The sequence below is a fragment of the Ruminococcus sp. RTP21484sp1_RTP21277st1_D2_RTP21277_210401 genome, from assembly GCF_040924225.1.
Classification (GTDB): domain Bacteria; phylum Bacillota; class Clostridia; order Lachnospirales; family Lachnospiraceae; genus Blautia_A; species Blautia_A faecis.
This window is the reverse complement of the sequence record NZ_JBCOMJ010000007.1, coordinates 57,672-141,117: the sequence shown is the minus strand read 5'-3', so window position 1 is coordinate 141,117 and position 83,446 is coordinate 57,672. Positions and strand designations below refer to the sequence as shown.

General features: G+C 43.7%; 68 protein-coding genes, 3 pseudogenes and 1 riboswitch. Of the genes and pseudogenes, 63 read left to right on the top strand and 8 right to left on the bottom strand.

Annotated elements, in window-relative coordinates:
- The first annotated feature begins 131 nt into the window (after positions 1 to 131).
- From recJ to aspS, 8 genes are all read left to right on the top strand, one after another.
- On the top strand, positions 132 to 1,844 hold the full coding sequence (gene recJ / locus AB5706_RS07170) for a single-stranded-DNA-specific exonuclease RecJ (protein ID WP_173770070.1): 1,713 nt from the start codon (positions 132 to 134) through the stop codon (positions 1,842 to 1,844).
- Positions 1,845 to 2,045: 201 nt separating this feature from the next.
- Complete coding sequence (locus AB5706_RS07165; RefSeq protein ID WP_195392074.1) at positions 2,046 to 2,570, top strand: adenine phosphoribosyltransferase; 525 nt, start codon at positions 2,046 to 2,048, stop codon at positions 2,568 to 2,570.
- A 141-nt stretch (positions 2,571 to 2,711) separates the two neighbouring features.
- Positions 2,712 to 4,991 carry a RelA/SpoT family protein gene (locus AB5706_RS07160; RefSeq protein ID WP_334285875.1) on the top strand — a complete coding sequence of 760 codons (2,280 nt, stop codon included), beginning with the start codon at positions 2,712 to 2,714 and terminating at the stop codon, positions 4,989 to 4,991.
- Positions 4,992 to 5,124: 133 nt separating this feature from the next.
- Positions 5,125 to 5,754, top strand: coding sequence for an MBL fold metallo-hydrolase (locus tag AB5706_RS07155; protein ID WP_173735053.1), 630 nt, complete (start codon positions 5,125 to 5,127; stop codon positions 5,752 to 5,754).
- Positions 5,747 to 7,255 carry a coproporphyrinogen dehydrogenase HemZ gene (gene hemZ / locus AB5706_RS07150; protein WP_330382703.1) on the top strand — a complete coding sequence of 503 codons (1,509 nt, stop codon included), beginning with the start codon at positions 5,747 to 5,749 and terminating at the stop codon, positions 7,253 to 7,255. Before AB5706_RS07155 ends, hemZ begins: the two co-directional genes overlap by 8 nt.
- Before the next feature lie 16 nt (positions 7,256 to 7,271).
- A complete protein-coding gene (locus AB5706_RS07145) occupies positions 7,272 to 7,847 on the top strand; it encodes an HD-GYP domain-containing protein (protein WP_118579396.1) in 576 nt (191 codons plus the stop codon).
- A 9-nt stretch (positions 7,848 to 7,856) separates the two neighbouring features.
- Complete coding sequence (hisS, locus tag AB5706_RS07140; RefSeq protein ID WP_195699974.1) at positions 7,857 to 9,107, top strand: histidine--tRNA ligase; 1,251 nt, start codon at positions 7,857 to 7,859, stop codon at positions 9,105 to 9,107.
- A gap of 135 nt (positions 9,108 to 9,242) precedes the next feature.
- Complete coding sequence (gene aspS / locus AB5706_RS07135; protein WP_148461918.1) at positions 9,243 to 11,048, top strand: aspartate--tRNA ligase; 1,806 nt, start codon at positions 9,243 to 9,245, stop codon at positions 11,046 to 11,048.
- Between the two features lie 197 nt (positions 11,049 to 11,245).
- Here aspS and AB5706_RS07130 read toward each other — a convergent pair whose 3' ends face one another.
- Positions 11,246 to 12,376, bottom strand: coding sequence for a hypothetical protein (locus AB5706_RS07130; protein ID WP_173770073.1), 1,131 nt, complete (start codon positions 12,374 to 12,376; stop codon positions 11,246 to 11,248).
- 282 nt (positions 12,377 to 12,658) lie between these two features.
- Between AB5706_RS07130 and AB5706_RS07125 the strand changes: the two genes are divergently transcribed.
- From AB5706_RS07125 to AB5706_RS07100, 6 genes are all read left to right on the top strand, one after another.
- Positions 12,659 to 14,185 carry an efflux RND transporter periplasmic adaptor subunit gene (locus AB5706_RS07125; RefSeq protein ID WP_368365966.1) on the top strand — a complete coding sequence of 509 codons (1,527 nt, stop codon included), beginning with the start codon at positions 12,659 to 12,661 and terminating at the stop codon, positions 14,183 to 14,185.
- Positions 14,182 to 14,853 (top strand): ABC transporter ATP-binding protein, encoded by a 672-nt coding sequence (locus AB5706_RS07120; protein WP_148461915.1) that lies wholly within the window; start codon positions 14,182 to 14,184, stop codon positions 14,851 to 14,853. The genes AB5706_RS07125 and AB5706_RS07120 overlap by 4 nt, the downstream gene beginning before the upstream one ends.
- Positions 14,854 to 14,857: 4 nt before the next feature.
- Complete coding sequence (locus tag AB5706_RS07115) at positions 14,858 to 16,954, top strand: hypothetical protein (RefSeq protein ID WP_368365965.1); 2,097 nt, start codon at positions 14,858 to 14,860, stop codon at positions 16,952 to 16,954.
- Between the two features lie 11 nt (positions 16,955 to 16,965).
- A complete protein-coding gene (locus AB5706_RS07110; protein WP_173735047.1) occupies positions 16,966 to 18,237 on the top strand; it encodes an ABC transporter permease in 1,272 nt (423 codons plus the stop codon).
- A 312-nt stretch (positions 18,238 to 18,549) separates the two neighbouring features.
- Positions 18,550 to 20,892, top strand: a complete 2,343-nt coding sequence (locus tag AB5706_RS07105) for an extracellular solute-binding protein (RefSeq protein WP_368365964.1) — start codon at positions 18,550 to 18,552, stop codon at positions 20,890 to 20,892.
- Positions 20,893 to 20,902: 10 nt separating this feature from the next.
- A complete protein-coding gene (locus AB5706_RS07100) occupies positions 20,903 to 22,204 on the top strand; it encodes a sensor histidine kinase (RefSeq protein WP_368365963.1) in 1,302 nt (433 codons plus the stop codon).
- 14 nt (positions 22,205 to 22,218) lie between these two features.
- On the opposite strand, the gene AB5706_RS07095 is transcribed toward AB5706_RS07100, so the two are convergent.
- On the bottom strand, positions 22,219 to 22,896 hold the full coding sequence (locus tag AB5706_RS07095) for a response regulator transcription factor (protein ID WP_173715896.1): 678 nt from the start codon (positions 22,894 to 22,896) through the stop codon (positions 22,219 to 22,221).
- A gap of 163 nt (positions 22,897 to 23,059) precedes the next feature.
- Between AB5706_RS07095 and AB5706_RS07090 the strand changes: the two genes are divergently transcribed.
- The 37 genes and pseudogenes from AB5706_RS07090 (at position 23,060) to AB5706_RS06905 (ending at position 61,276) form a co-directional block, all read left to right on the top strand.
- The gene (locus AB5706_RS07090; protein ID WP_330589355.1) at positions 23,060 to 23,905 is read left to right on the top strand and encodes a carbohydrate ABC transporter permease; all 846 of its coding nucleotides are present in this window, start codon (positions 23,060 to 23,062) and stop codon (positions 23,903 to 23,905) included.
- A gap of 87 nt (positions 23,906 to 23,992) precedes the next feature.
- A complete protein-coding gene (locus AB5706_RS07085; protein ID WP_368365962.1) occupies positions 23,993 to 24,748 on the top strand; it encodes a carbohydrate ABC transporter permease in 756 nt (251 codons plus the stop codon).
- A 132-nt stretch (positions 24,749 to 24,880) separates the two neighbouring features.
- Positions 24,881 to 26,287, top strand: coding sequence for an HlyD family secretion protein (locus AB5706_RS07080; protein WP_368365961.1), 1,407 nt, complete (start codon positions 24,881 to 24,883; stop codon positions 26,285 to 26,287).
- Position 26,288: 1 nt separating this feature from the next.
- Positions 26,289 to 27,320, top strand: a complete 1,032-nt coding sequence (locus tag AB5706_RS07075; protein ID WP_368365960.1) for a hypothetical protein — start codon at positions 26,289 to 26,291, stop codon at positions 27,318 to 27,320.
- Between the two features lie 305 nt (positions 27,321 to 27,625).
- On the top strand, positions 27,626 to 28,495 hold the full coding sequence (locus AB5706_RS07070; RefSeq protein ID WP_148461906.1) for a DegV family protein: 870 nt from the start codon (positions 27,626 to 27,628) through the stop codon (positions 28,493 to 28,495).
- A gap of 172 nt (positions 28,496 to 28,667) precedes the next feature.
- Positions 28,668 to 30,434, top strand: coding sequence for an arginine--tRNA ligase (argS, locus tag AB5706_RS07065; RefSeq protein WP_118579438.1), 1,767 nt, complete (start codon positions 28,668 to 28,670; stop codon positions 30,432 to 30,434).
- A 224-nt stretch (positions 30,435 to 30,658) separates the two neighbouring features.
- On the top strand, positions 30,659 to 32,539 hold the full coding sequence (locus AB5706_RS07060) for an ABC transporter ATP-binding protein (protein ID WP_368365959.1): 1,881 nt from the start codon (positions 30,659 to 30,661) through the stop codon (positions 32,537 to 32,539).
- Positions 32,520 to 34,385, top strand: a complete 1,866-nt coding sequence (locus tag AB5706_RS07055; protein WP_330602690.1) for an ABC transporter ATP-binding protein — start codon at positions 32,520 to 32,522, stop codon at positions 34,383 to 34,385. The genes AB5706_RS07060 and AB5706_RS07055 overlap by 20 nt, the downstream gene beginning before the upstream one ends.
- Before the next feature lie 234 nt (positions 34,386 to 34,619).
- Positions 34,620 to 34,799 carry a DUF6783 domain-containing protein gene (locus tag AB5706_RS07045; RefSeq protein ID WP_472515476.1) on the top strand — a complete coding sequence of 60 codons (180 nt, stop codon included), beginning with the start codon at positions 34,620 to 34,622 and terminating at the stop codon, positions 34,797 to 34,799.
- A gap of 58 nt (positions 34,800 to 34,857) precedes the next feature.
- Positions 34,858 to 36,156, top strand: coding sequence for a protein kinase domain-containing protein (locus AB5706_RS07040; protein ID WP_173771888.1), 1,299 nt, complete (start codon positions 34,858 to 34,860; stop codon positions 36,154 to 36,156).
- On the top strand, positions 36,153 to 37,448 hold the full coding sequence (locus tag AB5706_RS07035; RefSeq protein ID WP_173770082.1) for a hypothetical protein: 1,296 nt from the start codon (positions 36,153 to 36,155) through the stop codon (positions 37,446 to 37,448). Before AB5706_RS07040 ends, AB5706_RS07035 begins: the two co-directional genes overlap by 4 nt.
- A gap of 166 nt (positions 37,449 to 37,614) precedes the next feature.
- Complete coding sequence (locus tag AB5706_RS07030) at positions 37,615 to 38,262, top strand: HAD-IA family hydrolase (protein WP_148461902.1); 648 nt, start codon at positions 37,615 to 37,617, stop codon at positions 38,260 to 38,262.
- A 20-nt stretch (positions 38,263 to 38,282) separates the two neighbouring features.
- Positions 38,283 to 39,098, top strand: coding sequence for a CPBP family intramembrane glutamic endopeptidase (locus AB5706_RS07025; RefSeq protein WP_118579453.1), 816 nt, complete (start codon positions 38,283 to 38,285; stop codon positions 39,096 to 39,098).
- Positions 39,099 to 39,295: 197 nt separating this feature from the next.
- Positions 39,296 to 39,673: a GntR family transcriptional regulator gene (locus tag AB5706_RS07020; protein WP_330382706.1), complete on the top strand. Its 378-nt coding sequence runs from the start codon at positions 39,296 to 39,298 to the stop codon at positions 39,671 to 39,673.
- The gene (locus AB5706_RS07015) at positions 39,670 to 40,569 is read left to right on the top strand and encodes an ABC transporter ATP-binding protein (RefSeq protein ID WP_342981266.1); all 900 of its coding nucleotides are present in this window, start codon (positions 39,670 to 39,672) and stop codon (positions 40,567 to 40,569) included. The genes AB5706_RS07020 and AB5706_RS07015 overlap by 4 nt, the downstream gene beginning before the upstream one ends.
- Positions 40,547 to 42,703, top strand: coding sequence for a DUF6449 domain-containing protein (locus tag AB5706_RS07010; protein ID WP_368365958.1), 2,157 nt, complete (start codon positions 40,547 to 40,549; stop codon positions 42,701 to 42,703). Before AB5706_RS07015 ends, AB5706_RS07010 begins: the two co-directional genes overlap by 23 nt.
- 22 nt (positions 42,704 to 42,725) lie before the next feature.
- Positions 42,726 to 43,580: a pseudouridine synthase gene (locus AB5706_RS07005; protein ID WP_368365957.1), complete on the top strand. Its 855-nt coding sequence runs from the start codon at positions 42,726 to 42,728 to the stop codon at positions 43,578 to 43,580.
- Between the two features lie 264 nt (positions 43,581 to 43,844).
- Positions 43,845 to 44,585, top strand: coding sequence for a 30S ribosomal protein S2 (rpsB, locus tag AB5706_RS07000; RefSeq protein ID WP_118579468.1), 741 nt, complete (start codon positions 43,845 to 43,847; stop codon positions 44,583 to 44,585).
- A gap of 107 nt (positions 44,586 to 44,692) precedes the next feature.
- Positions 44,693 to 45,631, top strand: a complete 939-nt coding sequence (gene tsf, locus AB5706_RS06995) for a translation elongation factor Ts (protein WP_173715911.1) — start codon at positions 44,693 to 44,695, stop codon at positions 45,629 to 45,631.
- A 339-nt stretch (positions 45,632 to 45,970) separates the two neighbouring features.
- Positions 45,971 to 46,321: a DUF6075 family protein gene (locus AB5706_RS06990; protein ID WP_118579471.1), complete on the top strand. Its 351-nt coding sequence runs from the start codon at positions 45,971 to 45,973 to the stop codon at positions 46,319 to 46,321.
- A 117-nt stretch (positions 46,322 to 46,438) separates the two neighbouring features.
- Positions 46,439 to 47,122: a response regulator transcription factor gene (locus AB5706_RS06985; protein ID WP_173718324.1), complete on the top strand. Its 684-nt coding sequence runs from the start codon at positions 46,439 to 46,441 to the stop codon at positions 47,120 to 47,122.
- Entirely contained in the window at positions 47,106 to 48,665 is a 1,560-nt protein-coding gene (locus AB5706_RS06980) for a sensor histidine kinase (RefSeq protein ID WP_173715912.1), read from the top strand. Before AB5706_RS06985 ends, AB5706_RS06980 begins: the two co-directional genes overlap by 17 nt.
- 94 nt (positions 48,666 to 48,759) lie before the next feature.
- Complete coding sequence (locus AB5706_RS06975; protein WP_173771875.1) at positions 48,760 to 49,689, top strand: hypothetical protein; 930 nt, start codon at positions 48,760 to 48,762, stop codon at positions 49,687 to 49,689.
- A 51-nt stretch (positions 49,690 to 49,740) separates the two neighbouring features.
- Positions 49,741 to 49,971, top strand: coding sequence for a hypothetical protein (locus AB5706_RS06970; RefSeq protein ID WP_368365956.1), 231 nt, complete (start codon positions 49,741 to 49,743; stop codon positions 49,969 to 49,971).
- Between the two features lie 81 nt (positions 49,972 to 50,052).
- Positions 50,053 to 50,316, top strand: a complete 264-nt coding sequence (locus tag AB5706_RS06965) for a type II toxin-antitoxin system prevent-host-death family antitoxin (RefSeq protein ID WP_118579486.1) — start codon at positions 50,053 to 50,055, stop codon at positions 50,314 to 50,316.
- Positions 50,309 to 50,611 (top strand): type II toxin-antitoxin system RelE/ParE family toxin, encoded by a 303-nt coding sequence (locus tag AB5706_RS06960; RefSeq protein ID WP_173715914.1) that lies wholly within the window; start codon positions 50,309 to 50,311, stop codon positions 50,609 to 50,611. Before AB5706_RS06965 ends, AB5706_RS06960 begins: the two co-directional genes overlap by 8 nt.
- A gap of 177 nt (positions 50,612 to 50,788) precedes the next feature.
- Positions 50,789 to 51,280: an RNA polymerase sigma factor gene (locus AB5706_RS06955; protein WP_173772047.1), complete on the top strand. Its 492-nt coding sequence runs from the start codon at positions 50,789 to 50,791 to the stop codon at positions 51,278 to 51,280.
- Positions 51,281 to 51,285: 5 nt separating this feature from the next.
- On the top strand, positions 51,286 to 52,338 hold the full coding sequence (locus tag AB5706_RS06950) for a hypothetical protein (RefSeq protein WP_227199046.1): 1,053 nt from the start codon (positions 51,286 to 51,288) through the stop codon (positions 52,336 to 52,338).
- Positions 52,280 to 52,780 (top strand): hypothetical protein, encoded by a 501-nt coding sequence (locus tag AB5706_RS06945; RefSeq protein ID WP_226837628.1) that lies wholly within the window; start codon positions 52,280 to 52,282, stop codon positions 52,778 to 52,780. The genes AB5706_RS06950 and AB5706_RS06945 overlap by 59 nt, the downstream gene beginning before the upstream one ends.
- A gap of 428 nt (positions 52,781 to 53,208) precedes the next feature.
- Positions 53,209 to 53,490: pseudogene (locus tag AB5706_RS06940) on the top strand (TrmH family RNA methyltransferase); the annotation flags it as partial.
- A 119-nt stretch (positions 53,491 to 53,609) separates the two neighbouring features.
- A complete protein-coding gene (locus AB5706_RS06935) occupies positions 53,610 to 54,071 on the top strand; it encodes a hypothetical protein (protein ID WP_173715916.1) in 462 nt (153 codons plus the stop codon).
- Positions 54,072 to 54,081: 10 nt separating this feature from the next.
- Positions 54,082 to 56,322 (top strand): NHLP family bacteriocin export ABC transporter peptidase/permease/ATPase subunit, encoded by a 2,241-nt coding sequence (locus tag AB5706_RS06930; protein WP_368365955.1) that lies wholly within the window; start codon positions 54,082 to 54,084, stop codon positions 56,320 to 56,322.
- 12 nt (positions 56,323 to 56,334) lie between these two features.
- Positions 56,335 to 58,521 (top strand): NHLP bacteriocin export ABC transporter permease/ATPase subunit, encoded by a 2,187-nt coding sequence (locus tag AB5706_RS06925; RefSeq protein ID WP_173772046.1) that lies wholly within the window; start codon positions 56,335 to 56,337, stop codon positions 58,519 to 58,521.
- Positions 58,522 to 58,545: 24 nt separating this feature from the next.
- Positions 58,546 to 59,952 (top strand): radical SAM/SPASM domain-containing protein, encoded by a 1,407-nt coding sequence (locus tag AB5706_RS06920; RefSeq protein ID WP_173772045.1) that lies wholly within the window; start codon positions 58,546 to 58,548, stop codon positions 59,950 to 59,952.
- Between the two features lie 115 nt (positions 59,953 to 60,067).
- Positions 60,068 to 60,406: a hypothetical protein gene (locus tag AB5706_RS06915; RefSeq protein ID WP_368365954.1), complete on the top strand. Its 339-nt coding sequence runs from the start codon at positions 60,068 to 60,070 to the stop codon at positions 60,404 to 60,406.
- Between the two features lie 27 nt (positions 60,407 to 60,433).
- Positions 60,434 to 60,625, top strand: a complete 192-nt coding sequence (locus tag AB5706_RS06910; RefSeq protein ID WP_118579498.1) for a bacteriocin — start codon at positions 60,434 to 60,436, stop codon at positions 60,623 to 60,625.
- 276 nt (positions 60,626 to 60,901) lie between these two features.
- On the top strand, positions 60,902 to 61,276 hold the full coding sequence (locus AB5706_RS06905; RefSeq protein ID WP_148461890.1) for a hypothetical protein: 375 nt from the start codon (positions 60,902 to 60,904) through the stop codon (positions 61,274 to 61,276).
- 193 nt (positions 61,277 to 61,469) lie between these two features.
- Here AB5706_RS06905 and AB5706_RS06900 read toward each other — a convergent pair whose 3' ends face one another.
- The 4 genes and pseudogenes from AB5706_RS06900 to AB5706_RS06885 all read right to left on the bottom strand — a co-directional run.
- The gene (locus AB5706_RS06900; RefSeq protein WP_173772044.1) at positions 61,470 to 63,053 is read right to left on the bottom strand and encodes a glucose-6-phosphate isomerase; all 1,584 of its coding nucleotides are present in this window, start codon (positions 63,051 to 63,053) and stop codon (positions 61,470 to 61,472) included.
- 341 nt (positions 63,054 to 63,394) lie between these two features.
- Positions 63,395 to 66,079 (bottom strand): heavy metal translocating P-type ATPase, encoded by a 2,685-nt coding sequence (locus tag AB5706_RS06895; protein ID WP_173772043.1) that lies wholly within the window; start codon positions 66,077 to 66,079, stop codon positions 63,395 to 63,397.
- Positions 66,080 to 66,178: 99 nt separating this feature from the next.
- Positions 66,179 to 66,562, bottom strand: coding sequence for a metal-sensing transcriptional repressor (locus AB5706_RS06890; RefSeq protein WP_118579507.1), 384 nt, complete (start codon positions 66,560 to 66,562; stop codon positions 66,179 to 66,181).
- A 161-nt stretch (positions 66,563 to 66,723) separates the two neighbouring features.
- Positions 66,724 to 66,834 (bottom strand): annotated as a pseudogene (locus AB5706_RS06885) (DUF6783 domain-containing protein); the annotation flags it as partial.
- On the opposite strand from AB5706_RS06885, the pseudogene AB5706_RS06880 reads away from it, so the two are divergent.
- From AB5706_RS06880 to AB5706_RS06870, 3 genes and pseudogenes are all read left to right on the top strand, one after another.
- Positions 66,811 to 66,912: pseudogene (locus AB5706_RS06880) on the top strand (DUF6783 domain-containing protein); the annotation flags it as partial. The pseudogenes AB5706_RS06885 and AB5706_RS06880 overlap by 24 nt on opposite strands.
- A 71-nt stretch (positions 66,913 to 66,983) precedes the next feature.
- Positions 66,984 to 67,159: riboswitch (cobalamin riboswitch) on the top strand.
- A gap of 204 nt (positions 67,160 to 67,363) precedes the next feature.
- Positions 67,364 to 68,668, top strand: coding sequence for a sirohydrochlorin cobaltochelatase (locus AB5706_RS06875; RefSeq protein ID WP_173715925.1), 1,305 nt, complete (start codon positions 67,364 to 67,366; stop codon positions 68,666 to 68,668).
- 135 nt (positions 68,669 to 68,803) lie between these two features.
- Positions 68,804 to 69,412, top strand: coding sequence for a hypothetical protein (locus AB5706_RS06870; RefSeq protein ID WP_226838095.1), 609 nt, complete (start codon positions 68,804 to 68,806; stop codon positions 69,410 to 69,412).
- 62 nt (positions 69,413 to 69,474) lie between these two features.
- Here AB5706_RS06870 and AB5706_RS06865 read toward each other — a convergent pair whose 3' ends face one another.
- Positions 69,475 to 70,872 (bottom strand): alanine/glycine:cation symporter family protein, encoded by a 1,398-nt coding sequence (locus tag AB5706_RS06865; protein WP_118579513.1) that lies wholly within the window; start codon positions 70,870 to 70,872, stop codon positions 69,475 to 69,477.
- Between the two features lie 26 nt (positions 70,873 to 70,898).
- Here AB5706_RS06865 and AB5706_RS06860 point away from each other — a divergent pair, with 26 nt between their 5' ends.
- On the top strand, positions 70,899 to 71,105 hold the full coding sequence (locus AB5706_RS06860; RefSeq protein ID WP_442973271.1) for a DUF6783 domain-containing protein: 207 nt from the start codon (positions 70,899 to 70,901) through the stop codon (positions 71,103 to 71,105).
- Between the two features lie 52 nt (positions 71,106 to 71,157).
- On the opposite strand, the gene AB5706_RS06850 is transcribed toward AB5706_RS06860, so the two are convergent.
- Positions 71,158 to 71,724, bottom strand: a complete 567-nt coding sequence (locus AB5706_RS06850) for a flavodoxin family protein (RefSeq protein ID WP_118579516.1) — start codon at positions 71,722 to 71,724, stop codon at positions 71,158 to 71,160.
- Between the two features lie 334 nt (positions 71,725 to 72,058).
- Between AB5706_RS06850 and AB5706_RS06845 the strand changes: the two genes are divergently transcribed.
- The 8 genes from AB5706_RS06845 to AB5706_RS06805 all read left to right on the top strand — a co-directional run bounded on the left by AB5706_RS06845 (position 72,059) and on the right by AB5706_RS06805 (position 83,395).
- Positions 72,059 to 75,823: an ABC transporter ATP-binding protein/permease gene (locus AB5706_RS06845; RefSeq protein WP_173772041.1), complete on the top strand. Its 3,765-nt coding sequence runs from the start codon at positions 72,059 to 72,061 to the stop codon at positions 75,821 to 75,823.
- A 14-nt stretch (positions 75,824 to 75,837) separates the two neighbouring features.
- The gene (locus tag AB5706_RS23070; RefSeq protein ID WP_472515475.1) at positions 75,838 to 76,212 is read left to right on the top strand and encodes a DUF6783 domain-containing protein; all 375 of its coding nucleotides are present in this window, start codon (positions 75,838 to 75,840) and stop codon (positions 76,210 to 76,212) included.
- A gap of 153 nt (positions 76,213 to 76,365) precedes the next feature.
- A complete protein-coding gene (gene pfkB, locus AB5706_RS06830) occupies positions 76,366 to 77,298 on the top strand; it encodes a 1-phosphofructokinase (RefSeq protein ID WP_148461884.1) in 933 nt (310 codons plus the stop codon).
- Complete coding sequence (locus tag AB5706_RS06825) at positions 77,295 to 79,208, top strand: PTS fructose transporter subunit IIABC (RefSeq protein ID WP_173772039.1); 1,914 nt, start codon at positions 77,295 to 77,297, stop codon at positions 79,206 to 79,208. Before pfkB ends, AB5706_RS06825 begins: the two co-directional genes overlap by 4 nt.
- A 219-nt stretch (positions 79,209 to 79,427) precedes the next feature.
- Positions 79,428 to 79,685, top strand: coding sequence for an HPr family phosphocarrier protein (locus tag AB5706_RS06820; protein ID WP_118579528.1), 258 nt, complete (start codon positions 79,428 to 79,430; stop codon positions 79,683 to 79,685).
- A gap of 160 nt (positions 79,686 to 79,845) precedes the next feature.
- A complete protein-coding gene (gene ptsP / locus AB5706_RS06815) occupies positions 79,846 to 81,495 on the top strand; it encodes a phosphoenolpyruvate--protein phosphotransferase (RefSeq protein WP_173715929.1) in 1,650 nt (549 codons plus the stop codon).
- Positions 81,489 to 82,241: a DeoR/GlpR family DNA-binding transcription regulator gene (locus AB5706_RS06810; protein ID WP_118579534.1), complete on the top strand. Its 753-nt coding sequence runs from the start codon at positions 81,489 to 81,491 to the stop codon at positions 82,239 to 82,241. The genes ptsP and AB5706_RS06810 overlap by 7 nt, the downstream gene beginning before the upstream one ends.
- 356 nt (positions 82,242 to 82,597) lie before the next feature.
- The gene (locus tag AB5706_RS06805) at positions 82,598 to 83,395 is read left to right on the top strand and encodes an HAD family hydrolase (protein WP_118579537.1); all 798 of its coding nucleotides are present in this window, start codon (positions 82,598 to 82,600) and stop codon (positions 83,393 to 83,395) included.
- Positions 83,396 to 83,446 lie beyond the last annotated feature (51 nt).

Below are 83,446 nucleotides of genomic sequence, written 5' to 3'. Positions count from 1 at the left end.
GTCGCAGTTAGCGATTAGTTCGCTGGAGCGTTGCGCCGGCGAGTGAGTAATACACATTGTCCAAATGCGTCCCTCCTAAAGAACTTTTCAACACACTAAATAGCAATACAATTTACAACAGGAGACAGAGCATGGAAAAATGGGTATTAGCGGCGAAAAGAGCTGATTTTCAGGAGATTGGCCGGAAGTATGGAATAGATCCGGTGATCGCCAGGATTATTCGGAACAGGGATATTACAGAAGATGCAGAAATTAATCAGTATCTGAACGGAACCCTGGATGACATTCCATCCTGGAAAAGTCTGAAGGATATTGACAAAGCTGTGGAAATTATTTCGCAAAAAATAGATCTGGGAACCAGGATGAGAATTATAGGAGATTATGATATTGACGGTGTAACTGCAACTTATATTCTGTTAAAAGGATTTAAACGCCTGGGGGCGAATGTAGATACCTATATTCCGGACCGCATTGCAGATGGATATGGAATTCATAATCATCTTATAGAGAAAGCAAAAGAGGATGGAGTAGATACGATCGTGACCTGTGACAATGGAATTTCGGCTGCAGATCAGATTGCATTTGCAAAAAAAATGGGCATGACAGTGGTAGTGACGGATCACCACGAGGTCCCTTTTGAAGATACAGAAGAAGGGCGAAAATACAAGCTTCCTCTGGCAGATGCAATTATCAATCCAAAACAGTCTGACTGTACGTATCCAAATAAAAATATCTGTGGCGCAGTGGTTGCAATGAAACTGGTTTTTGCATTGTATGAGAAATATGGAATCCCGGAGAGTGAGAAAGAAGATTATCTGGAACCTGCGGCTATCGCTACAGTTGGAGATATTATGGACCTTCAGGGAGAAAACCGTATTCTTGTAAAAGAGGGACTTTTACGTCTGCCTCATACAAAAAATAAGGGACTGAAAGCTTTGATAAGAGCAATTGGTTTGGAAAATCAGAAAATCAGTTCCTATGATATTGGTTTCCGCCTTGGTCCGTGCATTAATGCCAGCGGAAGACTGGATACAGCCATGCGCTCCCTGTCCCTTTTGCAGTGTGAAGATGAAGAAGAGGCTGCAAAGCTTGCAAACGATCTGAAAGCATTGAATGACAGCCGTAAGGCACTGACGGAACAGGGCACAGAAGCTGCTTACAAGCTGATTAATGGCAGTGATCTGAAAAATGACAGAGTAATGGTTGTATTTTTGCCGGATTGTCATGAGAGTCTTGCAGGAATCATAGCAGGAAGAATCCGTGAAAAATATCACAAGCCTGCATTTGTTCTTACAAGAGGGGAAAAATCGGTGAAAGGCAGCGGCAGATCTACAGAAAATTATTCCATGTATGAGGAACTTGTAAAATGTGACAGTCTGTTGCTCCAGTATGGCGGCCATCCTATGGCAGCAGGTCTTTCTATAGAAGAAGCAAACGTGGAAGCATTTCGCCGTCAGCTCAATGAAAACTGTACCTTGACAGAAGAAGATATGATCCCCAAAATCGTGATCGATGTACCAATGCCCATTTCTTACATAAACGAGAATCTGATCCGTCAGCTCTCTGTTCTGGAACCCTTTGGAAAAGGAAATGCGAAGCCTGTTTTTGCCCAGAAAAATCTCCGCGTTTTAAAAACCGGAATATATGGAAAGACTCAGAATACAGTGAAATTGCAGCTGATGGACGAATCCGGCACGGTGATGGATGGGGTTTACTGGGGCGAGGCAAAGGAGTTTGCAGAGTTTGCAAGGTCTCATGGAACTATTTCTGTAACCTATTATCCGAAGATCAACTCCTATATGGGAAGAGACTCTTTGCAAATTGTCATACAAAATTACTGCTAAAAAGGGGATAATCATGTAAAACCACGAAAAATGCAGTATTTCCAGTGAGCCTGTCGGTTTTGCGTTGATTCCCGATTTAAAAAGTGTTATACTAAAAGATATTTATGATGCTAGAATGTGTTTGAAAAAAGGCTTTTTTTAAACACGCTCTGGGGTGGCTGATGCTTTCCCCACAACATCCATTAATCTGAGGAGGCTATTATGAAAAAAATAGAAGAATATGTAAGAAGTATACCTGATTTTCCAGAACCAGGCATTATTTTCAGAGATGTTACCAGTATCCTTCAGGACGCAGACGGACTGAAGCTTGCAATTGATTCCATGCAGGATTGTCTGAAGGATGTGGATGTGGATGTAATAGTGGGAACAGAATCCCGTGGATTTATTTTCGGAATGCCAATTGCGTATAATCTTCATAAGTCTTTTGTACCAGTACGTAAGAAAGGGAAACTCCCATGTGAGACCGTTTCTGCAAGCTACGATCTGGAATATGGCAAAGCTGAGATTGAGATTCACAAGGATGCCATCAAGCCAGGACAGAAGGTAGTTATCATTGATGATCTGATCGCAACAGGCGGTACAGTTGAAGCAGCAGCGAAACTGGTAGAGCAGCTTGGAGGAGAGGTAGTGAAGATCGTATTTCTGATGGAACTTGCAGGTCTTGAGGGACGTAAGAAACTGGAGAAATATGACGTTGCTTCTGTAATCCGTTATGAAGGTAAATAAAGGATGTGTCTGTTTCGCCAGATTCCCCCGGGGAAACAGGTGGGCGGATGCTGACGCAGATAGTATTTAAACAGGCAGGTGTGAAATATGGCTGATATTGTTAACGAGCAGGGCAAGGAGCCTGAAGTATCAAAAGAGGATATGGAGAAGCTGGAGTCTGTGAAGAAAGCAGATGCAGCTGTAAAATCCATGCACGACTTTACAAGCCCTGAAGTATTATATAATGAGCTGATTGCCAGCATAAAGAAATATCATCCTTCTACGGACATAACCATGATCCAGAAGGCATACGAGACTGCAAGGGAAGCCCACAAGGATCAGAAGAGAAAGTCCGGGGAACCCTACATTATTCATCCTTTATGTGTTGCCATTATTCTGGCGGATCTGGAACTGGATAAGGAAACCATTGTAGCAGGCCTTCTTCACGATGCTGTTGAAGATACCTGGATGACCTGCGATGAGATCACCAGAGAATTTGGACCTGAGGTTGCGCTTCTGGTAGATGGGGTAACTAAGATCGGTCAGCTATCCTATTCCAAGGATAAAGTAGAGCTGCAGGCAGAGAGTCTTCGCAAGATGTTCCTTGCCATGGCAAAGGATATCCGTGTTATTCTGATCAAGCTTGCAGACCGTCTTCATAATATGCGTACTCTTCAGTACATGACTCCGGAGAAACAGAAGGAGAAGGCAAGAGAGACGATGGACATCTATGCGCCTATTGCACAGCGTCTTGGTATTTCCAAGATTAAAGTAGAGCTGGATGACCTTTCGCTGAAATATCTGAAGCCGGATGTTTATTATGATCTGGTTGAGAAAGTAGCACTTCGTAAAAGCGTCCGCGAGGAATTTGTAGGGAATATTGTCAAAACTGTGCATCAGCATATGGTAGAAGCTGGAATTAAAGCACAGGTTGACGGTCGTGTAAAACACTTTTTCAGTATCTATAAAAAGATGGTAAATCAGAACAAGACGATTGACCAGATTTATGATCTGTTTGCAGTGCGTATCCTGGTAGATACAGTGAAGGACTGTTATGCGGCACTTGGTGTGATCCATGAGATGTATAAGCCAATTCCAGGACGTTTCAAGGACTATATTGCAATGCCCAAACCAAATATGTACCAGTCTTTGCATACCACGCTGATCGGACCGAATGGACAGCCTTTTGAAATTCAGATTAGAACCTTTGAGATGCATAAGACTGCCGAGTACGGTATTGCTGCACATTGGAAGTATAAAGAGGCTTCTGACGGTAAGGCTTCCTCAGGCAATCGTGAGGAGGAGAAGCTGAACTGGCTGCGCCAGATCCTGGAATGGCAGAGAGACATGTCCGATAATAAAGAGTTCATGAGTCTTCTGAAAAATGATCTGGATCTGTTTGCAGACAGTGTATACTGCTTTACTCCACAGGGAGATGTGAAAACCCTTCCTAACGGCTCCACCCCCATTGATTTTGCATACAGCGTGCACAGTGCTGTAGGAAACAAAATGGTAGGTGCCAGGGTAAATGGCAAACTGGTGCCCATTGAATACCGGATCCAGAATGGTGACCGTATTGAAATCATTACTTCCCAGAATTCTCAGGGACCAAGCCGTGACTGGCTGAAGGTGGTCAAGAGCACACAGGCCAGAAATAAAATCAATCAGTGGTTCAAGAAAGAACTGAAGGAAGATAATATTCTGAAGGGTAAGGAAATGCTTGCCCAATATGCCAAGAGCAAGGGCTTTAAATTCGCTAATTACACCAAGACTCAGTATCTGGACGCAGTCCTTCGTAAATATGGTTTCCGTGACTGGGATTCTGTACTTGCCGCCATCGGACATGGCGGACTGAAAGAGGGACAGGTATTTAATAAGCTTGTAGAAGCTTATGATAAAGAGAATAAAAAGAATCTCACAGATGAAGAAGTTCTGGAGGCAGCAGCCGCAGAGAATCAGGATAAGAAGCATCATATCAAGAGCAAGAGCGGCATTGTAGTACGGGGCATTCATGACGTTGCAGTACGCTTCTCCAAATGCTGTAATCCGATTCCCGGTGATGAGATTGTTGGATATGTTACAAGAGGCCGTGGTGTTACCATTCATCGAACTGACTGTGTAAATGTGATGAATATGTCTGAAATGGACAGAAGACGTCTTCTGGAAGCAGAGTGGCAGGATCCGGAGATCAAGCCGGATGAGCATTACATGGCTGAGATCAATGTATATGCCAATAACCGTACCGGTCTTCTGGTTGATATTTCCAAGATCTTTACAGAGCGTAAGATTGACATCCGAAATATTAACTGCCGAACAAACAAGCAGGAGAAGGCCACTATTTCTGTAAGCTTTAACGTCAGCTGTAAGGATGAACTGAATTCCCTTATCGAGAAGATACGTCAGCTGGAAAGTGTTTTGGATGTAGAAAGAACTACAGGCTGAGAAACAATGGAAATGTGAACTGGCTGGAGATATACAGTACGTTGAGCATTGGATGGTATGTTACCGGTCAGGACACGGACAATAACGGAATAATAACATAAATGGCATATCAGCTGCCATGAAAGGATAATCTATGGGAAAACTTGAATTACAGCAGATGGTTCTTGGCCCTGTATATACCAATTGCTACTTTTTAAAAAATAAAGAAACTGGTGAAACACTGATCGTTGATCCGGCAGATTCACCGAAGAGAATCTTTCAGAAGGTGGAAGATATGGGGGCAAAGCCGGTAGGAATCCTTCTGACTCATGGACATTTTGACCACATTATGGCAGTACAGGCTGTGAAAGCTGAGTATCAGATTCCGGTTTATGCCTGCCGCCAGGAAGAAGAAATGCTTCGGGAGCCTTCTGTGAATATGACTGACCGGATGCATAAACCATGTTCTGTGCGTCCTGATGTTTTTCTGGAGGACCTGCAAGTATTTGAAGCTGCTGGATTTTCTATTCAGATGCTCCACACTCCAGGACACACGAAAGGAAGCTGTTGCTACTATCTGAAAGACGAAAGGGTTCTGTTCAGCGGGGATACATTATTCTGCGGTTCTGTTGGAAGAACGGATTTTCCAGGCGGCAGTTCCCGTGAAATCCGGGAGAGCCTTCATAAGCTGTTAAATGCCCTTCCAGATGAAACAAATGTTTATCCGGGGCATGATACATCTACAACTATCGGTTACGAAAAGAGGTACAATCCATTTGTGTAAAATAGGAATCCTGCTGCTTGACAGGGATTTCGAGCATGATATATATGAATTAATAAAAGCATTTTATCCGGAAGGAGATATCCACAGCCTCTACGAAAAAGACGAAGAGGAGTACGATATCTTCTTTACTGTGAAAAAAGAAAATGACAATTTTGTTATAAAATATGAGACGAAGGATCAAAAAGGTGTTGCCAGCGCAGAGGTGATCCGGGGGGCAGACGGGGATTCCAGTCAGGAAACTCATGAGAAACTCAGGGATGCCCATGAGCTTCGTAAAGCCAACAAGGACAGTCTGAAATATGCACTGTACAATGTTCTGGTGAAGCTTACCGGCAGAACCCTTCCATGGGGGAATCTTACGGGAATTCGTCCGGCCAAGCTTGCCATGGGGATGATCGAGAGTGGTATGAAAAATACCGAGATTGCACAGGAAATGCGGGAGCGTTACCTGGTAAGCGCAAAGAAAACTGCTCTTGCCATCACCATAGCAAACAGGGAGCGGGCACTTCTTCAGGATATTGATTATGAGCATGGTTACAGCTTATATGTAGGTATTCCCTTTTGTCCAAGTATCTGTTTGTATTGTTCCTTCAGCTCCTACCCTTTGAAGCTCTGGGCAAAAAGAGTAGATGAATATCTGGATGCTTTATGTCTGGAAATTCGCGAAACGGCCAGGATGATGAAGAACTACAAGCTGGATACGATTTATATCGGCGGAGGCACACCTACCACGTTAGAGCCGTATCAGCTGAAAAGGCTTCTTGAACAGCTGGGAGAGTCCTTTGGTTTTGATGGACTTGTAGAATTTACCATTGAAGCTGGCAGACCAGACAGTATTACAAGGGAGAAGCTTGAGACAATTAAAGAATTTCCTGTGACCAGAATTTCTGTTAATCCCCAGACCATGAATCAGGATACTCTGGAAATCATTGGAAGACGTCATACTGTGGCACAGACCATAGAAGCTTTCCATCTTGCCAGAGAGCTGAATTATAACAATATTAACATGGATCTCATTGTAGGACTGCCTGGAGAGGATATTTCCAAGGTGAAATACACATTGGAGAAAGTAAAAGAGCTTTCCCCGGACAGCCTTACCGTACATTCTCTGGCTGTGAAGCGTGCAGCACGCCTGAATATGTTTAAGGACAAATATCAGGAGATGACATTTGAAAATAACCAGGAGATCATGGATCTGACACAGCAGACTGCATATTCCATGGAAATGGGACCTTACTATCTGTACCGTCAGAAGAATATGAAGGGAAATTTTGAAAATGTAGGCTATGCAAAGGTTGACAAAGCCGGGATTTACAATATACTGATTATGGAAGAAAAACAACCGATCATTGCTCTTGGAGCAGGCGGTTCTTCCAAACTGGTCTTTGACCATGGCAAACGTATTGAGCGGGTGGAGAATGTGAAAGATGTCACAAGCTATATTGCCCGTATTGATGAGATGATTGAAAGAAAGCGAACAGGAATTGGAACCTGGTTGTAGGAGGGAGGGAAAATTCTTGGAAAAGCTTTCCAGTGAACAGTCAGAAACATCCGACAGAGTTCTGGAATTTGATTTATCAGCAGAGTTAAGGCATGGAATCGCAGTGAGTAATCTGGCGTACGCGTTAAGTAAGGAGCTTGGACTTCCTCATGAGCAGTGTTACGATCTTGCAATTGCAGGAATGCTTCACGACATAGGAAAGCTGAAACTGAGAAGCTATATCAACGGGCAGGAAAGTAATCCCATGGTAATTGAGGAATTGAAATATGTCCGCATGCATTCTACACTTGGCTATGAGGAACTGAAAGACCAGGGCTATTCGGATTTTGTTCTTGAGAGTATTCTTTATCATCATGAAAATTACGATGGAAGCGGTTATCCGTCCAATCTGGCAGGGAAGGAGATTCCCATTGGTGCCCGGATTCTTCGTGTATGCGATGTATTCTGTGCATTGAGTCAGGAGCGGTCTTACCGCAAGGCTTTTGATAAGCATACTGTGATGGAATTGATGATAGATGAAATAAAAAACTTTGATCTGGAAGTATTTCTTGCATTTCAAAGAGTAGTACACGCCAGCCAGGCTGGTAAATAAGGAGGACACATGGCATTAAAGAAGAAGCCGGTTACCGGCATGAAAGATATTTTACCAAAGGAGATGGAAGTCCGTAACTACGTTACAGGACTGATCCGTGAGACATATGGTTCCTTTGGATTTACTTCAATTGAGACTCCGGGAGTGGAGCACATTGAGAACCTGTGCAGCAAACAGGGCGGTGATAACGAGAAGCTGATTTTCAAAATCTTAAAAAGAGGTGAGAAGCTGAAACTTGACCAGGCAAAAGAAGAAGCTGATCTTGTGGATTCAGGTCTTCGCTATGATCTGACAGTACCTCTTTCCAGATATTATTCAAATAACTCTAATGAACTGCCTGGACCATTTAAGGCACTTCAGATGGGATACGTATGGAGAGCTGATCGTCCGCAGAGAGGACGTTTCCGTCAGTTTATGCAGTGTGACATTGACATTTTAGGTGAGCCTACTTATATGGCAGAAATCGAGCTGGTACTTGCGACTACTACACTTCTTGGCAAGCTTGACTTCCATAATTTCACTATCCGTATCAATGACCGCCGTATTCTGAAGGCTATGGCTGAGTATAGCGGATTTCCGAAGGAAAGCTTTGATACTGTATTTATCATTCTTGACAAAATGGATAAGATTGGTCTTGAGGGCGTAGCGAAAGAACTGGAAGAGGAAGGCTTTGCAAAAGAAAGCATTGATACTTATCTTGCGATGTTTAAAGAAATCAGCTCAGATATCCAGGGCGTAAGATATTGCAAGGAGAAACTGGCAGATGTTCTTGACGAACAGATTGCAGCAGATCTCGAGACGATCATTTCCACTGTGGAAGCTGTGAAGACTGCTGACTTTAAGATGGCATTTGATCCTACACTGGTTCGCGGCATGTCTTATTACACCGGTCCGATCTTCGAAATTTCCATGGATGAGTTTGGCGGCAGCGTTGGCGGCGGCGGACGTTATGATGAGATGATTGGTAAATTTACAGGAAACAGTACAAGTGCATGCGGATTCTCTATTGGATTTGAGCGTATTGTTATGCTCCTTCTTGAAAGAGGATATCAGATTCCCACAGCAAAGACTAAGAAGGCATATCTTATTGAGAAAAATATGCCGTCAGACAAGCTGATTGAGATTTTCCGTCAGGCAGAAGAAGAGAGAAAGACCGGAGTTCAGGTCAATATCTCTATTATGAAGAAGAATAAGAAATTCCAGAAAGACCAGATGACAGCTGAAGGCTATACGGAATTTGTGGAATTCTTTAAACGCTGATAAAGAGATTTAACGTGTTGTTTTTGAAAAACAGCCGTCAATGATATTTTATGGATCATTTAAAGCAATACAGCTGAATGGTTCATAATCAGAGAAAGCTGGGGGAAACCCCATAGAATAAGGAGGCGCCTTAAAATGGCTGAGAGTATGCAGGGACTGCACAGAACCTGTCGATGTGCAGAAGTGACCACACAGATGGTAGGCAGCGAAGTAACACTTATGGGATGGGTTCAGAAAGCAAGAGATAAAGGAGGAATCATTTTCGTAGATTTACGTGACCGCAGTGGTATTATGCAGCTGATCTTTGAAAATGGTTCCATTGATGAGGAAGGCTTTGCCAAAGCCGGCAAGCTGAGAAGTGAGTTTGTGATCGCAGTTACCGGAACCGTTGAGAAACGTGGTGGTGCAGTAAATGAGAATCTTGCAACAGGTGAGATCGAAGTGAGAGCAAAATCTCTCCGTGTTCTTTCCGAGGCAGAAGTTCCGCCATTCCCGGTTGAGGAGAACAGCAAAACAAAAGAGGATGTACGCCTGAAATACCGTTACCTTGACTTAAGACGTCCGGATCTTCAGAGAAACCTGATCCTGAAGAGCCGTGTAATGCAGCTGACAAGATCCTTTTTCACAAACGAGGGATTCCTGGAGATTGAGACTCCTATGCTTGGAAAGAGTACTCCTGAAGGTGCAAGAGATTATCTGGTGCCATCCCGTGTACATCCTGGCTGCTTCTATGGTCTGCCGCAGTCACCGCAGCTGTACAAACAGCTTCTGATGTGTTCCGGATATGACAGATACATCCAGATTGCAAGATGCTTCCGTGATGAGGATCTTCGTGCTGACCGTCAGCCGGAGTTCACACAGATCGATATGGAACTTTCTTTCGTAGATGTAGATGATGTAATCGATGTAAATGAGAGATATCTTTCCTACCTGTTCAAAGAGGTTCTTGGTATCGATGTGAAACTTCCAATCGAGAGAATCACATGGCAAGAAGCAATGGATCGTTTCGGTTCTGATAAACCGGATATGAGATTTGGCATGGAGCTTCATGATGTAAGCGATATTGTGAAGAACTGTGGATTCTCTGTATTTACAGGTGCACTTGAAGCGGGTGGAAGCGTTCGTGGTATCAACGCAGAAGGCCAGGGCAGCATGCCTCGTAAGAAAATTGACAAGTTAGTAGAGTTTGCCAAGGGATATGGTGCAAAAGGTCTTGCATACATTGCAATCGCAGAAGATGGCACCAGAAAGTCTTCCTTTGCCAAGTTTATGACAGATGAGGAGATGGATGCTCTTGTAGCTGCCATGGACGGTAAAGCAGGTGACCTGCTTCTGTTTGCAGCGGATAAGAAGAAACTGGTTTATGATGTTCTTGGCGCACTTCGTCTGGAGCTTGCAAAACAGATGGATCTTCTTGATAAGAACGAATACCGCTTCGTATGGGTAACGGAGTTCCCGCTTCTTGAGTGGAGCGAGGAAGAAAACCGTTTCACAGCTATGCACCATCCATTTACAATGCCGATGGATGAGGATATCCCGCTTCTCGACACAGATCCAGGCGCTGTTCGTGCGAAGGCTTACGATATTGTACTGAATGGTAACGAGATCGGCGGCGGCAGTGTTCGTATCCATCAGGATGACATTCAGGAGAGAATGTTTAAAGAGCTTGGATTTACCCCGGAAGCTGCCCATGAGCAGTTCGGATTCCTTCTGGATGCATTCAAATACGGAGTTCCGCCTCACGCCGGACTGGCTTATGGTCTTGACCGTCTGGTTATGCTCATTGCCAAGGTTGACAGCATTCGTGACGTAATTGCATTCCCGAAGGTAAAAGATGCATCCTGTCTGATGACTCAGGCACCGCAGCGCGTAAGCGAAGCACAGCTGGACGAGCTGGGACTTGAAGTTGAGAAAGAAGCTGCTCCAGAGACTGAGGAATAAGAAAAGAAATACAACAAGAGATAATCTAGCTTATAATTTGGAATAAGCTGACTGAAAAATCCTGCCTGCAAAAATGGGTGGGATTTTTCTTTTGGAAGAATGTTGTCAGGGTCTGTCAGGTATGGACTTTGGATCTGCTGTCAGCACAAATAAAAACGCCCCTGCACAAATTTGCAGAGGCGTAAATTTTAATTATATCATTCATTGGTTTCCTGTTCGTCTTCTACCGGGCTGGAACTTAAAGTTCCAAATAATGCCTGTCCAAACACCGTTCCTGCGTCTTCAAGTTTCCAGGAAGCGCCATCGTTGATCAGTGTGAAAGTTGTTTTCACTGTTTTAGTAGCTGTATTTTCTTCAATATATTCAAGAAGCAGACTGTAGGACTTTTCATATCGTTTTTGGGCACCGTCGATAACAGCATCCACAGAGGCAAGATAGGTATCCAGCTCCTTCTGATAATTTTCCAGAATAGCATCACTGTCAAAGGTGGTAATATTGGCTGTAACTGTGGCTGTATAGCCGGAAACAGTGGTTTCCCCAATAGAATAATCAAAGGTAGAGTGAACCTGTTTTACCAGTGCTTCTGCAAGGCTGATCTTTGCAGGGTCTTCTGTGCTGATAATGGAAGCTGCATTTAAATAATTGCCCAGTTCCTCTGCAGTCATATTTTTCAGGGTATTCAGATAAACTAAGATTGTGTCTTCCGGTGATAAAATATCCGGGTCTGTGAGATCGTTCATAAGACCGCCGACAAGGTCATTTTCCAGTGTATTGGTGCGCCGGATCTCCCAACTGGTTTCGCCGTCTTTATCTGAGGCGTCTAAGGAGATGGTGCAGTTACGCTCCACAGTCTGGTAGTCATTACTCTTAAGCAGTTCATCCAGAAGCGTGTAGCGCTCTTCAAGGGAAATGGTCTGTTCCGTGGCTTCTTCAGAGGAAGCGGACTGGGAAATTTCATGCTTCAGCTGCGCCTTGGAAAAATCTTCGGCAAGCGCATGGGCATCCAGAGTGACCAGCCTGAGATTCGCCTGTGCGGATTGTTTGTCCTTGTCTACGTTAACATCCAGAATTTTATAATCAAAATCCTGGAAAAAGAGAGAAAAGACTTCTTCAATATCAGAAGAAATAGCGATATCTTCGGGTTCACCGGGGAAAAGCTCCTGGTAGGAGATGTATTTCTGTGTGGTAACGGAATCCAGATTCTTTAGCTGATCCAGTTCCTGCTTTACTGCGTCCTCGATTTTTTTCTCCTCTTTGCTGGTACAGCCGCACAGTGAAAAAGTGCAGAGAAGCAAAAGAAGAGGAAGCAGAAATCTGACTGACTTCATACAGAGTTCTTTCCTTTCAAATTATTACGTAAAATGTTTATAAAACTTTTTTATTATACCATTTTTTTTCATAAAAGTCAAAAATGCCTAAAATTTAGACGATATTTCTAAAAAAAGAGTGAATAAATTGTGAAAATTGCATTATTAGCTTAGAATACTTTTCTTTTGGGGATGAATCTGTTATTATAAACAGGGTAAATGCAGATGACAGATGTGGAGATATATCTGTTATAATTGCAAAAGATATTGAAAAACCATTGAGTTATCGTATAGGAGGTAACCATGAAGAAAAAAGGTTTTGTCATCGGAGGGTTGATCATTCTTGCTGGAGCAGCTGGTGCCGGTGGCTGGTATTACTATAAAGAGAATTATGGGGATTCTGCAGCGGCTTCTGGTGAAGTTGCATATGTGACTAAGATCAGCACTCTTCTTGGAGAAGATTCCGGAGTGCTGAACCGGTTCGCAGGCGTAGTAGAACCTCAGGAGACGGTAAAGGTAAATATTGAGAACAATCGAACTGTTACCGAAGTGAAGGTGAAGGTTGGAGATGAGGTAAAGAAGGGACAGCTGCTTTTTGAATACGACCTGAGCAGTATCCAGGATAGTCTGAAGGAAGCCCAGCTGGCTCTTGATCGTCTGAAGAATGAAGCACTCAGCCTCAATACGCAGATATCCACTCTTGAGAAAGAGAAGAAGAAAGCCAATAAGAACAACCAGCTTTCTTACACCATTGAGATTGAGACCAATAAGATGAACCTGAAGAAGAACGAGTATGACCAGGTGAGCAAGCAGGCAGAGATTGATAAGCTGCAGGCCGCTACCACCAATACAGAAGTACGAAGTGAAATCGATGGCGTCATCCAGAAAATCGATACCAGCAAGCTGGGAAGTGACGACGGAGATACTCTGGATGACAGCATGGGAGCTGATTACGGAAGTGATTCTTCTGATAATTCTTTTATTACCATTCTCAGTACAGGTGCTTACCGTATTAAGGGGCAGGTAAATGAGCAGAACCGGAAAACGGTTGTTCCAGGCTCCGCAGTTATTGTACGATCCAGAGTTGATGAGAATCAGATCTGGCATGGAACTATGGGGGCTGTGGACGAGCAGAATTCTACGAACAGCAGTAGCAGTAATTCCTATTTTGGAATGTCCAGCAGTGATGATACTACAAATTCCAGTACCTATCCTTTCTATGTAACTCTGGATTCATCAGAGGGACTTATGTTAGGACAGCATGTATACATAGAAATGGATGAGGGACAGGAAGAGCAGAAGAAAGGTATCTGGCTGGGAGATTATTATATTGTGGATGCAGATACAGAAAATCCATATGTGTGGGCTGTAGATTCCAAGGGAAGGCTGGAGAAGCGCTTCGTTGTTCTTGGACAGCATGACGATGATCTTTCAGAATATGAGATCGCGGATGGCCTTACTGAGGATGACAGTATTGCATTCCCGTCAGACAGCCTGGCAGAGGGAATGCGGACAAAGGACGTATCTGAGATGACAGATGAGGATCTGGAGGCTGTTGATATGGAAAGTAATCTGGATGGCAGTGAGTACTCAGACGGAGATACCATGGAGCCTATGGATGGAGACTATTCCAGTGCGGACTTTGAGACAGGCGTTTCAGATGAGAGCATGGATGCTGCGATTGATGGTTCAGATGATACTTCTACAGACTTTGTTGATGAAGATTTTGTGGAAGATGATTCTGAAACAGATAATTCCGAAGAGTTTACTGATGAGAGCATTGATGAGCCTGGACAGTATGGTTCTGATGATACGGAGGCCGCAGGATGATACTTGAACTGAAGGGGATTTATAAAGATTACCAGCAAGGAAAAATGATTGTCCCCGTATTGAAGGACGTAAACTTTTCCATGGAAGAGGGCGAATATGTAGCCATCATGGGACCTTCCGGTTCTGGTAAATCTACATTGATGAATATAATCGGTTGTCTGGATCAGGCAACCAAGGGAACTTTTTTCCTGGATGGGCAGGACATCAGCAAATGTTCTGAGAATGAGATGTCAGATATCCGTCTGAACAAGATTGGATTTGTATTTCAGAGCTTTCACCTGCTGCCGAGACAGTCTGCTATTTCCAATGTGGAAATGCCGCTGAACTATGCTCATGTGCCGAAGAAGGAGCGACGCGAGCGCGCTTTTGCAGCACTTGACAGGGTGGGGCTTGCAGACCGTGTGGATTTCAGACCCAATCAGCTCTCAGGTGGACAGATGCAGCGAGTTGCCATCGCCCGTGCCATTGTAAATAATCCAAGACTTCTTCTGGCTGATGAGCCTACCGGTGCACTGGACAGTAAGTCTGGCAGACAGGTTATGGAGCTTTTCCAGAAGCTGAATGATGAAGGCGTTTCTGTTCTTATGATCACTCATGATCCGGATATTGCAGCACATGCCAAGCGGGTAGTTATGATCCGCGATGGTGAGCTTCAGGAAAAGAGGTGATCCTATGGGAAAAGCGAAGAAAATTATAATAGGTGTGGTAGTCACAGCTCTTGTCGGAACCGGTATTGGCGGTGGACTGATGTATGTACGGAAAGGAAGCCAGAAGGAAGTGCTGGTGGCAAGCGTCAGTGATCTGGCAGGTGAGAGATATGATTCCGATACCACATTGAGTGGAACTGTATATGCCAATGCAACACAGAGGATTTCCATAGAGAAAGACATGATCATCCAGGAAATTTATGTGAGCAAAGGGGATGAGGTAAAGCCTGGAGACAAGCTGATTTCTTTTGACATGACGCTTGTGGAAATGGAACTGAACATTGCCAAGCTGAAGCTTCAGAAACAGCAGCAGGATCTTGCTGCTGCAAAGAAAAGACTTACCAGCCTGCAAAATGGCGGACCGATTCTTGATTCCGATTCTTCCTCCGCAGACAATCTGATTGATTCAGGAGAGGATTCTACAGAAGATGACAGCTCAGCTCTTACGGGAGATGATGAACTGTCTTCCGCAGTAACTGCTTCTGATCATTATCTGGCAGCTGTTTTGCAGCCAATGCTTCTGGCTGCTGTGACAGATGGATTTGCAGACGCTCAGGCAGTTGGAAATGAGGAAATTACTTCTGCAGATACCCAGGAAGTGGGAAACGAAGATATTGGTTCTGCAGATGAAATGACAAGCGGTGACACAGGAGATCTTTCTGCTGATACAGAAGCTGATTCCGGAGATGATTCTGAAGATGATTCAGAGGATAGCTCTGGCGATCCGGGTACTGCTTCCGGATTTTATGCTGAACCTTCAAGTGATGGTTTTAGCAGTGATATTTCAGACACGAATCGGGGAGGATTTTTCGATGGAAGCAATTCTGGTTCCTCACAGAATCATGCTACCGTTGGAAATGACGGATTTGTAGATGGAGAGGAACCTTTTTACCTGACTCTGGATTATGATACAGAGCCTTATCAGGGAACGGGAACCGAAGAAGATCCTTATTTGTATCTTTGTTCCAGCGCAAAAGGCAAGGTAAATGTAACCGGGGCTTTTCTGAACAAGATGGCTGGCTATAATGCTGACGGAACCATTCTTCTTCATCCGGGTGGATACTGGTATCTGTTGGAGTTCCATCAGAATGATACCATTGCTGATTACACGAATCGAAAGAAATCCTGTACAGGATATTATCTGATTGATGGAAATATGCTCAGCAATCCAGTTGACCGCTTTGCAGAAATGGATTTTACCCTTGACGGGGCTATGCAGTATGATAATGGAGATGAAGAGCCGGATATTCCTGGTGATGGAGGCAGTGGTGGCGGAAGCTCTTCCCTGTCCCGTTCAGAGGCCATCAAGATTCAGAAGAACCGGATCGCCAGTCTGGAGCTGGATGTGCAGGCGAGCGAAATCAGCATCAGCAAGCTTCAGAAGAAGGCAGACAGAAAGCTGATCACCAGTAAGCTGGATGGTATTGTAACCACTGTGGGAGATGCAGCTACAGGTACCAATTCAGAATCTGATTCCTTTATGATCGTTAAGAGCAAAGACGGCTATTACGTACAGGGAACTGTAGGGGAGCTTATGCTTGACCAGGTGAAGGAAGGCACAATTTTGAACTGCAATTCTTATGGTGAGAATGGATATATGAATTTTGAGGCTGAGGTGATCCAGGTTTCTGATTATGCAGTTGATGGAGACAGCTCCTATTATTACTATGGAGACAGCAATCCAAATGTTTCTTCTTATAATTTTACTGCCAAGATCACAGATGACACCGTGCAGGTAAGTGTTGGAGACTGGGTGGATATCCAGCTGGAGCAGCAGGCGCAGAGCACGGATGGCATTGTTCTTTCCAAGGCTTTTGTCCGTACGGAAGACGGCGTAAGCTATGTGTATAAGGATGACAATGGCGTGCTGAAGAAACAGATCGTTAAGGTAAAAGAGAATGTAAACGGTGGTGCTTATGTATTGGTAAGCGGCGGCTTGTCCATGGATGACAAGATTGCATTCCCTTATTCGAAATCCATCAAAGAAGGTATGAAGACAAAGGAAGGATCGCTGGATACGTTTATGGGATATGATTCCACATCATATGGCGGTCTTGGTTAAGGAGGGATTTCATGTTTGAAAATATACGTCTGGCATTCCAGGGAATCTGGTCACACAAGATGAGATCTTTCCTTACAATGCTGGGTATTATTATCGGTATTGCATCTATTATTGCCATTGTTTCCACGATTAAGGGAACGAGTGAGCAGATTAAGGATAACCTGATCGGCTCTGGAAATAACACGGTAAATGTAACTTTGTCACAGGGTGACAGTGCTTACAGTGTGGATTATTATGATGGCGGTTCTTCCGGCTCTACACCGCTTCTCAGTCAGAGCCTGAAGGATGAAGTGTTAAAAACAGACCATGTGGAGAATGCAACATTTTTCTATAGCAGAACAGACTACAACAGCAGTGTTTACTATGAGAACAGCAGTTTTTCCGGCGGTAAGGTCTATGGCATTGATACCAATTATCTGAATACCTGCGGTTATCAGGTACGTTCCGGAAGGGGATTTGTACAGGCTGATTATGATAATTTCCGCAAGGTGGCACTGGTGGACAGCTATGCTGCTGATACCATGTTTCCGGGAGCTAATCCAGTGGGAAAAATCATTGAGATCGGTTCTGAACCCTATACAATTGTAGGAGTTGTACGCCAGTCGGCTGACAGCTTGCCAAACATGGATACACCGAGTGATTTCGACAGCTATTATGAAAATGTGATTGGAACCGTAATGATTCCAAATAAATGCTGGCCGATTTCTTACAAATTTGATGAGCCTGAGAATGCGATCGTCAAAGTAGACAGCACGGACAACATGAGTGAGACTGGTTCTGCAGTAGCGAAGATTCTGAATAAATCCATCAGCAGCACTGGCAGTGGAAGCAGTGGCTTCAAGTATAAAGCAGATGATGTTATGCAGCGGGTAAAGGATCTTCAGGATTTAAGTGAGAGCACCAACTCCCAGCTGATCTGGATCGCAAGTATTTCTCTTCTGGTTGGAGGTATTGGTGTTATGAATATCATGCTGGTATCTGTAACCGAGCGTACCAAGGAGATTGGTCTGAAGAAGGCGATTGGTGCCAGAAAGAAGGTGATTCTGGGACAGTTCCTGACGGAGGCAGCAGTACTTACCAGTGTGGGAGGTATTATCGGAGTTGTTCTTGGAATCGGACTTTCAAAAGTTGTATCCAAGGTGGCAGGCTCACCTACAGCCATTAGTGTTCCGGCGATTATAGGCTCTGTAGTATTCTCTATGCTGATCGGTATCATCTTTGGTCTGCTTCCTTCTGTTAAGGCGGCTAACCTGAATCCGATTGATGCACTTAGAAGTGAGTAATGGTTTATATTTGCAATAAATGTTAATATTGTTATAAAAATGAACAGCTGAAAGCATGGATCAGATGATTTGTGTTTGGAGCTGTTCTTTTTTTATGAGTCAATTCATGCGTCAAAGTATGTTTTTGAGTTATTTGTGTAAAGTGGAGTGTGCAGATTGTGAGAATGCTTTTAGGACAGGCTATAGAGAATGTTATGTTTCGCCGGTTAAAATTTTGCAAAATATAAGGGGAAACATGATATACTTGTTTAGAGATTACATAGAGATTCCTTTGGTAGGATTATTGCATACCACTGGAAGGAGAATTTTAATATGCAAAAATATAAAAAATGGAAACAAGTTCTGTCTGTTTCTACAGCAGTAAGTCTATGCATTGCGGGTGCGGGAAGCCTGATGGGCTGCGGCAGTACTGACAGAGGGAAGGACAAGGCAGATTCTGTGGAATCCAAAGCAATGGGACGGTATCTGGAGAATGAACTGTCTGTGCCGGAAGGATGTATGGAGATTGTGGATTTGCAGGTTATGGAAGAGGAAAGCCTGAAAATGCTTGCAAGAAACAGTGACTACGAATTGATGCTCTACCAGTCCTCTGATAAGGGCAAGACCTGGGAAGAAGGGAAGAAGGTTGCCGGTCTTTTCGGTGTGGAAGGGGAATCCATTTATAAAGCAGCGCTTGGGAGAGACGGAAGTATTCTGATTGGCGTGTATATAGAATCTGAAGATGAGAACAGCATGGGAAGTATGGAATATTATTATTGCCCGGTTGATGGTGAAGAAAAGAAGGTTGAAATCGGAGAAGCTTTGGATGAAACCATGGCATGGAGTATAGATATTGGGGAAAATGGCAACCTGTTTTTACAGATTTCAGGAAATGGAATCATGGAAATCAATCCTGTTGACGGAGCTGTGGTTCATGAGTATGAGAAAGGAAAATCCACAGATTATATGTTCGTGACTTCAGAGTATCTGATCGTGATTGCAGATGGAGATGTGCATTATTACGATGTGGCTTCCGGTAAGCCGGCAAGTGGAGGCGATGCACTGACTGCGCAGCTGAAAAAGACTCCTGCAAATCTGGAATTTGGAAATTCCTCCGGTACTGCCTTACTGTTTTTGGAGGGGGATGAGAAAGATACCATATTCTATGTGGATCAGACTGGTTTATACCGCTATGCATTTGGCGGCAATGTAATTGAGCAGGTAATTGATGGAAGCCTGAATTCCATAAGCTCTTCGAATAAGGCATTTAATTGTATGGCAATGGATTCGGAAGGCGTATTTTACATTGGTGAAGTTGATTACAACTCTGGCTTAAATGGTGGAAGGCTGGTTTCTTATAAGTATTCTGCAGATACTCCAACTGTACCGGATACAGAGCTCACCATATATTCCCTGGAAGAGAATTCCGGTATTCGACAGGCTGTTGTTATGTTTCAGAAGAAATATCCGGATATTTATCTCACACTGGAAACCGGAATGTCTGGAAACGATGGTGTAACACGTACAGATGCGTTAAAAACACTGAATACGGAAATTATGGCAGGAAAAGGACCGGATATTCTGATTCTGGACGGAATTTCTTCCGAAACCTATGCAGAACAGGGAATGCTGGAGGATTTAAGTGGAATTCTGAAAGAGGCAGGATTACTGGACAACATAGAAAGTGCTTATACAAAAGAGGATGGAAGTATCTATGAGATGCCGGTGAAATTTGGAATTCCTATGATAGAGGGAAACAAGGAGGATGTGCAGGCAGTGACAGATCTGGCTTCTCTTGCTGATGTGCTCACGAAGCACAAGGATGAATATGGACTGACTTCGGAAAACATCTATAAGCTGCCCTTACTTTATTCCATGTATCCACAGGCACTTCTGGAAAAACTGGCAGATAACAATTCCGCAGCATGGATGAAGGCGGATGGAACTCTGGACGAAGAAAAGATCAAGGAATTTCTGGAACAGTCCGAAAGAATTTATCAGGCTGGAAAGGATGCTATGGATGAATTAAAGGCTGCTTATCCACAGGCTTTTGATGACAGTGAACAGCCAGTATATGAAAGAGCTGGCAGTATTTCGGGAGAAACTGCCGTGCTGCTTTCCCGAAACTGTGAATTTGCTTTAGGTGATATTTTTTCGCCTTTGGATTTTGCATTTGTAAATTCTATGGCAGAGATAGATACTTCCTTGGCCTATGCACTTTGGAATGGGCAGATTGCAAATTGTTTCATTCCGGTCAACCGAATCGGAATCAGCTCCAGAGCTTCCCAGAAAGCTGCTGCTGAGAAATTCGTGGAATATTTATTTTCCGAGGAAGGACAGATGCTTTCCAGAGAAGATGGTTTCCCTGTAGTGGAATCTGTTTACAATGGAAAGGACTACTGGAATCAGGGAGAGGCTGGAAACGTGTTAGTCACTGGCGGCAGCAGCAACAGTGAGAACGGCCAGGAATTGGTATACAGTATAAAAGTTCCGTCCGCTGATAAGGTAAATGAATTAAAACAGCTTGGAAAAATGCTTACAACTCCGGTTTTGGATAATACAATCATTACCAGTGCTGTCTGTGAAAACGGAGTGCGTTACCTGAATGGGGAAATCAGCCTTGATGAGGCTGCGAATGCAGTCATGCAGCAGGTGAACCTGTATCTGGCAGAATAAGGAGTAAGAGATGTTTAAAAAGCTTCACAGGCAAATGACCATATTTGCATCACTGATCACAAGCGGAATACTGATCCTGATGGCAGTTTCCTGTCTTGTGATCTCCGAGAGGGGGCTTACCCATAATACTTACGAGAGATTTTTAAATAATGGAAATTCCTGTGTGGCTTATCTGGAAAATCAGACTGTGCTTTCTCACAAGTGGATACTGGAAGCAAAGCAGGAATACAAAGTGGAATTTCGCATTCGGAATAACGGAAAAAAGCTGTATTTTGATAAGCTGGATACAGAAAGCCAAAATCAGGATAAAAAGGAAGAGGATCTGAGCTCTGTAGAAAATATGCTGACAGAGGCTGCCAAAATTTCCCGGGAAGAGCAGGGGCTTGATGTGGACTATATGGGAAGCCTCTCTCTTTCCAAAACGGTTTATTTTGAAACTTCAGATTTTTATGCCTGTACAGCCTTGATTCCTAAGGGAAGCGGCGTGTTAAGCCTGGTGTTGGTATATCCTCTTGATGGGTTGAAAACACAGATCTTTCATCAAAGAGTCTGGTTTGGAGGTATGGTGCTGCTTGCAGTTCTGGCTTTGGTTACATTTTCCTGGTTTTTTACAGGAAAAATGCTTCGCCCTCTGGAAGAGAATCAAAGGAAACAAACCCAGTTTATTGCTTCGGCATCCCATGAACTGAGATCTCCGCTGGCTGTGATATTGTCAAGTGTACAGGCAATGGAATCTGACTGGGAAAATGCCGGCAGATTTTTGAAAACCATAAAAAGTGAGGGAGACAGGATGTCCCGGCTTATCGGGGATATGCTTTCTCTTGCAAATGCGGACAATAAATCCTGGAGCATTATGAAGACAGATTGTGAGCTTGATACCTTGCTTCTGGATACATATGAGAAATACCAGCCTATTCTGCATGGGAAAAAGATTTCCTTGAAAGTAGTTCTGCCAGAGGAGCCTCTTTCTATCTGTAAGTGTGACAGTGCCAGAATCAGTCAGGTACTGGGAATACTTTTGGATAACGGGGCAAGCTATGTGTCGGTCGGTGGCAGGATGGAAATGGGAGTAAAAGAAAATGAAAAATATTTTCAGCTTTATGTACAGGATAATGGTCCGGGAATTTCGGATGAGAATAAGGAGGCTGTATTCCGAAGATTTTACAGGGCTGATCCGGCCAGAAAGGAGAAACAGCATTTTGGACTTGGACTTTGCATTGCCAGGGAAATTGTGACGTTACATAAAGGGAGTATCCGTATTCTGGATACTCCGGGTGGCGGAAGTACATTTGTGATAAGATTACCGAAATAAAACGAGAATGCTGTTTACTGACAGACTTCCAACTGATAACCTATCCCGCGTATGGTTTTGAGAACCAGTGTGCTTTCCACAGATTTCAGGCGGCGACGGAGAAAATGTATGTAGTTGTCAAGATTTCCTTCTTCTACGTCGGATTCCATGCCCCATACGCGGGAGAGAAGAAGGTTTCTGGGAAGAACCTGACCGGGATTTCGTAGAAATACTTCCAGAAGGGCACTTTCGCGGCCGGAAAGAGTGCATTCTTTTGCACCCTTGGTAAGGCGTCCGCATTCAGGATCAAAAGCAATATCTCCCAGCTTCAGAAGATTTAAGTCACCCCATTTTCCGGGACGGCGCATAATGCTGTGGATTCTTGCAAGAAGCTCTTCAAAAGCGAAGGGCTTTACCATGTAATCATCTGCTCCGCAGTTCAATCCGTTGACTTTGTCCTGTAATTCGCCAAGTGCCGTAAGGAAAATAACAGGGGTTGAGATGTTGGACTGTCTGGCTTCTTTCAAAACCTGGGTTCCATCCATGGAAGGAAGCATGCGGTCCAGAAGTACCAGATCATACATATTTTCCTGCATATAGTAAAGACCTTCCGCACCATCCAGACACATATCTACCGTAAAATTTTCTTTTTCAAGTGCAAGCTTTGTAAGCTGCGCCAGATCTTTGTCATCTTCTATTATTAAGATTCTCATAGGAAACTCCTCTTCTTATAATCTGTTATCCATTATATACGCAAATCTCTAAAATTTCTCTAATTAATTTTAAAGCCTTTTTCAAACACGCTTTAGAGAAAAAATAAAGATTCCTCTGCTATTTTTATGATGTTGAATGAAAGATAGAAAAGAGGAAATTTTTTTGAAAAGAAAACATGCCCTGAAAGGGATTTTATTTATTCTCCCAAGCTTTGCTGGAGTCTGTATGTTCTGGCTGTTTCCCTACATGGATGTGATCTGCAGATCTTTTTTGGGAGCCGTAAATGGAGTGTTTGTTGGGTTTATGAATTATCAGATGATATTTTCCAATCAGGCATTTCTTCTTGCCGGGAAAAATACCTTGCGGTTTTTCGGAATCTGTATTCCGTTACTGGTGGTTTTGTCACTGGCAGCTGCTGTCCTGCTAAATGGACTTGGGGAAAATCAGAAGCAGCTGATGAAAACAGCATTTCTGCTTCCAATGGCCATTCCAGTTGCTTCTGTGGCAATTTTATGGAAAGTACTCTTTAATGGACAGGGACTTTTGAACCATTTTCTGGAAATTCTGTCGTTGAAAAGTATAGACTGGTTGAATACAAAGGCTTCCTTCTGGGTGCTGGTGATCAGTTATATTTGGAGAAATCTAGGGTATGACATTGTACTGTGGCTGGCAGGCCTTTCCACAATCCCGGAATCTCTTTATGAGGCAGCAAAGGTGGATGGAGCAGGTGCCTGGAAATGCTTTACCAGAATTACCTGGCCCAATCTTTTGCCCTCTCTTTTTACCATTGTAGTTCTGTCGCTGCTGAACGGCTTCAAAGTATTCCGGGAGGCTTATCTGGTCGCTGGAGATTATCCACAGGAGAACATGTATCTTCTACAGCATCTGTTCAATAACTGGTACAGAGATCTGGCCATGGATAAGATGGCGGCTGCGGCAGTGGTTACCGGAATTGCGATCATGGTTCTGGTACTTTTACTGCAAAAAGCATGGGAAAGAGAGGATTAAGAAGTGAAAAAGATAACTTGTTTTTTTCTTGTACTTTTAGCTTTGGTTTTTATATTTCCCGTTTTATTTCTGGCAGTTGGTTCTCTTATGGGAAAAAATGAGCTTACAGATCTGCTGTTTCCAGTGCTGCAGGAGGGGGCGAAAGGATATGCTTCCTGGAAGCTGTTTCCGGAATATCCGACTCTGAAACATTATGTGGAAGTACTGCTGGATTCACCGGAATTTTTCGTAATGTTCTGGAACTCGGTGAAGATTACGGTTGGTGCCCTCGCTGGCGGGCTTCTGGTTGGAATGCCTGCCGCATGGGGATTTGCTAAATTTGATTTTCCTGGGAAAAATATATTGTTTACTTTGTATATTGCACTGATGATGATGCCGTTTCAGGTTATGCTTCTTGGCAATTATCTGGTGCTGGATAAAATTGGGCTTCTTGACTCGCTTTTGGGGATTATTTTCCCAGCGGTTTTTTCCACATTCCCCATATTTATTATGTACCGCTTTTTCAAAGGGATTCCACAGGCGTTTCTGGAAGCGGCAAGACTTGACGGTGCAGGTGAGCTTAGACTGTTTTTTATAGTTGCCATCCCCTTGGGCTCACCTGGCGTCATTTCTGCCATCGTACTTGGCTTTCTGGAATACTGGAATCTGATCGAACAGCCGATGGTATTTTTGAAAACAAAAGAATTGTGGCCATTGTCTTTGTACCTGCCTAATATTGAGTTGGAGCAGGCAGGGTTTGCATTTGCGGCCTCTGTGGTGGCGCTGGCCCCGGCAGTTCTGGTATTTTTGTCCGGACAGGACTACCTGGAGCAGGGAATTGTCTCTACGGCGGTAAAAGAATAAAAAGAGAAACAACTGGAAAGTGACGATAAAAAACGACAGTTTGATAAAATATATTGTCAATGGAATTTAAAAGAAATAGTTAGAATGCAGAGTGTTTTACAAATATGTTCAGGAACAGAATGGGAGTTTGACATGAAGAAAAAATTAATTCAGGCAACTTGCCTGTTTTTTGTAATGATGCTGATTTTTACCATATTGTCAAGAGTTTCGGATTCTGTAAATGTGATACAGATCCAGACTAAGAACCCGGCAAATCAGATGATCACTCATGAGGTGAAAGGCTCTGGAAAAGTGGAGGGCAGTCAGGAAGTGGCGGTGTTTGTACTGGAAAATCTGCAAGTGGAGCAGGTGATGGTACATGCAGGGCAGACTGTGAAAAAAGGGGATATTTTATTGAAGCTGTCCCAGAACAGCATTCAGGCGGCTTTGAAGAATCTGGACGATAAAGTAAAAACTCTGGAAGGGCAGGCAAAGGATCTGGAAAGCCAGAAAAAGGTGAACAGCCAGAAGCGTGCAGCGGAACAGGCATGGGCTGGAAATTCTTATGATCTGGCTGTGCAAAGCGGAAATGTTTCCGTGGATAATGCAAGGGCGGAAGTTCAGATAGCCCAACAGCGGCTTGACGAATTTTACAGGGAAAAGGAAGCAAAGACTTCCGGGGATGATTTAAGTGGCTTCACAGATGGAGAGGAAGGATTTAATGATGGTGAGACCACTGTAACACAGGAGGATGATTCCGCCACAGAAACTGCCCTTCAGGATGATCTGCGAGCCAGACAGGAAGCATTAAATGAAGTGATCGCGGGAAGAAACCAGACTCTGGCAAGTGCTGGAAAAGCGGTGTCCGATGCCAGTACGCCGGAGGCTTCAGACAGTACCTTGGAGAACGTACAAAGAGAATTGGAAAATGCCAGAGCAGATATGGAAAAGGTTACAGTGCTTCAAAGTACAGAGGGAGTGATTTCGTCTCCTTCTGACGGTGTGATCAAAAGTCTGTCCGTGCAAACCGGAGACCTTACAGGACAGACTGCAGCAGTAGTTTTATATTCAGCCGATGGTGCTCTTCGAATGACTGGTACCATCTCAAAAGATGATATAAAATATGTATCTGCCGGCGCAGATGTGAAAATCACAGATAATAACAATAATGATATTTCTGGAGCAACAGTGGAAAATATAACAGAAAATAAGGAGGATAATGATATTCGTGACCTGTCCATCATAATGCCGGCGAACAGTCTGTCCATCGGTCAGAGCGGAGATTTTTCCATATCAAAAGATGCTGGACCTTATTCCTGCTGCGTTCCGCTTTCAGCGCTGTACCAGGAGAATGGGAAGGTTTATGTGTATGTTACAGACACAGAAAATACAGTGCTTGGAACGGTAATGGTTGCAAGAAAAGTGGAAGTTACTGTGCAGGATAGAAACCAGACAACTGCTGCATTGGGTGAGGGAAGCCTTTCTACGGATCAGGCTGTGATCGTCCAGGCAGACAGGGAACTGAAGGATGGAAGCAGGGTGAGGATTTCTGAAAATTAGCATGGAAAGTGAAAAGAAGAATTACTGTTCCAAATATCTGAAGGTTGTTATGGCAGTATTGCTGGCCGCAGCTTTATTTTATTCTGGAATGAAAGATTATGTGAAGGTGGGAAAAACAGATACAGCGGTGGTTGAACTGTATGGAGATTATCCTGCAGTAAACCTGGCGAAGCAGATCTGGGAAAATTATCAAAGTAGTGATGAGATTACAGATTTCTGTTTTGTGTGGAATGGAGGAGTTCAGGTGGTTACGAATCCAGAGGATTTCAGACAGACAAATGCCCGGGTGACAGGCATTGTGGGAATGGCTGCTTTGTATGACCGACAGGCTGCTTTATTAGAAGAGAATGATGAAACCGGATGCGTGATCGATAAAGACACAGCCCTGGAGCTTTTCGGCAGTGAAAATTGTGCGGGAAGTCAGTTGACTGTGGGAGAGCAGATTTACGAAGTGCGAGGTGTGGTATCCTGGAATCAGCATACGATGCTTATCCGTCCGTCACGAAAAAATCAGGTTTGTACTCAGGTTCTGATCAGAGGGAAAAAAGGTCAGAATCTGGAGGGTGCTGCATCTGATTTTCTCGTGGGAAACGGACTATCCGGAATATTAGTGGATGACAGCTGGCTGGAAGTGATTTTGCCCTGGTTTCCAGTGGCTTTTCTTGTAATGCTTATAAGAACTGTTTCCAGGTGGCTGTATGAGATGGAGCACGAAATCTGGGAAAATGGAATTCAAAGAAATAGAGAAAAGAAAATTGATTTTAGAAAATGTAGCTGCTTTGTTATTAGAATTTTACTGTGGGGAATCGGCCTCTTTTTTTGCGTAAGGCTCTTATCCCATATTCCCCAGAGCTGGCTGCCGGACAAATGGTCAGATTTCTCTTTCTGGCCTGCGAAGCTCCGGAAAACAATGGAAGCTTTCCGCTGGTACATCATGTTCCCGAAAACTATGGCGCAGGCGGAGCGGCTGATGAGCGGAATTGGCTGTATTATAAAATGTGGGGCAGCAGCACTGCTTATAGGGGCGGTGTAGGCTGTCTTTTTTTCTTTTTTGCCAAAAGAATTTTACAGATGAAGAAATATTTTGGTACATTTTTTTCGAGACTTTTCTTTAAAGTGTTTGCCAGACTGGAGCGCAGGTATTATAATAGATTTTAAGACCCTGAATAGGGAAAGAAGATTTACAGTCGCTGTTTACTGGGAAAAAAGAACCAGCTGCCAGAAGAAAAGGCAGGACAGCGGCGAGTTTGTTACTGTTCATTGGTAAGGTTCGCGAAGCGTGTTGCTGTGAACGAAGTGAACAGTAACATGAGTTTTTATGAGATAAGGAGAGATTGAATGAGTAAGATTGCCATTGTAACGGACAGTAACAGCGGCATTACACAGGAGGAAGGACGCAGACTTGGAGTGTCTGTTATTCCTATGCCTTTTTTTATTAATGAAAAAATGTATCTGGAAGGAATTACTTTGAGCCAGGAAGAATTTTATAAGTGGCTGAAAGAAGATGCTTCCATTTCCACTTCCCAGCCAAGTCCGGGAGAGACTATGGGTTTGTGGGATAATCTTTTGAAGGAATATGATGAGATCGTACAGATTCCCATGTCAAGCGGACTTAGCGCTACCTGCGCCACTGCTATGGGACTTGCCCAGGAGTATGAGGGCAGGGTGCATGTGGTTGATAATCAGCGAATTTCTGTAACCCAGCGTCAGTCTGTGGAGGATGCAATCGCCCTCCGCGATGCAGGTAAGAACGGAGCTGAAATTAAGAAGATCCTGGAAGAAGAGAAATTTAATTCCAGTATTTATATCACTTTGGAAACCCTGAAATATCTGAAAAAGGGCGGCAGGATCACACCTGCTGCAGCTGCAATCGGTACCGTTTTGAATTTGAAGCCGGTACTGCAGATCCAGGGTGAGAAGCTGGATGCTTTTGCCAAGGTAAGAGGCAAGAAGCAGGCCAGACGTACTATGCTGAAGGCTATGAAGGCAGATTTTGAGGGACGTTTTGCATCGTTTGTCCAGAATGGAGAAATGTGTCTTCAGGCTGCTTACACAGGTAATCCAGAAGAGGCAGAAGAGTGGAAGCAGGAGATGCAGGAAATCTTTCCTGGTATGGAAATCCATATGGATCCGCTGTCACTTAGTGTGGCATGCCATATTGGATATGGTTCTCTTGCAATCGCATGTTCTAAGAAAGTAACTGCATAGAAGCTAAGAAATGGCTATAGTTTTTAAACATTAGTTTTGGATGTCACCTATAGATAGTAATTGAAAAGAATTGATTTTTTTAGAAAAGATTCCGAAATAGAATATATATTTTCGGAACGAATTCAGAAGAAAACAGAAGTATTCTCTCTGAGAAGAAAATTTAGGAGGATTTATGAAAAAACTTACAGACTACATGGCAGAAGAGCTTTCTGCAGCATTTGAAAAAGCAGGATACGATTCATCCTACGGTAAAGTAGGCGTTTCCAACCGTCCTGACCTTTGCGAATACCAGTGCAATGGTGCCATGGCGGGAGCTAAGGCTTATAAGAAAGCACCATTTATGATCGCAGATGACGTAGTGGGCAATCTGGCAGATTCCAAAGTATTTTCCATGAAAGAAATGGTAAAGCCCGGATTTATCAACCTGAAAGTCAGCGAAGAGTTTCTTGCAGATTATCTGAAAGAGATGGAGAAGGATGAGAAGCTTGGTGCAGACACAGCCAAAGAGCCGAAGACCATCGTAATCGATTACGGCGGACCGAATGTTGCCAAACCTCTTCATGTAGGTCATCTCCGTTCTGCAATTATTGGTGAAAGTATTAAGAGAATCGGTCGTTTCGTAGGCCATAAGGTGATCGGTGATGTTCATCTTGGTGACTGGGGACTTCAGATGGGACTGATCATTACAGAGCTGAAGCACAGACAGCCGGAGCTTGTATATTTTGATGACAGCTATACAGGTGAATATCCTGCAGAGGCACCTTTTACTATCAGTGAGCTTGAGGAGATTTATCCATGTGCAAGCGGCAAATCCAAGGAGGATGAGGCATACCGTCAGGAAGCACTGGAGGCAACTCATCTTCTTCAGCAGGGTAAGCCGGGGTACATGGCTCTCTGGAACCACATTATGAGTGTTTCTGTTACAGACCTTAAGAGAAACTATGCGAATTTGAACGTATCCTTTGATCTGTGGAAAAAAGAGTCTGATGCGCAGCCTTACATTCCGGACATGGTAGAGATGATGAAGGAAAAAGGCTTTGCATATGAGGATCAGGGAGCGCTTGTTGTAGACGTTAAAGAGGAGACCGATACCAAGGAAATCCCGCCATGTATGCTTCTGAAATCAGATGGAGCATCTCTTTATACTACTACAGACCTTGCCACAATTGTAGAGCGTATGAAGCTGTTCCAGCCAGATGAGATCCTTTACGTTGTTGACAAACGTCAGGAGCTTCATTTTATTCAGGTCTTCCGCTGCGCAAGAAAGACCGGTCTTGTGAAAGAAGACACAAGGCTTTCCTTCCTTGGCTTCGGTACTATGAATGGAAAAGATGGCAAACCGTTCAAAACAAGAGAGGGCGGTGTTATGCGCCTTGAGAACCTGATTGCCGATATTGATGAGGAAATGTTCACAAAGATCGTAGAGAACAGAAGTGTCCGTGATAAAGATGCAAGAGATACTGCTAAGATTGTAGGTCTGGCAGCAATTAAATATGGCGATCTTTCCAATCAGGCTACCAAGGATTATATTTTTGATGTAGACCGCTTCACCTCTTTCGAGGGAAATACAGGTCCGTACATCCTTTATACAATTGTTCGTATCAAATCCATCCTGAACCGTTATGTGGAAGCAGGCGGAAATCTTGAAGCAGGTGAGATCCTTCCGGCATCTAACGGCAGCGAGAAGAACCTGATGCTTCAGCTCAGTGGATTTGGAAGTATGATCGAGAGTGCATTTGAGGAAAAAGCTCCGCATAAAATCTGTGCATATATTTATGAGGTTTCCAATGCATTCAACAGCTTTTATCATGAGACCAAGATCCTCAGTGAAGAGAATCAGGCGCAGAAGGAATCCTATATCCGTCTTCTGCAGCTGACCAAGAGAGTGCTTGAGACAAGTATTGATCTTCTTGGATTCGAGGCACCGGATAAGATGTAATAAAATAATAAGCAGATTATGAGGGCATGGTCTGTGGTATGGAGCTGCGGCACTTTCTGGAAAAGCTGGAAGTGAGCGGCTCCTTTTTTCTTTACGCAAGCGACGTGACCAGGTTCATGCCTGCATGAGACGCTGACGGCTGCTGCGATAAGAGGTAAAGCTTACATAGTGTGTTTTGTCTCATTTTTGTATCGTTATGCTTTAAGGCAGAAAGGAAATGTCAGATGAAAGCGAAACATCATACAAATTTTCTGCCGGACAGGGTGTTTTCCTATTTTCAGAAAGAATGGAAAGTGCTTCTGGCAGTGGCTATATCCGGTTTGATCTATAATATCGGCCTTCTGGCAGGTCCCTGGTTTGAGGGGAAAATGACCGGCTGCCTGGTGGATATCCTGAAAGGGGCTGACCAGTTTTCAGATATGCTGGTTCTGGTGCCGGGCTATGTGACCGCCATTGCAATTGTCCAGACTGCCAGATATATCAAGAGGTTTTATGTGCGGCGTTTTGCCAACAATGTAAATCGCAGAATGAAAGAAATCCTGTATGCCAGTCTGGTGCGGAAAAGTCGTGCAAGCCTTCGGGAAGAGGGGGAGGGAAGCATTATGACCAAGGCAATACTGGATGTGGATGACTGCGTAGAGGGAATGCGCAAATTCACTACGGAGATTTTTGATACAGGAGTTGCCCTGGCTGCTTATGCAGGAATGCTTTTGTGGTATGATTTCAGGCTTGCCTTGCTTTGCATGATTTTCCCGCCGGTTTCTTATATGACGGCGGAAAAAATGAAAAAAATGATCCAGATAACCGGAACTGCATACAAAGAGCAGTCTGGACATTTAAGTACAGCGACTCTGGATCGGGCGGAAAATGCTGTTACATACCGTGTTTTTGGATGTGAAGAGGATCGCCGCAAGGCATATGAAGAAAATCTTACCGCTTATGAAAAGTCAGCAGTAAAAGCGAATATCTGGAATTCCATCATGCCGCCTTTGTACCGGATCATTTCCATGACCGGGGTACTGTTTATCCTGTATTTTGGACAGAAAAATGTTCTGGGAACAGGCTGGAGCACATGGACGATTGCATCTTTTACTACTTTCCTGGCATGTTTTGTGAAGCTGTCCGTGAAGTCATCCAGTGCAGCGAAGCTGTTTAATGCAGTGCACAAGGCGCAGATTTCCTGGAAGCGTATTAAGCCGCTTTTGACAAAGCAGGAAGAAATTCCAAAGAGTGAGAAAAATGTGTCTGGAATTCTGGAAAATGGGAAAGTGGAAAAGATCGAAAATGTGTCTGCTAAACATGCAGAAGAAACATTGTCGCAGAGGGAACTATCTCAGCTAGAGATAGCCCAGTCAGAAATTCGTTACAGGAACGTAAAACAATTGCAGGTCCGTCATCTGAATTTTGCTTATCCGGATGGGAAACAGATTCTGAAGGATATTTCCTTCAAGGCTGAAAAAGGGCAGATAATCGGAATTACCGGACCAGTGGCCTGCGGAAAGTCTACTTTGGGAAAAGTATTTTTGTGCGAGTATCCATATGAAGGTCAGATTCTTGTGGATGGCAAAGAGCTTCAGAATATGCCCCCATCCTGGCAGACGAATATCATAGGCTATCTTGGTCATGATCCGGAGCTGTTTAACGACAGCGTGGAAAACAATGTGCTTATGGGTGAACAGAAAAAGACAGAGGATTTCCTGAAAATGGTTTGCATGGCAGAAGAAGTAAATGAGATGGATGATGGTTTACAGACTCTGGTAGGAAATGGTGGCGTACGTCTTTCGGGCGGACAGGGAAAACGTCTGGCTCTTGCAAGAACTCTTTGCCACAAAAAGCCAGTTCTGGTTCTGGATGATCCTTTTTCGGCTTTGGATAAGAGCACCGAGAGACAGATTTTTGCCAATTTGAAAGCACAGGCGAAAGAGAATATTGTGCTGCTGATTTCCCACCGTCTGTATCTGTTTCCGCAGATGAATCAGATCATCTGGATGGAAGATGGAAAAACAGTGGTGGGTACGCATGAAGAATTACTTGTGAAGGTACCGGAGTATAAGAAATTATTTACTGAGGAAGGAGGTGCAGAGAGTGAAGACAGACAGAAATAAGAACAACGTGAAATCAGAAGAAAATATGATTTTGGAAAAGAGCAGAAGGTCAGATGCAAATGTTTTTCCGGTAGAAAACAAGGGAAAAGGGAAAATTGCAAAAGCGAAAAAAAGACAGGTAAAAGGTGTGATCTGGAAAACAGTTCTGCAGCAGAAATGGCTGTCTATGGGTATTGTCTTTGCTGTAGCAGGCGCAGTGGTAACGGCTCTTATCCCGCCGCTGATCCTGGCAAAAATCGTAGATACAGTCACAGCGGGAAAAGCCGTGACATTCTGGGTGATTTTCCTTTATTTTGCAATGCTTGCACTTACCGGATTCATGGAATCTGCCAGGGAAGGTCTGCTTACCGTATTTGGGCAGAAAATCACACATGCACTTAGAAGCAGCCTTATGGAAAAATTCATATGCCTTACTTCTGACAAACTGACAGGGCTGGAACCTGGAACTCTGGCTTCACGCTTTGTTGGTGATGTAGATACTGTGGAAAATCTTTTTACCTCAGGGATCATCAGTATGTTTGCTGACGCCTGCAAGATTATCAGTATTCTGGTGGTGATCTGGTTTGAAAATAAGGGTCTCGCTGTGGTGCTTCTTGTAATACTGCCATTTCTTTTCTGGTTTACCAGACATGTGCAGAAAAACATGCTGGCAGCCCAGATCGAAAACCGTAAGGCTGTGGGAAGAGCCTCTGGACATGTGCCGGAAACCCTTCATAATATCCGTACCATCCATTGCCTTGCCAGGGAAAAATATATGGAAGAGCGTTACGATACTTATATCGGTGAAAGTTACCAGGCAATGGAGAGAACCAATTTTTATGATGCAGTATATTCACCGGTGATCTTGATTTTAAATGCAGTCGTGGTTGCAGCTGTGATGCTGCTTTCAGCATCTGGAAATAAGATGGTGCTCACGTTTTTTGGAATGTCTGCGGGAACTGCAGTGGCTGTGATCAACTATATTTCACAGATTTTTTCGCCGGTGGAAAGTCTTGGAATGGAGATTCAGACCATCCAGTCCGCGGTAGCTGGAATCCATAGGATTAATGAATTCTTTGGGCTGGAGGAGAAAGAAAATGGCGCACAGGAGAATGGAGATACCGAGAAAACCTGGAATAATCCGGCAACAAAAATAGAAGAAAACAGAAATGAAAAGATTAGCCGAAAGGAAGCGATGGCTGATATGGAAGAAAGGCACAGACTGGGAGCTTCTGACAGTAATAGTTTGCCGTTTGTAGAATTCCGGAATGTAACCTTCGGCTACGATGAGCATGTGGTGCTGGAGCATCTGAATTTCAAGGTGATGGATATCGATCAGGTGACTCTACTCGGACGAACTGGTGCAGGAAAGAGTACGATATTGAAGCTGCTTCTTGGACTTTATGAGCCGGATCAGGGACAGGTACTGCTCCACGGCATTCCGGCAACGGCTGTGAGGGCTGGAGAACGACGGAAACTCTTTGGATACGTAGAGCAGACTTTTCACATGGTGCCGGGAACCGTACGCGACCAGATTACATTATATGATGACCGGATCTCTGAGCGTCAGGTAAAGGCTGTTGCAGAGCTTACAGGTTTAAAAGAGGCAATTGAGAGTCTGGAAAATGGTTACGATACTTATTGCACCCCGGAGATTTTTTCCCAGGGACAGTGGCAGCTGCTATCCATTGCCAGGGCAGCAGTGGCAGAGCCCAAACTGCTTCTTCTGGATGAGATCACTGCAAACCTGGATGCGGAGACAGAGAAGGCTGTTCTGGCCGCATTGAAACGTGTGGCAAAGGATCGTACCGTTATTTCCATTTCACACAGAACGTCCGCAGAACTGGGAAGGACGATTCAGATTTAATCTGAGATTGTGAAAAGCACTTATAAAATTTTTATAAAGTGCTTTTCACAGTGGATTTTAAATGTTATAATTCTGATTACATTCTTAAATGTCTGATTTGAAGCTTTTTCAATCGCGCTTCGGAATAGCGGACATTTCATAATCACTAATTTTTTATCTTATTTATATTTATCATTTGCCGGAGATCGCCGACAGTATTCACTTAATTTATGCAGACAACGAGCTAGAGCCTGTTTGAAAAATCATTCCCGCAATCTGCACGCCCCACTTTGCGGGAGATTTCACCCGAATTCAGTTGCCGTAGCCCACTACAGCGCCCTCATCCGGGCGAAATCTCCCACAAATTGTGACGCACATCTTGCAGAAAGCCTTTTTCAAACACGCTCTAAAGCCTGTGCTTGCGTCAGACCTTGAAGCGTGTTTTGTCTCATTTTTGTTATTGAAAATAGTTACATGTTTTTATGAAAAAGAGGTGATTATCATCAATCTTACAGGTATGATCTTGAAAATGCGTTACTGTATCCTGGAGCAGGTGGGCGCAGGCGGGGAAGGGCATTTGTACCTTGCCAGGGATATGGAGCTTGGAAATTACTGGGCAGTAAAAGAACTTCCCCTTGAGAAAAAGCGTGAAGCCAGACTGCTGCGGCTTCTGGAACATCCATCCATTCCACGGATGGTAGATTATGTGGAAAATGGAGATCACTGTTATCTGATCATGGAATATATTCGTGGAAAGTCCCTTGGACAGATGTTAAAGGAGGGACATGTTTTTGCAGTGGATGAGCTTCTTTCCCACGGAGACACTGTGCTTGCAGTTCTGGAATATCTTCATGGGCAAAAGCCGCCGGTATATTATGGGGACTTGAAACCGGATAATCTTATGCTTTCAGATTCGGGCAAATTGTATCTGGTGGATTTTGGGAGCGCGGTGTTTGGATTTGGAGAAAATCAGCGGATCTGTATGGGAACAGAAGGCTTTGCAGCTCCAGAACAATATGAGGGAAAAGTAAACAGCTCCAGTGATCTTTATGCTTTGGGAAAAACATTACAGGCGCTGGCAGGAAAAAACTGGTTATCTGTTTTGTGGAAAGTTCCTGGGTTTGCTTTGTTTCTCTATAAATGTACCCGGCCTCAGGGGAAAAGACGATTTGAAAATGCGGCACAGGCAAGAAAAATGCTTTCTGGTATAGGAAAAAGAAAAGGGCTTGCCAGAAAAAATGCAGCGGTGGTGATTGGAACTACGGGGATTTTGCTGGCTGCAGGTGTATTTCTTGCAGGATCAGAGCAGCAGGCAGCTTTCGAAAGTGCATTGGCAGAAGTAACGAAAGGATATTACGAGATAGAGGAAAATGAGTCTTCTTTGTTGTCAAAGAAATTTGCAGCAGAAGCGGATAAAAAAAGTACAGACAAAGAAGCAGATAAATTTCTTCTTAAAAAATGCGAGCATGCAGAAAGTGCTTTGCAAAAACTGCAAAAAGAATATACGAAAGATGAAGAGCAGAGAAAATTGCTTTTATTATTGGCGGTAAATGCGGAACTTCAGAAAGAGTGGGAACGGGCAGCCGTGTATTATGAGCAGCTGCTTTTGTATGCGCCGGAATTTGCAGAAGGGTATGGGAAATATGGACTGTTCCTTTTGCGAAGAGGTCAGAAGAATTCCAGCAGGAGACTTTATGTTTTATACAGAAGCAGTAAGGCAGATGGGACGGATTGTAAGAGCGTTGAAATCTGGGAAAAACAGATGGAAAGTGAAACAGGTGAGGGAAAATGAAAAGATGGAGAAGCATAAGGAGAAAAATTGCGAAAAATTCAAATCGAAAAGGTATATATTCACACAGCATCTGGAATAACTTTCGGAAACCTGGAATTTATCTGATGGTGACAGTGATTTTACTTATTACCAAAGTTGGTATACTTTACACTTATGGTGGAGAATTTGGAGGATTTGATATCGATATTGGTGCTGATGAAGGTATATTTGATAATTGGGAGGAGGCTGAAGGAAATCAGGAAACTACGGAGCCAGAGCAGAAAGAAAATGGGGGCAGTAATGGTAATGAAAGTAATAACAACAGCAATAATGACAGCGCGAATAGCGGTAATAGCAGTAATGACATAGAAAATGACGGTAATAATAACAGTCACAATAGCGGCGGCAGTAACGATAACAACAGCGGGAATAATAACAGTAACAACAATAATAACAGTAACAACAATAATAACAATAATAACAATAACAGTAATAGCAACGCGGGAGCTGGCTTGTCGAAAACTGAGAACGGTGACAACACAGGTGATAAAGAGGGCTGGGAAAAACCTCAAGCTGCGGGTTCTGAGAGAAGACCAAAAGAAAACAAGAAAGAAAACAGTGTCACGGCAGCCTCATCGGCAAACAAAAACGCAGAGAATGAGAAAACGAATATAAATGCAGACAACAGTGCCAATGGAACTGAGTCTAAAAGCAATACTACAAAAAACACTCCCCGTGTAAAGAAGGATAGCTCAAAAAGCAAAGAAGAAAAGTCAGAAGATACCGCAGCAGATGAAAATATAAGTGAAAGCAGGATTACTGCCAGAGAAACAAAGAATACTGATCGGAAAAAAGCAGATAGGTCCAAAGCAAAAATTACGGAAAGTCCTAAAAAAGAAAATACCAGTGAGCATTTGAAGCTCACAGGAGCCGGCACGGTTTTTACAGCAGTAGGAATGACAAAGATATCTCATGGACTTGGATTCTATAACAAAAATGATGAAAATAGAGAAAAAAATGAAAACACAAATAAAAACAATAACATAAATGATAATAAAAATAGCACAATACGTTTTGTACACGAAGAAACAGTCCCTGTAAATGAATATCCTGAAATACAAGTTATAAGAACTACCGGTGAGCAGGATGTTACAATTCTGTCTTTGAACTTAAATGGTGATGAGATTTTCTGGCACCAGGAGGGGGATACCCTTATATTTGACCAGCCGATTACAGCGAAGGAAAATACTGTGAAAGTGATTGCTGTAATAGATGGGAGAAGAATTGTGCATATGCCTATATGGGAGTTTTGAAAGTGTGCATCAATTGTTACTGGTCATGGAGTGAATGGTAACCATTAACTAAGATTTTGCCATCTGGACGTTATAAAGAAATGATGTTATAATTAACACCCATATAGCGAAAGACTTGAAAAATCAACGACAAAAATTACATGACGGTACAGGAGGCAAAACACAGATGTACAAAGCTATTTTATTTGATCTGGACGGAACTCTCACCGATTCCGGGGAGGGAATCACCAAATCCGTACAATATGCTCTGGAGAAGGTAGGAAAACCAGAACCAGATCTTCAGAAGCTGCGCATTTTTGTGGGACCGCCCCTTTTGGAGCAGTTTCAGGAATATGCGGGAATTGACGAAGAAACAGCAAGAAAGGCAGTTGAGATTTACAGAGAACGATACGCACCAGTGGGGATTTATGAGAATGAACTGTATCCTGGCATTCCGGAAATGTTATCCGGACTGAAACAAAGAGGATACAAGCTTGCCATTGCGTCTTCCAAACCAGAGAATTTCGTGAAGATCGTTGCGGAATATTTCCATATTGATTCTTATTTTGACGAGATGGTTGGAAGTGAGCCTGAGGGTAGACGAACCAATAAGACAGAGGTGATCGAGGAAACTCTGAAGCGGCTGGGATTTTCTGAACACCGTGACCAGGTGATCATGGTGGGGGATAAAGAGCATGATGTATTTGGGGCAAGACGCGCCGGATTGGAATGCATTGCAGTTTCCTATGGGTACGGAACCGAAGAAGAACTGAAAAATGCCCATCCTTTTAAAATTGTGAATTCGGCAGAGGAAATACTGGATTTTTTCGCCTGAGCCCCAGAAGAAAACAGAAAATGCCGGTTTTGGCATGGAAGTGTCTGTATCCGGTGGGAATCCATTTTGTGCTTTCCCAGCTTGTCTCCTATCTGGGACTGTATTTTCTGGTGCAGCGGACTGGCGCAGATATGAGTGCATATTACCAGCATGTGCTTATGCTGACTGGTCTGACAGGGATTTTGGCTGCAGTTCCCTGCATATTGTTGTATCGGGGCGATTTTTCAAGAAGAAAAGAAACCGGGATATTATATCCTGCAGCTGATCGTCACCTTCCTGTTCCTGAAATTCTGGGGTTTCTTATAATTGGCGCATTTCTTGGTCAATATGGAAACATTCTGGTAGGGCTTTTTCAGCAATATTTGAATCCGGAAGCTTATCAGGAAACTCAGTCCTTGATTTCCGAGGGGAAAAGTATCTGGAGTCTGATTTTCTGGATGGGGATTGCAGCACCTTTTGCAGAAGAGGTTATTTTCCGCTGGCTGGTATTTCTTCGTATGAGAGATAATATGCGCGTGATCACAGCTGCACTGTTTTCAGGACTGACATTTGGAATTTACCATATGAATCTGCTCCAGGGAGTGTATGCAACTATTATGGGATTGCTTTTCGCATTGATCCTGGAATGGAGAGGAAATCTGTTTGCCAGTGTATTTCTTCATATGGGGGCAAATATCTGGAGCCTGCTGGTCAGTGATGTGATGCTGTACATGCTGGATCATACAGGAGCCACATCCGTAATTGCACTGAATCTGTTTCTTGTTTTTGCAGGAACTTATGGTATCTGGAGATGCTATAAGAATTATCAGAAACGAGGATGTACGAGGCTGATATAAAGCATAATCAGAAATATATTAAGAAAAATAGAAGACCTTCTTACAAAATCCTGGAAAAACAGGGGAGATTGTGAGAAGGTTTTTTGTTGGCGCATTCCACTTTATAAACATTTAAGAATTTCCCGTCTTGAATTTAAAGTACACATATGCTATCTTAAGTGTATTAAATGTATTAATACACTTAGAAAGGAGGAAGCATGTCTATGATCGTTTTGGATTATCAGGACAGAAGGCCACTGTACGAGCAGGTGGAGGAGAAATTTCGGAATCTGATCCTGATGGGAGTACTGGAGCCAGGCTCCAGAATGCCCTCTGTGCGGCAGCTGGCCATGGAATTATCGATCAACCCAAACACCATCCAGCGTGCTTACATGCAGCTGGAACAGGAGGGACTGATCTACCCGGTTAAAGGAACAGGAAACTTTATCGCAGACAGTGAAGAAGTGCGTAAACTTAGCAAAGCTTCCTATATAAAAGAACTGAAAACCCTGATCCGGAAGGGAAAGGCTATGGGAATGGAAGCGGAAGAGCTGATCTACATTATTAGGGAGTGTTACAAGGAGGAGAAGCCATGATAGAAGTCAAAGAATGCAGTAAGGCGTTTGGCACTGTCAAAGCGGTCAATAAAGCAACTCTGGATGTTGGAGTGCGGGAAGTGTTTGGTCTTGTAGGCAGTAACGGCGCCGGGAAAAGCACCCTGCTTCGGATGATGGCTGGAATTATAAAGCCAGATGAAGGGGAAATCCAGATTGACGGTATGCCAGTGTATGAAAATGAAGAAGCAAAGAAACTGTTTTTCTATATCTCAGATGACAGTTATTTTCCGGCAAATTATACAGCAATGGATCTGGTGCGCTTTTACCGGAACTTTTACCCTCAGTTTCGAACCAGGCTTTTCCATGAACTGATGGAACAATTTCATCTGGAAGAAAATCGCAGAATTGCAACTTTTTCCAAAGGTATGAAAAAACAGGTTCTGGTAATCATCGGTGTGTGCGCGGCAACGAAATATCTGTTTTGCGATGAGACCTTTGATGGCCTTGATCCGGTAATGCGTCAGGCGGTAAAGAGCCTGTTTGCAGCGGAGATCATGAACCGGGAATTTACTCCTGTAATCGCGTCTCACAATCTGCGCGAACTGGAAGATATCTGCGACCATGTCGGGCTTTTGCATAAAGGGGGGATTCTTCTTTCCAAAGATCTGGAAGACATGAAATTTCACATTCACAAGATACAGTGTGTGCTTAGTGGAAGACAGCAGGAAAAAGAACTGGAAAAGGAACTTCAGGTTTTGAAGGTGCAGCATCAGGGTTCCCTTCTTATGATAACGGCCCGGGGAACCAGAAGTGAGATCATAGAGAAAATCCAGGCAAAAAATCCTCTTTTCATGGAGGTGCTTCCTCTGACCCTGGAGGAAATTTTTATCAGCGAGACGGAGGTGGCAGGCTATGAAATCAAAAATTTATTTTAGCAGATATATGAAGGTGTCATCAAAAGGCATGATGTGGATCCCGGCTTTTGTGACCATTGGATTTCTTCTGGCATTTCCGGTGGCAGAGCTGATCATGCTGGGAAACTGGTTTGGAATGGGATATGAGATCAATGCTCTTTATGCAAATCTGTGGCAGAATGGATTCATGATTACCGGACTTGCGGTTGCAGCGCTTGCAGCACTGTTTAATGGGATCAGCCAGTTCTGGTACCTGTATTCACCGCGGAAAATTGACTTCTACCACAGTCTTCCTGTGAAACGAAACAGAATGTTCTGGTATAAGACTTTGCAGTCACTTTTATACTTTTTGGTGCCGTATCTGGTGATGGAATTTTTTGCCATCTGTATCGGGGCGATGAGAGGATTTTTCAGTCTTCATCTTATGAAACTGGCATTCCTTATGATGGTATTTCATCTGATGCTGTATCTGCTGATGTATTTTTCCGTTGTGCTGGTGATCTGCATTACAGGACATCTGCTTATGGGAGCGCTGCTTCTGGTGGCTGCTGTAGCTTATGGACCAGTGCTTTCTGTGCTGTTGGATTTATATGAAATGGCATTTTATTATACACGCAGTGAGAGCTCTTATGGTTTCGTAAAATGGCTGAAAGAGATGGCTTCACCATTTACCATTTCTTATACCTTCGTGAAAAAATATGCAGAGGGAAATTACGGCGGAATACTGATTGCAGTGATTCTGGTAACTGCGGCATTGGGAGGTCTTGGATATTACGCCTTTGTACATAGAAGATCAGAGAGAACAGGGATGGCTTTTGTTTTTCCATGGATCGGTACTGTAGTAAAATTTCTGATCGTGGTACCTGGAGGCCTTGGAATCGGATTTATTTTCTATATGCTGTCAAGTGACAGTTCCAGAACGATCTGGTGGATTTTTGGATTGATTCTTGGAACCCTTCTTGCTGGCGGTATTATGGAAATTATTTATTACAGGGATTTCCGGAGATTCTTTTCCCATAAGATCCAGCTTGTGATAAATGGGGCATGTGTAGCACTTGTGGCGTGTGTGTTCTTTTTTGACCTGACAGGATATGACGAATATGTTCCTTCCTATGACAAGATTGAAAATATCGCAATCGGATCTGTGGATACCGAAAAGGAAACTACTTATAATGTGAAAGTAAATGAAGATGGTACTGTTGCCATGCTGGATTCCGGATATTATTTGAATGGGGATTCGACGGGAAATGATCTGGGAATTGACCAGAATCTTTTTGACAGTATAAAAGAAATTGCAAAAGATAGCAAGGAGACATGTAAAGAAATTATAGGAAACAGCACAGCATTGTGGTTCAGCAATCTGTGGGATCCTTCTAGAAATACATTAGGACTTAAGGTACGGTATGACCTGAAATCAGGAAGTGCCATCTATCGTTACTATATGGTAAGCCTGGATGACATAAAGAATTTGTGGAAAGAGGGCATGGCTGAGGGACCCCTGAAGGCTGAGCGTTATTCCATTCTGAATCTGGATGACAAATATGTGGATGAGGTAAGATGTGATTTTATAACCGGACAGTCAATTTTCCTTTTCCAGGATAATAAGGCGAAGAAACAGCTGCTGGTGGATGCTTTCCGGCAGGATGTGGAGGAGGCTGATCCAGAGGTGCTGACAGGGGAACCTTGCGCAAGCCTGACCATTGGCTATTCTGATGTACCATCTGTGGAAGGTACGGACGACATGGTAGTGGGCAAAACAGGAGATTATTCTTTTTCTCCATGCTTCTATGTATTCCCACAGTTCAAAAGGACAGTTGAAATTTTGAAGGAAACAGGGTATCCTATTTCTATGGATGATGTGAACTTAAGTTCTGTGGAAGTTCAATATTATATGAATGAGAATCAGAATGAAGTTTCTTCCCCGATTATTTACAATAAGCCGGAGCAGCTGAGTGAGCTGAAAAAAGCCCTGAGATGTTATCAGATGGTACCGTTCTGGGAAAAACAGGAACTGGACAGCTGGGACAGCCTGAAGGTTGTGATCGACGGCATGGAAACAGAGGTGGCCTGGTCTATCATGGCGAAGGATGTTCCGGAATTTATGAAGGAAGATTCTCAGCGGGCATTGTCCTTTGAGGTTTTGGACGAGGAATAAAGTAGAAGGTAAGGTAGTATAAATGGGAAAAGCAGTGAGACTGGATAAATTTCTGGCAGATTCCGGAGCTGGCACGAGGACAGAAGTGAAGAAGCTGATCCAGAAGGGAATGGTTCAGGTAAATGGTGAGACGGCGAAAAAGCCAGAGCTGAAGGTAGACCCGGAGAGGGACGTGGTGGAATTTGGCGGAGAGCGCCTGGGCGCCCGGGCAGAATTTGTGTATTATCTTTTGCACAAGCCTGCCGGGTATGTAAGCGCCACGGAGGACATCAGGGAAAAGACGGTTCTGGAACTGGTGCCAAAGGATGGCAGGCGGAATCTTTTTCCTGTAGGACGTCTGGATAAGGATACGGAAGGCCTGCTTCTTATTACAGATGACGGCCAGCTGGCCCACCAGCTGCTTTCTCCGAAGAAACATGTGGATAAAACTTATTTCGCTGTGACGGAAGGCAAAGTAGTGCCGGAGGATATAGAGAAGATCCGGGTAGGTGTGGATATTGGAGATCAGGAGCTGACATTGCCGGGAAAGCTGGAGATTCTTAAGAGTTGGGAAGAAAACCCAGAGCAGGGAGTTGCCAGTGGTAAAGATTGCGAAGGAAAAAATGTTAAAGGTGACTCTGAAACAATGACGGTCAAAGCAGATAATGAGGAATATAAAGCAGACGTGGAAAAGAGTTCCTGGCGCTCGGAAATCCTTCTGACTATTCAGGAAGGACGTTTTCATCAGGTGAAGAGAATGATGGAAGCGGTTGGAAAGAAAGTAATCTACTTGAAACGGATTTCTATGGGCTCGCTGACTTTGCCAGATGATCTGCCAAAAGGCCAGGCGCGAGAGCTGACACCTGGCGAACTGGCGGCGCTCAGACTGGGGAAATAGCTTATCTGAAATGCTTTTGCAGAAATGAAAGAACCCTGTTGGGAGAACGGGGGAATGAATTTGTTAAAACGTTGAAAAGCCTAAAAATAGCGTAAAAATTTGCAAAAACCCTCTTTACACGGAGGGTTTTGTCATGTTATAATGCAAAAGTTGTAAACCATCAAACACGCATGGAGATTCCCAGGATGGTGCCCTGCGGTGTGAGGCTGGGTCCGAGAGGAAAAGGATTCATGCGGAAGAATTTAACCAAAAGGAGAAAAAGACATGAGCGTTATTTCAATGAAACAGCTTTTAGAGGCAGGTGTTCATTTCGGACATCAGACAAGAAGATGGAACCCTAAAATGGCTCCATACATCTACACAGAGAGAAATGGTATCTATATCATCGACTTACAGCAGTCTGTAGGAATGGTTGACGATGCTTATAATGCAATCGCTGATATCGTAGCTAACGGCGGAAATATCCTTTTCGTTGGTACTAAGAAACAGGCTCAGGACGCTATCAAGACAGAGGCTGAGCGTTGCGGACAGTTCTATGTAAATGAGAGATGGTTAGGCGGTATGCTTACCAACTTCAAGACTATCCAGAGCCGTATTGCGAAACTGAAAGAAATTGAGACCATGGAGTCTGATGGAACATTCGATGTTCTGCCTAAGAAAGAAGTTATCGCTTTAAGAAAAGAATTAGATAAACTTCAGAAGAACCTTGGCGGTATCAAAGAAATGAAGAGACTTCCAGATGCTATCTTCGTAGTAGATCCTAAGAAGGAAAAGATCTGTATTCAGGAAGCTCATACACTGGGAATTCCGCTTATCGGAATCTGCGATACTAACTGTGACCCAGAAGAACTGGATTACGTAATCCCGGGTAACGATGACGCTATCCGTGCTGTAAAACTGATCGTTTCCAAGATGGCTGACGCAGTTATCGAAGCAAACCAGGGACAGACAGACGCTGAGGGAGAAATCCAGGCTGAGTCTGAAGAGTTCGCTACAGAGGAATAATTTGTGAAAATTCTGGACATCAGCTGTGAATGAGCTATGTCTGCATAGGCATATCCACAGCTGACGGACAGGTCCTTACAACACACTATCATTAGGAGGAAATGAAAATGGCTATTACAGCAGCACAGGTAAAAGAGTTAAGAGAGATGACCGGCGCTGGTATGATGGACTGTAAGAAAGCTCTTACAGCTACAGAAGGCGATATGGATAAAGCAGTAGAGTTTCTTCGCGAGAAAGGTCTTGCTACCGCTCAGAAGAAAGCAAACCGTGTTGCAGCAGAGGGTCTTTGCAAGACACTTGTTGCTGACGATGCTAAAAACGCAGTTGTTGTTGAGGTTAACTCCGAGACAGACTTCGTTGCTAAGAACGAGAAATTCCAGCAGTATGTTGCAGATGTTGCAGCTCAGGCTCTGACAACTACAGCAGCTGATATCGATGCTTTCCTTGCAGAGGCATGGGCACTTGATACCACTAAGACTGTAAAAGAAGCTCTTGCAGCTCAGATCGCAGTTATCGGCGAGAACATGAACATCCGTAGATTCGCTCAGATGAAAGAGGAGAACGGTTTCGTTGCTTCCTACACACATATGGGTGGAAAAATCGGCGTTCTTGTTGACGTTGAGACAGACGTTGTAAACGACGCTGTCAAAGAGATGGCTAAGAACGTTGCAATGCAGGTTGCAGCTCTGAAACCTCTTTACACAAGCGACAGCGAAGTAAGCGCTGAGTATATCGAGCATGAGAAAGAAATCCTTATGGCTCAGATCCAGAACGATCCTAAGGAATCCCAGAAACCGGAGAAGGTTATTCAGGGAATGATCACAGGACGTATCAAGAAAGAGCTTAAAGAGATCTGCCTTCTTGATCAGGTTTATGTTAAAGCTGAAGATGGAAAACAGTCTGTTGGAAACTATGTAGCACAGGTTGCTAAAGAGAACGGCGCTAAGATCACAATCAAAGGCTTCGTTCGTTACGAGACCGGAGACGGAATCGAGAAGAAAGAAGAGAACTTTGCTGAGGAAGTTGCAAAGCAGATGGGTAAATAATCCATTAACTTAAGTTTTCTTTCTATTATTTTAATAAGTCTGAATTTAAGTATTTAAAGGCCCTGAAAGCCTTATAAACACTACGTTTCGCAGTGATTATAAGGTTTTCGGGGCTTTTTTCTATATTTTTCTAAAAAAGTCCTAAATACCGCCAAGCATCGCTGGAAATCACCAAGAATCTCCAAAAATTGAGTATTGAGTAAGGAAAAACTGAGTAAAAGCAAAGGCTTGCAATCTTCAGCGAAGTTACTCAAATTATCAGCGGTTTCATCAGATCGCCATAATTTTCAAAAATCAAATTATAAACTTAAAAACTAATTGCATAAGGAGGAAATCAATATGGCAAGTACAGCGATAGGCGCAGCTGGCGAGGATGCTCGCACAATAACTTTTATGAGCAAAGAACATAAGGAATTCTATTTGGAATATCTGCCTAAATGCAGATGGAAAGACGTATATCATGAAGCATTGGTATATTGTCTTGGAATTGACAGAGATACACGAAAACACGTTAACAAAATTTATGATTTTAAAAATGGCAGTGTGAAGCCAGAATGTCTGCAGGAAGGTGGAGGAAAGACCACTACCACTATCAATCTTGGAGTAGTGTTCCGATTACTTAGCCAATTATGTTGTAACATCGGAATGATTAAAACGCATTGCCATGAAAAGAAAATGGTTTTATTATAATGATATAGATTTTATGTGTGAAAATAATTCTATATTTTTTATTAACTCCATCGTAACTCCATATATCTAATGTATAATTACAGGAAATATTAAAAAGAAATTGTGGGGAGTGATTTTATGTATCGAATATTGGTTGTTGAAGATGAGGATGACATTCAGAAAATATTAGAAAACTATTTGATAGATCAAGGATATGCAGTTACACTGGCGTATGATGGTGTGGATGGGATTGCAAAATTTCACAATGGCGAGTTTGATCTTGTGCTGTTGGATGTTATGATGCCAAAGATAGACGGTTTTGGAGTATGTGAATTAATCCGTAGAGAATCGAATGTACCAATTATCATGCTTACGGCATTAGATGAAGAAGCGTATCAGATCAAAGGCTTTGATATGAATGCAGATGATTATGTCACCAAGCCGTTTTCTATACCCATTTTATTGAGAAAAATTGCAGCAATCTTGAGAAGGACACAAAGAGAAGATGAATTGCAGGTGATTTCTTATAAAACGTTAAGCGTGGATGTGAAGGGGCATCATGTTTATATTTGTAAAGCAGAAAAGGGAGAACAGATAGAGGTTGAATTAACACAGAAAGAATTTGAAATGCTATATGTTCTGCTGATTAACAAAGGAATCGTTTTGACACGCCAGAAACTTCTAAATATGGTATGGGGAGAAGATTATTATGGGGAAGAGCGAATTGTGGATACACATATTAAGAATATCCGCAAAAAGCTGGGAGTAAATCTGATTAGTACAATAAGAGGGGTGGGATACCGGATTGATAAAGAGAATTAAAAACAGTCTGACCATAAAAATTTGCACACTGATTGCTGTCTTACTGGCAGTATCCAGTGGAATTACATATGCGGTAATTGTAGGATTCCTTCCAACCTATTATAGTAAACAGCTACAGAAGGATATTGATTCGGTTTCACAGGAAATGATTGAAACCATTCATTCTTATGAAACGATTAATGAAGCTTCTTATGCCATTGAATTGTTTGAAGCAGGTTCGAAAGTTTCAGTCGTGATTTTGGATGAACAGGGAAATAGGATATGGCCGGCTGAGAGTACAGCCGTGACAGAAGATGTATTGGATAATGGTGTGGTAGAGCAGGGTTATATGGGTGATATGATATTGACACACGAAAATAGCGCAGAGCAAACCACTATCGTACAGGAAGAAAATGCGGCCTATGAAGAGGGAGTAATCGGCCAGGCGGACGTCGTAACAGAGGATGTCGTCCAACAGGCTGATGGAATTGCAGAAGTCGGAGATAATTCAGCAGTGAAACGGTACAGCGTTACAGTGGGTGGAGAAACATATACAATGATTGTTTCTGGGGGAATGCAGCCAGTCAATCAGGCTCTTGAAATATTATATCAGATACTGCCGTATATCCTTGGAATCGCTATTGTAGTTTCCATATTGTTTGCACTGGGGGCATCCCTTTATTTGACATTTCCGATCGTTAGGTTAAGTCAACTGGCTCAAAATATGGCTGCGCTTGATTTTGACAGTTCCTATCAGGGGAAAAGAACAGATGAAGTAGGAGTATTAGGGGAAAGCTTGAATGAGCTTTCCAAAAACCTCTCACGAGCATTGGAAGAACTGAAGAGTGCAAATGAAAAGCTTAAGTCAGATATCGAAATGGAACGCAAGATAGAGAAAAAGAGAATTGCATTTTTTTCAGCAGTGTCCCATGAACTGAAAACACCGATTACAATATTGAAAGGGCACTTGTCCGGAATGCTGCAGGGAGTAGGGGAATACAGGGACAGAAATTACTATTTGCAGCGGTCACTGGAAACCACAGAAAAAATGGAAGACATGGTAAAGGAACTTCTGACTGTTTCACGGATCGAGAATAACAAATTTATTACACAAAAGACCGATATAGCAGAACAGCTCCGCTTGCAGATTGCTGATATGGCTGAACTGATAGAAAATAAAAAACTGGAACTGCAAGTGGAGATCCCAGAACATTTGTATGCAGATGTGAATCCGGTGATGATGGACAAAGTTTTTTCTAACCTTCTGCTTAATGCCATCCGTTATACGCCGGAAGAAAAAGGAAATCATATCAGAGTTTTGCTGAAACCGGGAACAGATACCGAGACGGTATATTGCCAGATTGAAAATACCGGGGTGTTTATTCCGGAAGAAGCATTAGTCCATTTGTTTGAAGCATTTTATCGTGTGGAACAGTCCCGTAACCGCCAGACTGGTGGAAGCGGATTGGGTCTTTATATTGTAAAAATGATCTTGGACCAGCATGGAGCAAGCTATCGTATGGGTAATACATGTGATGGGGTTTGTTTTTCCTTTTCTCTATAAATCACACACGAATCACATATAAACTCCAATTACATTACAAAATTCAATGGTATGGTATGGACATAATAAAAAATGTAAAGGAGTTGGATGTACAATGAAAAGAAAAATTGCAGCTTTATTAATGGGAACTACCTTATCTGTGGCAGTATGCGGCTACAGTGTGCAGGCAATGACTTACGGATATGATATGGGAGGAAAGGTATTTATCTCCGAAGATTCTTCATCTTCCAATCTGACAGAGGAAGAAAAGGAAAAATTATCCGACTGGCATAAGGAAGAAATGCGTAATGAACTTGCTTATCTTGAATGCTACGGTGTTACTTATGATGCAGACAGTGATACACTGTATTATCAGGGGAAAACCGTAAGATGGCTGATTGACCGACAGCTTGAGGATACTTATAAGTCGATCCAGATGCCGGAAGGTGAAATTGATGTCTATACGGTAAGGGAAGACGATTACAGATTAACGGGCGTTCGGATTGCTACACAGGAAGAATATGACCAGCGGACAAAGGAAATGGAAGCGTTGGAAGCAGCGGCTGGAAAAGAATCATCTTATGAACAAGAAGCTGTGGATACAGAAACGGGAAGTAGTATTCATATGTTTGCTTACGATGAGGAAACAGTAACGGAAGCCAATGATGGGTCAGCGACGGAAACAGCAGTAGTGACAGAAGATGTGGTGTCAAATTATGCGGAACAGAAGGATACAGTTGAAAATGCAGTGGAAACAGCAGAGGGTACCTGTGTAGTAGGAGATAATCTTAATTCAGAAATAAAGATTCAGGAATATAAGCAGAATGGCATAGACCTCGATTCTGCGACAGGTAGCTGGATGTGGCATGGAAAAGAAGTTCATTTACTAATGGACGAGGATGGAAGTTTTTACCAGAATGGAAGCAAGGAGGCAAAAGATAATAAGATATATCTGATAGTGAAACGGGAAGATGATGGCAGGATTAAAACTGTGAGACAGATTACAATGGAAGAAGTTATGGCACGTATAGCGCATTTGAATTAGAAATTAGATATAAACGTTTGCAAGGTGAAGCATATTGGGAAAATGTTGATTTTGACATTTGAGGATCATGAAGAGAACATGATTGACTGGATTGTGTCATGTTTAGGCATAGGTGTAAAGTCTTTTCAGATTCAGAATACTAAAACGGAAAAATTAAAATTTCGAGATCTAAGAATAGATTTTAGTTGTCGTAAGGTTATAAAAAATAATAGACAAGAATGCACCACAGCTGCGGCTGTGGTGCGAGTTTTAGGCGGAAAATTTCTGGAAGTTTATACATAATTTTCAAAAATTCTAGAATAAGAATTTACACCGACTCATAATTATGATACAATTATAGCACAAGAAAGAGAGGTGTTCATTATGCCAACAATTATGCCGATTAGAGATTTAAGAAAAACCAGTGAAATATCGGAACTGGCACATAAAAAGCAGGAACCAATATTTATCACGAAAAATGGATATAGTGACTTAGTTGTAATGAGTTCAGAGCTGTATGAACGTTTTGCCCAGACAAACAAGATTGATCAGGCAATTTATGAAGCAGAACAGGAAGTAACAGAAGGAGCAGAGCCGATTTCATTAGAAAGTGCAATGGAACAGCTCAACAAGAAATATTATGGATAAATATGAGATAATGCTGTATCCAAGAGCGTACCGGGATATTCATGATATTTATGCTTATATTGCACTTGAAAAATTGTCACCTGAAACTGCAAAAGAACAGACGGATCGGATTTGGCAGGCAATAAAAAAGCTGGAACTGTTTCCAAAATCGCACCAGGACCGTCTGGTAGGCCGCTATGCCGGAAAAGAATATAAACAGCTGATCATTGACAATTATATTGCTATTTTTAAAGTTGATGAAAACAAGAAAAAAGTATTTGTATTGACAGTGCAATATCAGGGAAGGCAGATGTAAACGAAAGGGTTGAACTGCTGTACAAAATAACATTTAAGAATGATAGTCAGATATAAAAAGGACACAGACAGTCAAGTTTCGATTGCCTGTGTCTTGTTTTGTAAAAATAAAAAATTTTTGAAAGCAAATTCCCATATTTTAAGTCTAATAGTTATAAAAACAAAAAGGGGGAATAAAATGGAGGCTTTGGTAACAGCTGCTAAAAATGGAGATAAAGAAGCGTTCGTTCAGCTGATCCGGATAAATAAGCAGAGCATGTATAAAGCTGCCTGGGTTTATCTTCGGAACGAACAGGACATTGCAGATGCACTGCAAAATACGATCCTGTCCTGTTATGAAAAGATACAGGGATTAAGGGAAGTGAAATATTTTAAAACCTGGCTGATGCGGATTCTGATAAATGAATGCAAAGACATTCTCCGTCAAAAGAACCATGACGCGGAACTGGATAATTTCTCAGAAGGTGTACAGTGTGAAGATCTGGATCTCTGCGAATGGAAACAATTGCTTTTATGTCTGGATGAAGAAAGCCGGAAAATCGTGGAACTCTATTATTTTGATGAATTTTCCGTAAAGGAAATTGGTAATCTTCTTGAAATGAACAACAACACCGTATCAACCAAACTTTCCCGGGCAAGAGCAAAATTAAAAAAGGTGATCAGGAGGTGAAGACTATGGATGAAAAAGAAATCAGAAAAATTTTAAAAGAAGAAACTGTGATACCGGACAATATTGATAAAGCTATGGAAGATGTTCTGAAGGGAATTTTGGATTCTCCAGATGAGAGAATGAGCAGCACGAAGAATCTAATTGTAAAATCAGATAAAGGAAGATCAAAAAATTCAGGGAATAAGAAAAAAATAATCCGGATTCTTCTTCCTGTGGCTGCTGTATTAGGCGTCAGCACCGGCGTACTTGCAACAAAACTTGGATGGCTTCACAAAGAACTGGAGCAGCAGGGGGTTACAGAACAGGAAGCTGTTCAAATGGTTGTCACAGAACCTGATTCAACTGCAGAAAATGTGGAAGATGTGACTTCTTATCATATAACGCCAAAGGAGAGGGATTGGAACCAGTCTATGCTGTCTGTTACAGAAGCGTATTTTGATGGCAGCGGTTTCAGCTTTCTTGGAGATCCTTCCGGGGCGGTGGAGAATTATACGCTCAGCTGCCGTGACCATGCGACAGTGAATGGAGAAGATGCACTTGCAACTTTGAATAAGATAGACGGGGAAGATCTCTATTATGGACATATTACCCTGTATGATGATGCTTTGACAGAGAAAATATTAAATGAAGATTCCCAGGTAGAGGTTTCCATGACCATTCAGGCATATCCGGATTATAACGGCAGGATCTATTACACCTGGAAAGATGATGAAGCTTTCAGAAAGATTTTTAAAACTGGTTCTTTTACAGATTCAGAAGGAATGCTGGCTTATGCACTGCCTGCGGAGGATGCTTACAGAGGATATACGCCGCAGACCCTTACAGTAACCCTTCCGTTAAATGATGAAGTACGGGATATTATAGAAAAATACAGAAAAGAAGGAAAGATGCAGGCGGAAGATACTGGTGTAGAACCCATTTCGGATTCTACGGAAGAGAGTACACAGGAAACAACAGACTCAGAAAATCCTTCAGATGCTACGGGAGCGAATGAGAAATATGATCCGGAAACAGCAGTATGTAAGAAAATCAATCAGCAACATGACGGAGGGATATGATTATTACGATACAGAGATTCTGTTGAATGGGATCCCGGTGGGCGGGCTTTCTCAGCATGGTTATCTGGGAACTGCAGGCTTTGGCCCTGCGCCTGAAGACTGTTATTTCAACATACCGATTCCGCTTCAGTTGAAAGTGGAAGAAACAGTTACTATGCTTCCAATGGAAGAAATTATGAAGTCAGTGGAACAATATGTAAAAGAAGGCAAAATTGGTCTCTTCACGGAACAGGACACTGCGGAGGAAACAGAATCCACCACGATTCCAGTTACAAAAATATGTTTGGAATACTATATTGATGAAACCGCAGACGGAATCACATACAGACCTGTCTGGAGCTTTCGCTGCCCTTACCAGTGGAAAGATTCCCCGGACGAACAGGAACTGTTTTACATAGACGGGGAAACGGGGGCACTGATTCGTGATGCGTTTGGCTGGTAGGTATGAAAAAAAGAGCCGGATCCATTCCGAATTAGAATAAGTTCAGAACCCCCAGTTTATTCAGTAAGTTGCGTCAAATTTGCGTAAGCTTTATGAGCAGAACCGCGCAAATCCATATAAATAAAGCCTGTTCACAAATACTTCGCAAAGCAGATGGGTAAATAATCCATTAACTTAAGTTTTTATTATATTATTTTAATAAGTCTGAATTTAAGTATTTAAAGGCCCTGAAAGCCTTATAAACACTACGTTTCACAGTGATTATAAGGTTTTCGGGGCTTTTTTTGTATTTTTCTAAAAATCTGCCTGTTGAGGACAAATATATTGCATTTTCATCCATATTCTCTTACAATTACAAGTAGAATAAATAACGAAAACAGAATTGGAAAATGGATTTAAAATGCAGAACACTTTTGAAAAAAACTGCCTGGCCCGGAGAGGGAATGCAGCTGCTGAAAAATATGGGGTTTAAAACAGCTGCCATGGCATTGCGTGATGATTCTGTGGGAATTGACAACCAGACACTTCAAGCAGAAGAGAAGCTGGCTATTGTTCTCGGAACAGAGGGAGACGGGCTTTCCTCACAGACGATTGCAGATTGCGATTATACAGTGAAAATTCCCATGTCTCACGGTGTGGATTCCTTAAATGTGGCTGCCGCAAGTGCAGTAGCATTCTGGGAACTTGGGTATATTAACAGACGGAAATAATTGTGTATATAGAAATCGCTTTCAGGATAGAGTTAAAACAGAGATGCAGGATAGAGTTAAAGCGGGGACGCAAGACAAATGAAAGATAATAACTATAAGCAAAAAGGAGGCTGCAGGTTATGAGTGATCAGATATTTCGGAAAAAAAGTCTGGACCGGATTTCCTCCCCGGAGCAGCTGAACGATTATATCCGGGTGGCAAACCCGGGCATATGGATGATTCTGGCGGCTGTCATCATACTGCTGGCCGGGGTGTGCGTGTGGGGGATATTCGGTCATCTTGATACAAAAACAGAGACTGTGGGAACTGCAAAAGCAGGAAAAATCACATGTTATATAAAAGAAACAGATATCCGGAATGTCAAAAAAGGAACTCCAGTGTATATAGATGGGAAAGAATATGAAATTGCGGAGATATCCGAAATCCCTGTGAAGCTAAAAGAGGAACAGTTGGAAAGTGCTGCTTTTGCAGTGGATGAAAGCGTATACACAGCAACCATCCATACAGGGCTGGCAGACGGAATCTACAAGGTAGAGCTTGTTACGAACCGGGTGTCACCTATGTCATTTGTAATAAATTGAGGTGACCATAATGAGTGCTGAGAAAAAAGTAAAACAGCCGATCACAAAAGGGGTGGCGAAGGTTCCTGTAGTCATGCAGATGGAGGCTCTGGAATGCGGTGCAGCAAGTCTTGCCATGATACTCGCCTACTATGGGAAATGGATCCCGCTGGAGCAGGTTCGCTTCGAATGCGGCGTATCCCGTGACGGTTCCAGTGCAAAAAACGTACTGAAAGCTGCAAGAAGCTATGGGCTTACAGCCAAAGGATACCGCTATGAACCGGAAGATCTGAAGAAAACAGGCCGTTTTCCCTGTATCATCCATTGGAATTTTAATCATTTCGTGGTACTGGATGGCTTTCGAGGAAATAAAGCTGTTATAAATGATCCTGCCAAAGGAACCTATGCGGTTTCAATGGAGGCTTTTGATGAAGCTTTTACCGGAATCAGTCTGCAGTTTGAGCCTTCTGAGAATTTTGAGCCAGGAGGAAAGCCAGCCTCTGTACTTCGTTATGCGAAAAGACGCTTAAAAGGCACAGGCACAGCGATTGCATTTGTTGTCCTTACTACATTGATCTCTTCCTTGATCGGCATTATAAATCCTGCTTTTTCCCGTATTTTTATGGATCGGCTGCTGACCGGAGAGAATCCGGACTGGGTATTTCCTTTTCTCATAGGAATGATTCTCATGGGAGTGGTACAGTTGACTGTTATGTGGATTCAGCAGGTATATTCCCTGAAAATCAATGGAAAGCTGGATATGGTTGGAAATGCCACATTCATGTGGAAAATACTGAGAATGCCTGTAGAATTTTTTTCACAGCGCATGGCAGGGGATATTCAGGTACGCAAGAATACCAATGCTTCTGTTGCAGAAGGGCTGGTGAATACGTTTGCGCCGCTGGTTTTGAATTCGCTGATGATGATTTTTTATCTGGTGGTTATGATAAGGTACAGTCCTGTTCTTACGCTGATGGGTGTAACCTCTGTATTTCTGAATCTGCTTCTTTCTAACATAATATCGAAAAAAAGGGTAAACATTGCCCGTGTCCAGCTGAAAAATGCAGGCAAACTTGCAGGAGCAGCCGTGGCTGGTATTGAGATGATCGAAACCATTAAGGCTACCGGCGCAGAAAATGGCTTTTTTGAAAAATGGGCAGGTTATCAGGCCGGAGCCAATACAGGAGCAGTAAAATTCCGGAAACTGAACAGTGTGCTGGGACTTCTTCCAGGGCTTATCAGTACTCTGTGCAACACAGCAGTTCTGATGACAGGAGTGTTTTTTGCAATGCAGGGAAGGTTTACTGTGGGTATGATCCTGGCATTTCAAGGCTTTCTGAATTCGTTTATGGCTCCGGCAGCCAGTCTCATCGCAGCAGGTCAGACTTTACAGGAAATGCGTACGGATATGGAGCGTGTCGAGGATGTTATGAATTATCCGGAAGACGTTATATGGGGAAAAGCAGATGGGAAAGAGCCTGAAGCCTGTTTGAAAAATCATTCGGAAAGCCTGTTGCAAACAGAATCCAGTCCGGAAGAGGAGTACAGAAAATTATCCGGTCACATTGAACTGAAAAATGTCACATTCGGCTACTCCAGGCTTGCCCAGCCGCTGATAAGGGATTTCAATTTGTCCCTGAAGCCGGGCAGCAGAGTCGCTTTCGTTGGACCTTCCGGCTGCGGCAAATCCACTTTGTCCAAACTGATATCAGGTCTGTATGCCCCATGGAGCGGCGAAATCCTTTTTGACGGTAAAAAGATATCAGAGATAGACCGGAATGTGTTTACCGGTTCCCTGGCTGTGGTAGATCAGGACATTATCTTGTTTGAGGACACTATAGCGAACAATATTAAAATGTGGGACAATTCCATCGAAGATTTTGAAATGATCCTGGCTGCACGGGATGCACAGCTTCACGATGATATTATGATGCGTGAGGGAGGTTATCAGTACAGGCTGACAGAAGGTGGAAAGGATTTTTCAGGCGGACAGCGCCAGAGAATGGAAATTGCCAGAGTTCTGGCACAGGATCCTACCATTGTTATTCTGGATGAAGCCACCAGTGCACTTGACGCAAAAACAGAATACAATGTGGTGAAATCTATAAAGGACAGAGGTGTTGCCTGTATTGTGGTCGCACACAGACTTTCTACCATCCGGGACTGCGATGAGATCATTGTGCTGGATGAAGGCAGAGTCGTGGAGAGGGGAACACATGAAGAACTTATGAGGGCCGGCGGAATGTACACCATGCTGGTATCAAATGAATAGGAGGCGGAAGCATTGGGCTGGTTTGACGAACAGATAAAACTTAGAAAGCAGAGCGATGACGATGCTTTCGCAGATTCTTTTGTGAAAATGGCAGGTGCCGTTATGGGGGAGAAGGTGCTTGCCTCGCTGAATGACGACCGTATTGTTGCCAAGAATGAAATCGATGAGATCCTGAAATTTTACCATGTAAAAAGCAGGGAGGTTCCGGATTCCATTGAGGATATGAATGAACAGCTGGAATACCTTATGCGCCCCTATGGAATCATGCGCCGCACGGTTTATCTGGAAAAAGGCTGGTATAAGGATGCAATTGGTGCCATGCTGGGCGTTATGAAAGAAACCGGAAAGATCGTAGCTCTTCTTCCCGGAAAAGTGTCTGGTTACAGCTATTATGACATTGAAGCTGGAAAAAGAAGAAAGATAACCCATGGAAATGAAGATTTGTTTGAAAAAGAGGCCCTTGCATTTTATAAACCTTTTCCCATGAAAAAGATGGGAATCCCTTCTCTGGCAAAATACATAATGGAGACACTTTCCGGGGCCGATTACGGGATGATGGTTCTTGCCGCACTTGCAGTGACTTTTGTGGGGATGCTGACACCGAAGATCAACCAGCTTATTTTTTCGGAGGTTCTGCCTTCTGGAAGCATGCAGCTGTTTTTTGCAATTTCGGTTTTTATGGTGTGCACTGCAATAAGCAGCCTGCTTTTTGAGGCAGTAAGTGCGATGGTAACTGCCAGGGTGGAAACGAAGCTGAGCCTGTCTGTAGAGGCTGCAACCATGATGCGGGTAATGTCCCTTCCGGCAAGTTTTTTCAGAAAGTACAGCGCAGGTGAGTTGTCCAGCCGTGCCAGCCAGATCAACTCACTTTGCAATATGCTGGTTTCTACAGTATTTACAACAGGGATTACTTCCGTTTTTTCCCTTATCTATATCTCACAGATTTTTGCGTTTGCACCGGCACTTGTGGCACCGGCGCTGATTATTGTAGCGGTGACGGTTGCGTTTTCTGTTATTTCTTCCCTGGTACAGATGGGAATTTCCAGAAGACAGATGGAGCTTGCAGGAAAAGAAAGTGGAATGACATACGCCATGATCACTGGTGTCCAGAAAATAAAGCTTTCAGGGGCTGAGAAAAGGGCTTTTGCAAGATGGGGAGATTTATATGCCAAAGAAGCAAAACTTAAATATAATCCTCCTGTATTTATTAAAATAAATGCTGTGATCAGTACAGGGATTTCCCTTGCGGGTACTATTGTGATGTATTACGCAGCAATCCGGTCTGGCGTTTCCGTAGCGGATTACTATGCTTTTAATACTGCATACGGCATGGTATCCGGAGCTTTTCTGTCATTGGCAGGAATTGCTCTTACAGTAGCAAGGATAAGGCCTACACTGGAAATGGTAAAGTCGCTTTTTGAGACAGTGCCCGAGGTTTCCAGCGGAAAACAGGTGATTACAGGGATTTCAGGCGGGATCGAGCTGAATCATATATCGTTCCGGTACAATGAAAACATGCCTCTTGTACTGGATGACCTGTCTTTGAAAATCCACCCGGGACAGTATGTGGCAATTGTAGGCCAGACTGGCTGCGGGAAGTCCACCCTTATGCGTCTGCTCCTTGGATTTGAGAAACCTATGAAGGGAGCCGTTTATTATGACGGAAAAGATCTTGATAAAATTGATCTGAAATCGCTCAGGCAGAAGATTGGCGTAGTCATGCAGAATGGTAAGCTTTTTCAGGGGGATATTTATTCCAATATTGTGATCTCGGCGCCATGGCTGACACAGAAGGATGCCTGGGAGGCAGCAGAACTGGCGGGTATTGCAGAGGATATCCGGAAAATGCCTATGGGAATGAATACAATGATTTCTGAAGGCTCCGGCGGAATTTCCGGAGGACAGAAGCAGAGACTGATGATCGCCCGAGCTATTGCACAAAAACCCAGGCTGCTTATGCTTGATGAAGCCACCAGTGCCCTTGACAATCTGACCCAGAAAAAAGTGTCAGAAGCCCTGGATGGTCTGAAGTGTACCAGAATTGTAATCGCCCATCGGCTTTCTACTATTAAACAGTGTGACAGAATTCTTGTGCTGGATAAAGGGAAAATCATTGAAGATGGAAAATATGAAGAACTGTTAGAGAAAAACGGCTTTTTTGCAGAACTGGTAAAACGGCAGCGTCTGGATGCGCTGTAATAAAAAGAGATAAGGGGATATTTTATGCGATATATACTTGATTCCCGGATTGCCTTACGCTCCTGGCAGCAGGTTCCCTATGCATATTACCGGAAGGGAAGTCCATATGCCAAAGGGCTGAAAAAAGAAGAATTTGAGCTTTTGCGTTCCTGCGACGGAAAAAGGGAGCAGGAGGCGGATGATTTATTGGAAACTATGGCAGCCAGAGGCTTTATTCATCCCTGCAGAGGGGAAGAGAATCTGACAGACTGGCAGAAATACAGACATTGCGAGAATCGGTATTTTCCAAAAGTAAACTGGATGATAACCGGGAAGTGTAACTATAATTGTCTTCATTGCTTTAATGCAGCTGACAATGCCCCATCCATGAGCGAGTGGTTCCTGAAGGAAGCAGAAAAATTTCTGGATGAGGCGAGGGAATGTGGGGTAAATGCATTTACCATCACAGGCGGGGAGCCGATGCTTCACAGGAATTTTATGGACATCCTGACGGGAATTTATGAAAGAGGAATGTATGTAGAAGAGATCAATACCAACGGCTATTTTCTCAGGCAGGAAGTGTTGAACCAGATGAAGGAAAGAGGAATCCGTCCTTTAATGAAGATCTCTTTTGACGGAATCGGACATCATGACTGGCTTCGTGGACGAAAAGGAGCTGAGGAGGATGCAATCCGGGCCATCCGTTTGTGCAGGGCAAATGATTTTCCAGTAATGATTCAGACAAATGTGCACAGACACAATCTGGATACGCTTCTGGAAACAGCGAAGCTTATGGACAGCCTTGGGGTGTGGAAAATGCGCATCATCCGCACATCGGAGGCCCCAAGGTGGAAGGAAAATGCAGGTGATGCTGCTCTGGGACTGACGGAATATTATGACAGAATGCTGGAATTTGCCAGTGCATATATGAAAACGGGCTGCAGAATGGATGTGATCATCTGGCAGTTTTTGCGTCTGTATCCTGTATCTGGCAGTTATGGGATGATTCCTGTTTTGTACCGGGAAAAGGAATACAGGGATTCGCTTCCAGTATGCAAGGGGGTCAGAGGCATGGTGGCAGTTGCAGCCAATGGAAATATATTTCCCTGTCATCAGCTGTCTGGCACCTACGAACTGAATGGGGATATCCCTGGCAATGTGAAAAAGGAATCTTTGAAGCATCTGCTAAGTGACAGCCAGTATCTGTGTGAGGTATGTACGACTGTGGACAAAATCCGGGAGCACGACAGAAAATGCAGAAATTGTAAGTATTTCAAATACTGTGCGGGAGGATGCCGGGCACTGGCAATTGTGCTGACCGGGGACAAACTGGGGGCAGATCCCTCCAAATGTGTGTTTTTCGGACAGGGATATTATGAGAAAACTGTCAGTGCATTGCAGGAATATGAGAATTATACGGAAATTGCTTATAATCCGGGTACTGATATTTAATGGAAATTTAGAGCACATTTTTTCAGGCATGATGCAGACTGCAGATACATATGGAGTGGACCTGCCGGGGAAAAGGTGGCTGTAAATCTAATATAATTTTAAGGAGGATTTGACTATGGCAGAGAACAAAATGACAAAGGAAGTTTTAAAAGCTGCAAAGGGAACCGGATCTGTGGAAGAACTTCAGAAACTGGCGAAGGAAAACGGCATGGAGCTTGATGCTGTACAGGCAGAAGAAATGTATGCCAGATTACACCCGGTAACCCAGGAACTTTCAGATGATGAGCTGGACAATGTAACAGGCGGTGATTCCTGCGACGTAGGATACAGCTGCCCGAAATGCGGAAGTACGGAGGCTTCTTCCAGAGAGCCGCTTTATGGCTGCACCTATGTAACCTGCGCCTGCTGCGGTGCAACCTACTGGGATCCTACTTCCACCAAAACACAGAATTAATTGATTTTGGATGGAGGGATATTTTTGATGGAAGACGAAATAACAAAAAGAGAGCTTTCAGATGATGAGTTGGACAATGTGTCCGGTGGAGGATGCGAGGAGAATGCGCGAAACTGCTGTCCACAATGTGGGAGTACAGAAGCGAAAACAATTTTCAGTAGAGAAGACGGTTCTCTGGTTGAATGCGCTGTTTGTGGTACGGGGTACTGGAAAATTTAAAGCGCATTCCCAAAGTCCCTGGCTCGCAGCCTTTTAGTGGAAAATCCCGCAGTCCGTATTGATGATAACGGATTGCGGGATTTTTTATAAAAAAGATACTTTAATATTGCTCTTTACAATAGGTATAATTATTTTAAATATGTTTAACATTGGCAATACACAGAATTTAACATAGACAGCTATAATATCTTTCAGAAAAGGAAAAAAGAATGATATTTTTGAGTTGCTGCGAAGTAATCGAACAGTAACGCTTTTTAAGGCAAGGAGGCTTCTTTTATGAGAAAGATATTACAGAGAAATGAGAAAGTGGAGCTTAACAGTTTTATAGATGAATTTGTAAAGGCAAGACAGAAATACTTTACACCAGGTCAGGAATGGCTGGAAGCAGAGCTGGCGGAGGAAAAGATTAGCGTGTATATGGATAAAGCACAGCTGGAAAAAGATCTGGATGAGCTTGTAAAGACCAGTTTGATGTATGGCAAGGTACGGAATCTGGAAATGAAGATTCAGGTGAAAAAGACTGCAGATGGTGCTGGAATCTGTTTCTCGGATAATGGTGTTGGAAACTGGAGAAATAAGAGTATCTGTGTAACAGGAAAGCCTGGCAGAGGCCTGGAAACAAAGAAAATCTGGGGCGTGCAGGTTGCCTGAGTGTCAGTTTATTAATGGTTTGAAAAAGGTTTTTTGCAAGACAAGTCAATATGGAAATCAGATCGCAGAGGATTATGAAAATACAGGATTTCTGCGGTCTGTTTTTATAGTATGTAGCATAAAAAAACGGCAGCCCGGAAATTCCCGGGCTGCCGTAAATTTTTCAAATATGCTTTAGAGCCTGTTTGAAAGATCAGATGTTCAGAAGATCGCTGAATACCTTAAGAGCACCGTCTGTATTGTGTGCAAGTACACGTTTCGCAAGAACTTTACCAAGCTGAACGCCTTCCTGGTCGAAGCTGTTCAGATTCCATACGAAGCCCTGGAACATGATCTTGTTCTCAAAGTGAGCAAGCAATGCACCAAGGGAAGCAGGGGTAAGCTGCTGACCGATGATAATGCTGGACGGACGTTTACCCTTGAAGTTCTTGTTCAGGTTCTCATCCTCTTTACCGCAGGCAAATGCAACAATCTGAGCTGCCACGTTAGCGCAGAGCTTCTGCTGGCTGGTGCTGTTCTCAATGTCAACATCTACGCCAAGCTGGCTGTTCTTAAAGCCGATGAACTGAAGCGGGACAATGTCAGAGCCCTGATGCAATAACTGATAGAAGGAATGCTGACCGTTGGTTCCTGGCTCTCCGAAGATAACCGGACCTGTTACGTAGTTAACCGGCTCGCCGAAACGGTTTACGGTTTTACCATTGGACTCCATGTCACACTGCTGAAGGTGTGCCGGGAAGCGGCTTAATGCCTGTGAATATGGAAGAACAGCTGTGGAAGGATATCCCTGCACATTTCTCTCATAGATACCGATAAGGGCATCCAGCATATCTGGGTTCTTCATAAGGTCACGGTTTGTTGCAAGCTGATCCTCAGCTGCAGCACCTTCAAGGAGCTGAGCAAATACTTCCGGTCCGAATGCCAGGGAAAGGATTGCTCCGCCTACGCCGGAAACAGAAGAGTAACGGCCTCCGATGTAGTCATCCATGAAGATGGCGGTAAGATAATCTTCACTCTTTGCAAGAGGGGAAGTCTCACTTGTAACGGCAAGCATGTGTTTGGAAGGATTCAGACCTGCTTTTGTCAGGGCATCCTTTACAAATGCTTCGTTGGTCAGTGTCTCAAGGGTTGTACCGGATTTGGATACAACGATGAATAAGGAGTGTGCAAGGTCTACAGAAGCAAGTACTGCAGCTGCATCATCCGGGTCAACGTTGCTGATGAACTTCGCTTCCATCTTGAATGTGTTATTGGCCTTCGCCCAGTTCTCCAGTGCGATGTAAAGAGCACGGGGACCAAGGTCACTTCCGCCGATACCAATCTGAACGACTGTGGTGAATTTCTCACCAGCTTCGTTGGTGATCTCACCAGCATGAACCTTATTTGCAAAATCAGCAGCTTTTTTCTGCTGGGCAACGTAGAATTCACGTTTGTCTACACCATCTACAACAACCGGGTTACCAAGCTGCTTACGTGCAAGGTGATGAAGAACCATACGTTTCTCTCCGGTGTTGATCACTGCACCATTATATAATTCCTGAAATTTGTCGATCAGCTGTGCCTCGTCAGCCAGTTTCGCAAGTGCGGATAAAACGGTTTCGTCTACTTCTTTGGCTGCATAGTTGTAAGAAAGACCAGCTGCCATTGGTGTACTATAATCAGCTACACGCTTGCCACCTTCTTCACCAGACAGAGCTGCCGCAATGTCTACGTGATTCTTAAGCTCTTTCAGTTTGCCAAAAGAATCAAGTGTGTCAAGATTTTTCCATGTTGCCATAATATAATTCCTCCTTTAAATGGTTGAGACTATAGTTGCTGTTCAAAGCTTGTTCAGCAACGGATTATGCTCTCAAAGGAGTCTCACTGTGAGACCCGTATCGAAATCATTATACTGAAAAATTTATAGAATTTCAATGCAAGGATGAAGATTCTTGAAAAATTAACATTAATATAAGAAAGAATGGGGCTGATATGAAAAAAAGAACATAAAAGCTGGTGAAAAAGAGGGGATAGAAGTAAAAAAACAGCCGACAGAAGCTGAAAAATGTTTCTGTCGGCTGTTTGAACGGACCTTTGCAATAGGTTTCTGCATTGGTCAAGTTGAATGTGAGGGATGGATTACTCCTGTGTAATTCCGGTTACTTCATAGCCAGCGTCTTTGATTACCTGGCGGATTTTGTCCTCGTCCACTTTCTCTGGTGCTGAGAAAATAGTAGTTCCGGCATCATGGGAGGATACAACATCCTGTACCCCAAATGCTTCCTGGATTGCTTTGTTTACGTGTGCTTCGCAATGTCCGCACATCATTCCTGTTACATTAACTGTCACTTTTACCATGGTATTATTCTCCTTTTTGTTAGTATTGTTATTAATATCGCTGCATTCGTTCAAAAGCTTGCAGCTGTTATTAATCGTTTGTTCTGCATCTGAAGTTTTATCTGCATTGAATGATTTTGAGAAAACAGCAGATAATGCTTCAGAGAAATCAGCAATATTTCCAGAATTGGATTCTATGGAAACCGGATTCTTGACTTTTTTATCTTTAACTGCGTCATGAATTTTAAACAGGTTTAGCCTCAACGCGTTGGTAACTACACAGAAGCTGGAAAGGCTCATGGCAGCAGCGCCGAACATCGGGTTCAAGGTCCATCCGAAAATTGGAATCCATACGCCGGCAGCCAGCGGAATACCAATTACATTGTAGAAGAACGCCCAGAAGAGATTCTCGTGGATGTTGCGAAGAGTAGCGCGGCTCATACGGATAGCAGCTGGCACGTCGGAAAGCTGGCTTTTCATAAGGACAATATCTGCTGCGTCGATGGCTATATCCGTTCCGGCACCGATGGCAATACCAATATCTGCTCTGGTAAGGGCTGGTGCGTCGTTGATTCCGTCGCCAACCATGGCAACCTTGCCTTTTTCCTTCAGGGAGCGGATGACGCTCTCTTTTCCATCTGGAAGGACGCCTGCAATAACCTGGTCAACACCTGCCTGTGCGCCGATGGCTCTGGCCGTGCGCTTGTTGTCTCCGGTAAGCATAACTACGTGGATACCCATATTCTGAAGCTCTTTGACCGCCTGTGCACTGTCCGGTTTGATTACATCAGCAACTGCAATGATTCCAAGAAGTTTTCCATCTTTTGCGAAAAGAAGAGGAGTTTTTCCTGCTTCGGCAAGCTTCTCGGCCTGGTTCATAAGAGACGGAGAGACAGCTGCCAGAGTGTTGATGTATTTCATGCTTCCGCCGATAAGCGTGGAAGCGCCAAGCTTCGCAGAGAGTCCATTGCCGGGAAGAGCCTGGAATTCTGTGACTTCCTGGGCTGTAAGACCAAGGCTTGCAGCTTTTTCCAGAATGGCTTTCGCAAGAGGGTGCTCGCTCTTTTTTTCAAGGGCGTAGGCAAGGGTGAGAAGATCGTTCTCAGATACGTCGTCTGCAGGGAGAATGTCAGTAACCTCCGGCTGACCGTTTGTGATGGTTCCGGTTTTGTCAAGGGCTACGATCTGAACCTTTCCGGCTTCCTCAAGGGAGACGGCTGTTTTGAAAAGGATACCGTTTTTGGCACCCATTCCGTTTCCAACCATAATGGCAACCGGAGTGGCAAGACCAAGGGCGCATGGGCAGCTGATGACCAGAACGGAAATTCCTCTTGCCAGGGCGTAGCCAGCCTCATGACCGGTAAGCAGCCAGACAATAGTTGTTATAATTGCAATGGTGATAACAGCAGGTACGAAAACACTGGAAACACGGTCTGCGATTTTTGCAATAGGAGCTTTGGTGGCTGCAGCATCACTGACCATTTTGATGATCTGGGAGAGGGTGGTGTCTTCGCCAACGCGGGTAGCTTCACATTTGATGAAACCAGACTGGTTGACTGTGGCTGCGGAGACAAGATCTCCGGCAGCTTTGTCAACAGGGATACTCTCACCTGTAAGGGCAGATTCGTTGACTGCACTGGAGCCTTCGATAATCACACCATCCACCGGGATGTTTTCACCAGGGCGAACAACAAAGGTGTCACCTTTTACAACCTGGTCAATGGGAACGGTGGCTTCCTGGCCGTTTCGGATGACAACGGCAGTCTTGGGAGCAAGCTTCATAAGACCTTTTAAGGCATCCGTGGTCTTGCCCTTGGAACGGGCTTCCAGCATTTTTCCAACGGTGATCAGGGTCAGGATCATAGCGGCAGATTCGAAATAGAATTCCATCATGTAGTGCATGACAAGTTCGGAATTGCCGTCAACCTGGGCTCTGGTCATGGCGAACAGGGCGTAGACACTCCATACAAAGGAGGCCATGGAGCCGAGAGCTACCAGGGTATCCATGTTTGGAGAGCGGTGCCACAGACTCCTGAAGCCACTGATGAAAAATTTCTGATTGATGACCATGACGATTCCTGCAAGAAGCAGCTGTACAAGTCCCATGGCGATATGGTTGCCATCAAACCAGGCTGGCAGCGGCCATCCCCACATCATGTGTCCCATGGAAAAGTACATCAGCACCAGAAGAAAACCTACTGAGGCAATAAGCCGTTTCCTGAGGAGTGGCGTTTCGTGATCTTCCAAGGCTTTCTCAGCATCGGAAACGGATTCCGTCTGACCGGAAGCACCCTTCAGGCTGCAGCCGTATCCGGCTTCTTCTACAGCTGAGACAATGGCAGAGGCTGAGGCAGTTCCTTCCACTCCCATGGAATTGGTAAGCAGGCTTACGGAGCAGGAAGTAACTCCCGGAACCTTGTTTACCGCTTTTTCCACACGGGCGCTGCAGGCTGCACAGCTCATGCCGGTGACGTTGTATTGTTCCATAATAAATTCCTCCTTCGAATACAGTGTTTCGATACCAACGGACTGCTCTGCGCATTCGTACCTCCGCAGGCAGGTACACATTCGGAATGCGCTGGTATCTCACTTCATTAGCTTCTGCAAAGTTGCAACCAGCTCATCAATGGTTTCGTCTTTACCATCACGGATATCTCTTGCCACACAGGTTCGGATATGATTGGCGAGAAGTTCCTTATTAAATGCATTCACAGCGGCATTTACAGCTGCTGACTGAATAAGAATATCGTTGCAGTAAGCGTCATTCTCCAGCATTCCTATAATCCCCCTTATCTGGCCTTCAATACGTTTCAGACGGTTTACCAGCTTCCTGCGCTCTGCTTCGGAACGATCGGTGTGCTTGGTACAACAGCAGGAACAGACCTTCTTGGTAGGTTCCTGGCTGGAAAGAGTTGCAGGATCGGCTGCGGTGTGGCTGCAGCAGGATTCGGATTTATAATCAGCTGTCATAGGCGGACTCCTTTCCTTATATACCCCTTAGGGGTATGTATTTGATGAAACCAATATATACCCTGGCGGGGTATTTGTCAATAAGTAATTCACAGAAAACCTGAGAATTGCGGCGCGAAACCATGCGAAAGCATGATTCCTGTGTATCGCGAAGCGTGTTGCTATGAACGGAGTGAATAGTAATCTGTTTGAAAAATTATTCCCGCAATCTGCACGCCCCACTTTGCGGTATATTTTGCCCGAATTCAGTTGCCGTAGCCCGCTACGGCGCCCTCATCAGGACAAAATCTCCCACAAATTGTGACGCACATCTTGCAGAAAGCCTTTTTCAAACATACTCTAGTTCATAAAAAATACATAAAAAGTTCATAAAAAATATATAATAATATGGTACATATTAAATATCCGAGTCGAATATGTATAATGGTTATAGCGCGAAGGTTGCATCATGAACATGATGCGCAAAAGAGAATCCGGTGAGAGTCCGGAACGATGCCGTCACTGTGTAAGGGAACTGCTTCAGAGCCCACTGGGAAACCGGGAAGGGGGAGCAGTGTTGACCGAAGTCAGGAGAACTGCCTTGGCGTGGAATCTTAGGTCTGCGGTACACAGAACCTGTATTCTCATAACGATACATGAATATTTCCTGAATGTTTTTTGGAAGAAAAGTGTGTATATGAGAATGTGTGCAGTCGCAGAAAATGCGGCTGTTTTTATGCAATGGGAGATTGGTGATAGATTTCCCATGGGATTCTTTATACGTGATTCTATCCGGAAATACAAAAAAAAGAGGAAAAAGAAATGAAAAGAAAATCTTTATTAGCAATCCTTCTTGCAGCTTCTATGGCAGCAAGCATGACAGCAGCAACAGCAACTGTTGCATTTGCAGAGACAGAGGAAGCAGCAGAGGAGACAACAGACGATGCTGAGACAGCTGATGATGCTGAGGCAGCTGACGATGCTGAAGCAGCTGATGATGCTGAGACAACAGACGATGCAGAAGCAGCTGATGACACTGCAGATGCAGATAAGGAAGCGGCTGATAAAGTAGCAGCACTTATCGATGCTATTTATGTTCAGGAGAGAACAGATGATACAGATGAGCAGTGCAAGGAAGCTAAAGAAGCATGGGATGCCCTTACAGATGCTCAGAAAGAGCTTGTAGAGGGAGAAGAGGCAAGTCCAGAGTATTTCGGACGTGACACAGGTGATGCTTCCAAGGATGATCCGCGTAATCAGGACGAGATCGGTGAGAATGAGCTTCTTGTAGTAAGCTTTGGTACTTCCTTTAACGACAGCCGTGCAGAGGATATCAAAGGAATCGAGGATGCTCTTGCAGAAGCATTCCCGGATTGGTCTGTAAGAAGAGCATTTACCGCTCAGATCATTATCAACCATGTACAGGCAAGAGATGATGAGAAGATTGATAACATGCAGCAGGCACTTGACCGTGCAGTAGCAAACGGTGTTAAGAATCTTGTAGTTCAGCCTACACATCTTATGCATGGTGCTGAGTACGATGAGATGGTAGAAGCTATTGATGCTTACAAAGATAAATTTGAATCTGTAGCAATCGCTGAACCAATGCTTGGTGAGGTTGGCGATGACGCTACCGTTATCAACGATGACAAAGCTGCTGTTGCTCAGGCAATCACAGATGAAGCTGTAAAAGAAGCTGGATATGACAGCATGGAAGCAGCTGCAGAAGATGGAACCGCATTTGTATTCATGGGACATGGTACTTCCCATACAGCAAACGTTACATATGATCAGATGCAGACCCAGATGGAGAAACTTGAATTCACAAACGCATTCATCGGTACTGTAGAAGGTGAGCCAGAGGATACAGCTTGTGATGAAGTTATCAATAAAGTAAAAGATGCCGGATTCAAGAAAGTAATCCTTCGTCCGCTTATGGTTGTTGCTGGTGACCATGCAAACAATGATATGGCTGGTGATGATGATGACTCCTGGAAGAGCATGTTCGAGGCTTCTGGAGATTTCGATGAGATTGACTGCCAGATCGAAGGTCTTGGAAGAATTGACGCTGTTGAGCAGCTTTATGTAGCTCATACTCAGGCAGCTATTGATTCCATCGCGAAATAATTATCCTGGTATAAATTGTTATTGCAACAGAACAAAAGCAGCTGCTCCTACACTGTGGGGCAGCTGTTTGAGTAATAAAACAAATACGGCACACACAAGTGTACCGTAAATAAAGAAAAAGCAAGGAGAGTTATTATGAAACGTTCATTAGTCATTTTATTAACAGCTGTAAGTATTTCCGCTATGACAGCAGGAACTGCATTCCCGGCATTTGCAGAAGCCACAGAGGCTGAGGCAGAGGAAACCACAGATGGTGCAGAGAATGCCGCAGACAGCGAACTTGAAGACGGTGTTTATGGTGTAGAGTTTGACACAGACAGCAGTATGTTCCATGTAAATGAGGCTTGCAACGGAAGAGCTACCCTCACTGTAAAGGATGGTAAAATGACCGTTCATATTACTCTCGTTTCCAAGAATATTGAGAATGTTTTCCTTGGAACAGCAGAGGATGCACAGAAAGACGGTGCCGAACTGATTCAGCCTACTATTGATAAGGTAACTTACAGCGATGGCATGACAGAGGAGGTTTATGGATTCAATGTTCCAGTAGAGAAGCTTGATGAAGAATTTGACCTGGCAATCATTGGTAAAAAGGGCAAATGGTATGACCATAAGGTAAGCGTTACGGATGTGCAGGAGCAGACTGAGGAAGAAAAAAATGCAGTTGAGATCGGTGAGGAAGAGAAAAGCGAAGATGCTGATACAACTACAGATGCAGCTGCCGAGGAAGAGAATAAGGATTGATCAATAATCTGAAAGGGACATCACATGAGCGAAAACGGTTCATGCGATGTCCCTTTTTATATTTATTTTGTTTTGCCCTCACCGGCAAAATATTCTTTTGTCAGCTTCACAACTGTACCGGAAAGCAGGAACAAAGCAATCAGGTTGGGAATTGCCATAAGACCGTTAAATGTCTCGGCAATGCTCCACATCAGTCCAAGGTTGGCAGTTGCGCCAAGGATGGCAACCAGGGAATAAATAACCATAAAAGGTTTGATCACTTTTTCAGAGAACAGGAACTCGATGCAGCGGGCACCGTAAAGTCCCCATCCGACTGCTGTGGAAAAAGCGAAGCAGCACATGGCAACTGCTGTAAAAATGGATACCCAGCTTCCATATGTAGAAGTAAATCCAAGGATCGTAAGCTCTGCGCCAGCTGCTTTTCCATAATCAACAGCAACGCCGCTGCAAAGGATAACCAGTGCAGTCAGTGTACAGATCACGATGGTATCTGTAAAGACTTCGAAAATACCGAACATACCCTGTTTTACAGGCTTTTTGGTATCTGCACACGCATGGGCAATGGATCCGGTACCAAGACCAGCCTCGTTAGAGAAGATACCACGGGAAACACCTTTTTTTAAACTTGTGAACATACTTAAAACAATGCCGCCTGTTACAGCTCTGGGCTGAAATGCCCCTCTGAAAATAGAAACGAATACAGCTGGTACATTCTGAATGTTCAGAAGGATAACTCCCAGTCCGAGAAGAATGTAAAGCAGAGCCATAAATGGGACCAGCTTTTCGGTGACATGGCCAATTCGTTTGATTCCGCCAAGAAGGATCATGGCGATCAGAATGGCAATTATGATTCCGATGATTAGGTTGGAAGTAGAAACGGCGCTTTCGCTGATCACGTTATAATTCAGCAATGCAGAATTGATGGCAGTGGTGATAGTATTGACCTGTGTAGCGTTACCGGTACCAAATACAGTGAGCACGCCGAATGCTGCGAACAGATAAGCCAGCCAGTGCCATTTTTTGCTAAGACCGTTCTTGATGTAATACATGGGACCGCCTACCAGTTCACCGTTGGCATTGATCTCGCGGTAGTGTACCGCCAGAGTAACCTCAGCATATTTGGTACACATGCCAAACAGTGCAGAAACCCACATCCAGAATATGGCTCCGGGACCGCCGATTGCGATAGCGCCTGCTACACCGGCAATATTGCCAGTACCGACCGTGGCTGCAAGTGCTGTACACACTGCCTGGAAAGGCGTGATAGCACCGTCAGATGCGTCGCGTTTGCGGAAAATACGTCCAAGGGTTGTTTTGATTGCGTAGGGGAATTTGCGGATCTGAAGAAAATTGGTGCGGATACTAAGATAAAGACCAACTCCGAAAATACAGACCATTGCAGGAACGCCCCAGATAAAATTATTTACAGCGGTGTTGATGGTTTCGATTATTTGCAGCATAAAATACCTCTCTGGAAGTTTTTTGGATGTATGTGAACGGAACTGCTTCCATGTCACACACATTATTAAACTGGTGCAGCCAGAGCCTGTTTGAAAAATCATTCTTGCAATCTGCACGCCCGCTTTGTGGGAAATTTTGCCCGAATTCAGTTGCTGTAGCCTGCTACGGCGCCCTTATCCGGGCAAAAACTCCCACAAATTGTGACGCACATCTTGCAAAAAGCCTTTTTTAGATATGCTCTGGAGCTTCATTTATGTGAAGATATGACAACTACTGCACCATATTTAGCGGATAAAATTTGTCTTGATCTTATCTTCCGCCTGAGGAACTGCAATACCTGCCGCTTTCCCTGCTTCCAGGGATTTCAGAAGCCATGCCATATTGTTTCCAAGTGAGCGCATGATCTGAAGTCCTTCTTCATCCTGCGCAACTTCTGCAGGAGTATTTCCGTGAACCATGTTCCAGTAGTTAGCAGATACAACAGGCATTTCATGATAGCTGAAATATTTCTGAAGAACGTCTAAAGTAGCTGTGGTGCCGGCTCTTCTTGCAGAAGCAACTGCTGCAGCTGGTTTGTGGAGCATGTCTTTGCCTGCCATGGAGCAAAGCTTATCCATAAATTCAATGATCTGTCCGGATGGGGAAGCCCAGTATACCGGAGAACCAACTATAAGCGCATCTGCTTCTTTTAATTTCGCCGCGGCGGCTTTTACATTATCTGTATCCGGATTTCCAGCTTGGAAAATCTCAGTATCAATTCCATTATGATTCAGTGTTTTTGCCACTTCACTAAGTGCGGTGAACGTACAGCCTTCCTTGCGCGGGCTGCCATTTAAGAGTAAAACCTTCATGTTTTTCATCCTTTCTGAAGTAAGTTATATCAGACTGCGATAGCCGCAATCTGCATGCATCATCTCTCTAAAGCGGTAATGTATCTTCTTATTATACGATAGAAATAGTTGGATTTCAAGAGAATGGTTTTATTTTAAAAACACAATATGTTCACAATTTAAGATTATAATAAAAAATATTTGAACTATTCAGCAAATATTATTCCGCAAGGTATTTTATGTGAATCTGACTCACATAAAAATCGAAATCTTCGGCGCCCCACTTTGCGGTATATTTTGCCTGAATTGGTGAATGGTTATAAACATTTATTATGCGACAGAAAGGAAGTAGTAAGTGCTTCAGATCAAAGACATACACAAAGAATACAGAACAGGAAATTTGGTACAGCGTGCCCTGGACGGAGTGAGCCTTAGTCTTCGGGACAATGAATTTGTGGCAATTCTTGGTCCCAGCGGTTCGGGAAAAACCACTCTTCTGAATATTATTGGTGGTCTTGACCGGTACGATAGAGGCGATCTGATCATCAATGGGATTTCTACGAAAAAATATAAAGACAGGGACTGGGACTCTTATCGAAATCATACCATAGGATTTGTGTTTCAGAGTTATAATCTGATCCCACACCAGACAGTTCTTGCAAACGTGGAGCTTGCCCTTACCATTTCCGGTGTATCAAAAAGTGAGCGGAGACGCCGTGCAAAAGAAGCTCTGGAAAAAGTAGGCCTTGGTGCCCAGATCCACAAAAAGCCAAGTCAGATGTCAGGCGGTCAGATGCAGCGAGTGGCAATTGCCAGAGCACTTGTAAATGACCCGGAAATTCTTTTGGCGGATGAGCCAACAGGAGCCCTGGATTCAGATACCAGTGTACAGGTTATGGATCTTTTGCAAGGGGTCGCAAAGGAACGATTGGTAGTAATGGTCACCCATAATCCGGAGCTTGCTCAGCTTTATGCCACCAGAATCGTGACGGTAAAAGATGGGCGGATCCTTTCTGATACAGATCCGTTTGTGATAGACAGCGAGAGCATGGCACCTCCTGTTCACAAGAATATGGGAAAATCCTCCATGTCCTTTTTTACTGCACTTTCCCTTAGCTTTCAGAATCTGAAGACTAAGAAAGCCCGGACCTTACTTACTTCTTTTGCAGGCTCCATCGGTATTATCGGAATTGCGCTGATCCTTTCCATATCAAATGGTGTAGACAAATACATTACAAATATGGAAGAAGAAACACTTTCAGAATATCCGTTGCAGATACAAAGCACAGGAGTGGATCTTACCTCTATGATGATGGGAGCAGCCACAGCGCAGAGTGGGAAAAAGGATGGGGAAGTAGGAGTTGCCCAGATGGTGACTAACATGTTCTCCAAAATGAATTCCAATGATCTGGAGTCTCTGAAGGTTTACCTGGACAGTAATGAAAGCAGCATTTCCCAGTATGCAAATTCGGTGGAGTATACGTATTCTGTTTCTCCCCAGATTTTTCTGGAAAATGGAAAAAATATCCGACAGGTAAATCCGGACAAATCTTTTTCGGCTATGGGTTTGGGCTCTGGTTCCTCCAACAGCATTATGTCTTCTACCATGAGCACTGATGTTTTTCATGAAATGCCGGAAGATGCTGATCTTTATAAGGATCAATATGACGTGAAAGCGGGAAGATGGCCTGAAAATTATAAAGAATGTGTACTGGTGCTTACTTCACAGGGCGATATCAGTGATTTTCTCCAGTACACTCTTGGGCTTCGGGACGGTAAGGAACTGGATGATATGGTTCAGAAATTTATGGCAGAAGAGGCAGTGGAAACGCCAGAAAACGAGGGCCCATACACCTATGATGAAATCCTGGGGAAGAAATTTAAGCTGGTAAACAGTACCGATTATTATGAGTATGATGAAGAATATAAGGTCTGGAAGGATAAATCAGACAACAGCTCTTATATGAAAAAACTGGTGAAAAACGGAGAAGATCTGACAATTGTGGGAATTGTCCAGCCTGTGGAAGGTGCCACTGCTTCCATGCTCACTGCAGGAATCTGTTATACCCCGGAGCTTACCAAACATGTGATCGAGAAGGCTGCTTCCAGTGAAATTGTGAAGCAGCAGCTGGCGGATGAAAAGATAAATGTTTTTACCGGAGAGGAATTTGGAAAAGAAGACAATGAGAACAGTAAGTTTGACATGGAATCCCTTTTTTCCATTAACGCGGATGCCCTGCAGGAGGCCTTTCAGGTAGATCTCAGTGGATTTAATATGGACCTGTCCAGTCTTTCGGGGCTGTCCTCCGGATTGAATGTGGAAATGCCGGATATGCCTGACATGTCAGCTCTGGCTGGAAATATAAATCTGGATGAGAGCAGTATGCCGGATCTTTCCAAGCTTATCAAGCTGGATGACCTTGATCTGGATCTTTCCCATATGATTGATCCGGAAGAAATTCTGAAAAATCTTCCGGCAGACCAGGTTCCGGATATGAGTCAGGCGCTGAAGTCAGTGAAGTTTGATTTTACAGAAGAGAAGGTAACTGCTTTGCTGAAAGAGGTTCTTACTGGTTATCAGGAAAGCATTAAAGATAAACCGGAAGCAGATATGGATAAAATGCAGGCAGCATTGAAGCAGTATCTGACATCAAAAGAGATGAACGAACGTCTGTGCAAGGATCTGCAGGAGCTGGTGAAAAATAACGTGAACGTGGATATGTCTTCGGAAAAACTGATCGCAGTGGCTGTGGGGCTGATGAACCAGTATCAGGAGTATGCCAAGGCAAATGGTATCACCCAGACAGATGTGGCCAGCATTCTTGCCTTTTTAAGTCAGGGAGAAATCCAGCAGCAGATCAAAGAGGAAGCAGAGAATCTGGTTAAAAACAGCGTGACAGTGAATATTACCACAAAGCAGATACAGGATCTTCTTTTACAGGACGTTGTAGCTGCTTATCCGGAGTATGCCAGAAATAATTCCCTTCCGGATCCGGCTAATCTGGGAACCTATTTTCTGGAATATATGCAGACAGAGGATGGGCAGAATCGTCTCATGAATGGACTTATGACTCTTGTGGATACCAGCGAGGTGCAGACACAGTTTTCCCAGGCAATGGAAACTTACATGAAATCCATGATGACTTCTTTCACAGATGCGATCACAAAGGGGATTGAGTCAAAATTCACAGAGATAATGGAACAGGTGGAAAAACAGCTTACAAAGGGAATTCAGACTGCTATGGAGCAGATGATGGGAAATATCAGTTCCGGTATGCAGGAGGCAATGCAGTCTGTGATGGCCAGCGTGTCATCCAGTATTACTTCTGCAATGAGCCAGGCTATGAGCGGACTTGGCGGATTGGGAAGCAGCATGGGAAATATGGAAGATGCGCTTTCCATAGATCCGGAGGCCTTTGCAAAAGCAATTCAGATGAACATGAATGAGGATGACCTCTCAGAGCTTATGATGTCTCTGCTGTCATCTGAAAATGCTTCTTATGACGGAAATCTGAAAAAGCTTGGATATGCAGATCTGAATGTTCCTGGCGGAATTAATATCTATCCAAAGGATTTTGAAAGTAAATCAGAAATTGTAGGTATTCTGGATCAGTATAACGCGGATATGGAAGCGGCAGGAGAGGATGAGAAGGTGATCACTTATACGGATCTTGTGGGAACGCTGATGTCGTCAGTTACGGATATTGTAAATATTATCAGTTATGTTCTGGTGGCTTTTGTAGCGATTTCCCTTGTGGTTTCTTCCATTATGATCGGTGTTATCACGTATATCAGTGTTCTGGAGAGGAAAAAAGAAATTGGTATTCTAAGAGCGATTGGTGCTTCCAGGCACAACGTGTCACAGGTGTTCAATGCGGAGACGTTTATTATCGGATTTTGCGCAGGTGCTATGGGGATTGGAATTACATTGCTTCTTCTCATTCCTGCGAACAGCATTATCCGGTCACTGGCTGACGGAGTGAATGTGAAGGCGGCTCTTCCTCCTGTGGCAGCAGTAGTTCTGATTGGACTGAGCGTGGTTCTGACTCTTCTTGGCGGACTGATCCCATCAAGAAAAGCTGCTAAAAGTGATCCGGTGACAGCGCTTCGAACTGATTAAAATAACAGAATTTGATGACTGATTTTGACCATCATTATAAAATACAGAAAAATGCAGGGTTCAGGTTGGGGCACAGCCTGATATCTGCATTTTTTTGTGATTTATGGATATTACTATTCGTACAGCCAATAGTAAATAACCGCTATATTGACCTGTCTGATCTGTCATATACTGCGCCAATGTGGCAGATACTTAATTTTCACTGTACTGGAGCGCGTCTGAAAAATCATTCCCGCAATCTGTACGCCCCACTTTGCGGTATGTTTCGCCCGAATTCGGTTGCCGTAGCCTGCTACGACGCCCTCATCCGGACAAAATCTCCCACAAATTGTGACGTACATCTTGCAGAAAGCTTTTTTGAACATGCTCTGGCACATCGTTGCATATAAAAAATCAAAAACAGTCAAAATAATTCATATTTGTGCAATTGTAATAAAACATAAGTGAAAATCTTTTGAAAAAGATTGATTGACTTTGACTGTATATGAAAGTATAATAAGCACAACAAATCAAAAACAAGCAAAAATAAGCAGGAGGCAGAAATGATTTACACTGTGACTTTTAATCCGTCACTGGATTACATCGTGTCGGTAGAGAACTTCCAGCTTGGTCTTACCAATCGAACCAGTTCGGAGATGCTTTTGCCGGGAGGCAAGGGAATTAATGTTTCTACAGTTCTTATGAATCTGGGAATTGAGAGTACAGCCCTTGGATTTACAGCCGGATTTACCGGAGATGAGATTATCAGACGTCTTGAGGAGATGGGTGTGAGGAATGGTTTCATCCAGGTAGGGGAAGGCTTTTCCAGAATCAATCTGAAACTGAAAAGTATAGACGGTACAGAAATCAATGGACAGGGACCGAAGATCGGAACTGATAAGGTGGATCTGCTGATGAAGCAGTTAGGAGAGCTTGGACAAGGCGATGTACTTTTCCTTTCCGGAAGTATTCCATCATCCATGCCGGATGATGCCTACCAGAAGATCATGGCTATGCTGGACGGCAGAGGCGTAAGAATCGCAGTAGACGCGACGAGAGATCTTTTGATGAAGGTTCTTCCCTATCATCCATTTCTCATTAAGCCAAATAACCATGAACTTGGTGAGATCTTCGGCGTAGAACTGAAAGACCGCCAGTCCGTGATCCCATATGGTAAGAAACTCCAGGAGATGGGAGCTGTGAATGTACTGATCTCCATGGCAGGAGAGGGCGCGGTCCTTATTGCTGAGAATGGAGACGTTTATGAGGAGCCTGCACCGAAAGGCAAGCTGATCAATGGTGTTGGAGCCGGAGACTCCATGGTTGCCGGATTTATGGCAGGATATATGGAGAAGCAGGATTATGAATATGCGTTCCACATGGGAATCGCAGCTGGAAGTGCCAGTGCGTTTTCTGAGAATCTTGCTACCAGAGAAGAGATTGAAGCTGTATATCAGCAGATCACAGGAAAGGATCAGGAGGAAAGGAAGAAATGAGGATCACAGATTTACTGGATATAAGAAGTATTTCGTTAAATGCTGCCCCAGCAGATAAGTCTCAGACTCTGGATGCAGCGGTTTCCCTTATGACCAGAAGTGGCAAGATTAATGATGAGGAAGCGTACCGTAAGCAGGTCTATGCCAGAGAGGAAGAAAGTACCACAGGAATCGGGGAGGGAATCGCCATTCCTCATGGTAAATGTGATGCAGTAGAGAAACCAGGACTTGCCGCTATGGTGATCCCGGGAGGCGTTGACTTTGACTCTCTTGACGGAGAGCAGGTTACCTTGCTGTTTCTTATTGCTGCGCCGAATACAGAGGATAATGTTCATCTGGACGTGCTCAGTAAGCTTTCCATGATGCTGATGGATGAGGAATTTACCAAGAGCCTTCGTGCAGCGAAGACACCAGAGGAATTTCTTGCGATCATTGATCAGGCAGACGAGGAGAAGAAGAGCGTAGATGAGCTTCTGGCCGATATGGGAGAGGCTGAAGCGGATCAGTTTAAGATTCTGGCTGTTACTTCCTGCCCTACAGGAATTGCCCACACTTACATGGCAGCAGAAGGAATTGAGAAGGCTGCCAAGGCGAAGAACTGCTTTGTGAAGATTGAGACAAGAGGTTCTGGCGGAGCCAAGAATGTGCTTACAGAGCAGGAGATTCAGGATGCAGACTGCATTATCGTTGCAGCCGATGCTCAGGTTCCAATGGATCGTTTCGATGGCAAGAAGGTGATTCAGCGTCAGGTTTCTGACGGAATTAATAAAGCTGATGAGCTTGTAGAGCTTGCCATGTCTGGAAACGTACCGGTTTATCACAGTGGAAATGCATCAGCCTCATCACAGAGTCAGAATAAGACCGGCGGCGGTGTGGGACACAAGATTTACACCCAGCTGATGAATGGTGTTTCCCATATGCTTCCGTTTGTAGTTGGCGGTGGTATTCTGATCGCCATTGCCTTTTTGATCGATGGTCTTATGGTAGATATGAATGCCCTGGATGTAGCCGAGCGCTCTAATTTTGGGTCTATTACTCCGGCGGCAGCTATGTTCAAACAAATCGGTGATGTGGCATTTGGTTTTATGCTTCCGGTTCTGGCGGGATTTATTGCCATGGCAATCGGTGACAGACCGGCACTTGCACTTGGCTTTGTGGGTGGAATGATGGCACACAGCGGAACTTCAGGTTTTCTTGGTGCTCTGGTAGCTGGTTTTGCAGCAGGATATATTATTCTGGGACTTCGTAAGGTATGTGAGAAGCTTCCGGAAGCCCTTGAGAAGATTGCGCCGGTTCTGATTTATCCGGTTGTTGGTATTCTGATCATGGGACTTCTGATGCTGTTTGTTGTAGAGCCCATCATGGGGGGTATCAATACAGCACTGAATAACGGACTTACCTCCATGGGAAGCTCCAGTAAGATCATTCTTGGACTGATCCTTGGCGGAATGATGGCAATCGATATGGGTGGCCCGTTTAACAAGGCAGCATATGTATTTGGTACTGCAGCGATTGCAGCTGGTAACTATGATATTATGGCAGCCGTTATGGTTGGTGGTATGGTTCCGCCATGCGCCATCGCACTTGCTACACTTCTTTTTAAAGACAGATTTACGAAAGAAGAAAGGGAGTCTGGTCCTACCAACTTTATTATGGGACTTGCCTTTATCACAGAGGGAGCCATTCCTTTTGCAGCAGCCGACCCGCTTCATGTGCTTCCGGCATGTATTGTGGGATCTGGTCTTGCAGGTGCAATGTCCATGGCATTTGGCTGTACCCTGATGGCACCTCACGGTGGAATCTTCGTAGTTCCGGTTATGGGAAATGCAGTGCAGTATGTGAGTGCACTGGTAGTGGGAACTGTTGTTTCCGCAGTGCTCCTGGGAGTTCTGAAAAAGAAAAATGCCTGACAATGGATGTTCAAACAGGCTCTAATATTGGCTGCGGAATGAATGGTAACTCATGTCTGGAAAAGATATGCAGGTATAATCGTGTTATTGTGAAGGTCATGAACAGTAACATAATCGTGAATAGTGATTGACACAGAATGTGAAATCAGATATAAAGAAATCAAATAATAAGAAAATCAATAGAGACCAAAGATAAAAAGAAAAATGGAGGAATGAATCATGAGAGAATTTAAATATGTTGTAACAGACCCGGAAGGAATCCACGCACGTCCAGCAGGAGAGCTTGTAAAAGCAGTAAAGGCTTTTTCTTCTGATATCAAGATCGCAAAGGGCGGCAAGGCTATGAATTGTAAGGCAATCTTCGGAATTATGGGACTTGCAGTGAAGAAAGGTGACGAGGTTACTCTTACATTTGAAGGTGCAGATGAAGACGCTGCATATGAGGCAGTGAGCAAATTCATGCAGGAAACTCTGTAAGACAGGAAGGGGACATACCTGCGGGTATGTCCCTGTTTGTTTGTAAACAGCCTGTCAAAGTGATATTTGCGTGAGACTTTGGTGAGTATCACGAGAACGGGATAGGATGGCAGGAGCGTTTGGTCTCCTGTCAGCAGATCAAATAAGTGGGAGAGAAAAAATGCAGATATATAATGGAAAAAGTGTTTTCGGTGGTATTGCCATCGGTAAGATCAGCGTATATCAGAAAAAAGAGCAGCAGGTTAAGCGTGTGAAGATTGATGATCCGGAACAGGAGATGGCGCGCTATGAGAAAGCTAAAGCAGAAGGGATTAAACAGCTTCAGGGACTTTACGATAAGGCCTTGAGAGAAGTCGGGGAAGCCAATGCAGCAATCTTCGAAGTTCATCAGATGATGATGGAGGACGATGGATATAATGAATCTGTAGAGAATATCATTCGCAGCCAGGGCGTAAATGCAGAGTATGCAGTGGCAACTACAGGTGACAATTATGCGCAGATGTTTTCGGCAATGGACGACGATTATATGAGAGAGCGTGCAGCTGATGTTCGTGATATTTCTGAGCGGCTTCTCACCATTTTAAATGGAGAAGAGACAGGGGCTGTAGATGCAGACGAGCCGAAGATCATTGTGGCAGAGGATCTGGCGCCATCAGAGACTGTACAGCTGGATAAGGATAAAGTTCTCTCTTTTGTTACAGTGAAAGGCTCCTTGAATTCCCATACAGCGATTCTTGCAAGGACCATGGCGATTCCTGCACTTGTAAATACTTCCGTGTCTCTTGAGAGTGAGATGGATGGCAGACTTGGAATTGTAGACGGGGCAGACGGTACATTTTATGTAGATCCGGATGAGGAGACTCTGGCAGAGATGAAGAAGCGCCAGGAAGAAGATCTTTCCAGAAAGCAGCTTCTTTTGACCCTTAAAGGAAAAGAGAACGTTACACTTGACGGACAGAAAGTAATGCTGTACGCTAATATTGGCAACATCAAGGATCTGGCAACAGTCATTCAGAATGATGCTGGTGGAATCGGTCTTTTCAGAAGTGAGTTTATTTATCTGGAGAAGGAAGATTTCCCAACAGAGGAAGAACAGTTCCAGATTTACAGACAGGTTGCACAGACTATGGCAGGCAAGAGAGTGATCATCCGTACATTGGACATTGGTGCAGACAAGCAATGCGATTATTTCCACATGGAGCATGAAGAGAATCCGGCACTGGGATGCAGGGCAATCCGTATCTGTCTGACAAGACCGGAGATTTTCAAGACACAGCTTCGTGCTTTATTCCGTGCCAGTGCATTTGGCAAGATCGCAATTATGTATCCTATGATCACCAGCGTACAGGAAGTGCGTAAGATCAAGGAAATCGTAGAGGAAGTGAAAGCGGAGCTTACCTCTCAGGGCGTAGAGTTTGGTAATCCGGAACAGGGAATTATGATTGAGACTCCGGCAGCAGCAATCATCAGTGATGATCTTGCGAAAGAGGTTGATTTCTTCAGCATCGGAACCAACGATCTCAGCCAGTATACTATGGCAATCGATCGTCAGAATCCTCAGCTTGACCTGTTTTTTGATCCTCATCATCCGGCAGTGCTGCGCATGATTTCCCTGGTTATGGAGAATGCTCATAAGGCTGGTATCTGGGCTGGAATCTGTGGAGAACTTGGTGCTGACCAGTCACTTACAAAAGAGTTTCTGGCAATGGGAGTGGACGAGCTTTCTGTTTCACCGGGAAGTATTCTTCCACTGCGTAAGATCATTCTGGAAACCAATGTTACAGATTATAAGGCGGGAAAAGAATGTTAACACAGCAGCGACATGAGATCATTTTGGAGCTTCTGAGAGAGAAAGGAAGTATTACTGTCACAGAAGTGAAGGATCTTTTAGATACATCAGAGTCAACAGTGAGAAGAGATATCACTGCACTGGATAAGGAAGGCAAGCTGGAGAAAGTTTTCGGTGGTGCCGTGGAACTGAAGGAGCGGGTAACTGCATATGAATATTCAGTTGCCGAGAAAATGGGACTGAAGCTGGAGGAGAAGGACCGGATCGCAAAATATGCAGCAGGTCTTATCCAGGATGAGGATTTTGTCTATATTGATGCAGGTACTACTACTGGGGATATCCTGAAGTTTCTTAAGGTTACAAGGGCAGTATTTGTTACCAATGCAGTGGTACATGCCCAGACACTGGCAGGAAGAGGCTTTAAGGTTCTTCTTGTAGGTGGAGAGCTGAAGAGCACTACAGAAGCAGTAATTGGTAATCAGGCTATGAATACGATTCGTGGTTATCATTTTACCAAAGGCTTTTTTGGAACCAATGGACTTACCAGAAAGAGTGGCTGTACTACCCCGGATGCCAATGAAGCGGCAGTTAAAGCAGCTGCCATGGAGCAGTGCAGGGAGTGCTATGTGCTCTGCGATAGTTCCAAGTTTGACAATATCAGTTCTGTGACCTTTGCAGATTTTTACAGATCTACGATAATTACAGACAGGATTCCGTCTGGCTATGAAGATTGTGCTAATATTATAGAAGTACAGAAGGAACAGTAACTGTCTTGTTACTGTTCACTGGTAACGTTCCGCGAGGTGTTTTTTGTGAACAAAGTTCACAGAAAACCCGAGAATTAAGTTTGCGCAGCAAACGCTACTTCTTGTGCTTGTCACAAGAAGGTTCGTCTTTCTGTGCATCGCGAAGCGTGTTACTGTGAACGGAGTGAACAGTAACACTGTCTTTGGAATTGCAGGAATGATTTTTTTAATATACTCTGGATAAAGTGTTCCTTTCATAGTATAATAGTCCACAGGATTTCTGACAGATAAAGGTTGGGAGTTCTGTGGATTTTTATGGAATAGAAAATATGTTGGAATCCCCTGTTATGTACTAGCAGAATACATGAGGTAGAGCTATGATAAAACTGATCGCATCAGATCTGGATGGTACACTTCTGAAAGAAGGCACCATGGATATTAATCCGGAAATTTATGACATTATCCGAAAGCTGAAGGCTAAGGGAATTGTATTTGCGGCTGTCAGCGGCAGAGAATATGACAGTATTGAAAGAGTGTTTGCACCTGTGAAAGATGATATTTATTTTATTGCAGGAAACGGTGGAATCATTTCCTATCAGAGAGAGATTATTGAGAAAATGGCAATTCCTGCAGATATACTCAAAGAGGTTGTGGAGTATGTGAGAGCCCAGGAGGGAGCTTCTTTCATGACAGCAGGCAGTGCCCAGGCATACGTGGAGCGGGCAGACCAGGCTTTTGTGAAGAAACTTCGGGAAGGGTACAAGCTTCATGTAAATGAAGTGGACGATGTACTGAATGCTCCAGAAACTATGACAAAAGTTGCCATGTACAATGAAGAAGTGGATGCAGCTGTAGGAGCAGAGGAAGCGAAGCGGCGTTTTGGAGATAAGATTCAGATCATGGCTTCCGGTGATTACTGGGTGGATTTCGTGGATGTGCATTCCGGAAAAGGAAATGCTCTTCAGAAACTTTGTAACCGTCTTGGAATTACGAAGAGAGAAGAGGTTGTTGCTTTCGGAGATAACTGCAATGATGTGAGCATGCTGCTGGAAGCTGGAAAGAGCTATGCAGTTACTACTGCCCGCGAGGAAGCCAAGCAGGCCGCCAGATACGTACTGGAGAAACCAGGTCCGGACAGCGTACTGAATGTGTTAAAGATGATTTTGGAGTTATAAGAGAAAAGAAGAATAAAGAAATGGGAGTACATTCAATTTTGTAATTCCATT

Coding starts and splice junctions, on each gene's coding strand:
- AB5706_RS06945 (WP_226837628.1), top strand. CDS start 52,280: ATGATCCGGAAACAGCAGTATGTAAGAAAATCAATCAGCAACATGACG.
- AB5706_RS06965 (WP_118579486.1), top strand. CDS start 50,053: ATGCCAACAATTATGCCGATTAGAGATTTAAGAAAAACCAGTGAAATA.
- hisS (WP_195699974.1), top strand. CDS start 7,857: ATGGCATTAAAGAAGAAGCCGGTTACCGGCATGAAAGATATTTTACCA.
- AB5706_RS07005 (WP_368365957.1), top strand. CDS start 42,726: ATGGGAAAAGCAGTGAGACTGGATAAATTTCTGGCAGATTCCGGAGCT.
- AB5706_RS07020 (WP_330382706.1), top strand. CDS start 39,296: ATGTCTATGATCGTTTTGGATTATCAGGACAGAAGGCCACTGTACGAG.
- AB5706_RS06985 (WP_173718324.1), top strand. CDS start 46,439: ATGTATCGAATATTGGTTGTTGAAGATGAGGATGACATTCAGAAAATA.
- AB5706_RS07085 (WP_368365962.1), top strand. CDS start 23,993: ATGGGAAAAAATGAGCTTACAGATCTGCTGTTTCCAGTGCTGCAGGAG.
- AB5706_RS06875 (WP_173715925.1), top strand. CDS start 67,364: ATGAAAAGAAAATCTTTATTAGCAATCCTTCTTGCAGCTTCTATGGCA.
- AB5706_RS06920 (WP_173772045.1), top strand. CDS start 58,546: ATGCGATATATACTTGATTCCCGGATTGCCTTACGCTCCTGGCAGCAG.
- AB5706_RS07115 (WP_368365965.1), top strand. CDS start 14,858: ATGGGAAAAGCGAAGAAAATTATAATAGGTGTGGTAGTCACAGCTCTT.
- AB5706_RS06910 (WP_118579498.1), top strand. CDS start 60,434: ATGGAAGACGAAATAACAAAAAGAGAGCTTTCAGATGATGAGTTGGAC.
- AB5706_RS07100 (WP_368365963.1), top strand. CDS start 20,903: ATGTTTAAAAAGCTTCACAGGCAAATGACCATATTTGCATCACTGATC.
- AB5706_RS06825 (WP_173772039.1), top strand. CDS start 77,295: ATGAGGATCACAGATTTACTGGATATAAGAAGTATTTCGTTAAATGCT.
- AB5706_RS07095 (WP_173715896.1), bottom strand. CDS start 22,896: ATGAGAATCTTAATAATAGAAGATGACAAAGATCTGGCGCAGCTTACA.
- AB5706_RS06975 (WP_173771875.1), top strand. CDS start 48,760: ATGAAAAGAAAAATTGCAGCTTTATTAATGGGAACTACCTTATCTGTG.
- AB5706_RS06890 (WP_118579507.1), bottom strand. CDS start 66,562: ATGACAGCTGATTATAAATCCGAATCCTGCTGCAGCCACACCGCAGCC.
- AB5706_RS07160 (WP_334285875.1), top strand. CDS start 2,712: ATGGAGAAGCTGGAGTCTGTGAAGAAAGCAGATGCAGCTGTAAAATCC.
- AB5706_RS06805 (WP_118579537.1), top strand. CDS start 82,598: ATGATAAAACTGATCGCATCAGATCTGGATGGTACACTTCTGAAAGAA.
- AB5706_RS07075 (WP_368365960.1), top strand. CDS start 26,289: ATGGAAAGTGAAAAGAAGAATTACTGTTCCAAATATCTGAAGGTTGTT.
- AB5706_RS06950 (WP_227199046.1), top strand. CDS start 51,286: ATGGATGAAAAAGAAATCAGAAAAATTTTAAAAGAAGAAACTGTGATA.
- pfkB (WP_148461884.1), top strand. CDS start 76,366: ATGATTTACACTGTGACTTTTAATCCGTCACTGGATTACATCGTGTCG.
- AB5706_RS06820 (WP_118579528.1), top strand. CDS start 79,428: ATGAGAGAATTTAAATATGTTGTAACAGACCCGGAAGGAATCCACGCA.
- rpsB (WP_118579468.1), top strand. CDS start 43,845: ATGAGCGTTATTTCAATGAAACAGCTTTTAGAGGCAGGTGTTCATTTC.
- AB5706_RS23070 (WP_472515475.1), top strand. CDS start 75,838: ATGACTGATTTTGACCATCATTATAAAATACAGAAAAATGCAGGGTTC.
- AB5706_RS07030 (WP_148461902.1), top strand. CDS start 37,615: ATGTACAAAGCTATTTTATTTGATCTGGACGGAACTCTCACCGATTCC.
- AB5706_RS07035 (WP_173770082.1), top strand. CDS start 36,153: ATGAAAAGATGGAGAAGCATAAGGAGAAAAATTGCGAAAAATTCAAAT.
- AB5706_RS07155 (WP_173735053.1), top strand. CDS start 5,125: ATGGGAAAACTTGAATTACAGCAGATGGTTCTTGGCCCTGTATATACC.
- AB5706_RS07165 (WP_195392074.1), top strand. CDS start 2,046: ATGAAAAAAATAGAAGAATATGTAAGAAGTATACCTGATTTTCCAGAA.
- AB5706_RS06930 (WP_368365955.1), top strand. CDS start 54,082: ATGAGTGCTGAGAAAAAAGTAAAACAGCCGATCACAAAAGGGGTGGCG.
- aspS (WP_148461918.1), top strand. CDS start 9,243: ATGGCTGAGAGTATGCAGGGACTGCACAGAACCTGTCGATGTGCAGAA.
- tsf (WP_173715911.1), top strand. CDS start 44,693: ATGGCTATTACAGCAGCACAGGTAAAAGAGTTAAGAGAGATGACCGGC.
- argS (WP_118579438.1), top strand. CDS start 28,668: ATGAAAAAACTTACAGACTACATGGCAGAAGAGCTTTCTGCAGCATTT.
- AB5706_RS06990 (WP_118579471.1), top strand. CDS start 45,971: ATGGCAAGTACAGCGATAGGCGCAGCTGGCGAGGATGCTCGCACAATA.
- AB5706_RS06865 (WP_118579513.1), bottom strand. CDS start 70,872: ATGCTGCAAATAATCGAAACCATCAACACCGCTGTAAATAATTTTATC.
- AB5706_RS07125 (WP_368365966.1), top strand. CDS start 12,659: ATGAAGAAAAAAGGTTTTGTCATCGGAGGGTTGATCATTCTTGCTGGA.
- recJ (WP_173770070.1), top strand. CDS start 132: ATGGAAAAATGGGTATTAGCGGCGAAAAGAGCTGATTTTCAGGAGATT.
- AB5706_RS07015 (WP_342981266.1), top strand. CDS start 39,670: ATGATAGAAGTCAAAGAATGCAGTAAGGCGTTTGGCACTGTCAAAGCG.
- AB5706_RS07060 (WP_368365959.1), top strand. CDS start 30,659: ATGAAAGCGAAACATCATACAAATTTTCTGCCGGACAGGGTGTTTTCC.
- AB5706_RS07110 (WP_173735047.1), top strand. CDS start 16,966: ATGTTTGAAAATATACGTCTGGCATTCCAGGGAATCTGGTCACACAAG.
- AB5706_RS06870 (WP_226838095.1), top strand. CDS start 68,804: ATGAAACGTTCATTAGTCATTTTATTAACAGCTGTAAGTATTTCCGCT.
- AB5706_RS06810 (WP_118579534.1), top strand. CDS start 81,489: ATGTTAACACAGCAGCGACATGAGATCATTTTGGAGCTTCTGAGAGAG.
- AB5706_RS07010 (WP_368365958.1), top strand. CDS start 40,547: ATGAAATCAAAAATTTATTTTAGCAGATATATGAAGGTGTCATCAAAA.
- ptsP (WP_173715929.1), top strand. CDS start 79,846: ATGCAGATATATAATGGAAAAAGTGTTTTCGGTGGTATTGCCATCGGT.
- AB5706_RS06900 (WP_173772044.1), bottom strand. CDS start 63,053: ATGGCAACATGGAAAAATCTTGACACACTTGATTCTTTTGGCAAACTG.
- AB5706_RS07130 (WP_173770073.1), bottom strand. CDS start 12,376: ATGAAGTCAGTCAGATTTCTGCTTCCTCTTCTTTTGCTTCTCTGCACT.
- AB5706_RS07080 (WP_368365961.1), top strand. CDS start 24,881: ATGAAGAAAAAATTAATTCAGGCAACTTGCCTGTTTTTTGTAATGATG.
- AB5706_RS07120 (WP_148461915.1), top strand. CDS start 14,182: ATGATACTTGAACTGAAGGGGATTTATAAAGATTACCAGCAAGGAAAA.
- AB5706_RS07025 (WP_118579453.1), top strand. CDS start 38,283: ATGCCGGTTTTGGCATGGAAGTGTCTGTATCCGGTGGGAATCCATTTT.
- AB5706_RS07070 (WP_148461906.1), top strand. CDS start 27,626: ATGAGTAAGATTGCCATTGTAACGGACAGTAACAGCGGCATTACACAG.
- AB5706_RS06955 (WP_173772047.1), top strand. CDS start 50,789: ATGGAGGCTTTGGTAACAGCTGCTAAAAATGGAGATAAAGAAGCGTTC.
- AB5706_RS06850 (WP_118579516.1), bottom strand. CDS start 71,724: ATGAAGGTTTTACTCTTAAATGGCAGCCCGCGCAAGGAAGGCTGTACG.
- AB5706_RS06895 (WP_173772043.1), bottom strand. CDS start 66,079: ATGGAACAATACAACGTCACCGGCATGAGCTGTGCAGCCTGCAGCGCC.
- AB5706_RS06905 (WP_148461890.1), top strand. CDS start 60,902: ATGAGAAAGATATTACAGAGAAATGAGAAAGTGGAGCTTAACAGTTTT.
- AB5706_RS06860 (WP_442973271.1), top strand. CDS start 70,899: ATGTATGTGAACGGAACTGCTTCCATGTCACACACATTATTAAACTGG.
- AB5706_RS06960 (WP_173715914.1), top strand. CDS start 50,309: ATGGATAAATATGAGATAATGCTGTATCCAAGAGCGTACCGGGATATT.
- AB5706_RS06915 (WP_368365954.1), top strand. CDS start 60,068: ATGGCAGAGAACAAAATGACAAAGGAAGTTTTAAAAGCTGCAAAGGGA.
- AB5706_RS06935 (WP_173715916.1), top strand. CDS start 53,610: ATGAGTGATCAGATATTTCGGAAAAAAAGTCTGGACCGGATTTCCTCC.
- AB5706_RS07105 (WP_368365964.1), top strand. CDS start 18,550: ATGCAAAAATATAAAAAATGGAAACAAGTTCTGTCTGTTTCTACAGCA.